This window comes from Natrarchaeobius versutus (assembly GCF_041205745.1).
GTDB lineage: Archaea > Halobacteriota > Halobacteria > Halobacteriales > Natrialbaceae > Natrarchaeobius > Natrarchaeobius versutus.
The window spans coordinates 1-106,149 of sequence record NZ_JBGFCC010000014.1; the positions used below are offsets into that span (position 1 = coordinate 1).

104 protein-coding genes, 2 tRNA genes and 1 pseudogene are annotated in these 106,149 nt (G+C 63.7%); 52 read left to right on the forward strand and 55 right to left on the reverse strand.

Going from position 1 to position 106,149, the window contains the following annotated elements; genetic code table 11:
* Window positions 1-64: 64 nt before the first annotated feature.
* The 11 genes and pseudogenes from AB7C87_RS23075 to AB7C87_RS23125 form a co-directional block, all read right to left on the reverse strand.
* Window positions 65-137: transfer RNA gene (locus AB7C87_RS23075), tRNA-Pro, on the reverse strand.
* Between the two features lie 131 nt (window positions 138-268).
* The gene (locus AB7C87_RS23080) at window positions 269-1,159 is read right to left on the reverse strand and encodes a DUF7504 family protein (protein WP_369731884.1); all 891 of its coding nucleotides are present in this window, start codon (window positions 1,157-1,159) and stop codon (window positions 269-271) included.
* Between the two features lie 200 nt (window positions 1,160-1,359).
* On the reverse strand, window positions 1,360-3,480 hold the full coding sequence (locus AB7C87_RS23085) for a DEAD/DEAH box helicase (RefSeq protein ID WP_369731885.1): 2,121 nt from the start codon (window positions 3,478-3,480) through the stop codon (window positions 1,360-1,362).
* 247 nt (window positions 3,481-3,727) lie between these two features.
* On the reverse strand, window positions 3,728-4,543 hold the full coding sequence (locus AB7C87_RS23090) for a DUF6517 family protein (RefSeq protein ID WP_369731886.1): 816 nt from the start codon (window positions 4,541-4,543) through the stop codon (window positions 3,728-3,730).
* A 131-nt stretch (window positions 4,544-4,674) separates the two neighbouring features.
* Entirely contained in the window at window positions 4,675-5,841 is a 1,167-nt protein-coding gene (locus tag AB7C87_RS23095) for an ABC transporter substrate-binding protein (protein ID WP_369731887.1), read from the reverse strand.
* A 156-nt stretch (window positions 5,842-5,997) separates the two neighbouring features.
* A complete protein-coding gene (locus AB7C87_RS23100) occupies window positions 5,998-6,363 on the reverse strand; it encodes a cupin domain-containing protein (RefSeq protein WP_369731888.1) in 366 nt (121 codons plus the stop codon).
* 102 nt (window positions 6,364-6,465) lie between these two features.
* Window positions 6,466-6,660 (reverse strand): cold-shock protein, encoded by a 195-nt coding sequence (locus AB7C87_RS23105; RefSeq protein WP_005554588.1) that lies wholly within the window; start codon window positions 6,658-6,660, stop codon window positions 6,466-6,468.
* Window positions 6,661-6,711: 51 nt separating this feature from the next.
* Complete coding sequence (locus AB7C87_RS23110; RefSeq protein ID WP_369731889.1) at window positions 6,712-6,930, reverse strand: hypothetical protein; 219 nt, start codon at window positions 6,928-6,930, stop codon at window positions 6,712-6,714.
* Between the two features lie 166 nt (window positions 6,931-7,096).
* Window positions 7,097-7,816: a carbonic anhydrase gene (locus tag AB7C87_RS23115; RefSeq protein WP_369731890.1), complete on the reverse strand. Its 720-nt coding sequence runs from the start codon at window positions 7,814-7,816 to the stop codon at window positions 7,097-7,099.
* A gap of 63 nt (window positions 7,817-7,879) precedes the next feature.
* The gene (locus AB7C87_RS23120) at window positions 7,880-8,452 is read right to left on the reverse strand and encodes a magnetosome magnetite crystal formation protein family (protein ID WP_369731891.1); all 573 of its coding nucleotides are present in this window, start codon (window positions 8,450-8,452) and stop codon (window positions 7,880-7,882) included.
* Between the two features lie 804 nt (window positions 8,453-9,256).
* Window positions 9,257-10,039, reverse strand: a pseudogene (locus AB7C87_RS23125) (YqjF family protein); the annotation flags it as partial.
* A gap of 251 nt (window positions 10,040-10,290) precedes the next feature.
* On the opposite strand from AB7C87_RS23125, the gene AB7C87_RS23130 reads away from it, so the two are divergent.
* Window positions 10,291-11,163, forward strand: coding sequence for a transcription initiation factor IIB (locus AB7C87_RS23130; protein ID WP_369731892.1), 873 nt, complete (start codon window positions 10,291-10,293; stop codon window positions 11,161-11,163).
* Between the two features lie 284 nt (window positions 11,164-11,447).
* The gene (gene fer / locus AB7C87_RS23135) at window positions 11,448-11,837 is read left to right on the forward strand and encodes a ferredoxin Fer (protein WP_369731893.1); all 390 of its coding nucleotides are present in this window, start codon (window positions 11,448-11,450) and stop codon (window positions 11,835-11,837) included.
* Between the two features lie 378 nt (window positions 11,838-12,215).
* Here fer and AB7C87_RS23140 read toward each other — a convergent pair whose 3' ends face one another.
* Window positions 12,216-13,583, reverse strand: coding sequence for an NRAMP family divalent metal transporter (locus tag AB7C87_RS23140; protein WP_369731894.1), 1,368 nt, complete (start codon window positions 13,581-13,583; stop codon window positions 12,216-12,218).
* Between the two features lie 120 nt (window positions 13,584-13,703).
* Between AB7C87_RS23140 and AB7C87_RS23145 the strand changes: the two genes are divergently transcribed.
* Together AB7C87_RS23145 and AB7C87_RS23150 are read left to right on the forward strand one after the other, a co-directional pair.
* The gene (locus tag AB7C87_RS23145) at window positions 13,704-14,501 is read left to right on the forward strand and encodes a phytanoyl-CoA dioxygenase family protein (protein WP_369731895.1); all 798 of its coding nucleotides are present in this window, start codon (window positions 13,704-13,706) and stop codon (window positions 14,499-14,501) included.
* 171 nt (window positions 14,502-14,672) lie between these two features.
* Window positions 14,673-15,689, forward strand: coding sequence for an A24 family peptidase C-terminal domain-containing protein (locus AB7C87_RS23150; protein WP_369731896.1), 1,017 nt, complete (start codon window positions 14,673-14,675; stop codon window positions 15,687-15,689).
* A 92-nt stretch (window positions 15,690-15,781) separates the two neighbouring features.
* Here AB7C87_RS23150 and AB7C87_RS23155 read toward each other — a convergent pair whose 3' ends face one another.
* From AB7C87_RS23155 to AB7C87_RS23165, 3 genes are all read right to left on the reverse strand, one after another.
* Window positions 15,782-16,399, reverse strand: coding sequence for an NUDIX hydrolase (locus AB7C87_RS23155; protein WP_369731897.1), 618 nt, complete (start codon window positions 16,397-16,399; stop codon window positions 15,782-15,784).
* 81 nt (window positions 16,400-16,480) lie between these two features.
* Entirely contained in the window at window positions 16,481-16,891 is a 411-nt protein-coding gene (locus AB7C87_RS23160) for a DUF5809 family protein (protein ID WP_369731898.1), read from the reverse strand.
* Window positions 16,892-16,916: 25 nt separating this feature from the next.
* Complete coding sequence (locus tag AB7C87_RS23165; protein ID WP_369731899.1) at window positions 16,917-17,417, reverse strand: DUF5810 domain-containing protein; 501 nt, start codon at window positions 17,415-17,417, stop codon at window positions 16,917-16,919.
* Window positions 17,418-17,828: 411 nt separating this feature from the next.
* Here AB7C87_RS23165 and AB7C87_RS23170 point away from each other — a divergent pair, with 411 nt between their 5' ends.
* On the forward strand, window positions 17,829-21,137 hold the full coding sequence (locus tag AB7C87_RS23170) for a thermonuclease family protein (protein ID WP_369731900.1): 3,309 nt from the start codon (window positions 17,829-17,831) through the stop codon (window positions 21,135-21,137).
* A gap of 83 nt (window positions 21,138-21,220) precedes the next feature.
* On the forward strand, window positions 21,221-22,402 hold the full coding sequence (locus tag AB7C87_RS23175; RefSeq protein ID WP_369731901.1) for a C45 family autoproteolytic acyltransferase/hydrolase: 1,182 nt from the start codon (window positions 21,221-21,223) through the stop codon (window positions 22,400-22,402).
* Window positions 22,403-22,492: 90 nt separating this feature from the next.
* On the opposite strand, the gene AB7C87_RS23180 is transcribed toward AB7C87_RS23175, so the two are convergent.
* The 3 genes from AB7C87_RS23180 to AB7C87_RS23190 form a co-directional block, all read right to left on the reverse strand.
* Window positions 22,493-23,551 carry a complex I subunit 1/NuoH family protein gene (locus tag AB7C87_RS23180; protein ID WP_369731902.1) on the reverse strand — a complete coding sequence of 353 codons (1,059 nt, stop codon included), beginning with the start codon at window positions 23,549-23,551 and terminating at the stop codon, window positions 22,493-22,495.
* Between the two features lie 100 nt (window positions 23,552-23,651).
* Window positions 23,652-24,353 (reverse strand): helix-turn-helix domain-containing protein, encoded by a 702-nt coding sequence (locus AB7C87_RS23185; protein WP_369731903.1) that lies wholly within the window; start codon window positions 24,351-24,353, stop codon window positions 23,652-23,654.
* 139 nt (window positions 24,354-24,492) lie between these two features.
* On the reverse strand, window positions 24,493-25,629 hold the full coding sequence (locus AB7C87_RS23190) for a glutamate-cysteine ligase family protein (RefSeq protein WP_369731904.1): 1,137 nt from the start codon (window positions 25,627-25,629) through the stop codon (window positions 24,493-24,495).
* 408 nt (window positions 25,630-26,037) lie between these two features.
* On the opposite strand from AB7C87_RS23190, the gene AB7C87_RS23195 reads away from it, so the two are divergent.
* The 5 genes from AB7C87_RS23195 to AB7C87_RS23215 all read left to right on the forward strand — a co-directional run bounded on the left by AB7C87_RS23195 (window position 26,038) and on the right by AB7C87_RS23215 (window position 29,480).
* Entirely contained in the window at window positions 26,038-26,655 is a 618-nt protein-coding gene (locus AB7C87_RS23195) for an NAD(P)/FAD-dependent oxidoreductase (protein WP_369731905.1), read from the forward strand.
* Window positions 26,656-26,663: 8 nt separating this feature from the next.
* The gene (locus AB7C87_RS23200) at window positions 26,664-27,287 is read left to right on the forward strand and encodes a VOC family protein (protein WP_369731906.1); all 624 of its coding nucleotides are present in this window, start codon (window positions 26,664-26,666) and stop codon (window positions 27,285-27,287) included.
* Entirely contained in the window at window positions 27,284-28,003 is a 720-nt protein-coding gene (locus AB7C87_RS23205; protein ID WP_369731907.1) for an alpha/beta hydrolase, read from the forward strand. The genes AB7C87_RS23200 and AB7C87_RS23205 overlap by 4 nt, the downstream gene beginning before the upstream one ends.
* A 57-nt stretch (window positions 28,004-28,060) precedes the next feature.
* Window positions 28,061-28,573, forward strand: coding sequence for a hypothetical protein (locus AB7C87_RS23210; protein ID WP_369731908.1), 513 nt, complete (start codon window positions 28,061-28,063; stop codon window positions 28,571-28,573).
* Window positions 28,574-28,706: 133 nt separating this feature from the next.
* Window positions 28,707-29,480 carry an SDR family oxidoreductase gene (locus AB7C87_RS23215; RefSeq protein WP_369731909.1) on the forward strand — a complete coding sequence of 258 codons (774 nt, stop codon included), beginning with the start codon at window positions 28,707-28,709 and terminating at the stop codon, window positions 29,478-29,480.
* A 120-nt stretch (window positions 29,481-29,600) separates the two neighbouring features.
* Here the strand turns inward: AB7C87_RS23215 and AB7C87_RS23220 are convergent, their stop codons facing one another.
* The 6 genes from AB7C87_RS23220 to glyA all read right to left on the reverse strand — a co-directional run bounded on the left by AB7C87_RS23220 (window position 29,601) and on the right by glyA (window position 35,537).
* Window positions 29,601-30,017, reverse strand: coding sequence for a universal stress protein (locus AB7C87_RS23220; RefSeq protein WP_369731910.1), 417 nt, complete (start codon window positions 30,015-30,017; stop codon window positions 29,601-29,603).
* A gap of 245 nt (window positions 30,018-30,262) precedes the next feature.
* Complete coding sequence (locus tag AB7C87_RS23225; protein ID WP_369731911.1) at window positions 30,263-31,369, reverse strand: aminopeptidase; 1,107 nt, start codon at window positions 31,367-31,369, stop codon at window positions 30,263-30,265.
* Between the two features lie 73 nt (window positions 31,370-31,442).
* Window positions 31,443-31,676, reverse strand: coding sequence for a hypothetical protein (locus AB7C87_RS23230; protein ID WP_369731912.1), 234 nt, complete (start codon window positions 31,674-31,676; stop codon window positions 31,443-31,445).
* Between the two features lie 7 nt (window positions 31,677-31,683).
* Window positions 31,684-32,826 carry a hypothetical protein gene (locus AB7C87_RS23235; RefSeq protein ID WP_369731913.1) on the reverse strand — a complete coding sequence of 381 codons (1,143 nt, stop codon included), beginning with the start codon at window positions 32,824-32,826 and terminating at the stop codon, window positions 31,684-31,686.
* Window positions 32,827-32,912: 86 nt separating this feature from the next.
* Window positions 32,913-34,184 carry a M14 family zinc carboxypeptidase gene (locus AB7C87_RS23240; protein WP_369731914.1) on the reverse strand — a complete coding sequence of 424 codons (1,272 nt, stop codon included), beginning with the start codon at window positions 34,182-34,184 and terminating at the stop codon, window positions 32,913-32,915.
* Window positions 34,185-34,280: 96 nt separating this feature from the next.
* Window positions 34,281-35,537, reverse strand: coding sequence for a serine hydroxymethyltransferase (gene glyA, locus AB7C87_RS23245; protein ID WP_369731915.1), 1,257 nt, complete (start codon window positions 35,535-35,537; stop codon window positions 34,281-34,283).
* 111 nt (window positions 35,538-35,648) lie between these two features.
* On the opposite strand from glyA, the gene AB7C87_RS23250 reads away from it, so the two are divergent.
* Window positions 35,649-36,383 carry an HFX_2341 family transcriptional regulator domain-containing protein gene (locus AB7C87_RS23250; protein WP_369731916.1) on the forward strand — a complete coding sequence of 245 codons (735 nt, stop codon included), beginning with the start codon at window positions 35,649-35,651 and terminating at the stop codon, window positions 36,381-36,383.
* A gap of 87 nt (window positions 36,384-36,470) precedes the next feature.
* The gene (locus AB7C87_RS23255; RefSeq protein ID WP_369731989.1) at window positions 36,471-37,118 is read left to right on the forward strand and encodes a helix-turn-helix domain-containing protein; all 648 of its coding nucleotides are present in this window, start codon (window positions 36,471-36,473) and stop codon (window positions 37,116-37,118) included.
* A 70-nt stretch (window positions 37,119-37,188) separates the two neighbouring features.
* Here the strand turns inward: AB7C87_RS23255 and AB7C87_RS23260 are convergent, their stop codons facing one another.
* Entirely contained in the window at window positions 37,189-37,920 is a 732-nt protein-coding gene (locus AB7C87_RS23260; RefSeq protein WP_369731917.1) for a class I SAM-dependent methyltransferase, read from the reverse strand.
* Window positions 37,921-38,081: 161 nt separating this feature from the next.
* Here AB7C87_RS23260 and ltaE point away from each other — a divergent pair, with 161 nt between their 5' ends.
* Together ltaE and AB7C87_RS23270 are read left to right on the forward strand one after the other, a co-directional pair.
* Window positions 38,082-39,104 (forward strand): low-specificity L-threonine aldolase, encoded by a 1,023-nt coding sequence (gene ltaE / locus AB7C87_RS23265; protein ID WP_369731918.1) that lies wholly within the window; start codon window positions 38,082-38,084, stop codon window positions 39,102-39,104.
* A gap of 251 nt (window positions 39,105-39,355) precedes the next feature.
* Window positions 39,356-40,549 carry an MFS transporter gene (locus AB7C87_RS23270; RefSeq protein WP_369731919.1) on the forward strand — a complete coding sequence of 398 codons (1,194 nt, stop codon included), beginning with the start codon at window positions 39,356-39,358 and terminating at the stop codon, window positions 40,547-40,549.
* 74 nt (window positions 40,550-40,623) lie between these two features.
* Here AB7C87_RS23270 and AB7C87_RS23275 read toward each other — a convergent pair whose 3' ends face one another.
* The gene (locus AB7C87_RS23275) at window positions 40,624-40,755 is read right to left on the reverse strand and encodes a DUF7859 family protein (RefSeq protein ID WP_255455301.1); all 132 of its coding nucleotides are present in this window, start codon (window positions 40,753-40,755) and stop codon (window positions 40,624-40,626) included.
* A gap of 425 nt (window positions 40,756-41,180) precedes the next feature.
* Complete coding sequence (locus AB7C87_RS23280) at window positions 41,181-41,693, reverse strand: metallophosphoesterase (RefSeq protein ID WP_369731920.1); 513 nt, start codon at window positions 41,691-41,693, stop codon at window positions 41,181-41,183.
* 730 nt (window positions 41,694-42,423) lie between these two features.
* Between AB7C87_RS23280 and AB7C87_RS23285 the strand changes: the two genes are divergently transcribed.
* Window positions 42,424-43,158 (forward strand): hypothetical protein, encoded by a 735-nt coding sequence (locus AB7C87_RS23285; RefSeq protein ID WP_369731921.1) that lies wholly within the window; start codon window positions 42,424-42,426, stop codon window positions 43,156-43,158.
* 38 nt (window positions 43,159-43,196) lie between these two features.
* On the opposite strand, the gene AB7C87_RS23290 is transcribed toward AB7C87_RS23285, so the two are convergent.
* The 4 genes from AB7C87_RS23290 to AB7C87_RS23305 all read right to left on the reverse strand — a co-directional run bounded on the left by AB7C87_RS23290 (window position 43,197) and on the right by AB7C87_RS23305 (window position 45,368).
* Window positions 43,197-43,382 carry a hypothetical protein gene (locus AB7C87_RS23290; protein WP_369731922.1) on the reverse strand — a complete coding sequence of 62 codons (186 nt, stop codon included), beginning with the start codon at window positions 43,380-43,382 and terminating at the stop codon, window positions 43,197-43,199.
* A gap of 438 nt (window positions 43,383-43,820) precedes the next feature.
* Window positions 43,821-44,228 carry a hypothetical protein gene (locus AB7C87_RS23295; RefSeq protein WP_369731923.1) on the reverse strand — a complete coding sequence of 136 codons (408 nt, stop codon included), beginning with the start codon at window positions 44,226-44,228 and terminating at the stop codon, window positions 43,821-43,823.
* Window positions 44,229-44,458: 230 nt separating this feature from the next.
* Entirely contained in the window at window positions 44,459-45,187 is a 729-nt protein-coding gene (locus tag AB7C87_RS23300; RefSeq protein WP_369731924.1) for a CPBP family intramembrane glutamic endopeptidase, read from the reverse strand.
* A gap of 43 nt (window positions 45,188-45,230) precedes the next feature.
* On the reverse strand, window positions 45,231-45,368 hold the full coding sequence (locus AB7C87_RS23305; protein ID WP_369731925.1) for a hypothetical protein: 138 nt from the start codon (window positions 45,366-45,368) through the stop codon (window positions 45,231-45,233).
* Window positions 45,369-45,459: 91 nt separating this feature from the next.
* On the opposite strand from AB7C87_RS23305, the gene AB7C87_RS23310 reads away from it, so the two are divergent.
* Window positions 45,460-47,634 (forward strand): ATP-dependent DNA helicase, encoded by a 2,175-nt coding sequence (locus tag AB7C87_RS23310; protein ID WP_369731926.1) that lies wholly within the window; start codon window positions 45,460-45,462, stop codon window positions 47,632-47,634.
* Window positions 47,635-47,713: 79 nt separating this feature from the next.
* Here AB7C87_RS23310 and AB7C87_RS23315 read toward each other — a convergent pair whose 3' ends face one another.
* Both AB7C87_RS23315 and AB7C87_RS23320 read right to left on the reverse strand, forming a co-directional pair.
* Entirely contained in the window at window positions 47,714-48,070 is a 357-nt protein-coding gene (locus AB7C87_RS23315) for a hypothetical protein (RefSeq protein ID WP_369731927.1), read from the reverse strand.
* 125 nt (window positions 48,071-48,195) lie between these two features.
* On the reverse strand, window positions 48,196-48,696 hold the full coding sequence (locus tag AB7C87_RS23320; RefSeq protein WP_369731928.1) for a 2'-5' RNA ligase family protein: 501 nt from the start codon (window positions 48,694-48,696) through the stop codon (window positions 48,196-48,198).
* Window positions 48,697-48,941: 245 nt separating this feature from the next.
* Between AB7C87_RS23320 and AB7C87_RS23325 the strand changes: the two genes are divergently transcribed.
* The 12 genes from AB7C87_RS23325 to AB7C87_RS23380 all read left to right on the forward strand — a co-directional run bounded on the left by AB7C87_RS23325 (window position 48,942) and on the right by AB7C87_RS23380 (window position 61,953).
* Window positions 48,942-50,201 (forward strand): helix-turn-helix transcriptional regulator, encoded by a 1,260-nt coding sequence (locus AB7C87_RS23325; protein WP_369731929.1) that lies wholly within the window; start codon window positions 48,942-48,944, stop codon window positions 50,199-50,201.
* A gap of 334 nt (window positions 50,202-50,535) precedes the next feature.
* Window positions 50,536-51,720, forward strand: a complete 1,185-nt coding sequence (locus AB7C87_RS23330; RefSeq protein ID WP_369731930.1) for an argininosuccinate synthase — start codon at window positions 50,536-50,538, stop codon at window positions 51,718-51,720.
* A 1-nt stretch (window position 51,721) separates the two neighbouring features.
* On the forward strand, window positions 51,722-53,272 hold the full coding sequence (gene argH / locus AB7C87_RS23335) for an argininosuccinate lyase (protein WP_369731931.1): 1,551 nt from the start codon (window positions 51,722-51,724) through the stop codon (window positions 53,270-53,272).
* Window positions 53,273-53,458: 186 nt separating this feature from the next.
* Complete coding sequence (gene lysW / locus AB7C87_RS23340) at window positions 53,459-53,623, forward strand: lysine biosynthesis protein LysW (RefSeq protein WP_369731932.1); 165 nt, start codon at window positions 53,459-53,461, stop codon at window positions 53,621-53,623.
* A 61-nt stretch (window positions 53,624-53,684) separates the two neighbouring features.
* Window positions 53,685-54,557: a lysine biosynthesis protein LysX gene (lysX, locus tag AB7C87_RS23345; RefSeq protein WP_369731933.1), complete on the forward strand. Its 873-nt coding sequence runs from the start codon at window positions 53,685-53,687 to the stop codon at window positions 54,555-54,557.
* A complete protein-coding gene (gene argC, locus AB7C87_RS23350) occupies window positions 54,557-55,639 on the forward strand; it encodes an N-acetyl-gamma-glutamyl-phosphate reductase (RefSeq protein ID WP_369731934.1) in 1,083 nt (360 codons plus the stop codon). Before lysX ends, argC begins: the two co-directional genes overlap by 1 nt.
* A 1-nt stretch (window position 55,640) precedes the next feature.
* Window positions 55,641-56,504, forward strand: a complete 864-nt coding sequence (locus tag AB7C87_RS23355) for an acetylglutamate/acetylaminoadipate kinase (protein ID WP_369731935.1) — start codon at window positions 55,641-55,643, stop codon at window positions 56,502-56,504.
* Complete coding sequence (locus AB7C87_RS23360) at window positions 56,501-57,646, forward strand: aspartate aminotransferase family protein (RefSeq protein WP_369731936.1); 1,146 nt, start codon at window positions 56,501-56,503, stop codon at window positions 57,644-57,646. The genes AB7C87_RS23355 and AB7C87_RS23360 overlap by 4 nt, the downstream gene beginning before the upstream one ends.
* 5 nt (window positions 57,647-57,651) lie before the next feature.
* Window positions 57,652-58,725: a [LysW]-lysine hydrolase gene (locus tag AB7C87_RS23365; RefSeq protein WP_369731937.1), complete on the forward strand. Its 1,074-nt coding sequence runs from the start codon at window positions 57,652-57,654 to the stop codon at window positions 58,723-58,725.
* Window positions 58,722-59,684 carry an ornithine carbamoyltransferase gene (gene argF / locus AB7C87_RS23370; RefSeq protein WP_369731938.1) on the forward strand — a complete coding sequence of 321 codons (963 nt, stop codon included), beginning with the start codon at window positions 58,722-58,724 and terminating at the stop codon, window positions 59,682-59,684. The genes AB7C87_RS23365 and argF overlap by 4 nt, the downstream gene beginning before the upstream one ends.
* A gap of 544 nt (window positions 59,685-60,228) precedes the next feature.
* Entirely contained in the window at window positions 60,229-61,488 is a 1,260-nt protein-coding gene (gene thrC / locus AB7C87_RS23375; protein WP_369731939.1) for a threonine synthase, read from the forward strand.
* A gap of 105 nt (window positions 61,489-61,593) precedes the next feature.
* A complete protein-coding gene (locus AB7C87_RS23380; protein WP_369731941.1) occupies window positions 61,594-61,953 on the forward strand; it encodes a hypothetical protein in 360 nt (119 codons plus the stop codon).
* A 2-nt stretch (window positions 61,954-61,955) separates the two neighbouring features.
* On the opposite strand, the gene AB7C87_RS23385 is transcribed toward AB7C87_RS23380, so the two are convergent.
* The 6 genes from AB7C87_RS23385 to alaS all read right to left on the reverse strand — a co-directional run bounded on the left by AB7C87_RS23385 (window position 61,956) and on the right by alaS (window position 69,285).
* On the reverse strand, window positions 61,956-62,717 hold the full coding sequence (locus AB7C87_RS23385; RefSeq protein ID WP_369731943.1) for a type 1 glutamine amidotransferase: 762 nt from the start codon (window positions 62,715-62,717) through the stop codon (window positions 61,956-61,958).
* A gap of 104 nt (window positions 62,718-62,821) precedes the next feature.
* Window positions 62,822-64,129: a class I adenylate-forming enzyme family protein gene (locus AB7C87_RS23390; RefSeq protein ID WP_369731944.1), complete on the reverse strand. Its 1,308-nt coding sequence runs from the start codon at window positions 64,127-64,129 to the stop codon at window positions 62,822-62,824.
* A 514-nt stretch (window positions 64,130-64,643) separates the two neighbouring features.
* The gene (locus AB7C87_RS23395; RefSeq protein WP_369731945.1) at window positions 64,644-65,426 is read right to left on the reverse strand and encodes an alpha/beta fold hydrolase; all 783 of its coding nucleotides are present in this window, start codon (window positions 65,424-65,426) and stop codon (window positions 64,644-64,646) included.
* Between the two features lie 143 nt (window positions 65,427-65,569).
* Window positions 65,570-66,082, reverse strand: coding sequence for a PIN domain-containing protein (locus tag AB7C87_RS23400; protein WP_369731946.1), 513 nt, complete (start codon window positions 66,080-66,082; stop codon window positions 65,570-65,572).
* On the reverse strand, window positions 66,083-66,373 hold the full coding sequence (locus AB7C87_RS23405; RefSeq protein ID WP_369731947.1) for a UPF0175 family protein: 291 nt from the start codon (window positions 66,371-66,373) through the stop codon (window positions 66,083-66,085).
* Window positions 66,374-66,510: 137 nt separating this feature from the next.
* The gene (alaS, locus tag AB7C87_RS23410) at window positions 66,511-69,285 is read right to left on the reverse strand and encodes an alanine--tRNA ligase (protein WP_369731948.1); all 2,775 of its coding nucleotides are present in this window, start codon (window positions 69,283-69,285) and stop codon (window positions 66,511-66,513) included.
* Between the two features lie 276 nt (window positions 69,286-69,561).
* Here alaS and AB7C87_RS23415 point away from each other — a divergent pair, with 276 nt between their 5' ends.
* Together AB7C87_RS23415 and AB7C87_RS23420 are read left to right on the forward strand one after the other, a co-directional pair.
* On the forward strand, window positions 69,562-71,562 hold the full coding sequence (locus AB7C87_RS23415) for a sensor histidine kinase (RefSeq protein ID WP_369731949.1): 2,001 nt from the start codon (window positions 69,562-69,564) through the stop codon (window positions 71,560-71,562).
* A gap of 116 nt (window positions 71,563-71,678) precedes the next feature.
* Complete coding sequence (locus AB7C87_RS23420; protein ID WP_369731951.1) at window positions 71,679-72,482, forward strand: DUF7847 domain-containing protein; 804 nt, start codon at window positions 71,679-71,681, stop codon at window positions 72,480-72,482.
* A 12-nt stretch (window positions 72,483-72,494) separates the two neighbouring features.
* On the opposite strand, the gene AB7C87_RS23425 is transcribed toward AB7C87_RS23420, so the two are convergent.
* Window positions 72,495-72,806 carry an ASCH domain-containing protein gene (locus AB7C87_RS23425; RefSeq protein ID WP_369731952.1) on the reverse strand — a complete coding sequence of 104 codons (312 nt, stop codon included), beginning with the start codon at window positions 72,804-72,806 and terminating at the stop codon, window positions 72,495-72,497.
* Window positions 72,807-73,008: 202 nt separating this feature from the next.
* Between AB7C87_RS23425 and rpl18a the strand changes: the two genes are divergently transcribed.
* The 12 genes from rpl18a to AB7C87_RS23485 all read left to right on the forward strand — a co-directional run bounded on the left by rpl18a (window position 73,009) and on the right by AB7C87_RS23485 (window position 84,334).
* The gene (gene rpl18a, locus AB7C87_RS23430) at window positions 73,009-73,185 is read left to right on the forward strand and encodes a 50S ribosomal protein L18Ae (RefSeq protein ID WP_369731954.1); all 177 of its coding nucleotides are present in this window, start codon (window positions 73,009-73,011) and stop codon (window positions 73,183-73,185) included.
* Window positions 73,182-73,631, forward strand: a complete 450-nt coding sequence (pfdA, locus tag AB7C87_RS23435; protein ID WP_369731955.1) for a prefoldin subunit alpha — start codon at window positions 73,182-73,184, stop codon at window positions 73,629-73,631. Before rpl18a ends, pfdA begins: the two co-directional genes overlap by 4 nt.
* Before the next feature lie 10 nt (window positions 73,632-73,641).
* Window positions 73,642-75,036 (forward strand): signal recognition particle-docking protein FtsY, encoded by a 1,395-nt coding sequence (gene ftsY / locus AB7C87_RS23440; protein ID WP_369731956.1) that lies wholly within the window; start codon window positions 73,642-73,644, stop codon window positions 75,034-75,036.
* 175 nt (window positions 75,037-75,211) lie between these two features.
* Window positions 75,212-76,057: an NmrA/HSCARG family protein gene (locus tag AB7C87_RS23445; RefSeq protein WP_369731957.1), complete on the forward strand. Its 846-nt coding sequence runs from the start codon at window positions 75,212-75,214 to the stop codon at window positions 76,055-76,057.
* A 431-nt stretch (window positions 76,058-76,488) separates the two neighbouring features.
* Window positions 76,489-78,240: a nitrite/sulfite reductase gene (locus AB7C87_RS23450; protein WP_369731958.1), complete on the forward strand. Its 1,752-nt coding sequence runs from the start codon at window positions 76,489-76,491 to the stop codon at window positions 78,238-78,240.
* The gene (locus tag AB7C87_RS23455) at window positions 78,230-80,107 is read left to right on the forward strand and encodes a Coenzyme F420 hydrogenase/dehydrogenase, beta subunit C-terminal domain (protein ID WP_369731959.1); all 1,878 of its coding nucleotides are present in this window, start codon (window positions 78,230-78,232) and stop codon (window positions 80,105-80,107) included. The genes AB7C87_RS23450 and AB7C87_RS23455 overlap by 11 nt, the downstream gene beginning before the upstream one ends.
* 93 nt (window positions 80,108-80,200) lie before the next feature.
* Window positions 80,201-80,275: transfer RNA gene (locus tag AB7C87_RS23460), tRNA-Arg, on the forward strand.
* Between the two features lie 201 nt (window positions 80,276-80,476).
* On the forward strand, window positions 80,477-80,719 hold the full coding sequence (locus AB7C87_RS23465; RefSeq protein ID WP_369731960.1) for a hypothetical protein: 243 nt from the start codon (window positions 80,477-80,479) through the stop codon (window positions 80,717-80,719).
* Complete coding sequence (locus AB7C87_RS23470; RefSeq protein WP_369731961.1) at window positions 80,716-81,231, forward strand: PD-(D/E)XK family putative nuclease; 516 nt, start codon at window positions 80,716-80,718, stop codon at window positions 81,229-81,231. Before AB7C87_RS23465 ends, AB7C87_RS23470 begins: the two co-directional genes overlap by 4 nt.
* Before the next feature lie 110 nt (window positions 81,232-81,341).
* Window positions 81,342-81,542 (forward strand): hypothetical protein, encoded by a 201-nt coding sequence (locus tag AB7C87_RS23475; RefSeq protein WP_369731962.1) that lies wholly within the window; start codon window positions 81,342-81,344, stop codon window positions 81,540-81,542.
* A complete protein-coding gene (locus AB7C87_RS23480) occupies window positions 81,539-83,305 on the forward strand; it encodes a DUF7845 domain-containing protein (RefSeq protein WP_369731963.1) in 1,767 nt (588 codons plus the stop codon). Before AB7C87_RS23475 ends, AB7C87_RS23480 begins: the two co-directional genes overlap by 4 nt.
* Window positions 83,306-83,635: 330 nt before the next feature.
* Entirely contained in the window at window positions 83,636-84,334 is a 699-nt protein-coding gene (locus AB7C87_RS23485) for an HNH endonuclease (RefSeq protein ID WP_369731964.1), read from the forward strand.
* Between the two features lie 57 nt (window positions 84,335-84,391).
* Here AB7C87_RS23485 and AB7C87_RS23490 read toward each other — a convergent pair whose 3' ends face one another.
* The 10 genes from AB7C87_RS23490 to AB7C87_RS23535 all read right to left on the reverse strand — a co-directional run bounded on the left by AB7C87_RS23490 (window position 84,392) and on the right by AB7C87_RS23535 (window position 91,251).
* Entirely contained in the window at window positions 84,392-84,775 is a 384-nt protein-coding gene (locus AB7C87_RS23490) for a PD-(D/E)XK family putative nuclease (RefSeq protein ID WP_369731965.1), read from the reverse strand.
* Window positions 84,776-84,941: 166 nt separating this feature from the next.
* A complete protein-coding gene (locus AB7C87_RS23495; protein WP_369731966.1) occupies window positions 84,942-86,123 on the reverse strand; it encodes a hypothetical protein in 1,182 nt (393 codons plus the stop codon).
* Complete coding sequence (locus tag AB7C87_RS23500; protein ID WP_369731967.1) at window positions 86,120-86,665, reverse strand: hypothetical protein; 546 nt, start codon at window positions 86,663-86,665, stop codon at window positions 86,120-86,122. Before AB7C87_RS23500 ends, AB7C87_RS23495 begins: the two co-directional genes overlap by 4 nt.
* Window positions 86,658-86,972, reverse strand: coding sequence for a hypothetical protein (locus tag AB7C87_RS23505; protein WP_369731968.1), 315 nt, complete (start codon window positions 86,970-86,972; stop codon window positions 86,658-86,660). The genes AB7C87_RS23500 and AB7C87_RS23505 overlap by 8 nt, the downstream gene beginning before the upstream one ends.
* Window positions 86,969-87,769, reverse strand: a complete 801-nt coding sequence (locus AB7C87_RS23510) for a hypothetical protein (RefSeq protein WP_369731969.1) — start codon at window positions 87,767-87,769, stop codon at window positions 86,969-86,971. The genes AB7C87_RS23505 and AB7C87_RS23510 overlap by 4 nt, the downstream gene beginning before the upstream one ends.
* Window positions 87,766-88,554, reverse strand: coding sequence for a DUF8063 family protein (locus AB7C87_RS23515; RefSeq protein ID WP_369731970.1), 789 nt, complete (start codon window positions 88,552-88,554; stop codon window positions 87,766-87,768). The genes AB7C87_RS23510 and AB7C87_RS23515 overlap by 4 nt, the downstream gene beginning before the upstream one ends.
* Before the next feature lie 27 nt (window positions 88,555-88,581).
* Entirely contained in the window at window positions 88,582-90,207 is a 1,626-nt protein-coding gene (locus AB7C87_RS23520) for an Env/VP5 family phage fusion protein (RefSeq protein ID WP_369731971.1), read from the reverse strand.
* Window positions 90,208-90,330, reverse strand: a complete 123-nt coding sequence (locus tag AB7C87_RS23525) for a hypothetical protein (protein WP_369731972.1) — start codon at window positions 90,328-90,330, stop codon at window positions 90,208-90,210.
* Between the two features lie 130 nt (window positions 90,331-90,460).
* A complete protein-coding gene (locus AB7C87_RS23530; protein WP_369731973.1) occupies window positions 90,461-90,898 on the reverse strand; it encodes a DUF8023 family protein in 438 nt (145 codons plus the stop codon).
* 71 nt (window positions 90,899-90,969) lie between these two features.
* Window positions 90,970-91,251, reverse strand: a complete 282-nt coding sequence (locus AB7C87_RS23535) for a winged helix-turn-helix domain-containing protein (protein ID WP_502260717.1) — start codon at window positions 91,249-91,251, stop codon at window positions 90,970-90,972.
* A 538-nt stretch (window positions 91,252-91,789) separates the two neighbouring features.
* Between AB7C87_RS23535 and AB7C87_RS23540 the strand changes: the two genes are divergently transcribed.
* Both AB7C87_RS23540 and AB7C87_RS23545 read left to right on the forward strand, forming a co-directional pair.
* Window positions 91,790-91,957 (forward strand): hypothetical protein, encoded by a 168-nt coding sequence (locus AB7C87_RS23540; protein WP_369731975.1) that lies wholly within the window; start codon window positions 91,790-91,792, stop codon window positions 91,955-91,957.
* Window positions 91,954-93,006, forward strand: coding sequence for a tyrosine-type recombinase/integrase (locus AB7C87_RS23545; protein WP_369731976.1), 1,053 nt, complete (start codon window positions 91,954-91,956; stop codon window positions 93,004-93,006). Before AB7C87_RS23540 ends, AB7C87_RS23545 begins: the two co-directional genes overlap by 4 nt.
* 502 nt (window positions 93,007-93,508) lie before the next feature.
* On the opposite strand, the gene AB7C87_RS23550 is transcribed toward AB7C87_RS23545, so the two are convergent.
* Window positions 93,509-94,081: a DUF7344 domain-containing protein gene (locus AB7C87_RS23550; RefSeq protein WP_369731977.1), complete on the reverse strand. Its 573-nt coding sequence runs from the start codon at window positions 94,079-94,081 to the stop codon at window positions 93,509-93,511.
* 459 nt (window positions 94,082-94,540) lie between these two features.
* Here AB7C87_RS23550 and AB7C87_RS23555 point away from each other — a divergent pair, with 459 nt between their 5' ends.
* Entirely contained in the window at window positions 94,541-95,380 is an 840-nt protein-coding gene (locus AB7C87_RS23555; RefSeq protein WP_369731978.1) for a DUF8054 domain-containing protein, read from the forward strand.
* Window positions 95,381-95,519: 139 nt separating this feature from the next.
* Here AB7C87_RS23555 and AB7C87_RS23560 read toward each other — a convergent pair whose 3' ends face one another.
* Window positions 95,520-96,050 carry a DUF7344 domain-containing protein gene (locus AB7C87_RS23560; RefSeq protein ID WP_369731979.1) on the reverse strand — a complete coding sequence of 177 codons (531 nt, stop codon included), beginning with the start codon at window positions 96,048-96,050 and terminating at the stop codon, window positions 95,520-95,522.
* A gap of 387 nt (window positions 96,051-96,437) precedes the next feature.
* Here AB7C87_RS23560 and AB7C87_RS23565 point away from each other — a divergent pair, with 387 nt between their 5' ends.
* The 6 genes from AB7C87_RS23565 to AB7C87_RS23590 all read left to right on the forward strand — a co-directional run bounded on the left by AB7C87_RS23565 (window position 96,438) and on the right by AB7C87_RS23590 (window position 102,603).
* The gene (locus tag AB7C87_RS23565) at window positions 96,438-97,250 is read left to right on the forward strand and encodes a SipW-dependent-type signal peptide-containing protein (RefSeq protein ID WP_369731980.1); all 813 of its coding nucleotides are present in this window, start codon (window positions 96,438-96,440) and stop codon (window positions 97,248-97,250) included.
* A gap of 158 nt (window positions 97,251-97,408) precedes the next feature.
* Window positions 97,409-98,947, forward strand: a complete 1,539-nt coding sequence (locus tag AB7C87_RS23570) for a SipW-dependent-type signal peptide-containing protein (protein ID WP_369731981.1) — start codon at window positions 97,409-97,411, stop codon at window positions 98,945-98,947.
* A gap of 251 nt (window positions 98,948-99,198) precedes the next feature.
* Entirely contained in the window at window positions 99,199-99,966 is a 768-nt protein-coding gene (locus AB7C87_RS23575; protein WP_369731982.1) for a hypothetical protein, read from the forward strand.
* A complete protein-coding gene (locus tag AB7C87_RS23580) occupies window positions 99,963-100,970 on the forward strand; it encodes a SipW-dependent-type signal peptide-containing protein (protein WP_369731983.1) in 1,008 nt (335 codons plus the stop codon). Before AB7C87_RS23575 ends, AB7C87_RS23580 begins: the two co-directional genes overlap by 4 nt.
* The gene (locus AB7C87_RS23585) at window positions 100,967-101,872 is read left to right on the forward strand and encodes a signal peptidase I (protein ID WP_369731984.1); all 906 of its coding nucleotides are present in this window, start codon (window positions 100,967-100,969) and stop codon (window positions 101,870-101,872) included. Before AB7C87_RS23580 ends, AB7C87_RS23585 begins: the two co-directional genes overlap by 4 nt.
* The gene (locus tag AB7C87_RS23590) at window positions 101,869-102,603 is read left to right on the forward strand and encodes a hypothetical protein (RefSeq protein WP_369731985.1); all 735 of its coding nucleotides are present in this window, start codon (window positions 101,869-101,871) and stop codon (window positions 102,601-102,603) included. Before AB7C87_RS23585 ends, AB7C87_RS23590 begins: the two co-directional genes overlap by 4 nt.
* 107 nt (window positions 102,604-102,710) lie before the next feature.
* On the opposite strand, the gene AB7C87_RS23595 is transcribed toward AB7C87_RS23590, so the two are convergent.
* The 3 genes from AB7C87_RS23595 to AB7C87_RS23605 form a co-directional block, all read right to left on the reverse strand.
* Window positions 102,711-102,959, reverse strand: coding sequence for a hypothetical protein (locus tag AB7C87_RS23595; RefSeq protein WP_369731986.1), 249 nt, complete (start codon window positions 102,957-102,959; stop codon window positions 102,711-102,713).
* The gene (locus tag AB7C87_RS23600; RefSeq protein WP_369731987.1) at window positions 102,956-105,025 is read right to left on the reverse strand and encodes a sugar-transfer associated ATP-grasp domain-containing protein; all 2,070 of its coding nucleotides are present in this window, start codon (window positions 105,023-105,025) and stop codon (window positions 102,956-102,958) included. Before AB7C87_RS23600 ends, AB7C87_RS23595 begins: the two co-directional genes overlap by 4 nt.
* A 376-nt stretch (window positions 105,026-105,401) precedes the next feature.
* The gene (locus tag AB7C87_RS23605; RefSeq protein ID WP_369731988.1) at window positions 105,402-105,998 is read right to left on the reverse strand and encodes a hypothetical protein; all 597 of its coding nucleotides are present in this window, start codon (window positions 105,996-105,998) and stop codon (window positions 105,402-105,404) included.
* Window positions 105,999-106,149 lie beyond the last annotated feature (151 nt).

A 106,149-nucleotide genomic window follows, 5' to 3' on the forward strand; every position in this document is an offset into this window, starting at 1 on the left:
CGAAGCGACTTAGTGATCTGAGTAAAACCGGCGTATAAGGGTTGCGTAACCCTTATTCTCGCTATGGGATCGCCCGGATTTGAACCGGGGTCACGGGCACCCAAGGCCCGAAGTATACCAGGCTAACCCACGATCCCGTACACCCGCTTTCGGGCGCACATCATAAAGGGTTTCGTTCCGTCCCGACGAGCGATCACGGTACTCGTCGACACGGAGAGTAACAACGGAAGCTGTTTGCACACCAGTGGGCGATAACCGCGGTTCTCGCTCACTCCGCTGTCTCGCTTCCGTTTCGTTGGTCGTCGAACGCGGCGGCAACCGCAGCGTCAGTTGCCTCCGGCAACTCCCGATCCGATTCCTCTCCTGATGAGGTTGACCCGACGTCGTCTCGCTCGTCGTCGTCTCGCTCGTCGCCGAACGCCGCGGCGACCGCGGCGTCAGTTGCCTCGACGAACTCGCGCCCACCCGTTTCCGGAGATGGCTCCAGGGTGGTCGCCTCGGAACCCGAACGTCTCTCGACGGCTCTCGAGAGCGAATCGTCGTCGGTCACCGTCTCCGTCTGTGAGTCGGATGTCTGGCTTTCGTCGTTCGTCCCAGCTTCGTCGCCTTCCTCTCTCGGGCGGTCGACCGTCACCGTCTCGTCGAAAATTTCCTCGAGGTTCGAGACGACCTCCGCTTCGTGGCTGGACGGATCGAGGTGAAAGTGTGCACAGACGTCCGCGTTCGAGAGTCGGTTCGCCAGTGCGTGGGTAAACTGATACACGCCGCTCGGCGACGTGTGCTCGAGTAACTCGTCTACCGAGTCGAAACAGATCGAGATCTCCCTGCCGGACTCGGACCACTTGGAACAGGTCCGAAGCACAGCGGTCCCGATCGCTGAGAGATCGCCTGGATCCGATATCGGCCCGGTATTGACGGCCTCGCGATCGCCCGCCGGTTTCCGCTCGGCGCCCTCGCCGACGGCGAGTGATTCGATCGGTCCGCCAATCCCCTCGGGACTCGGCCGTTCGGCTCGAGGTCCGTCGACCGACACCGCGAGGAAGGCGCTGTTGGCCCCCCCGCGACACAGTTCGTGACACGCTCGTGGCCCGTGGGACTCGTCATCGACGAACAGGACGTTCGCCGGCGGGTCGACCGCGTCGGGTGAGATCGGATCCATCAGAGTGCCACTCGAGGCGACGCCTGCGGTGGTGCTCGTGATATGTGAACTCTCGGCCTTCACCGTTGTGGCCGACGGCGGAGCTGAACGCCCTCGCTACTGCGTATCCGGTAACAACAGGGAGCGAGGAAAACGACGTTTCGGTGTACCTACTGGCCGGTCGTGGTTTCGTCGATGAGAGATGGCAGTTCGTGGGACGACTACAGATCGGCGTCGCGAAGTTCGATATCCGCGACGAGGTCGTAGGGGTGGGCGTCCTTTCGGATACCGTCGATGAGCGTAAACGCCTCTCCGGGCTCCAGGAAGTGTTCGGTTACGACGCGCCCGAGTGGCGTCGGCTCGAAGCCGTCGATGAACTCGTATTGCAACAGTTTGGCGATCGCGTGTTTCGTCGGCACTTCACCGAGCATTCGATCGTTGAGCGCCTTCGCCGACTTTCCGCCGACGGCGACGTTCGCGAGCGTCTCCTCGACGGCGCTTCCCTCGTCGTAGTGGGTCATCACAGACTCCATCTCACCTTTGAGCAGGGTGAACGCGATCTCGTCCTCGGTCCCCTCCATCGAGTTGTGGTACGAACAGTCGGGTTCGACGAGAACGTACACCGTCCCTTCGTCGTGATAATCCGGCCGTCCCGCGCGGCCGAGCATCTGGGAGAACTCCTGGACCGAGAGCCACTCGATTCCCATCGCCAGCGAGTCGAAGACCACCTGCGAGGCGGGGAAATCGACTCCCGCGGCGAGCGCGGCGGTCGTCACGACGGCCGCCAGTTCCTGTTCGCCGAACTGGCGTTCGACCGACTTCCGGCGTTTGTAATCCAGACCGGCGTGATACGGCGCGGCGGAGTACTCGAGTTTCCTGCTGATCTCGTGACACCGTCTGCGGGAGTTCGTGAAGATGATCGTCTGGCCGCGATACCCCTTCGAGGACTCCGTGTCGAACTCGCGTTTGACGAGTTTGTTCGCGACGCGGACCTTCTCCTGACCGTCGGCGAACGTGACGTGGCGTTCGATCGGCACCGGCCGCTCCTCGAATTCGATCAGCGTCGACTCGAGCGCCTTCGCAAGTTGTTCGGGGTTGCCGACGGTCGCCGAGAGGTAGATCCACTGGGCGCCCTGGTAGTCGTCGCGGCGGGTTGCCCGTTGCTCGGTGACATGTTTGAGCCGCGAGATAAGTCCATCGAGGCGGTGGCCGCGTTCGTCCTCCTTCAAGGTGTGGACCTCGTCGATGACGACGGTTCCGACGTCGCCCATCTCCTTGCCCGTCCGCAGGGCGTGATCGATCCCCTCGTAGGTGCCGACGATGACGTCCGCGTTCGGATCGAACCGGTTGCCGTCGTCGTTGATCCGGCTCGCACCGACGCGGATGGTGACGTCGACGAGGTGGCCGTATTCGTCTTGGAAATCCTCGTACTTCTGGTTCGCGAGCGCCACGAGCGGGACGAGAAAGAGCATCTTCCCTTTCCCTTTCAGGACGCGGTCGATGCCGGCCATCTCGCCGACGAGCGTCTTCCCGGTCGCCGTCGCCGACACCACGAGCTGGTCTTCACCGTCTGCTCGCGGGCTTCGCCCGCTCGCATGGTCCGCGGAACTCCGTTCCGCGCTATCGACCAATCCGTTCTCGACGGAGAGACTCTGGACCGGGAGCAAGGTCTCGAAGCGATCCTCGAGCAGTCCCTGGAGATCGGGGTGGAGATCCAGCGAGTCGACGCGGACGGGATCGACCTCGTCGGTCGTCGCCGAGATCGTATCGAACTTCGTGAGATCGGGATCCAGGCGTCCCTCGAGCAGGTTGACGATCCGCTGGAGATCCTGCACCTCGAGCATGAGTTCCTCGAGGCGGTCTTTCGCGGCGCCGGTGACCCCACCGGCGCCCGAGTACGAAAGCTGACGCTCGAGTTCCTGGCGGGCGCAGTCGCGACAGATCCAGTCACGGTCGTCTTTGACCGCCGTCTCGGTCGTGATCGGGGAGTACCGTCCCGCGGAGGCGCAGTACCGGCAGGTCCGGACGGCTTTCGCCTTCTCCTCGAGTTGGTACCCGGAGAGCATCTCGGTCAGTTCCTCGCGCCCCTCGGGTGAGGTCTGTTCGGAGATACGGATTCGCTCGGATCGGCGCGCCAGTTCGACGAACTCGTCGGGCTGGCGTGGCTCCTCGCTCGAGCCCTGTTTGAGTCGGAACTTGGCCGGCCGGGGGCCGGCGGACGTCTCGGAGAGCCCGAGTTTCGCCCGGAACAACCGCTCGCCGTCGCGCTGGACGACGATCAGGTAGTCGTCGCCCGTCTCGTGACAGAAGATCGTTTCGACCCGCTGAACCTGCTTCGACACGTGCGCTTCTAACGCGGATGGATACTTGAGCGGTTCGGACCCGGACGGCGCTGGGAGCGTTCGACCCCGAGGTGATGGGGAAAATCATGCGGTGAGTGTCGATCTCGCTCGGCAGTCGACCGTTGGAACGGTACTGAATCTCGAGTGATCGTCTCGAGTAAGGACCGCGTCCGAATCGCTCGCCCGCTTTCGGAACGACCGCAGGACGGGTTCCAGCGACGACGGTACCGACGGACGGCGGTTCGGATCAGACGTCGAGGATCCCGTCGTCCGCCCCACCGTTCTCGTGATCATCGTCGTCGCTCCCGTCGTCGCCGTTTCCATCGTCATCACTTCTACCGCTATCGTTTCCATCCTCGTCGCCGCTTCCACCGTTCCCTGCACTTCCATCGTCGTTCCCGCCATCGACCGTCTGGTCTTCGTCGACGCTCTCGATTACGTTCCCCATCAACGAACGGACGTTGTCCTCCTCCCGAGTCGCGACATTCTGGGGGTAAACGCCGATCGTCACGACCCAGTCTTCGGCGGTCTCGACCGCCTCGCTGACGTGGACGGCGACGTCGACGGGTGCACCGCCGAACGCCGCTCGAGCGCTGAATCGAGACTCCGTCGTCTCCTGATCGAGGATCTCGACGCTGTCGTCCCGCTCGTGTTCGACGTTCTCGAGGTCGTCGTAGTTGCTCTCGACCAACTCGACGAGTTCGCGGGCGGACATCTCGCGAACTGGATTGAACTCCCGACCGGCGACGTCGACCTTCGGGGTCGTCAAAACGGTGAAGACGGCACCGCGTTGCTCACCGAGTGGCCCCATATCTATCGCCTTCTCGTGTTCGACCAGATAGTTGCGAGCGACGACCGTCTCGCTGTAGAATGCAACCTCGACGTCTTCTTCGATCGCGATCTCGTCGACTTCGGTCTGTTCGTACCCGGTCTCCGCTCGAGTCGCCGACGTGACACCGGTCGGCGTCGCTTCGTGCTCGGCCAACCCGACCGCGCCGAGACAGCCCGCAAGCGCCGCGAGGCCGATCGCTCCGCCGTTCGCCAGAAGGTGTCGTCGATTCATCCTGGCCGAAATGGTGAATTCAGGCCCAAGAGTGTACCGGTACGGGGAATCGACGCCAATATCATGACACGACTCGGTGACACGTCGGTCGAATTCGTAGACGACGCTGGCGACTCGAGAGACGGAACCGATTAGATCTCGCCGCGAACGATCTCGGCGACGCGAGCGCGATCGAACAGCTCCTCGTCGACGTCGTAGAGCTGTCGTGTCGCACGTTCCGTGACGACGAGGTTCGTGATCGGCCCCTGGTAGAGCGGACCGCCACGGTAGACCTCGCCGTTTTCGACGGGGGTGAGATCGCTCGCGACGGGATGATCTTCCATCTCCGCGACGACGGTCTCCTGGAACTCCGCTTCGGTGAGGGCCTCGTTGCCGCGGATCAAGAGTACGTCGGGCTCGATCTCGAGGAGGTTTTCGTAGTCGATCTGTCCGCGCGAGTCGTGAAAGTCCTCGAGATCGGCCGTGCCCAGCGCATCGTGGACGCCGAGATCGTGCCACTGTTTGAAGCTCGTTCCCTCGTCGACGACGTACGGGAAGAACGTCCCCTCCTCTGCGGGCCACAGGATCGCGACCGCCGGTCGGTCGTCTTCCCGAGGCACGATCCCATCGAGGGTCGCCTGGAACTCGTCGTGAACTTCGACGAAAGCCTGGTAACGCTCCGCTTCGTCGAACACCTCCGCGAGTTTCCCGAACGCCTCGTACAGCGTCAGATACTCGTACTCGTCGTGCCAGGCGTAATCGCGGGAGAAAATGCTGTTACCGAAAAACGGTGCGATTGCCCGTTCGATCTCGTCGATATCGTCCTCGTCCCACCCATCGAACCGATTCATCAGGAAGTTCGGATCGATGACGTGGACGTCCGCGTTCATCTCGTAGAACAGTTCCTTGTCGACGCCCTGATCCGACAGAGAGACCATCCCACTCTTGTCGACGTTTACGCCGGGAATCTCGTCGTAGTACTGGGTGTGATACCGTTCAGTGAGCCAGACGGCCTCGGGAGGTTCCTGGCCCAGTGCAATTCCCATATCGGCCCAGCTACCGTTGTTGGCAACCCACGTCTCCGGCACTGCATCGAACTCGACGGTGCCGACCGGCTCCATCGTGACGGCGTCGCTCTCGGTGAGACCACTTTCGGCGTCGTCTTCCGCGCCACTTGTGGTCGATTCTACGGTGGACGTATCGGTTCCCCCGCCTTCGTTCCCCTCCTGGGACGTACAGCCAGCTAACGTTCCAATTCCAGCAATCACAGCGCCGGCCGAGATGAGTTCTCGTCTCGTCGATATCGGTCCGTGTCGCATGGTTTTAGGCTAACCTAAAAGATGAAAAAGCTTCTGAAGTGAGATTCCCATCGCGGCCGATCGCTCTCTCCGATAGCGGCGGCCCAAACCAGGGGAAGTCGTTTCGGCGTTGATCCGGGTACGAAGCGTTGAACCGGGTTCTGAGCCGTGATCGCTTCACTCGAGCAGTTCGATCTCGTCGTCGCCGTTCGGGACGGCACAGAGGAACGCCCCTGACTCGTCGGCATGGTTTCGGTACCAGTGGACCGTTCCGGCAGAAATCAACAGGGAGTCGCCCGCCGCCACCTCGTACTCCTCGTCGCCGATACCGACCGTGTACTCGCCCTCGAGAACGTACTGTTCGTGTTCGACGGCGTTGGTGTGTTCGGGCACTTCGGCGCCCGGCTCGAGGACGAACCGGCGAATCGCGAATGTCGGCGCGTCGTCGCGCTCGTCGATCAGGACGCCCTTTCGCATGCCGTCGGCGGCGTCGACCGACTCGTACTCGATCTCCTCGCTCGAACGAACCAGTGGCTCGGTCATACACAAGACTGCGCCCTATAGCGCCCTAAATCTCCCGACAACGCTGTCGCTTGCGAGGCGTAAAATACTGCATTCAAGTGCCGATACCGTTACGAATCCGCCTTACAGGCGCTCGACGTTCGTCGCGCGCGGGCCTTTGGGGGCCTGCTCGATGTCGAACTCGAGCTCCTGTCCTTCTTCCAGGTCCGGGCCGCCGATGTCTTCCATGTGGAAGAACACGTCGTCGTCCGCGTCCTCAGTCTCGATGAATCCGTAGCCGCCAGTGTCGTTGAAGAAATCAACGGTTCCTTTCGCCATTGCTTCTAAAGAGACTGGCCGGACACGTATAAACGCTCCGACTCTCGGCGATTAGACATCTTCAGCCTCCTCGAGCCGTCTAACGGCGATCGAGACGATGTAGACGAGCATAAACAGCACGAACCCGACGACGAGTCCGACCAGCTCTCTCGTCCCGACACCGCCTGATCCGACCGTCCAGAGGCCGACCAGCCCGACGACGAAGACGCCGAGTGTGAACGCGCCGATCGCGTAGTAGAAGCCGACGTCGGATTCGAGAATCGAGCGCATCGTCCACTCGTTTCTTTCCGTGCCGAGGGTAAAACGGTACCGAGTGCATCGATCGCGTTCAACCGACCGCGGTCAGTCCCTCGAGTGTGGTCGATGCACGCACAGAGTGACCTCGGCACGTTCGAAGTGAGCTCAACAAATTGATCTTCGCGTGTTCGGAGTGACGTCAGTACAGCAAGCTGTGTGTCGACGTCTCGTACCGATCGGGGACCAGGTCGGCGATCACGTCGGGGTCCGTCTCGCCGTTGACGTTGACGAGGTAGGTTCGACCGTCCTCGTTGCCGTAGATCCCCTGAAAGTCGTAGACGAAGCCGTAAACGTCGACCTCGTCGGGCACGTCCTCGGACTCGCGGAGAAACGACGCCTGATAGTCGACGTTGTACTCGACGAGCTGGTTGATCACCGTCTCGCGGTCCGCGTCCGCGTCGATCAGGTCGCTCTCGAGGGCTTCCTCGATGACCGGAACGAGCAGTTCGATCCACTTGTCGACGCCACGCGGACCGGGTTCGTCGGCACCGGTTGCAACCTCGTAGGCGGTCGTCACCGCCCCACAGCCGGTGTGTCCGACGATCGTCGCGACGTCGGTTCCGGCGTGATAGATCGGATACAGCACGCCCCCGTCGACGATCCGCTCGCCGTCGTCGTCGTCCCAGACCTGATTGCCGATGTTACTCGGCGTAAACACCGTTCCTGGATCGTCGACTCCCCACATCTGCTCCTGTGGAACCCGCGAATCCGAACAGCAGATCGAGACGACGTCCGGGTGTTGACCGGTTTTGACCGCCGAGAAGTGTTCGGACGGAAGGTCGTCGACGTGCGTCTCGTTCCCACCGAGCAGTTGCTCGAGCACCTCGTCGTCGTGTTCCTGAGCGTCCTCACCAACCATACGATAACGAGCACGGAGGATGTTCAAAACAGTTGCCTTTCGGGCAGGATTGCGGACGACCGATCAAACGAAGTCGGGCGTGAGCGGGTACGCCCACGTTTCACCGCCGTAGGCCTTGACTGCGGCGATCGCACAGACGGCGACGTTGACGAACGGAAGGGCGATCAGGAAGGGGATCCCGATCAAGATAGCCGAGAGGAGCGTCGCCGCAATCATCGACAGCGTATAGACGATCTGCCAGTTCAGCGCATTTCGGGCGTTTTCGTCCACGAACGGATCGTCGGCGACGACGAGAACGATGGCGGGGCCAACGATCCACGTGAAGATCGCGAGGAGGTGTGCGGCCGCGGCCAGGAGTTCGTCGTCGTTCGTACCGGCATCCTGGCGACCCCCCGCGGCGTATCCGCCGTCATCGGACCCGTTCCCGTCTACCAGATCGGCGCCGTATCCGCTCCTCTCTCCCGTTTCGTACCCACTCGCGGTGTTCGTTCCCGATTCTTCCTCACCTCCATCATCAGCTCCCTCGATCGGCCGTCGGTCGCCGTCCCGGCCTCCCGTCAGCTCCGTGCCACACTCCGAACAGAAGTTCGCGTCGGGATCGACGTCCGCACCGCAGTGCCAGCAGTAGTCGTCCATGGTCGAGTGATACTTCCTCGGCTATTAAAACGTGCTAGCCCCCTCGACGACGTCCACGACGAGTTTCGCCTCCGCTTCCGGAGGTGTTCGCCCGCCGTCGTTACGAACGAAATGGGCGAGAACCACTGACTGTCCGATCGGTGTGGCTATCGAGTTATAGTGAGTGTCATACAACGGTTCGCACACTCTCTCTGCACTGTCCGACAAACGGTCAGTACAGGCGAACCTCTTTTCGTCTCAGGTGCGCTTCGCGCACCGCTCGACGAAAACCCGTTCATGCCAAAAAGCCGGTCTCGCTCCGTTCGACCGGTGAATCGCGCTCACTACCGGGTCCTTCGGACCACTCGTTCGCGCGAATGCTCGTGCTCACTAAGCACGTGTAGTGACCGTGCTATTCGTCTGAGAGCGGTAGAAATCAATCCCACGAGAAGCCTCCTCTGACACCCTCAGTTATAGTAACAACTGCGACGGTGTACACACCGATCGCCGAGCTCACGGGTCACTAAGTTCCCCGTTCGCTTTCTCGCGGTTCTCGCTCATGGTTCGAAAATCGAAGATGTTCGTCATCACGAACGACCAGCGGTCGTTCGAACGACTTCTTGGCTCACGGGTCACGTTCGTTCCCCGTTCGCGTTCCCGCGGTTCTCGCTCATGGTTCGAAAATCGAAGATTTTCGTCATCACGAACGACCAGCGGTCGTTCGAACGACTTCGTTCGCTCCGAACCGCGCTCGCTCCGAACCGCGCTTTTCGTCTGGCGATCAGGTGTGCAAGACCTGCAGTGACTACTATCTGTTCGCCGAGCGAGTCGGCGAAGGATCGACCCCGTCATCGGAAGCTCCTCGCAGTAGTGAACCACCGGATCGTCCGTCGGCACCGGCAGTCCGTTAGCCTCGAGCATCGTATTCGCGGCAATAGTTGCCTCTGCCGGTTGGAGCGGCCACGGATCGTGGGCGATTTCACCGGTGAGAACGCCGCCGCCGTCCTCGGGAGCGTAGAACCGGCGGCGCTCGGTGAGCCAATACTCGAGCGTACCGGGTTCAGGGGTGACGACGTCTCCCGTCGATCGGTACGTCGCGGAAAACTCGACGGGAGAACCCCTTCTATCTTCGGTCGGGTGGGAACCGGCGCCGAACCGAGTGTAGTTTCTGATACTGGAGAAGCCGACCCGATCACCGTCGGAACCGACTCGCATTCGGGCGCCGTAGACGGGAAGCCGAGTTAGTCGTTGAATTGGCGCGGCGATCAACGGCGAGCCGATGTCGACGCTGAAAAAATACAGTCCCGGATCGTCACGGTATCTGACGTACGTCCGGACGTTGAGTTCGGGAAACGCGGTTCTGGCCAGCGGCGGCGTCCCACGGAGTCCGGCGTTTCCGAGCACGAACGGGACGACGCTGACCCACGCACACCCGTCCCGCGTTTCCAGGGTGAGTTCTCGCGGAACGTGGGGCCTAACCTCGGCGGGGTCGAGAGGCCAATGGGCAAACAGTCCGTGTCGATACGTCATCGACGCGACGTGGGGCATACGCGGAAACGACTCGTCGTCGGTCTCAAATCGAACCGAATCTGTACGGTGTTCGGACATCTCGAGTGCGAGCAAACCGATTCGCCCCGGACTACGACGACCACCGGGATAAAACGAGGAGGAAGCTGACAGCATCGATGGTAATCCGCCATAGATCGCCGTGAACCCCCGATGAACCCAATCCGATCGTTCTCGATTCGAACCGAACGTTCGACTCGCCGACCGTTAATTCGATAGGCCGATAGTTTAAATACAATAGTATAATCAGTAACGGTCGAAGGTAATTACCAATCGTGCAGACCGATTCGATTATGAGCTGTCCGGAGTGTGATGGTCGATTGCGCAAACGGGGGACCGAAACCGTCTGCGAGAAGTGCGGTCTCGTCTCCGAAGAAGACGCGATCGATCGGGGGCCAGAGTGGCGATCGTTCGAGGACGACGAAACCGACCGTCGTCGAACCGGAGCACCGCTGACTCGCTCGAGACACGACCGTGGGCTGTCGACGGAGATCGGCTACGCGTCGGGATCTGATTCGTACAGTTCCCGGCTGACGGGCCGAAAGCGGCGACAAATCGCCCGTCTTCGACGCGAACACAATCGCGCACGGGTCTCCTCGAAAGTCGAACGAAACCAGATCTACGGGTTTGCCGAGATCAGACGGATTCACGCGTTGCTCTCGCTCCCGGATACCGTTCGAGAGGAGTCGTGTACGTTGTTCAAGTCCGCCCAGTCCGAGGGATTACTCCAGGGACGATCGCTCGAGGGATTCTCCGCCGCCTCGATTTACGCGACCTGTCGGGCGTGTTCGATCCCTCGAACCATCGACGAAATCGTCGACGTCGCGCGGGCCGACGAAAACGAACTCAAGGCGGCGTACACGGCCTTGAACCGAGAACTGGGTCTGCCGACGGGGCCGATCGATCCCAGCCAGTATCTGCCGAGGTACGCCTCGAAACTCGAACTCGAGACGAGTGTAGAGCGGCGGGCCCGTGAGTACGTTCGAACCCTACTCGAGGAGGGACTGATCGGCGGTCGGAATCCAAGCGGCGTCGCGGCGGCCTGTCTCTACAAAGCCGCAGGCGATCATCAAGAGTCGTCCTCGCTCACGCAAGCCGACGCCGCCGACGTTGCCGACGTCGCTCCGGTGACGATCCGATCGACCGCCGCGGAACTCGAAGAGTAGTAGCGGCCATCTCGAGTAGCATCGATACCGTATCGTCGCTACTGTAACGACAATTGATCGGCCACAGGCGACGTCGTGGTCTGGTGATCACCACGCTGTCAGACGGTTTTGAAATAGTAACGATATCGGCCGAACTTCGTCGTCGATTCGTCTGTTCATCCGGAAATCAGAGGATGTACCGACAGTTGTTCGTCGGATCGTCACAGGAGATCCGAATTTATACTCAAAAACGATTGAAGACTGAACAGCAAGCTATACCAGTACGGGACGTGAATCCTCGGGTGATGCCCACGGTAGAATACCTCAACTACGAAGTAGTGGACGACAACGGCTGGGACATTTACGACGACAATATCTTCGAGGATGCCGCCGAACAGGGCCTCGACGACGAGGACTACGGAACGCTCGAGGTCAACGAGGGCGAGTACATCCTCGAAGCCGCCGAGGCCCAGGGCTACGACTGGCCCTTCTCGTGCCGTGCTGGTGCCTGTGCGAACTGTGCGGCAATCATCGTCGACGGAGAGATCAACATGGACATGCAACAGATCCTCTCCGACGAGGAAGTCGAGGAGAAAAACGTCGTCTTGACCTGTATCGGGTCTGCCGAGACCGACGAGGTCAAGATCGTCTACAACGCAAAGCACCTCGACTACCTGCAGAACCGCGTCATTTAAACACCGCCCGTCCGCCGGGCCACCGCAACCATTTCTGCCGTCGTCGCCCGCGAGTGACAACCCGTCGTCCGAACCGGCGCGTCGCTCGCTCGGTTCGTCGATCCCAGCATCGCGACGGGTTGGTACTCCAGGAGGTCGTCGAAAATCGGTCGCCACCACGAGTCGATCGAGACCGATGGGCTCGATCCACCGATAACTCGTTACAACGACCCCATCATACGGTCTGTTCTCCGTCGGTTCCGGCGCGACCACGACCCGGAGCGGGTGGGCCGACAGATCAGGACAGCAAACCGTCTCATACGGTTTACTGTCGGTCAGTTCCGATGAGAGCGTGACCCGAACGGCGGTCTCACCGGCAAATAGCGACGGTGACCCGCCTCAGTCGGTCGAAGACCTGACGGTCAGGACGTACTTCCCGATCAGCCCTCCTGTCGCGACGGTCATCACGAGCGCGAACGCCACGACGAATCCCGACATCGAGAGGGGGTCGGTCGCGACCACCGAGAGTTCGTCGCGGACGAACGACCCGGCGGTGACCGCGGCGACGCCGACCAGAATTACGCCGCCGGCGTTCGCGAAGCGAGGGTTCGGCTCCGGGACCGCATCCGGGTGGTTGAGCAGGTAGAGGACGACGACGAGTGCAAACGGCGTCCCGATCAGGCCGAACGCGAGGACGAGGACGAGAAGCGGGAAGAACGCTCCCTCGAGGAACGCGCCGATCGCACCTGCGGCCGCGACGGCGACGATCGCCGCCTGGAAGCGAGTGTCGGAGACGTCGGGTTCCCAACCGAGTTTGTCCGCGAGGAGGTACGGCGGAACGACGGTGTTCGCCCCGAGCGTCGAAATCGCCGCACCCCACAGACCGAGCAAGAAGAGCCACTGGGCGTACTCGCCGGCCAGTGGGCCGAGCGCCTCGGCGGCCGCCGCGGCGTCGAGTTCGGTCGCGACCAGATCCGGCGTATAGAGGACGCTGGCCGCGACGAGGAACGTTGCGAGGCTGAAGATTCCGAACGCGACGAACATCGACGAGCCGACGTCGAACAACCCGAGTTCGTAGTCCTCGCGCGTCCAGCCACGGGCGCGCAACGTGTAGGTGTGCATCGTCACGAGAGTGATGTGGACCGCGCCGCCGAGGACGCCAGCGGCGATCAGGGCGCCGCTCAGTCCGTCGGGAATAACGGGAACCAGTCCGGTCGCGGCGGCGCCCGGATCGATCGGGACGACAAACACCGACGCGACGAACGCGAGGACGACGGCCGAGACGATCACCTTCGCGCCGAGTTCGGCGATCGAGTAGCCGCCGGCGGCCAGTCCGATCGCGAGGATCGCCGCCCAGGCCAGTCCCCAGAGGCGAGCGTCGACGCCGGTGATCGCCGCGCTGACGTCCGCAAGCGTCTTCATGATCACGATCTGTGCGAGCCCCGACGCGAGTACGGCGTCGATCACGAGCACCCAGGCCCAGAACTCGCCGACGTGCTCTTCGACGACGGCGACGATGCCCGACTCGGTGAGCAATCCGAGTCGCATCGAGAGGTACTGGGCCGTCGTCCCCAGTACGGCCGACGCGACGACGACCCACAACAGCGCGTACTCGAAGGCCGCACCGGCGGTGATGACACTCGCCATCGTCGCCGGGCCGGCCGCGATCGCACCGGCGAGCCACGCCGGTCCCATCTTCGAGAGGTATCGGCCGAACGTCTCCCGCCTCGTCGCCGTCGATTCGTGTGAAAGTTCGCCTGTCCCCATTAGGTGGGAGACTCTCCCCGATACGTATAAACCGTTCCACTCTGTTGTACCACCCAGAGATATTCGGTGCCGCCCGGTGAAGCGGAACTATTACTTCAGAATACCACCGACGACTACCTAATGACCACGATTACCACGCTGAGCGACGGGCAGTTCGAACAGTACCAGCGCGAGGGGTACGTCGTCCTCGAGGACGCGCTCTCGACGGAGACGGTCGAGCGGGTACGACGTCGACTGCGCGAGTACACCCACGGCGACCGCGAGCGCGAGGGATTTACCTCCCAACTCGAGCCGGCGGTCGAACGCGGGGAACGGGAGGTCGACGAGCGAGGTGACGCCGTTCGCAAGTTCGAGGGTCTGGGAATGGTCGAGACCGACGACGTCTTCCGCGAGGTGGCAGAGAACGACTCGATCGTTTCGGCCGCACGGGACCTGCTCGGTCCGGATCTCAAGTTGTTGCGAAGTGCCGCGATGTTCAAGCCGCCCCAGGTGGGAAGCGAGAAGGGATTTCACCAGGACGCCGCCTACTACCCGATCCAGCCGATGGACCACGTCACCGTCTGGATCGCCCTCGACGAGGCGACGCCCGAAAACGGCTGTATGACCGTCGTCCCCGGCGCACACAGGGATGGGCTCCTCGAGCACGAGGCCGTCGAGTACGACACCGATATCGTCATCCCCGAGTCCGAATACGACGAGGAGGACCTCGTCCCGGTCCCGATGGAGGCCGGCGACGCGCTGTTCTCTCACTGTCTGTTGCCTCACTACACGGCGCCGAACGAGACCGACCGGTGGCGACGGGCGCTCATCATGGCCTACATGACCTCGCGGTCGCGGTTTACGCAGGACGAGGCGGAGCGGCCGCCGTGGGTCGACTCGGTTCGGATCGCGGGCGAGGAGTTTCCCGGTTGCGTCTAGTACCCTCCCAAGCGTCGACTGACGAGCGAAATCGACACCTACCGCATGATTTCGCTCAGCAGTTCAGGCTTGGGACGCCACTAGTGGCGTTCAGAACCTGAACTCCCGGTCGGATCCATCCCCCGAACGCCAGCCGAAACAATAACGCCGCCGCGCTCGAGAGTGGGGGACGTGACGCTCGCTGGCACGTCGATCGCGGCACCGGACCTCCTGCGGCTCGTCGCGGTTCCCGTCTTCGCCTGGGTCGCGGTTCGTGACATCAAGACACGCCGGGTCTCGAGTGGCGTCTGGATTCCGCTCGCGAGCCTCGGAGGGCTCTTGCTCGTCTGGGACGGCTGGCGAGCCTGGAACGCCGGCGGTTTCGTCTGGACCCACGAGTTTCTCCTCCCGGCGGCGATCAGCCTGGGGTTCGTCGTCCCCATCGGGTACCTGTTCTGGTGGTTCGGCGGCTTCGGCGGCGCCGACGCGAAGGCGTTGATGGTGATCGCGTTGCTCTTTCCGACGCTCCCGACGTACGCGATCGGCTCGTGGACGTTCCCGGTCGCGCCGACGCCCGTCGGCGCGCTCTCGTTTACCATCCTGACCAACGCCGTCGTCGTCGGAATCGCCATTCCGATCGTGCTAGCGCTCCGAAACGCCGCGGCCGGACGGATCGCACCCGTCATGGTCGTCGGCTGGCCGATCCCCTGGGATCGCGTTCCGACGACACACGGCACGTTGCTCGAGACGCCGACCGGACTCACTCGCCGCGGCCTCGACCTCGACGCCCTCCGGATGTACCTGCGGTGGCGCGGCCTCTCTCTCGAGGACGTCCGCGAGCACCCGGATCGGTACCGCGATCCGGCGACGGTGCCGGAAGACCCCAACCCGCCGACCGACGGTGCCGTCACCGCGACGGTACGAAGCGACGGCGGGAGCCAGGAGTTCACCGAGGACGCCCCGAGCCCACTCGAGGACGCAGGCGAGACGCCCACCTACGACGACCCGTGGGGTGCGGAAACGTTCCTCTCGGAGATCGACGGGTCGGCCTACGGGACGACGCCGGCGGAACTCCGGGAGGGACTCGAGGTGCTCGCCGAGTCCGAGACGGTCTGGATCTCGCCCGGGACGCCGTTTCTCGTCCCCGTGTTCGTCGGAATGGTGATCGCACTTACGTACGGCGATCTGTTGATCGGAACGATACTCTGATACGGTTTGCTGTAACGATTTACCGGTGCGACCGCAGGACGGGTCGCGGTCGCACCGGAAATGACTTACAGCAGACCGTATGAGCGGTGTCCTTAGATCAGTCCGTCCTCGCTCGCCAGCAACAGCGCGGACATCGTCGAGTCGTTCGCCGGTTGGTCGCGAGTGCGCTCGAGCGCCCGGGAAATCGGAACCGTCCGCACCTCGAGGAACTCGTTCGAGTCGAGTTTTCGCTCGCCGAGTTCGAGGCCCTCGGCGTAGACGACGGCCCGGTCGTGGCGAAGCACGCCGGTCGCGACGGCGTACTCCTGAAGTAACGCGGTACTCGAGGGGCGGAAACCGGTCTCCTCCTCGAGTTCGCGCGCCGCCGCCGTCGTGTACGACTCGCCGTCCTCGACGATGCCCGCGGGCAACTCGAGGTGGGTCTCGCGGATCGTCGGCCGGTATTGCTCGACGAAGAGGAGCTGATCCTCGTCCATCGCGTCGCGGTCTGACCCCTCCGCGTCGTCGGTCCCCGCCGAGTCGCCGTCGAGGGTCGCGATCACTCCGCCGTCGACGCGAGCCACCACGACGACCGCGGGCGGCAACTCGGCCCAGTAGTATCGCTTCTCGCTCCCGTCGGGTTGCTCGAGCAGGTCGTACCCCGCGTCGTACCACGGCGTCTCGTACTCGGTGACCGCCTCGATTAGCGTCCACTCGTCGGAGTTCGTCATCGGTGGGGAATCGACGCTCGAACGGATAAGCGGTGGTGATTCCTCGAGACGGTGGTCGATGCGACCGCCGCAGAACCCGTCTCAGACCAGATCCCGGTAAATTCGGCCGAACGCCTGCCGGCGCAGCGTTGCGACCGCCGCCTCCTCCTCGTCCTGAAACGTCGCGGCGACCGCCTCGCCGTCGGGTCCGGCATGCCAGACGACGTTGTCGACCCGTTCGTGACCGGCCTCTGTGACCTCGCCTTCGTAGGCGTCGCGCCACTCGTCGTACTCCTCGCGGGTGCCGACGGTGACCGAAAGGAGACTCGCGAACAGCGCGTCTCGAGCCGTCTCGACGACGTCGCCCGTAACGCGGTCGTCGTACTCCGCGCGATCGAACTCCATCGCCTTGGCGACCTCGCGGACGACCGTCTGAGCCGCGGGGCCGACAGATTCGTACGCCTCCCGTGTCGCCGCTCGTGACTCGAACTCGAACGTCCCGACCGTGTGCATACGCGAACGGTCGGGCGTCGACTAGTTACGCGTTTTCGTTCGATCCGCCCTCGGCCCCTTCGTCCGCGACGTTCTCGTTTTCGACGTTCGATCCATCCTCGCCTCCGCCGCCCGCGTCCCCATCGTCCGTGCCGCCTTCCTGCCCGTCGTCTCCATCGTCCTCGCTTTCGTCTTGCATCCGCCGGGTGAGTGCCCGGGCCTCCTCGAGGACGCCCGCCGCCTCCCCCGACAACTCGCCGCGTCCGGGCTGACGAGTCTGTTCTGCGAGGCCGCCCTCGAATCCAGGAGGTCGAGCCGGCTCGGTGCCGCGGCTCGAGCCCTCGAACTCGGGCGTGTCGATCTCGGGTGCGTGTGCGGCGACGATCTCGCCGAGTTCCGTCGGCGAGCAGTCGCCCCACTCGGGGGCGTACTCCTCGAGCCACTCGAGGTGGTCCCGGCGGCCGAGCGAGGCGGTGACCGCGAGGTGGTTCGCGAGGTGTTCGGCGTCGGCCTGTTCGACGCCACAGACCGGGCAGGCGTATCCCATACGGAACCCGTGACCGCGGACGAATAAAACGCCCACGCAACGCCGAGCGATGGGGAGAATTATAGTAACAACTGAAACTGTTTGCACACCGATCGCACAGCCTTCGTGCGATCGGGTGCACACTGACTTTCAGTGGCTACTATAGTCGTCCGAGACAGACACGTTGAATACGGCTCGGTTTCGGCGTGACGTCGAGACGAACTCGCCGAGATAGCCGCTGTTGTCGTAACAACTGCAACGACGTACACACTGATCGCCGACCAGTCTGGCGATCGAGTGTACGAGACGTGCAGTGGCTACCATAGGACCCGACCGAATTGAATCCGGCCGGATACCCGTGGGAACGAACATCATAATAGATTGAATTATCGGGTGAGAATACTTATGTGATGGGATGAAACAGGGGAGACCATGGGCACGCACGACACGTTTGGCGAGGGCAGACTCGGGCGACGATCGTTCGTCTCGTTACTCGGGGCCACGGCGGGAGCGTTCGCGCTGTCGGGGTCGACGGGCGCGACCGGCGGCGGGTCGACCTCGAGCGACGGACTCGAGGCGCTGTCGTTTTACTCGACGGCGTCGCAGGTAGGCGCCGATGGCGGGCCGCTTACGGACGAAGATCACGTCGTCGCGTGGGCCTCCGAAGAGGCGTACGTGATGATCGCCGACGAGGATGGAACCGACGAGGAGGACGTCGTCTTCTACGAGGACGAGCGAATTCCCCTGATCTCCCAGGACGGCAACGTGATGGGAATCGGAAGCGCTGGCTTCCTGAGCGACGAACGCGGCGGCTTTCACCACGGCAACGAGCAGTTCGTCCTCAACGCCTGGGACGACCTGATGGGGTCAGACAGCACGGTCCTCTGGGACGAGAGCCACCAGCAGTACTGGGATCTCGAGAGCCACCAGGTTTTCCGGCGCTACGCCGAAGATCACGGCTACGAGCTACAGACCCTCGAGGAGTTCGACGCCGACGGAACCGTCCTCGAGTTCTACTCGACGGCGAGCCAGATATCGCCCGACGGCGACGCGCTCACCGAGGACGACGTCGCGGCCGACGACGACCTCTCGGTGCTGGCGTGGGCCGAGGGGACGGCGACGAACGTCGACGGGACCGACGAAGGCGCGTACATCTACGCCGACGACGAGCGGATTCCGGTGATCACGCGGGACGACACCGTGGTCGGGTTCGGCGCGCCGTTCGCCGAGGACGAGAGCGACCGCGAGGAAAACAGGGAGTTCGTCCGCGCCGTCTGGGACGACGTGATCGACGGCGAGACGGTCTACTGGGACGAGAGCCACGACCAGTACTACGACGTCTCGCAGTTCGAAGACCTCGTCGCCGGCGCCGAGGCGACGGGCTACACCGTCGAGCCGACCGACGACCTCCTCGCAGTTCTCGGTGGGAACTCGGACGGCGCCTCGAGCGACGGCGGCGAATCCACGAACGGCGACGACGATATCGACGACTCGAGCGGCGGTGATGGAGCCGCCGCGGACGCCGACGCCGTCGTCATCACCACCCCCGCGGAGGCGTTTTCGGACGCGGAACTCGCGGCGCTCGCGGCGTTCGTCGACGACGGGGGGAGCGTCTTCCTTCACGACCAGTCCGATTTCGGCGGCCACGACGAGACCGACAATCTAAACGAAATCGCCGACGCGCTCGGGCTGGGATTCCGGTTCAACGCGGATCAGGTCGAAGACGACGCGACCGGCTGGGACGACTTCGTGTTCACGACGACCGACTTCGCCGAGGAGTATCTCGAGGGAGACGTCTCGGTCGGACTCGACGAGGCGGACGGTCTCGTCATCACTACGCCCGAGTGGGAGTTCTGGGACTCCGAACTCGAGACGCTCGAGTCGTTCGTCGACGACGGGGGGAGCGTCTTCCTGTTCGACCAGTCCGATTTCGGCGGCCACGACCGGACGGAGAACTTAAACGAGATCGCCGACCACCTCGATCTTGCCTTCCGGTTCAACGGCGGCCAGGTCGAAGACGAGGTCCACAACGCCGGGCCGGAGTACGAGCCGCTTGCGACGGAGTTCTCGCCGGTGTTCGACTACTTCGCGGACAGAGACGGCGTCGCGATCGAGTTCGAACGCGGCGAAGAGTACTACGGACGGGTCGTCCGCGTCTTCGACGGCGACACGTTCGAACTCGAGTTCGACACCGAGTACGGCTACCGCGACGTCGTTCGCCACATCGGGATGGACACCGCCGAGACGCCGCCCGCGGAGAACGAACCCGAGGAGTGGTTCGGGATCCCCGACGACGCGGACGAACACCTCTACGAGTGGGGCGCAAACGCCACCGAGTTCTCGCTCGAGCTCATGGCACCCGAGGACGCCGAGGCCGGCGAAACCGGTATCGAGGGACGCCACGTCAAGATCACGTTCGACGCCGACGAACCCCTGCGGGGTAACTACGGTCGGCTCCTGTCGTACATGTACTACGACCCCGACGACTATTCGGCCGAGTTCGGGACCGGCTCGTTCTCGCGAAACTACAACCGCGAAACTGTCGAAAAAGGCTACGCCCGCGTCTACTCTTCGGGCTTCACGAAACACGACGAGTGGTCGGCACTCGAGGAAGACGCCCTCGCCGAGGGGCGGGGCATCTGGTCGGCGGCCGACTTCGACGCGCTCGAGCCGATCCGCAACGATCCCGTCGAGGAGCTGTTCGTCCCGTCGGCACGGAGCATCCGGAGCGCCGACGGCTGGGGCGGGAGCCCGCTCTCCAGCGACCGCGTGCCAGTAACGGCCGCCTCGAGCGCCGAACAGGAACTCGCCGAGGGTGGCGTCGCCTACGACGACGAGATTCCGCTGGTCGGCGTCGACGAAGACGAACGCGTCGCGCTCGTCGGTGGCCTGATGATCCACGAGGACTACGAGGAAGCCGAGGAGTTCGGCGCCGACACGAGCGGCTACGGTAACTTCCCGTTCCTCTCGAACCTCCTCGATCACCTCTCGGAGACAGAGGGCGACGTACTCGTCGCCGGCGGACAGGGACAGTTCAACGCCGACGGCTCGCTCTCGCTCGAGCGCTGTCAGTACTATCTCCGGTATCTCGAGGGGATGGGCCTTCGCCTCCGCCAAATCAACGACTTACCGGAGACGCTCCCGGCCGAAGCGGAGACGCCACGGGCCGTCCTGATCACGGCACCAGCCAGAGAACTCGAGTTCGACGAGATCCTCGCCCTCCGCGAGTTCCAAAACGAGGGCGGCGCCGTCGTCATGCTCGGCAGTTCTGAGGCAACGGCCGACCACACGGAGAACCTGAACGATCTCGCGAAGGCGCTGAAGACGGACCTCCGGTTCAACGCGGACGCGGTCGTCGACGAGGAACACAACCTCGCGGACGACCCGAGCGTGCTCGAGACGGCGGCCTTCGACGAGGCGTTCCCGCTGTTCGACGCCTACGATCCGTCGGCCCACGAGGACGACGAGGACGAGGACGAAGACGAGGATGAGGACGAAGCGCCCGGAAACAGCGGCGACGCACCGGGACACCAGGGTGAGTGTCCGGGCAATAGCGGCAACGCCCCAGCCGCCGGCGACGGCTGTCCCGGCAACAGCGGGAAGGCACCTCGAGGGAGCGGTCCCGGCGACGGCGGACCGCCCGGACATGCCGGCAACGGTGGCGGACCGCCCGGACATGCCGGAAACGGCGGTGGACCACCAGGGCACGCTGGCAACGGCGGCGGACCACCTGGAAAATAGTGGTTAGCTGACAGCCAATCGGACCGGAACCACTCTCACAGTTCAGGCCGACGCTACAACCGACGGGGCGCCTTCACGTCCGTATGGACGAGATCGATCGCGAGACGGTCGCGTACGGCGACGAAATCGCCGGCGTGGAGACGTTCACACGACAGGCGCGTCGACGAGCCGAAACCGAACGCGAAGCGGTCGAGTGGGCCATCGAGGAACTCGAGTCGCAGATATCCACGCAGGGTGTCGACCTCGAGCCGTTGCTCGAGTACGCTCGCCGGAGCCGCGAGAGCCTCCCGGATCGTCACCGGCGAGCCTACGAGGCGATGGCCGACGCGTTCGACGTCAATGCCGAGATCTACGAGGTGTACGTCTTCGCGTTCTCGGAACTCTGTGAGGAGCTGGCGGAGGGAACGGGACGATCTGAGAAGAATCCGAGGGGGTGTACGAACGCACTGGTCTCGAGCCCGAAAGCCGACCGCGAGGCCGTCGACGGTCCGCTCGTGTGCAAGAACCGGGACATCGCGGGGCGAGGCGTCCGGCCCAAATCGATCGTCGAACAGCCACCGATCGACGACTACCACGGCTTTCTGACGGTCGACACCTGCGGGACGATCTCGATATTCAAGGGCGTCAACGACCGAGGGCTCGTCGCCGCGAACACCCACATCGACAGCGAACGCGAGGACGTCCCGCCCGAGGATCAGCTTCGGAACGGAACCGTGATCCGGATCGTCCTCGAGGAGTGTGCCACCGTCGCCGAGGCGCGGACGGCACTCGAGTCGTACCCGACGCGGCGGCTGATGGGCCAGACGCTGTTTCTCGCCGACGAAACCGACGCGATCGTTCTCGAGATCGATCCCGTCGCCGAACGAATCGCCGGCGACGACGAGCCGGTCGTGGCGCGGACGAACCACTTCGTCAACTCCCGCTCGACGGAAACCGAGAGTTCGACGATCCGACGGGAGAGAGCGCTCGAGGTGCTCGAGGGGAACGCACCCCTCGAGCGCGAAGACTTGTGGGAGATCGCACAGGATCACGAGAACGGCCCCGGCGACGACTCGATCTGCCGACATCCCGAACCCGAGACGGACGAACCGCACGCCTTCGGTCAGCTCACGACGGCGAGTACGGCGGTCTTCGAAGGGGGGTCGCCGACGATCGAGGTTGCGATCGGAAACCCCTGTGAAACCGAGCGCACGCGGTGTGCGTTCGGCGAGGACGTGCCGACCGACCTCTGGACTGGACGGCGGTGGCTCGAGCGGATGCGCTGATTCGATCGAAATTCGACCGTTAGACTCGAGCGCGGTGTCGATCGAGGTCGGCCTCGAGCGTGATCAGCCGAAAACGGCGTCTTCGAGCGCTCAGACGGAGTGGAGGTATCCGACGATAGCCGCGGTGAGAAACAGGTTGGCAAAGGAGAGAACGAGCAGTCCCTTCCAGCCGATGGCGATAAACTGGTCGATACGAAGACGAGGGATGGCCGATCGGAGCCACTGGGTGAACAGGAAGACGGCCCAGATTTTGAGCAAGAACCAGACGATGCCCGGCAACACCGGGCCGGCCGGACCGCCGAGGAACACCGTCGCGACGATGGCGCCGCCGAGGAAGATGTGGACGAACTCGCCCATGTACAGCAGCGTAAAGTAGACCGAGGAGTACTCGGTCTGGTAGCCGGCGACGAGTTCGGCCGGCGCCTCCGCCATGTCGAACGGGTTTCGACCGACCTCTCCAATCATTGCCGCGAGAAAGATCACGAATGCGAAGGGGTTGACGAACGCGTACCACGCCGGCACGCCCACGCCAGCGACGGAGAACAGTTCGCCGCTCTGGGCGACAACAATGGTACTGGTCCGCAACGAACCGGCGAACAACACCACCGACATCCCGGCGACGATCAGCGGAATTTCGTAGGCAATCGTCGTCGCGATCGCCCGGAGGCTGCCGAGCAGGGAGTACTTGTTCCCCGACGCGTAGCCGGCCATCACCAGCCCGACGCTCGTGATCCCGGCGACTGCGAACGCGAACGCGAGCCCGACCTCCGGATCGGCGATCTGTACCCCGCTTCCCATCGGAATCACCGCGAATCCAAGGAGTGCCGAGGACGCGACGACGAGCGGTGCAAGGTCGTAGGCCGGCCGGTCCGCATTCGTTGGAACGATATTCTCCTTCGACAACAGACGAACCGCGTCAGCGACGATTATCAACAGCCCGAACGGACCGAGGTGAGTGACTGCGATGCGATCGGTGAACGCGGCAGTAACCTTCCGTTTGGCCCAGATGACCAGCGCCGCGTTCGCCAGGACGACGTTCACGACGAGAAACGCCGCGAGGACCGCGGCGAGGAACTCGCCGAGGACGCCGTACTCGCCTAGCCCGACGACCTCACCGATCCGCTCGGGAAGCAAGGGTCGTTCACTCATCGATCCACCTCGACGACGCCACGCTCAGTTCTCGCCCCAGCACACACATCGAAAGTGCGGCGAAAGCGTCGAATACGTTCGTGCGAAATATTTCGAACGCTTATACGTCGGACGTCCGCGCCGCCGTCACCCCCCCTACTCTTCCATTTCCATCCTCAGTCACGCCGAGTTCCGCCGCAACGAGGGTTGCGTGTGCCCGTCGGAGCAGGTTCGAAACGGTCGAGATAGCACACTCGAGTTCCGACGCGATCGCCTCCAGGTTGGCTTCGCGCGGAAGCTCGTAGTAGCCAAGCTCCCAGGCCGTCTCGATCGCCCGCCGCTGTTTGGCTGTGAGCGCCGATCGTGTACTGCCCGGGATCGAACCGACCGAGACGACTTCCATCGAGACCGCATCCGGGATCTCGTTGCGGATCTCGCGAACGTCAGTCGAGGTGCCGACGAGCGAGACGATCATCCGCCGATCCGGAAGAAACTCGACCGGTGGAACGACGGCGAGGGTTTCGCGTCGAAACGCCGCCGCGAGGCGCCTGTTGTGCGCATCCAGTTCGGATCTCAAGTACGAGTAACAGCCGCCGTTCGCGTCGCGATACACCTCACAGTCCTCGACGTCGGCTTGCGCGTGCAAGGCACGCTCGTAGACATCGGGATCACCCTCGACGTAGTTGATGGCCGTCTCGCACCCGTCAGTCACATCGAAGTAAAAGAGCAGTTCACGGGAGAGTTCTGGGTCGGTACACACGAGGGAGTGGACCGGATGGATGGTCTGCTTCGCGTGCGTGATCGCGACCCGTACGGCGTTCATATCGCCACGTATCCGCCGCTCGAGAGTAAATCTGAAGCCGGTCTAGACCGGGTCATTTTTACTAGTCGCAGATCGCGTTTCACGCCGCCAGGAAACGGTCGAAAGGTTCGCGCCGCCCAGGGAACCGGGCGAAACGAACTCACGCTCGAGCGCGGTGTCGCTCGAGGTCGGCTTCGAGTTGCGTCGCGGCCTCGAGACGGAGCGTCTTGGCGCGTCGGTTAGAGAGTCGCGCGTCGGGCAACCGATCGGCTAGCGGATCGTACGTCGACGGCGAGAATCCGAACCGCCGCAGGTAGCTTCGGACGCGTTCCGACGCGAGACCCTCGTGTATCGCCGTTTCAGTGACCGCTTCGACGGTGTCGAATGCGGGCAGTGGCACCTCGTCGGCGGCATCCGCCGTCGACGTCGCATCGACGGCTGTGGCGGGCGAATCGGGCTCGCGAACCGGACTGACTGAGTCGGCCTCGAGGACGGTGGTTCCGCGGTCGTCCGCTCGCGTGACGACCGAGCGGACCTCATCCGTGAGGCGAAGCACCTGACTCGGGAGGGCCGCGTCGGGCGAGCGCCACTCGACCGTCGGAAACGAGTTCCGAAGTCGGATCGGGGTCCAAACCGCATCGTAGGGCTCGAATTCGTCGTCGAACGTCTCGGGATCGATGCCGCGGTCGATCGCCCGATCGCGGAACGTCTCGTAGGCGTCCTCGAGTCGCCCTTCCCACTCCGCGACGCTCTCGACGTACGACCAGAGCTGTCCCTGGTCGGGACAGGGGCCGTAACACGACCGACGGTAGAGATACGGGCGGGCACACTCGAGGAGGTGCTCGCCGCGGTAGTGTGAGGAACTGTTAACGAGCGCGAACGCGGGATCGATCGCGGTTAGTGCGTTTAACTGATCTGTGACGTTCGACTGCTCGAAGTGAACGTGCGTTCCGGCACAGACGCGGGCGTCGTCGAACGTCGGCCCCACGATTCGACGCTGGAGTTCGGTCCCGCGTTTCTCCCGGTAGGGGATCTCCGAGTGGGGCGCAGACAGCGGCGTCGCCAGAGGGACGAGACGTTTCTCCCGCTCGTGTGCGGCGGTGACGACCGTTCGAATCCGCGCCGTAAACTCCTCGCGAAGTTCGGCCATCGACTCACACGGGCTCGTTTTGATCTCGATCATCGGCTCGACGAACTCGGGATCGACCCAGTCGGCAACGTCGAGCAGTGTGTCGGGCGAGCACAGGTCGCCGGCGTCGTCGACGACCCAGTACTCGACCTCGAGGCTTGTGTTCATGAATGTCTCCGTTGGATGACTACCGGACAGCGGCCCCGAGCAAACGCCGGGGCGAGGTGTCCCGGACCGAATCTGAGTTCACGGTTCGAGTCGCGAACCCGCCACCGTTGTCCGATTTCCCTCTCCTGTGGCGATTCGTGGTAGGTAACTCCGACGTGAAGCCGTTGAGCCTGCGTACGCAGGTAAATTCGGAAATCAGCACGAACGGCCGTTGAGACGGCTGTCTCGGCTGGGGTGGGCGATCGGAGAGGCGCTTCGGCCGTCACTCGAAAGGCGTCCCCGCCGAGGACGACCGCTGACCCGACCGTTGGTAGGGTTCGTGTGCCTGGGTACTGACGCGAGTGTTACGTGATTGTCTCGAGGTACCTGCTAGATTGATACGCCTGGGGTAACATGATGCAACTACGTATGAGCGACGAAGCGAGTGCGGACGAAAGCGAAACTGCATCGGTGATCGTCGTCGGCGGCGGTCCGGCCGGCCTGAGCGCGGCGCTGTTCACCGCGAAAAACGGCCTCGAGACGACGGTGTTCGACACCGACGGGACGTGGATGCACAAGGCTCACCTCTTCAATTACCTGGGAATCGGGTCGGTCGGTGGGAGCGAGTTCATGGCGACCGCGCGCCAGCAGGTCGACGACCTCGGTGCCGAGCGCCGGCAAGGTGAGGAGGTCACCGGCCTCGAGCGCGGCGGCGACGGCTTCGTCGTCGAGACCGACGACGGAAGCTACGAGGCGGAGTACGTCGTGTTGGCGACCGGCGCGAACCGCGACCTGGCCGAGGAGCTGGGTTGTGCGTTTACGGACGACGATATCGTCGACGTCGGCGTCGAGATGGAGACGAGCGTCGAGGACGCCTACGCGACGGGTGCGATGGTTCGCGCCGAGGAGTGGCAGGCCGCCATCGCCGTCGGCGATGGGGCCGCCGCGGCGCTCAACATCCTCTCGAAGGTCCGCGGTGAGCGCTTCCACGACTTCGACGTGCCGGCCGACGCAGAGCGCGTCTTCGGCGACGTCGTCGCGGAGTAACCACGATCATGTCCAACGAATCAACGAACCCAGTCACGCCGGAACCGCCAGACAGCCCGTTCCAGACGACGGGAACCGACCACATCACGATCTGGGGAAGCAACGAGGCCGATACCGTCGCGTTCTACCGCGACCTCCTCGGAATGCCCCTCGTGTTGCGCCAGCCGAACCTCGACGACCCCTCGCAGACGCACCTCTTCTTCGACACCGGCGACGGGCGCATCCTGACGTTCTTCGTCAGCGACGACCGTCCCTCGAATCGCCGCGGCCAGCGCGGCGGCGTCGGCGCCGTCCACCACCTCTGTTTCAGCGTCGACCCCGAAGAGTACGAAGACGTCATGGACTCCCTCGAGGAGGCGGGTCACCGCTACAACGTCTTCGATCGAGGAATCTTCCACTCGATCTACACGACCGACAACAACGGTCTCGTGATCGAACTCAGCACCGACAAGTACGAGGTTCCCGACGACCGTCGCGGCGAAGTGCTCGCGAAAGCCCAGGAACTGCGCGAGGCCGCCGGCGCCGACTACGCCAAGGACGAACACCTCCGCGAGGCCATTCGAGAAGTCGGCCTCGAGGTGATCGAACACGATCTCCCCGACGCGAGCGCGGGCGTCGGTGGTGTCGAATGAGCGCGGGCGAGGGTCCCCACCAGAATCAGCCGCTCGCGAGCGCCGGCACGCCCCTCGAAGAGGCCGAAGCGGCGGTAGTGCTCGTCCACGGCCGCGGCGCGACGGCGAGAGGCATCCTCGGTATGGGCGAGGAGATTCACCGCGAGGGCGTCGCCTTGCTCGCGCCGCAGGCGGCGCGTCGCCAGTGGTACCCAAACTCGTTTCTCCAGCCCGTCGAGACGAACGAACCCGGACGAACCTCGGGGCTCCGGGCGATTTCGGACGCGATCGAAACTGCCGTCGACGCCGGGGTTCCGGCCGAACGCGTGCTGATCGTCGGCTTCTCGCAGGGTGCCTGTCTCGCAAGCGAGTTCGTCGCGCGCAACCCCCGACGATACGGCGGCTTCGCCGCGCTCAGCGGCGGCCTCATCGGCGAATCGATCGACCACGACGACTATCTCGAGACGGACGGCATCTCCGCGAGCGATGCGAACGGAGAACCACCGGAGCGACGACCCGACGGCGACCTCGAGGGGACGCCGGTGTTTCTCGGCTGTAGCGACGTCGACCCGCACATTCCTCTCGAGCGCGTCCGCGAGACGAACAGCGTCCTCGAGTCCCTCGGTGCCGACGTCACCGAGCGCATCTACGAGGGGATGGGCCACGGCGTCAACGAGGACGAACTCGGGTTCGTCTCGGGGATGGTCGCGGACCTCCTCGCGGGCGGGGGCGACTGATCGTCTCGCTCCGAGTTCGAGCACCATCTTATGTCGTTCGATCCCGTATGAGACGTCGTGACCTCGCACCCGACGAACAGACGGGCGTTCCTGTCGACGGCGAGCGTCGCGCTCACGACGGCCGTCGCGGGCTGTCTAAGCGACGACGACAACGGGGGCGAGCGCGACGACGCCGATGAGCCGATCGTCGACGTCGCCGAGGCGACCGCAAGCGAGGGCGTGACCGACCCCGAGGCGTGGGCTGGGGTCGAGGAGATTCGCCTCGAGGGCCACGTTGGCGGCTGGGTCGGCGCCTCTCCCGACCACGTCGACCGGATCGAGAATCCGACGCTGGTTCTGGTCGAGGGCCAGGAGTACGCGATCACCTGGGAGAACCGGGACGGGGTCAAACACAACCTGGCGCTCTACGACGCCGAGGGAGAGATCGTCGACGAGTACGCGACCGGCGTCCTCGAGGACGTCGGCGCGACGGCGACCCTCGCGTTCGTCGCGCGACCCGAGATGACCACCTACATCTGCGAACACCAGCCCGTGATTCAGTACGGCGATATCGACGTACTCGAGGACTGACCGTCCGAAGCGTCCGAGACCGCGAAAACGGCGACAGGACGCGAAAGCGACGTCGTATATCGAACGCCGAGATAGTCTCCGAAACCGACCGGTAGATACCATTTACTGCACCGTCGTGGCACTGTTGCGTGCAATGTCACCGATGCTCACCGATTCGGTCGCCGTCGTCACGGGCGGCTCGAGCGGACTCGGACGATCGATCGCGCGGCAGTTCGCCGAGGAAGGCGCCGACGTCGTGATCGCCGACGTTCAAGAGGCTCCACGGGAGGGTGGAGAGCCAGCTCACGAGGTGATCGAAGCGGAGACCGACGCGGGCGTGGCGTACGTCGACTGTGACGTCACGAACGTCGCCGACCTCGAGTCCGCAGTCGACGCGGCCGAGGAGTTCGGCGGCGTCGACGTGATGGTAAACAACGCGGGGATCTTCCACGGCGAGGAGTTCCTCGAAGTCAGCGAAGACGACTACGATCGAATGATGGACATCAATGTCAAGGGACTCTACTTCGGCGCCCAGGTGGCGGCCAGACGGATGGTCGACGGCGACGGCGGCTCCATCGTCAACCTCTCGTCGGTCGCGGGTCTCGAGGGCTCCGGCGACTTCGTCACCTACTGCGGAACGAAAGGCGCCGTCCGGCTCCTGACGTACGCCATGGCGGCGAAACTTGGGCCGGACGGCGTTCGCGTAAACGCGATCCATCCCGGGCTGATCGAGACGACGATGACGACCGAAGACTACGCGATCATCGGCACCGAGGCGGAAGGATCGTTCCTCGAATCGATTCCAGCGCGACGGGCAGGTCAGCCCGAGGACGTCGCCGACGCGGCCGTGTACCTCGCCAGCGACCGCTCCGAGTACGTAACCGGCGAGTCACTCGTCGTCGACGGCGGGATGACCAACACCCAGTGACCGCTCGAGCCGATCCGCTCGTACACGCCGCATACGGTGACGAGCCGATCCGCTCGTACACGCCAGCGTGCTCGCGAGCGCACAACTACGGCGGGTGCGATCATCGACGGCCGGATTCGGTCATCGAACGACGGTGACCGGAACCGGCGATCGGCGGACGATCCGTTCGGCGACGCTCCCAAGCAGGACTCGAGAGACGCCAGTCCGGCCGTGACTGCCGACGATGATGTGGGCAACGTCGTGATCCTCCGCGAACGTGACGATCTCGGCGGCGGGTTGGCCGACCGCAACTTCGGTGCTAAACTCGACGTCATCGGGGTTTTCGAACTCCGGAACCTCGTCGAAGCCCTTCTCGGCGATCTCGTCGCGCCGGTCTTTGAGGTACTCCCTCGCAAGGTCGAATCCCGCGGTCGTCGACCCGCTCGCCGCCTCGACGACGCGCAACAGAACGATCTCCTCGTCCGGATACGTCACGAACGCGTGTTCGACCGCTTTCCGCGCCGGACCGGAGCCGTCGTACGCGACGAGGATTGTCATGCGATGAAGTAACACCCCTCGAGGCTAAAGTACACCGGTGAGGACGGGTGCCACCGATTCGCGGCCGACACTACCACCACATACCGACTCTTCGGCCGAGTGAGTCACTCCGAACTGTTTCCGTTCGGGTCGCTTCGCTCCCCGTTCACATGTCCGCGGCGCATATCGCCGCGCGCCGTTCGCCGCGGGTGCTACTCTTCACGGCTCGCGGTGCTCGCCGTTCCGACTCGAGGTCTTCGCGACGCTCAGACCTCGCCGTCTTCGAACACGAACGTCCCGTCCTCTTGAACGCGCTCGCCGTCGACCTCGATGAACGAGTCCTCGCTCATGTCGACGATCATGTCGACGTGGACGGCGGAGTCGTTTTGCTCGTTGTCCTCGCCGACCGTGTCGTCGTAGGCGCGGCCGACCGCCATGTGGACGGTGTCGCCCATCTTCTCGTCGAACAGCATGTTGTAGGTGAACCGGTCGATGTCGCGGTTCATCCCGATGCCGAGTTCGCCCAGCCGGCGGGCGCCCTCGTCGGTGTTCAACACCTCGGTCAGGACGTCCTCGTTTTTCGCCGCCGAGTGCGAGACGACCTCGCCGCCCTCGAACTCGAGGTAGACGTCCGTAATTTCCCGGCCCTGGTGATACAGCGGCATGTCGAACAGCACCTCGCCCTCGACGCTGTCGGGCTGAGGGGCAGTGAAAACCTCGCCGCCGGGCAGGTTGTGCTCGCCGTGGTCGTTGATCGTCGGATTGCCCGACAGGGACATCGTCACGTCCGTCGTGTCGCCGCTGACGATCCGGATCTCGTCCGCCGGATCGAGGATTTCGACCATGTTCGCCTGGTGGTCGCGCTGGGCCTCCCAGTCTTTGTTGACGGCGTCCCAGACGAAGTTCTCGTAGCCCTCCGTACTCATCTCCGCGAGCTGGGCGTTCGCGGGTGCCGGGAACTGGGTCAGACACCAGCGCTTCGAGAGCCGTTCTTCCAGGATCGGCCGCTGAGCCTGGTTGTACGCCGCGCTGGTCTGGGGATCGACGTCCGACGTCTGGGTGACGTTGTCGCTCGCGCGGATCGCGATGTAGACGTCGGTATTCTGGATGAGCGCGAGTTCGTGTTCCGGCGTCTCGAAATCGGGTACGTCGTCCTCGCCACCCGCGGCGCGGAGGTACGCACGCTGTTGTCGCTTGCCGGTCCGCTGGCTCGTCGTCACCGGGTTCGCCCCCCGGTCGCCGATCACCTCGTGGAGAGCGACGACCAGGTCCTCGGCGACGGGGTGGGCGTCGACGACGACGTTGTCTCCCTCCTCGAGATCGACCGAGTGATTGACGATGACCTCGGCGTGTTCGCGAATGCGCGGGTCCATGTGCCACACGTACCCGAAGCGGCGGGATACCGTTTTCGAATCGGCGACTCGAGGGGACTCCCACCGACCGTGGCTATCGGCTCTCGTCGCGGTTCGCCAGGAATAGTCCGAGGTAGATCGACGCCAGCGCACAGACGACGCCGGCGGCGAACGCGAGCGTGTACGGCGACTCGAGGGCGAGTGCGTCGTCCTCGAGCACCCAGCCGGTGAAGCCGGCGATCACCAGGGCGATCGCCGCGAGACGGAGGACGGAAACGAGCCGGCGAGGGGTGTTCGCGCTCGAGCCCGTGGATTCGGCGTCGGTCACGGGTTCACTATCCGTCCCGATCGTCGTCCGGTTTTCGGTCCGGAGTCGACTCCTGTCCGAATCGCTCCCTGGCATCGTCGGTCTCCCGACCGGCCGACTCCGTGGCGTCGTCCATCCCGTCGGTTCCGCTCCGCCGGTCGACACGGCCACCGTCGTCCCCGAATCCGGTTTCGCGATCCGGCTCGCCGCGCGTCGATCCGTCGTCGACGAGTTCCTGGACGAACGAGACCGTCGCGGCCGTCATGACCAGCGCGAATGGGGTCGCAATCGCGACCGCGATGACGAACCCGATCCCGCCGGCGCTGAGGACGCCCGATACAACCGGCGAGACGATCACGGCGAGTAAACCGTGCCCGAGCGCGAACCAGAAGTACGACGCCTCCCCCGTGGCGAACCCGGCCGAGCGGCGAAATGCCTCGAGAAAGTTCGCGTCGTCGACGACGAACAGGAACGGGACGGCGTAGAAGAGGTACCCGAAGACGAGCAGTCCGATCATGCCGATCAGGATCAGCGGGGGCGCGATCACGAACAACGGGACGAGCAACGCGAACGCGGCGTAGAGGACGAGGTGGTAGAGGAAGATCCGCGGGGCGAAACGCACGACTGAATCGAGGATCGCCACTGGCCGACGACGGAGACGTCTGTCGAGGCCACCGAGATAGCCCGCGGCGATCACCGCGCCAATGACCGTGTGTGCCAGCAACACGAGACCGAACCACGCCGCGAGTTCGCCGTCGACTCCCTCGAGCGGCAGTGCCACGGTGTCGAACGGCGTTTCGAACGTGACGTCGAAGCTGTGCGATCCGGACGCCGTATCCGACCCGCCAACGAGCATTTCGGACGGATCGTCCGTCGGCGGATCGGGCGGGTCGGCGAACGACCAGAGGTCGAGCAACGGCGTCGGAAACACGAACTCGAAGTTGATCGAGAACCAGCCCGACGGCGGATCGAGAGCCCGGCGGGTGCGCTCTACGTGGGCAACCGAGAGGACGAACGGGACCAGCGCGAACGGCAGCAACTCGCCGGGCCGATCGAGAATCCGGGAGACGTGTCTCAGAAACGTGAATCTGGTCTCGCTCGAACCGTCGGCGTTCGATCCGACGTCGGAGGAGTCGTCGGGACCGGGTTCGGAATCGGGATCGGGGACCATACGCGTCGGAACACACGATATCTAATTGAAATCTTCGCTCGAGTCGCCAGTCACGGATCTCAGCGAGCGCCACTCGAAATGCCGGCTCAGTTCCCGGAGTCGACCCACTCGAGCAGCGCGACAGCCAGATCGCGGCCGAGTCGCCGTGCGCTCGACGGCGTCACGGGGTCGTCTTCGGTCCCGACGTAGGGAATTTCGAGGGCAGACGACAGCGTCGCACCCTCGAGCCAGCAATAGCGCGTGAACGTGTGGAGGAGGCCGGACTGGCCGTCGAACGACGCCAGTCCGGTGCCCGGCGCGGCGTCGAACGAAAGCGTCGGGCCGTCGCTCGCTCGTCGGGTCGTCGCCGACTCGAGCGCGCTCGCCAGCGTTCGTAGCGGGTCCCCCGGATCGTCGGGATCGGTCACGAAGAACGGTCGGTCGTTGACGTCTCCACCCCACTTGTACGGACTGTGGAGGTCGAGGGCCACGACGAGGTTCTCGAGCGACTCGAGGTCGCCGGCGATGGCCGCTGTGGTCGGGTAGATCGGCGAGAGATGGGCGATCGCGTTCGAGTCGACGTAGTCGCGGTTGTGGTCGTGGGGCGCGCGATGTTTGCCCGGATCACCGCGCTCGACGCCGTCGAGGTCGACGAACGGGTAGACGTAGACGCGGTAGCGTTCGAGCAGGGCCGGGCCCGTCTCGCCCTCGAGTAGTTCCCGCAGTGTCCCCTCGAGGACGTACGAGCCGATCGACTCACAGGCGTGATGGCGGGCCGCGAGGACGATATCGCCCGCGGATCCGTCGAGTTCGGTTCCGGATTCGGTCCCGAGACGGACGACCGGGACCTCCCGCCCCCCGTGGGTCGTCGTGAGCGTCTCAACGGAAACGCGTGGATCCGACGCGAACTCGAGGGCGAACGCGTCGAAGTCGGCGCGCTGGTAGGGGAATGAGAGGGACAACTGGGCCCGCTCGCCGGCGTCGAAGGCGTACCGGAACGCGTTCGCGTCGAGCCGGCGGTCGGCACCGAGCCACCGCCACTCGGACCACGCGCCGTCGGCGGTCGGACTCCCACACGGGACGCCGGTACGGACGGCCGGCCCCCGGGGACCGACCACTTCGTCGGTCGGGAATCGAACCTCGAGTACCTGGCTGACGTCGCTCTCGACGTCGACGTTCCAGTAGAACCACCGCCGCGTCGAGTCCCGGATTTCGGGCTCGAGTCGGATTACGTCGCCCGCGACCTCGAGGACGCGGCCGTTACCGCCGGGATGGGTGGTCCGGATCGTCACGCGTCCCGTCCCGGTCTCGTGGGTCGACGCCGTTCCCGGAGCGTCGGAGTCTACGGTCACGTCCGTCGAATCGTCGGGCGCGTCCATAGGATCACTCGAGAGTCCACCCGCAAATCGGTTGCGTCGGCTCGTCCGCGACGTTCCCCGCGACCGATCGTTCGCGAGCGCGCGTTCGTCGCCGGTTCATTCGTAGAGCGGGTGGGCGCCACACAGGTCGTCGACTCGCCGACCGACGGTCCGTCGGACCTCGTCGTCGTCCGGATTCTCGAGCACACGGGCGATACAGTCGGCGACCTCGTCCATCGCGTCCGCGTCGAAGCCGCGGGTGGTGAGCGCGGGCGTGCCGGCCCGGATGCCGGAGGGATCCTTCGGCGGGCGCGGATCGCCGGGGACGGCGTTGGCGTTGAGCACGATGGCGGAGTCCTCGAGCGCGCGCTCGGCCGTCTTCCCGAGGAGGTCGTGGGTCTCGCGGAGGTCGACCAGCACGAGGTGTGAGTCGGTGCCACCGGTGACGATCCGACAACCGCGATCGTCGAGTCCGTCAGAGAGCGCGCGGGCGTTCTCGACCACCTGCTCGGCGTAGGACTCGAACGCGGGCTCGAGCGCTTCGCCGAAGCCGACGGCCTTGCCGGCGACGTTGTGCATCGCGGGGCCGCCCTGGATGCCGGGCATAACCGCGCGATCGACTGCGTCCGCCAGTTCGGCGTCGCAAATCACGAGACCACCACGGCCGGCCCGGATCGTCTTGTGGGTACTGCCGGTGACGAGGTCCGCGACGCCGACGGGCGAGGGATAGACGTCGGCGGCGACGAGGCCGGTCACGTGTGCGATATCCGCGAGGTGATACGCACCGACGTCGTCGGCGATGGCCTGGATCCGCTCCCAGTCGACCGCCCGCGGATACGCCGAAAAGCCCGACACGAGGAGATCAGGCTGGACGGCTTCGGCTCGCTCGCGCAACTCCTCGTAGTCGAGGAGGCCGGTGTCGGGATCGAGACCGTACCGTTCGACCTCGTAGATCCGACCCGCGAGGTTCGCCCGGTGGCCGTGGCTGAGGTGGCCCGCGTTTCGTAGATCGGCAGAGAGGATCGTGTCACCAGGATCGAGAACCGCGAGCATGGCGGCCTGGTTCGCCTGGCTACCGCTGTGGGGCTGGACGTTGACGTGCTCGGCACCGAACAGCTCCTTCGCGCGTAAAATCGCCAGGCGCTCGAGATCGTCGACGTGCTCACAGCCGCCGTAGTACCGGTCTCCGGGGACGCCCTCTGCGTACTTGTTGGTGAAGACGCTCCCCTGCGCTCGAAGTACGGCGGGACTGGCGTGGTTCTCGCTCGCGATCATCTGCAGACTCGAGCGCTGGCGGTCCCGTTCGGCCTCGAGTATCGCCGCCGTACGGGAATCCGCCTCGACTAGCGTCGCGTCGATCTCGTCGTCGTGCATACACCAACACTCCGGCCGGAATGGTGAATATTCTATCACGATACTCGCGTAACGGTTACAATAGTTTCGCCCCAGCGAAACTTTTTCCGGGCGGCCACCGTGGTCGGCCGCATGGATCGAATTTCGGTTCCCGACCGAGTTCACCTGATGCCCGTCGGCTACGAGCGCGATCGACTCGTCCTTCCGGCGATCGAACTCGGGGCCGACCGGGTCGTCCTGCTCGAGCCCGAACGCGACGAGGCGCGGGAGTACGGCGACGCGGTCCGGGAGCGACTCGAGGACGCCGACGTTCCTCACGAGACGGTCCCCTGCGATATCTTCGACCTCTACGACTCGATCGGCACGGTCGCGGAACTCGCGACGGCGTTCGACGACGAAGACGTCTTCGTCAACGTCGCCTCCGGGAGCAAGGTGACCGCCATCGGCGCCGCGATCGCCTGTATGGTCACCGACGCGACGCCGTACTACGTCCGCGCCGAGCGCTACGGGGAGGAGGCCGACTCCGTCAGCGAGGGCGTCGAAGCGATCTACGAACTCCCGACGTACCCGATCGACCGGCCCAGTCGCGAACACGTCGCCATGCTCGCACACCTCGCCGAGAGCGACCCTGTCAGCAAGAAACGACTCATCGCGTTCGCCGAAGCGCGGGAACTACCGTTCATCGCCGACTACGACGGCGACGGCGAGAAGGGAAAGTATCGACTGCTCGAGCGCCACGTCCTCGAACCGCTGTGCGAGCGCGAGTACGTCATCGTCGAGGACGTCGGCCGAAGGAGACGGGTGTCGATCACCGATTCGGGCCGAGAGGCGCTCCGGGCGTTTTCGTACCTGTTGGCGGACGGCTAGCCGCATCCCCCCTGTTGGCGGATGAGGAGCCACTCTCTCCCGAAGCCTATCGGTGTTTTATTTGTGGGCGATCCGTACTCCCGAACGATGAAGTCGATGCACGTCTCCCTCGCACACGACGCGGAGACGCTTTCACCGATCCACGCGGCGATCTGTGACTCTCCTGACCTCGAGCGGGAGGTCGTCCTCGGCGGACAGTCGATCGACGGCGTCGAGACGATCACCTCGTACGTCACCGGCGAGCCGTCGGCGTACGAGTCGACGCTCGCCCAACTCGGGCGCGTCCGGGAGTACGACCTCACGCCGACGGACGACGGCTTTTTCGTGTACCTCCGCCGGGGACTCGAATCCGAGGGGCTGTCGTTGCTGAACGCACTCGCCCAGGAGACGGTCGTCGTCGTGCCGCCGATCGAGCTTCGCTCCGATCGGACGATCCGACTCACGATCGTCGGCCACCCGGCGGATCTCACGGGCGTTCTCGAGGAGTTGTCGACGGGCGTGACGGCCGACGTCCTGTGGGTGAGCGACTCCGTGACGGTCGCCGAGACGCCCGTTTCCGATCGCCAACTCGCGGCGCTCGAGGCCGCACGGGAGGTCGGATTCTACGAGATTCCGCGGCGAAACGGGATCGAGGCGGTCGCCGAGAAACTGGACTGTGCGGTGTCGACCGCCTCGGAACTCGTCCGTCGCGGCGAGGCTAACGTGGTCGGGCGGACGCTCGAGACGCAGCTGTGATTCGGGTCGGTTCGGGTAGGATTGGTTCGGCTGGGGTCGGTTCGGCTGGGGTCGGTTCGGCTGGATACCGTCAGTCACCACCGACGTCCGCTTTTCGCGCGAGGATGGTGTAACACGTCTCGAGGAAGAACCTGTCGACGAGTTCGCTCTCCGCGAAGACCGCGGCTACGGAAGCGGGGACATCGCCGTCGGGGTTCCAGTTGGCATACCAGCGGAGAAACCGCCGGAGAAACGGGTTCGCGATCCGCGCGGGTCCCTCGGGGATGGGGCCGATGTCGATAACCGCAAATTGGGCGCCGGGGGCGAGGTGGCGGTGGACGTTCTCGACCGCTTCGCGAACGTCCGGCATCACGCTCATCGAGAGCGTGGCGATCGCCGCGTCGAATCGCTCGTCGAACTCGACCGTCGTCGCGTCCGCGCGGTGGACCTCGACGTTCTCCCAGCAGTGGCGGTCGATCCGCTCTCGAGCTTTTTCGACCATCTCGGGGCTGTAATCGACGGCGACGAGCGTTCCATCGTCTCCGATATCGTGGCGAATCCGCTCGAAGTTGACCCCCGGCCCACAGCCGACGTCGAGGACGCGATCGCCCGACTCGAGTGCCAGTTCGTCGATCGCGGCCTCGCGCATCGGTTCGAAGTCCCGCTCGCTCAGCGTGTAGTAGTCGCTCCAGCGGTCCCACATCGCCCGACTTCGCTCGAGGTGGTCGTCGTCCGCCCTCGAAGCGGTCGACCCGTCGGGACTTGTTGCCGTCGAAGCGATCGATCCGTCGTCGTCCGTCGCCGTCGATGACGCGCCGTCCATACCGATACTCGAGTCGAGACCACGGTGGAGCTATTCGCGAAACCTATCGTGTATTTATAAGATAGGACTGGAGCCGAGCGTCGACCGCCTCGAGCAACCGGAACCGGCGTCTGCTCTCCGACGACCGCCGGCTATTTGCTCGTCGCGCCGGTACGACGGCCATGATCGATCTGCGTTCGGATACGGTGACGAAACCCGACGAGGCGATGCGCGAGGCGTCCCGAGACGCCGAAGTCGGCGACGACGTCTACGGCGAGGACCCCACCGTCAACGCCCTCGAGCGTCGGGCCGCCGAGGCGGTCGGAACGGAGGCCGCGCTGTTCGTCCCCACCGGCACGATGGGCAATCAGATCGCGGCACACGTCCACACCGAGCCCGGCCAGGAGGCGCTCGTCGAACGCGAGAGCCACGTCTACAAGTACGAACTCGGCGGCCTGGCCCGACACGCCGGCCTCCAGGTTCGGCCCCTCGACGGCGGCGCTCGAGGGGTTCCAACCCCCGAACAGGTCGAATCCGAATACGTCGAGGAGGACCTCCACCGGCCCGGAACCGGATTGCTCTGTCTCGAGAACACGCACAACGCGAAAGGCGGCGTTGCGATTGCCCTCGAGGCGATCGAAGCCGTGGCCGAAGCGGCCCGCGAACGTGACGTGCCAGTCCACCTCGATGGCGCACGCGTATTCAACGCCGCCGTCGCGCTCGACGTTCCCGTCACCGAGATCACCCGACACGTCAACTCGGTGATGTTCTGTCTCTCGAAGGGCCTCGGCGCGCCCGTCGGCTCGATGCTCGCCGGAGGCGAGGCGTTCGTCGAGCGAGCGCGTCGGGCCCGCAAGCTGTTCGGCGGCGGAATGCGCCAGGTTGGTATCGTCGCCGCTCCCGGCCTCCGGGCGCTCGAGAACGTCGACGACCTCGAGACGGACCACGAGAACGCACGCGTCCTCGCCGACGGGCTGGCGGGCGTCGACGGCTTCGACGTCCAAGAGCCGGAGACGAACATCGTCCTCGTCGGGGTTTCCGCAAGCGGACTCGAGCCCGACGCCGTCCTCGAGCGCCTCCGTGAACGGAACGTGCTGGCGACGCCGTTCGGCCCGACGACGATCCGCTTCTGTACGCACCGGAACGTCTCCCGGGACGATATCGAACGGGCGATACCGCGCGTCGAGGCGGCGACCTCCCCCTGATACGGATTGCTGTCCCGATGTACCGGCAGTGAGTCGAACCGTGTGAGACGAGTCTCGGTGGAGGAGTGTAGCGAGTCCACCGTTGCAACCGCGACCCGGACGGTGGTTGCGCCGGAACTGACCGACAGGAAGCCGTATGAGCCAGCCAGGTGTCGGCCGCGACGACGGCGAGCGCCTTCCTGGTCTCGCGGATCACGGGCGCGAGCGGGACGAACGCGACATTTTTGTGGGCTGATTGGTCATACCGTCTCATGACCGATCGCCCGACAGTCGACCGAAACGCGTCGACGCTTTTCGTGTTGACCGCGTTCGTCCTCGCCGCAGTCAACCTTCGACCGGCGATCGCGTCCGTCCCACCGGTGCTCGAGGTGATCCGGGTCGAACTGGCGCTGTCGTATACCGCGGTGAGCCTCCTGACGACGATCCCGATGTTCTGTATGGGTCTGTTCGCGTTTCTGACGCCTCGAGTCGCACGGTACGGTCGCGAACGAGGGTTGTTTTGGGCGATCGTGCTCATCGGCCTCGCGACCGCCGCGCGGGTCGCCGGCAACAGCGTCGCGATCCTGTTCGTGACGACGGTCGTCGTCGGGATCGCCATCGCCGTCGGACAGACGCTGTTGCCGGCGCTCGTCGACGAGTACTTCCCTGAGCGGGCGGCGTTCGCGACCGGCGTCTACTCGATCAGCCTGGCACTCGGCGCGACGTTTGCGGCGGGACTGACCGTCCCGGTCTACCAAATCGCCGACTCGTGGACGGCGGCCCTCGCGAGCTGGGCGTTGCTCGCCGTCGTCGCCGCCGTCGTTCTCGTTGTACTGGTACGCGGCGGGAGTGGGGATTCCGAACGGGTATCAGAACCGCCACGACGACTCCCCTGGCGGAGTCCGATCGCGTGGGCGGTCACGCTCTTTTTCGTCGGCGCGTCGACGGTCTTCTACTCCGGACTCACCTGGTTGGCGCCGCGGTACGTCGCGATCGGCTGGGACGAAACCACCGCGGGCTTTCTGTTGACGACGTTTACGCTGACGCAGGTCGTCGGAATGGGACTGTTCATGCTGTTCGGGGACCGGGTCGCCGACCGCCGGCCGTGGATCCTCGCGATGGGTGGCGTGACGGCCGCAAGCATCGTCGCGATCGGGCTCACACCCTCGACGTACCCCTGGCTCCTCGCGGCACTTCTCGGCTCGGGAAGCGGCGGGCTGTTCACGATCGCGCTCACGCTCCCTATCGACCTCGCGGCCGACGGTCCGACGACCGATCGACTGGCGACGATGGGGTTGGGGATCGGATATATGGTCGCGGCGGTCGGCCCATCAGTCGTCGGCGGAATCAGGGACGTCACCGGGAGTTACGTTCCCGCGTTCGTCGCACTGGGGGCCGTAAGCGTCTCTATGACCCTCCTCGGTGTCGCGTTCAGGCCGGGCAACGACGGGACAGTCGGCGCGTAGAACGACCGCCATCGCCTGCAGAATATTACCGACTACCGAATCCGAAAATCGGGCGCGAACGGAGACCGGTCACGCTATCGACCGTCCATTCCCTCGCGGAACTCGAGGATCGTTCGGCGGAGCAACAGATACGAGAAAAAGACCAGCGAGAGCAGGATCAGAACGATCGCGATAATGACCGGATCGTCTGGGATGAACTCGAACATAGGAGATGGGTACCGCCCCTGCGGGCAAAATCGTTTCGACGCGATTCGAGCGGCCGGACAGGACGTGATCGGTCCGTATCGGTCGGCGTGCGGTCTGACGAGACAGATATCGCCCGCTCTTCGGGTGTCGATGCCGATAGGTAAAACCGGCTTTTGAGCTTACGTCGCTTATATTGAATCGGCCGGCGTAGCCGAAGGTGGGTGTCGCCCGGTCCCCGGCGACCCCTGGCCTCGATCCCAGGCTCGTCCCTTCCACCACCCGCTGAAACGCCCTCCGGTTCGTTCGGCTCCGGCCGACGTCCCACCCGCCCGTCTGCCCCCGCTGACGCGCCCTCCCGTGTAGACCGCCGACGTGTTTTCCTTCGGGGACTGCTGACGAGTTCCCCGCCTCGTAGACGCTGTCCCTCGAGAACGGTTCCAAAGCCCTACTCTCGAGAGCGTTCGACGGCGTCGATCGGCGTTCCGTCCGGCTGTCGGAGTTCGATCTCGAACCCGTCCGTTCGGCTCTCGACGACGGCAAATCCCGGCGTGTTTCCGCGAGGTTGAGCGTAACTGCCGGGATTGACGAGCACCGCGTCGTCGGTCTCGACGAGCGTCGGGCGGTGCGTGTGTCCGGAAACGACGACGTCGGCGTCGCGCGAGCGGCCGAACATTGACAACCCGGTCGCCCCGCCATCGCGTCGGTGGGTAACGGCAAATCGGATTCCGTCCCGTTCGACGGTCCGGGCGGTCGGCAGGCGGTCGCGGACGGCCGCGCTGTCGGCGTTGCCGTGGACGGCGAACAGCCGGTCGCACTCGCCCTGGAACGCCTCGAGCGCCGCGGCGCTGGTGAAATCGCCGGCGTGGATCACGGCGTCGGCCTCTCGAGCGGCGGAAAGCGCCGCTCCCTCGAGTTCGTGGCCGCGGTGACTGTGCGTATCCGAGAAGATAGCGATCATTGCCCTGGTTTGGGAGTCGGGAGTGACGTTCCTTTTCGTTTCGACTCGTCAGAGTCCGTGGACACCGCCGAGTTCGCGCCGGGCAGACGCCGCTCGCATCGCGAAAACGACGGAGAAAGGAATCCCGTCTCGAGCGGAAACGAAGGGGTCAGTTTTGCCCGGAACAGAAACTGAGCCGGGAATTCTGCCGGCTCACCCGCGATTTCGTCGTGGATCGCCGCGACCGTCGATCCCGGGGGGCGGTCGTTCGAGACCGCCGTCATCGTGGTCTCCTCGAGGTCGACGGCCGATCGAAGCGAGGACCAGCCCTCGTCGGTCTCGACGCCGACCGCGACGTCGGTGGGCTTGCATCCGGCGGATCGTTGACAACCTCGCGACGAACCACGAGAACACCCTCCGGCTGGCCGCCAGACTTGACGTGCATGCGCCGGAGACAAACATTGTACTAATCGACGCTCAGGGACGGCCCTTGACGTCAACGCGGTGTTCGAATGCCTACGCGAGCGTGGGGTGCCGGCGACGCCGTTCGACCCGACGACGAACGGTGTTGTACACACCAGAACATCTTTGTGAACTATTCACTTGCGCCATTGGCGAGGGTGTTAGGCTATTAGTATTGGTTAATTCCATAAAATATCTATATTGGCCATATCAATTAATAGAATGCATGCCAAATAGAAGATAGTTCATTGGCACCGCCACTGGATTGGCATCAATTAGCGTTGTAGGAATGATGACTGGTGCGGCTGAGCCCTCCCAAGACGACTACTATGATAATATTGATAGTGAAGTCTTGGAAGCTTTCAGTGAGAACGGATCTGATGGTGTTCATGAAGTTCTGGAAAGTCATGAGTTAAATTATAGGCTAAATTCGTCCACGGTAGTGGGTAGGGAGGCATCCTCTCGTGAGGATCCTTCAGACGAAGAAGAGCTCACTCCTCAGCGCTGGTTCGACGAAGACGAGTCAGAAATTAATGCCGTTGCATTCGAAACCTCTGGGTCGAATAACGAAGCACGCGTTCAGGTGATGATGAGTCTTGATGGCTGGACTGGGTCGTTCAGAGATACCACGTATGTTGAAGACGTCATCGGTATCAGTTGGGCTGGAGACTGGACTCCCACAGACGAGAGCATAAGAACTCCAGATGACAATCACGATATCTCGTTCTGGTCCGAGAGTCTAGAGGGTGGAGTTGCTGCCCTTGTCGATCTGAGTGAGGACTCTGTCCTGCCTTGGATTGATTCTGACGATGACTTCTTGTTGGCAGCTACGTTAAGCGCAGGATCGGATCCTGGGTCCGTCCACGGATACTATCAGCACAATATCGCAACTTCCCCAACTGCGAACATCAATTCGATTGAGGGATCCCTCTCAACGAATCCTTTGGATATCGTCATGGATCCATCTGCAACTACGGACTGGGACGTCGCGGATCCAACTGAAGCGGTTGACGTCGTCAGTTAGACCAGCCACCTCTTCCGTTTTTTGTTTGAGTGTTTCCGTCAGTCTTTCCAAGTTCCGAAGCCAGTTATTTCTGTGGCTACGTCTATTATCATGAATATTGGGAGGGCTATCATCAGAAAATGGAGGGGAAGAACGATGATTGATTCTCTTATATCCGTTGTAGCTAAAGTGTATACTATGAAAGTATAAGCGATGATAGTAAGCATCCACTCAGTCGTATCCATTTTACATTATATTCCCCCTCTCTTCGCATTTAAACATTTCGAGCAGTCCACGTATCATTCGTCAGATCGACGTTTCATGTTGACCGACCGAATTTAACATCTCATTTTTCATTGAGGGTCAAAATTTATCAAAACCTTTGGTCCAAAAACGATCTGGAAGTTAACTCCTGTGATGGGGGAGAAGGGAACACCAGACTACTGAACCGCACTCCAGAGTCGGCCAAACAATGAGGCCGTCACTGGTTACGGATTACGCGAAGATTCGTACCCGTGTAGCAGGCACTCACAAAGCTAAAATCAGTTTTTAAGCTCACACAGCCAGTATCCTTCGAGGATACCTATCCGTACTTGCGCCAATTACAGGCGTGGATTACGACGTCGGCGTCTCGAGCGGAAACGAAGGGGTCCGTTTACCCGGAACGGAAACTGAGCCGGCGATTACGCTGGCTCACCCGCGGTCTCGTCGTGGATCGCGACGACCGTCGATCCCGGCGGCCGGTCGTTCGAAACTGCGGTCACCGTGGTTTCCTCGAGGTCGACGGCCGATCGAAGCGGGGACCAGCCCTCCTCGATCTCGACGCCCACCGCGACGTCGGTCGGACTGGCTCCCGGCGGCAATTCTGATGGGTCGTAGACGAGTTCGACGCGGATCGCCTCGATCGCCCGCAAATCCTCGACACCGACGAGGTCGACGGGGGTCGACAACGCGCCCGCCGGGGGGTCCGTGGCGGCCGGCTCGAGGCCGACGTGCTCCGGGACGACGCCCGCGACGACGTCCAGTCGTGCGCCCGCGCGCTCGAGTGTGAACTCCGCGACGGTACCGGAATCGTAGCCGGGGATGGGCATAGTCGGGGCGAGGGACTGGACGTATAAGTCGGTAGACCGCGCAGGTGCTGGCAGTGATATTCGGTAGCAGTCAGCGCGACGGGGACGGAGACTCCGCCGATGAGGGTAGAATCGATCTCTCGCGCCGCCCGCGACCTCGAGCCTCGAGTCAGACGGATCGCTGTACCGATCTACCAGTGTGACGGCGACACGCCTGCGGTCCCACCGGTACTGACGGACAGCAGACCGCATCAATACGTCGCTGGGAGGAGTCCGATCGCCATGACAAACGCCGAGACATTCACGAGGGCGTGCATCAGCCAGGCGCCGACCAGGTTGTCGTACCGGATCCGAAGGAGCGCCAAGAGCAGTCCCGAGAGGACCGCGAACAACACCCCTGCCGCACCCGGATGGACGATGCCGAAGAGGAGCACCGATCCGCCGACGGCGGCGGAGATGCGCCCCCACCTGGAGAGGAGGTAACCAAAGAGAATCCCGCGAAAGAGCATCTCCTCCGCGAGCGGCGCCACGATAACCACGCCGAACACGACGGCAACGAGCCCGACGGTCGTGCTGGCACCGGCGGGCGTTCGCGGTGAGAATCCGATCGCCGCGACGGCGACGTTGGTTGCCGGCCAGAGGAGGCCGACGGCGACCCCGGACCCGACGACGCCCGCGCCCAGTTCACGAATCGAGGGTCGTCGCACGGGAACGGCGGCCCGCCACGTCTCGCGGTCCCACCAAACGAACAGCGCCGCGAGGACCAGGACGCTTGCCACACCCATCACGAGAAATTCGACGTTCTCCGGGAAGCCGGGGTCGGCTCCCTGGTGGGCGACGAACCCGCCGGCGATCACGAGATACGACGACGCCACCGGAACCAGCGGAACTAGGACGATCCACCACGGTAGAGTCTCGAGCGGTTCGACGGCTGGCTCTGGCGCGAACCGGGTCGGATCTGAGAGTCGTTTCCCGTCCATCGTCGTTCGCCTCGGTTTCGTTCGTTGTTCACTCCGCAGGCAGTTATGATTCGGGCTCGTATACCCGTTCAGCGACCTCTCCGCCGCCCGCCACAAGCCGTGCCCAGACGAGGATGAGCAGACAGGTTCCGCCCAGTTGGACGACCGTCGTCTCGAGCATCCCACCCGTCGATCCGGTCATCGCCACGACGACGGGGAGGCCGACGACGCCGGCTTCTCGAGGGTTCGAGTGAGACGAACGCTTTTATCGTAGCGGGAACCAATCACCCACCGTGTCCGAGACGAGCGGCTACATGCGGTTTTTCCCCTACGATCAGCCCTACGAGAACCAGCGCGAGGCGATGGACCGAATCTACAACACGCTGGTTCGGGGACAGGACGTCCTCTTCGAGGGCGCCTGCGGGACGGGAAAGACCCTCTCGTCGCTCGCCCCCGCACTCGAGGTGGCCCGCGAGCAGGACAAGACGGTCGTCATCACGACGGACGTCCACCAGCAGATGCGCCAGTTCGTCGCGGAAGCGCGGGCGATCACCGCCGAGGAGTCGATCCGTGCGATCGTCTTCAAGGGAAAGTCCTCGATGTGTCACATCGACGTCGGCTACGAGGAGTGTCAGGCGCTTCGGGACAACACCCGTGCGGTCGTCGACGCCGAACGCGATCGCGACCAGCTCGAGCGCCGACAGCGTGAACTCTTAGCGGAGAGCCAGGAGGGCGACGGCGGTGCGGCCGACGCTCGCTCGGCGGTGATGGACGAACTCGAGTCGATCGAAGAACGCCTCGGGGACCTCGAGGAACAGAACGTTTGTGAGTACTACCGGAACAACTTGACCGAGGATACGGACGACTTCTTCGCCTGGCTCTACGACGACGTCCGCACGCCCGAGGAGATCTTCGAGCGGGCCGAACGAAGCGAGTTCTGTGGCTACGAACTCCTGAAAGAGGGGATCGAGGGCGTCGATCTGGTCGTCTGTAACTACCACCACCTGCTCGATTCGACCATCCGCGAGCAGTTCTTCCGCTGGCTCGGCCGCGATCCCGAGGACGTCATCGCCGTCTTCGACGAGGCTCACAACGTCGAAGACGCCGCCCGCGAACACGCGACGCGAACCTGTTCCGAGCGGACGTTCGAGTCGGCGCTGGACGAACTCACGGATACCTCGGATCCGCGCTCGGAGGACGCCGCGAACGTCCTCTCGGCGTTTCACCGTGCGGTCGTCGAGACGTACGAAGCGTCCTTCGGGTTTGGCCAGCGAGAGCGAATCGGCGAGGGGTGGGAGGACGTTCCCATCGCCAACGAGGACCGGAAGGACGATCTCACCCTCGAGTTCCTCCAGCGATACTCGGGGCGGGGGATCGACGCGGATCTCGAGGCCGCGATTACCCTCGGCCAGGACCTAGACGAGGAGTACGAGGAAGCCTACCGCGAGGGCGAGACGGCGACGCGGACGGAGTGTCAGACCCTCCAGGCCGCCGCGTTCGTCAGCGCCTGGATGAACGAGGGGTCGAAAGAGGGACTGTACCCGGTCGTCTCGGTAACTCGAGATGCCGGCACCGACGAAATCTACGGCCGTGCAGAGCTCTACACCTGCCTGCCGCGGCAGGTGACGGGACAACTCTTCGAGGAGGTGGCCGCGACGATCCTGATGAGCGCAACGCTCCAGCCGTTCGACGTCACCGAGGACGTCCTGGGACTCGAGGAGGCGGTGACGATGGCCTACGGGCTCCAGTTCCCGCCGGAGAACCGGCGGACGTACGCCGTCGAGACGCCGCCGCTTTTCTCCTCGGATCGGGACGATCCAGCAGTCCAGGAGGAGGTCACCGGGACGATCCACGACGCCGTTCGAATGACGCCCGGAAACACCCTCGTCTTCTTCCCTAACTACGGCGAGGCGAGTCGGTACGCAGAGCGACTCGAGCGGCGCGCCGACGGCGTGACCGTCTATCTGGACGAGCCGGGTACGCCCGCCGAGGAGATGCGCCAGGAGTTCGTCGACGACGACGGGGCCGTTCTCTGTACGTCGCTGTGGGGGACCCTCGCCGAGGGCGTCAGTTTCGACGGCGACGCCGCCCGCACGGTGCTCGTCGTCGGCGTCCCCTACCCGCATCTGGACGATCGCGCGGAAGCGGTCCAGGAGGCCTACGACGCGGCCTTCGAGGGGACGGAGACGGGCTGGCGCTACGCCGTCGAGATTCCGACCGTCCGAAAGACGAGACAGGCGCTGGGACGCGTGATCCGTTCGCCCGAGGACGTCGGCGTCCGCGCCCTCGTAGACGCCCGGTACTCGAGGGATGCGAAATCGAACCTCGGCAAGTACAGCGTCAACGGGAGCTTTCCCCACGAGGAACGAGAGGAGTTACTCGATATCGACCCGACCAAGCTCAAGTTCGCGATGTTGAACTTCTACGCCGACCACGACGGCTACGGCGGAGAGCCGCCGTCGCCGTAATCGTCGGCGGCCGAACGCACGACATCCGTACTCGAGCGGACAATCCCGCTGGTTCCCGACTGCTCCCGGCGATGCCCGATCACTCGATCGTCACGTCCGCGACGCCGTTGGTCACCATCGCGGTGTGGGTTCCGCCGGTATCGATCGTCAGCTCGAACGACTCGGACTCCTCGACCATCCACGTGTCGACGACTCCCTCGTTAGCGTGGTCGATCCGGAGCGTGACCGCATCTCGCTCGAGGTCGGTATCCGTGTCCTCGGGCTGAAACACTTCGTTAACGTCGACAGTGATCGACAGTTCGGCACCCTCGTCGGCGCTGAACTCGACGACTTCGTCCTCGTCGAGAGTCGTATCGACACCGCCCCCGCCGAGGAGGCCGCTACAGCCGGCCAGTGGAACGACTGTGGCGAGTGTGATGAAAGCACGTCGGCGCATGACCGGTGATAGCGAAACCGGCTGGGAATAACTTCCGGCCGATACACCAGCGTCGCTCGGGAGAATATATCTGAAGCGACATTTATTTTCGCGAGAGTCGGCGGCGAGCGACGATCGGCGGCCGATCAGGAGGGAAGCGAGACCCGACTCACCGGCAGTTTGTACGTTCCATCCCAGAACTCGAGTTCGGTGACCGTCCAGGTGACCGGTTCGATCTCGCGGTCGGCGAGCCGTTTTGCGGCTGTCTCCTCGCCGCCCCGGGCGAGCGTGACGTGAGGAACGTACTCGGGACCCTCGAGGCCGTCGATCGCCTCGAACGCGTCGGCGAGGTCGGCGTGGATCGCCTCGAGACCCGGGCTCTCGACGGCGAGGTAGACGACCGGTGCCGATCCGAGCGGCGGGTCCGTGAAGTAGTCGATGCCCGTGATGCGCGCCTCGACGGCGGGCGTCCCCTCGAGTGCGCGGTGGGCGCGATGTTGTAACTGAGCGACGTGGTCGGCCTCGCCGAGCCGTTTGAGGAGACAGGAGTGCTCCTCGCGGACGCTGTCGAAACCGACGAGTTCGGGATAGAGTTCGTTCGCCAGAGTTCTGACGCGCCCGGGAACCGGTACGTTGACGCTGTACACTCGATCGAGATAGCGTTGCCGTGGATATCAGTCCTGCGTTCCACCTCGACGGTCGGGGAGTCGACGACCCGATGTCACTCACCGTCGGGGCGACTGTTCGCCGACGTCGTTCAGTCGAAGCGAACGTCTTCGGGGAAAACGTTCCACCCACCAGTGTTAAACATTCACAAGAAAGCGAGGTGTTAAAAACCAGCAGTCGCCGGCGTCGGAAAGACCTATTTAGTCGGCTACGACATACACCCATAATGGACGTGAGGGGGCTACGGGCCCTTGTTTGCGTGCTCGTGGTAGTCGGGTGCTTGGTCGCGGCCGTTCCGTCGGCGTCGTCCGCTGTGGTGGCCGATTCCGGCGTGGAGAGCGCCGCGTTTCAGGAGACTGCGGACGACGAACAACAGACCGCAGACGACGCCGACGGCGAACTCGTCGACGGGAACGAAACCGAAAACGGGGACGGGCCGACCAACGAATCCGATGCCGAGACTGGACCGGACAACGAAACCGGAGACGACCTCAACGAGAGCGAAGACGACGGTCTCAACGAAAGCGCCCAGCTCGACAATGCAGACGAGGTCCACATAGACGTGTTCCTCCACGAGAACACCTCGGCAACGTTCGTCGTCGACTACCGGTTCGAAAACGACTCGACGCAAAACTGGGAGCGTCTCCGTGACGACGTCGAGGAGAATCCGGAGGAGTACGCGGCGAAAGAACACTCCGATTGGAACGACATCCTCGAGGAAGGACAGAACCGGACGGATCGAGAGATGGAGATCTCGAACGTCGAGGTCGAGACCGACACCAGCTCGGCGCCGCGGAACCTCGGCCACGTCGAGTTTACGTTCGAGTGGTCGTCGTTCTCCCACGTCGAGATCAACCGAATCGAAGCCGGAGACGCACTCGCCGGCTTTACGCTCGTCGACGACACGACGTTGCAGTTTTTCTGGCCCGACGGATACATCGTTCGGGAAGCCGATCCATCGCCGGACGATCCGCCGGAGGGATCGATCTTCTGGGACGGCGACGGGACCGAGTTCACCGACGAACAGCCGCTGATCGTTCTCATCGAGAACGCGGAAGGAACGGAGGATCCGGCCGAACCCGAGGAGAGTCCGGCGACACCGTGGCTCGCCGTTGCGGGTGCGCTCGGGCTGTTGGTGGCCGCCGCCGCGATCGGCTGGGTGATCAGACACCGGGCTGACGGAGTCAGACAGCCACCCGGCAACGGTCCAACCGACCAGACAGGAGCTCCGATCGAGCCCAACGGGGCGGTCGGCCAGACAAACGGACCGCCCGACGAACTCCTGAGCAACGAAGAGCGCGTGTTGCGGCTACTCGAGCGACGCGGCGGACGGGTCAAACAACAGGAGATCGTCGCCGAACTCGAGTGGACCGAAGCCAAAACGAGCCAGGTCGTCAGCGGGCTTCGAGAGGACGAGGAGGTCGAAGTCTTCCGAATCGGCCGGGAGAACGTGCTGTCGCTTCCCGACGACGAGGAGCCATCGTAATTTCACGGAACTCGAGGCGTCGGAGACGAGGGTTGATACGGATAGCAGGATTTAATACGCCCCGTTTACAAGCCGTCGGCAATGATCCGTTCCGTCGGAATCGAGTTCACCGATTTCGGTACCGACGGGACCGTCTCCCCGGAGCGCCCGCGGCGACCCCGGCGGCGGGCTCGTTGAGCCCACACTACACTACTTCATCCATCGTCTTCGTCCGAACGTTTCATCACTACCACCGGAAAGTGACCGATTTTCGGTTAGCGACCGCTCTGGACTTAATTTTCTAAATCTAAATCAACGAATTTAAGTCCATCCTGGCGTTTTACTCGAGTACGACATGACACGCGTGGCACTTGCGTTCTCGGGTGGATTGGACACGACGGTCTGTGTCCCGTTGCTCGAGGAGGAGTACGGATACGACGAGGTGATCGGCGTCACGGTAGACGTCGGACAGCCGGCCGAAGAGTTCGACGAGGCCGAAGAGACCGCGACGGCGCTCGATCTGGAACACTACGTCGTCGACGCGACCGAGGAGTTCGCCGACCTCTGTCTCGACGGCGTTCGCGCGAACGCGGAGTACCAGGGGTACCCGCTCGGCACGGCGCTCGCCCGTCCCGTGATCGCCAAGGCGATCCTCGAGGTCGCCGAAGAACAGGACTGTACCGGCATCGCCCACGGCTGTACAGGGAAAGGAAACGACCAGCTCCGGTTCGAGGCCGTCTGGCGCGACTCGGATCTGGAAGTCATCGCACCCGTGCGCGAACTCGGGCTCACCCGCGAGTGGGAACAGGAGTACGCCGCAGAGCGCGACCTGCCCGTCGAAGGAGGAAGCGGCGGCGACTGGTCGATCGACACCAACCTCTGGAGTCGCTCGGTCGAGGGCGACGAACTCGAGGATCCGAACTACGTCCCGCCGGCCGACATCTACGAGTGGACCCAGGATCCGACCGGTGAGACCGAAGAGATCGAGATCAGCTTCGAGAACGGCTACCCGGTCGCCGTCGACGGCGAGGCGATGGAACCGGTCGCGCTGATCGAGTACCTAAACGAGGTGGCCGGCGCCTACGGCGTCGGTCGTACCGACTCGATGGAAGACCGCATGCTCGGACTCAAAGTTCGTGAGAACTACGAACACCCCGCCGCGACGACCCTGCTCAACGCCCACGAGGCCCTCGAGGGGCTCGTCCTCACCCAGGAAGAACGCGAGTTCAAACAGCTGATCGACCAGAAGTGGTCGAAGAAGGGCTACGAGGGACTCGTCGACGCGCCGCTCGTGAGCGCGCTCGAGGGCTTCATCGACGAGACCCAGAAACGCGTCACCGGCACCGTCACGATTCGGTTCGAGGGTGGACAGGCCCGTGCCGTCGCCCGAGACAGCGAGTACGCGGCCTACTCGGCCGAACACGCCTCCTTCGACACCGAGTCGGTCGGCAAGATCGACCAGGAAGACGCCACGGGCGTCGCGAAGTATCACGGCTTCCAGCGCCGTCTCGCGAACAGCGTGATCGACGAGGACGAGTGAGATGACCGAGGAGAGCGCTCACGACGGGGCAGGCGATCTCGAGCCAGCGATCGCGAGCGGCGCCGAGTCGGACCGGCGGATCGCGACGGACGGCGGAGACGACGAAAGCGTCGTCCGCCGGGACCGGTTCAGCGGTGGCCCCGCCCGGAGCTTCCTCTCCTCGCTTGCAGCCGACGAACGAATTTTCGAGGCCGACCTCGAGGTCGACCGCGCACACGTCGTCATGCTGGCCGAGCAAGGAATCGTCGACGGCGACGTCGCCGGCGAGGTCCTGACCGCCCTCGATGCGATCGAGGTCGACGGTCACGACTCGTTGCCCGATGGCGAGGACGTCCACGAGGCGATCGAGACCAGCGTCATCGAACGCATCGGTGCCAACGGCGGGAAGATGCACACCGCGCGCTCGAGAAACGACGAGGTCGCGGCGTGCATCCGCTATCGCCTCCGCGAGGACGTCCTGGCGGCGATCGAGGCGACGATCGCACTCCGCGGAGCGTTGCTCGAGGCCGCCACAGCGCACACCGAGACGATCATGCCGGGCTACACCCACCTCCAGCCGGCTCAGCCGACGACGGTCGCCCACTGGGCCTGTTCGTACGAATCGGCGGTCCGACGCGATACGGCCCGGTTGCTCGATGCCTACGGACGCATCAACGAGTCGCCGCTGGGCGCGGCCGCGTTCGCGGGGACGACGTTCGATATCGACCGTGAACGCACGGCCGAGTTGCTCGGCTTCGACGGGGTCGTCGAGAACTCGATGGATGCCTCCTCGAGCCGGGATTTCCTGCTCGAGACGACACAAGCGCTGTCGACGCACGCGACGACGCTGTCGGGGCTCGCCGAGGACGTGATCGTCTTCGCGAACCGCGGCTTCGTTTCCCTCTCGGACGACTACTCCTCGACGTCGTCGATCATGCCCCAGAAGAAGAACCCGGACACGCTCGAGCTCGTCCGCGCGGTCGCGGGCGACGCGGCGGGGGAGGTCCAGGGGCTGACGACGACGCTCAAGGGCCTGCCGCGTGCGTACAACCGCGACCTCCAGCGGGCGACGCCCCACGCCTGGGAGACTGCCGACGCGGTGACGGAAGCGAGTTCCGTCGCGGCCGGCGCGGTCGCCACGGCCGAGTGGAACGACGAGGCGCTCGCGGCCGAGGCCGGCGAGGGGTTCTCGACGGCGACCGGCGTCGCCGACCTGCTCGCCGCGAACGGACTGCCGTTCCGGACGGCCCACGAGATCGTCGCGAGCGCGGCCGAACGCCTCGAGGACGCCGACGGGTCGGATCTCGACGCCATCGCGGCGGCCGCAAGAGCAGTCCTCGAAGCGCCCCTCGAGTCGGTCGTCGATCTCGAGGCGGTCGAGGCCGCCCTCGATCCCGCCGAGAGCGTCGCGAGCCGCGATTCGCGTGGCGGACCGGCACCGGAGGCGATCGACCCACAACTCGCCGACGCCCGCGAGATCCTCGCGAAGGACGAAACCACACTCGAGACGCGAACCGAGGCGCTCGAGGCGGCACACGCGGCGCTCAGGACCGAGGTGAACGACTATGTGTGAGGTCGTCGGTCCGCGACCGCGGCGACGACGACCCCCGCGAGGGGACGATACACATGCTAAATGATATGTCAAAGTAGAAATTCGGTGAAATGGCGCCAGCGGCCCGTTAGAGTGGAGTGCGGATAGTATAATATTGCTGTTAAGTTCGAAGCCTTTAAGGATACCCGGCTCCCAGTTGCGAGTACAATGACCGAATGCGTCGAGTGTGGGGCCGAGGTGTCCCTGCACGACGATCTGGAGATTGGAGAGATCGTTGACTGCACCACCTGTGGTGCCGAACTAGAAGTCGTCGATACCGAGCCGCCAGTCCTCGATCGAGCCCCCGAGCTCGAAGAGGACTGGGGTGAGTGACCTTGCAGACGGCCGCAACGCACATCCCCCCCATTCAACCCCGACAGCAGGGGTGGTTCGAGTGAACGTAGGAATACTCTACTCCCGGATCCGCAAGGACGAGAAGCTCCTCCTGAACGAGCTTCGCGAGCGCGACCACGAGGTCGAGAAGATCGACGTCCGCAAACACGACTTCGACATCGGCGACACCCCCGAGGAGTTCGTCGATCTCGACGTCGTCGTCGACCGCTGTCTCGCCACGAGCCGGAGTCTCTACGCCACGCAGTTCCTCGAGGCGTACGGAATCCCCGTGGTCAACAGCCACGAGACCGCGGATATCTGTGCCGATAAGGTGAAAAACAGCCTCGCACTCGAGCAGGCGGGCGTGCCGACGCCCGCGACGAAAGTCGCGTTCACCAAAGAGAGCGCGCTCTCCGCGATCGAATCCTTCGGCTACCCGTGCGTGCTCAAACCCGTCGTGGGATCGTGGGGGCGCCTGATGGCCAAGATCGACTCGCGCGACGCCGCGGAAGCGATCTTAGAGCACAAGGCGACGCTCGGCCACTACGAGCACAAGGTGTTTTACGTCCAGGAGTTCGTCGAGAAGCCCGGACGAGACATCCGCGTGGTCGCGACCGACGGCGAGCCGGTCGCCGCGATGGTCCGATCCTCGGATCACTGGATCACCAACGCCGCGAAAGGCGCCGAGACGGACGTCTTCGAACTCGACGACCGAGCCGAGGAACTCGTCGAAACGGCGAGCGACGCCGTCGGGGGTGGATTGCTCGGCATCGACCTCATGGAGACGGGCGACGATTACACCGTCCACGAGGTCAACCACACCGTCGAGTTCAAGGCGCTCGATAGCGCCGTCGAGACCGACGTTGCAGGCGCCGTCGTCGACTGGCTCGAGGCGAAAGTCGAGGCCGACGGACAGCTCGAGGTGACCGCCTGATGGCCGTCGACGCCGATTCCGACGCGTCCGAGGCCGCGGGTGGAGAGACCGTCACCGCGAGCGTGATCGGCGGCTCGGGCTTTACGGGCGGCGAACTGCTTCGCCTGCTTGCCGGCCACCCGAACGTCGAGATTTCCGAGGTGACGAGCCGATCTAAGGCCGGAAAGAGCGTCGGCTCCGTCCACCCGCCGCTTCGCGGGACGGACCTCCGGTTTACCGAACCCGACGACCTCGAGTCCGTCGACGTCCTGTTCGCCGCGACGCCCCACGGCGTCTCGATGAGCCAGATCGACGACTTCTTCGACATTGCGGAGACGGTCGTCGACCTCTCAGCCGACTTCCGGCTGAACACCGAGGAGCAATACGAGGAGTGGTACGACGGCCACGACGCGCCGGAGTACCTCGAGAAAGCGGAGTACGCACTCCCCGAGATCAACCGCGAGAACCTCGAGGGTGCCGAACTGATCGCCGGCGGCGGCTGTAACGCCACCGCGACGATTCTCGGGCTCTACCCGCTCGTGGAGGCCGGTATCGTCGACGGCGACCAGCAGATCGTCGTCGACGTGAAAGTCGGCTCCTCCGAAGGGGGCGCCGGCGGCGGCGAGGCCTCGAGCCATCCCGAACGCTCGGGCGTCGTCCGGCCATACGCGCCGACGGGCCACCGCCACGAGGCCGAGATCGAGCAGTTCCTCGGCACCTCGGTCGCCTTCACGTGCCACGCCGTGGACATGATCCGCGGCGCGAGCGCGACGAGTCACGTCTTCCCCTCGGGACCGGTCTCGAAGGGCGACCTCTGGAAAGCGTACAGAGGGAGCTACGAGGACGAGCCGTTCGTCCGCATGGCCGCCGGCGGCTCCGGCGTCTATCGCTACCCCGAGCCGAAAGCCGTCGCGGGGACGAACCTCGCGGAAGTCGGCTTCGAACTCGACCCGAGTAACAAGCGCGTCGTCGTCTTCTCGGCGATCGACAACATGATGAAGGGGTCGGCCGGCCAGGCCGTCCACGCCGCGAACATCGCACTCGGCTTCGAGGAGACCGCCGGACTCGAGTTCGCGGGGTTACACCCCGTGGGGGCACCATAAAATGACGACAGTAGTCAAAATCGGCGGCGCCCGCGCCGTCGACCCCGAAGGGGCGCTCGCGGACGTCGCCTCCCTCGTGGAGGACGGCGAAGACGTCGTTCTCACCCACGGCGGCTCCACTGCCGTCGACGAGACCCTGGAAGCGCTCGGCCAGGATCCGACCTACGTCGAGACGCCCGGCGGCGTCGTCGGCCGATTCACCGACGAGGAGACGATGGACGTCTTCAAGATGGTCATGCCCGGCAAGCTCAATACCGACCTGGTCGAGAGTCTGCACAACGAGGGCGTCGACGCCGTCGGCCTCTCGGGCACGGACGGCAAACTGCTCTGTGGCAAGCGCAAGTCCGCCGTCCGCGTGAAAGAGGACGGCAAGAAGAAGATCAAACGCGGCGACCACTCGGGAAAGATCGAATCCGTCAACGCGGATCTGCTCGAGACGATCCTCGAGGGCGGCTACACGCCGGTCGTCTCCGTCCCGATGCTCGGCAAGGAGAAGTCGGGCGGCTATACGGCAGTCAACGCCGATGCCGACCGCGCCGCCGCCGCGATTGCAGGGGCACTCGAGGCAGATCTCGTTCTCCTCACGGACGTTTCGGGAATCTACGAGGATCCCGACGACGAGTCGACGAAGATCGACTCGGCGGCGACACCCGAGGAGTTCGAGGGCGTCAAGGAGGCCGCGGAAGGCTTCATGACGAAGAAGGTCATGGCCGCCGAGGAAGCACTGGAAGGCGGCGGCGCGTCCGTCATCGTCGCGACGGCGAACGCCGACGACCCGATCACGAGTGCACTCTCCGGCGAAGGAACGACGCTCGAGCCCGGTGTGCTCGCGGACGACGAAGCGGAAACGGAGGCCACCCAATGAGCGATCACGATTTCGTCTCCGGCGGCAAGCCCATCCCCATCGAACGCGGCGACGGGGCGTCTCTCTACACCGGCGACGGCACCGAGTACGTCGACGCCGGAGCGAGTTTCGCCTGTACGCCGCTGGGACACTCCCATCCCGCGGTCGTCGAGGCCGTCCAAGAACAGGTCGGGAAGCTGACGTTCGTCGACTCGTCTTATCCCGTCGAAGCGCGCGAGAACGCCTACGCCTCCCTCGTCGCAGCGACGCCCGACGAACTCGAGTCCGCCTGGTTCTGTAACTCCGGCACCGAGGCCAACGAGGCCGCCTTGAAGTTCGCACGGTCTGCGACCGGCGAGTCGACGATCGTCGCCGCGACCCGCTCGTTCCACGGACGGACGATGGGGTCGCTCGCGGCCACCTGGAAGAACACGTACAAGAAACCGTTCGAACCCCTCGCGGGGGACGTCGAGTTCGTCCCCTACGGCGACGGCGACGAACTCGCCGACGCGGTGGACGAGGAGACCGCGGCCGTCATCCTCGAGCCAATCCAGGGCGAAGGCGGGATCAACGTCCCGCCGGCGGGCTACCTCGAGACCGCCCGCGAACTCACTGACGAGGCCGGCGCGGCGCTCGTCTTGGACGAGGTCCAGACCGGCATGGGACGGACGGGTTCGATGTGGGCCTGCGAAAACGCCGGCGTCACGCCCGATATCCTCACGATGGCGAAGGGGCTGGGCAACGGCCTCCCAGTCGGCGCGGTCGCGGTCCGAGACTGGATCGCCGAGGGCGCGGCCTCGCACAACGCCACGTTCAGCGGCGGCCCCGTCGTCACCGCGGCCGTTCACGCGACCATCTCGACGCTGGTCGAGGAGGACGTCCCCGAAAACGCCGCCGGAATCGGCGACTACCTCACGACGGAACTCGAGGCAGCACTCGGCGACGAGATCCGCGAGGTCCGCGGCGAGGGCCTGCTCGTGGGCGTCGAGTTGAAACGCGGCGCGAACCGCGTCGCCCGCGACCTGGCGCTCGAGCAGCAGGTGCTCGCACTCCCTGCGGGGCGGACCGTCCTGCGATTGCTCCCGCCGCTCGTGATCGACGAAGCGGTGGCCGATCGTCTCGTCGACGCGATGACGGCGGTCGTCGTCTCCGAATCGGAGTGAGAGAGATGACCGCGAACACGACCACCACCGACGTTTCGGCGGAAGACGCCCGCGAGTTGCTCGTCGACCTCGTCTCGATCCCCTCGCCGACGGGCGAGGAACGCGAGGCGGCAACGCGGCTGGTCGACTTCTTCGAGGCCCACGACCGCGAGGTCTGGATCGACGCCGTCGGCAACGTCCGCGCGCCGGCCGACGACTCGGTCCTGCTCACCTCACACGTCGACACCGTCCCCGGTGAGATTCCCGTCGAGGTCGAGGAGACGGGCGACGACGAGATCCTCTGGGGCCGCGGCAGCGTCGACGCGACGGGGCCACTCGTCGCGATGGCGGCGGCCGCCGTCCGCACGGGCGTCTCCTTCGCCGGCGTCGTCGGCGAGGAGATCGACTCCCGTGGCTCGCGTTACTTCGTCGACGACCGAGATCGCGCTCCGGCGGCCGTCGTCAACGGCGAGCCCTCCGGAGCCGACGGGATCACGCTGGGGTATCGCGGGCTGATCGCCGGCACCTACGTCGCGACGAGCGAGTCCGGTCACACCTCCCGGCCGGACCCGAACGCGATTCAACACGCCGTCAACTGGTGGTCTTCCGTCGAGGACCACTTCGAAGGCGGCGAGTACGAACCCGTCTTCGAGCAGGTGACGACGAAGCCGGTCGACATCGAAGGCGGCGTCAGCGAGGACGGCCTCTCCGTCGAGGCGACGATGGACGTCCAGCTTCGGGTCCCGCCCGCCCTCGACGTCGAGACCGTCCGCGAGGCCGCGGAGGCCGAACTCGAGGTCGGCACCGTTACCTGGAAGGACAAGGTCCCGCCCGTGATGATGAGCCCGCGAACGGAGGTCGCACGGGCCTTCCGCGTCGCGATCCGAGCGGAAGGCGAAGAGCCGCGTCTGGTCCGAAAGACCGGCACCAGCGACATGAACATCTACGCCGGGGCCTGGGACTGTCCGATGGTGACCTACGGGCCGGGCAACTCCGAGCTCGACCACGCCCCCGACGAACGCCTCTCGCTTTCGGAGTTCGACCGATCGGTCGAGATCCTCGAGCGAGTGGCAAGGACGCTACGAGGTGACGATTCATGACACAGCCACGCCACTTCCTCGAGATCGACGACCTCTCGAGAGACGAACTGTTCGCGGTCTTAGACCGCGCCGAGGAGTACAAGCACGCACAGGAAAACGGTGAGGATCACGAGGATCTGGACGGCCAGACGCTCGGGATGATCTTCCAGAAGCCGAGTACGAGAACGCGAGTCTCCTTCGAGACGGGGATGACTCAGCTGGGGGGACACGCGGTCTTTCTCGGCGAGGACGACATCCAGCTCGGCCACGGCGAGCCGCTGAAAGACACCTCGAGAACCCTCTCGCGGTACGTCGACGCGGTGATGGCCCGCGTGTTCAAACACCACAACATCGAGGTGCTCGCCGAGTACGCCTCGGTGCCGGTCGTCAACGGGCTCACCGACGATGCCCACCCCTGCCAAACGCTCGCGGACTTGCTGACGATCCGCGAGCACGCAGGCGGATTCGGGGACGTCTCCGGGAGTGAATCGACCGGAGGCGCGTCGAACGACACGTTCGACGGCGTCTCGGTCGCCTGGGTCGGCGACGGCAACAACGTCGCCCAGTCGTTCGCGATCGGCGCCGCCCTCGCCGGCATCGACCTGACCGTCGCGACGCCGCCGGGCTACGAGATCGACGACGACGTCAGAGAGCGCGCTCGAGAACTCGGCGGCGAACCGGAGACGACGACCGACCCCGTCGAGGCGATCGAGGATGCTGACGTCATCTACACCGACGTCTGGATCAGTATGGGCCAGGAGGACGAACGCGACGTCCGGATGGACGACTTCGAGGGCTTTCAGGTCAACGAGGAACTGCTCTCGTACGCCCCCGACGCGTCGGTTATGCACTGCCTTCCGGCCCACCGTGGCGAGGAGATCACCGACGCCGTCGTCGAGAGCGATCGTTCGATCGTCTTCGACCAGGCCGAAAACAGATTACACGCACAGAAGGCGCTTCTGAGCTGGCTCCTCGATTGACATCTTCCACACGGCTAAAGCCGTGGGCTTTCGCCTGTACTTCCTGTAACCCTCACTCGAAAAGTTTGCCGACCATTCGACGGACTGATATCGACGGTAAACGATGTCTACCGCGGCCTAACGGCATATTTCATCCATAAATCCGGAGTTTCGTTTCGACGAATTTTGTTCAGCGAATAGAACAGTCGTTTGCGGTTATATGACCCGTTCGGGTAGGGGCGAGTGCATGTGGGTTAGAATCGTCGTCGCCGCAATCTTGCTGTTGGCGGGGCCAGTGGCAATGATCGCGCTGATCGTCGCGTGAGCGAGCGAAACGGGGGTATCGATCGATTGAAACCGACGGTAACGATTACGTGAGCGGGCGCCACGCGAGTCGGCCGATCCCGTCCACGCGGGACGCAGTCGTGATAAGGCCGACCAAGTGGGATACAGTCATAGTAAGGCGGGTCAAGTGAGACACAGTCGTGGCAGGGCGGATCGGACGGGACGGCTTTCGACGCCCAATCCACGTACTTTTTCTCCCTCGCCTCCCTCTCGAGGCACGATGAGTCTCAGTCTCTCCGCCGAGAAACCGGCGGTACCCGACGACGCCGACGACGGCGTCTGGCTCGAGTGTATCGAGTGCGGCGAAACCTTCCCGCCGTTCGAAGACGTCCGGTACACCTGCGACGAGTGCGGCGGACTGCTCGAGGTTCGCTACGCCGACCTGCCGACGTTCGAGGACTTCGACGGCCAGGGCGTCTGGCGCTACGCCGCCGCCCTGCCACTTGAAGCGGGCGTCACGACCCAGGAGGGTGCAACGCCGCTGTACGAGGTGCCACGACTCGAGGAGTCGGTCGGCGTCGAGGCCCTGCGGATCAAACACGAGGGGATGAACCCGACGGGCTCGTTCAAGGATCGGGGCATGACCGTCGGCGTCGCCGTTGCGAAGGAGTTGGGCGTCGACCGACTCGCCTGTGCATCGACCGGAAACACCAGCGCCGCGCTGGCGGCTTACGGCTCCCGCGGCGGCATGGAGACGCTCGTCCTGTTGCCAGCGGGGAAGGTCGCGGCGGGCAAGATCGCCCAGGCCAGTTTGCATGGCGCCCGAATCCTCGAGGTCGACGGCAACTTCGACGCCTGTCTCGACATCGTCCAGGAGCTCGCCGCGGGTGGGGAAGCGTACCTACTGAACTCACTGAACCCCTTCCGGCTCGAGGGCCAGAAGACGATCGGCCTCGAAATTCTCGAGGGTTTTCTCGCGGATTACGACGCCGTTCCGGATCGGATCGTCCTCCCCGTCGGGAACGCGGGCAACACCTCAGCGCTGTACAAGGCGTTTCGCGAACTCGTCCAGGCGGGCGAACTCGAGGAGAGCGAGGTACCCAAACTGACCGGCGTCCAGGCCGAAGGCGCGGCACCGATGGTCGAAGCGATCGAGAACGGCGCGGACGAGGTCCGTCGGTGGGACGAGGTCGAAACGCGCGCGACGGCGATCCGGATCGGCAACCCGGTCAACGCGCCGAAGGCGCTTCCCGGAATCCGCGAGACCGGCGGGACCGCCATCGCCGTCTCGGACGAGGAGATCACGGACGCACAGCGCGATCTCGCACGAGAAGGAATCGGCGTCGAACCGGCCTCCGCGGCGTCGGTCGCCGGCCTCCGGAAACTGCGCGCCGAGGGCGTCGTCGACGACGACGAGCGCGTCGCCTGCCTGACGACGGGCCACCTGCTCAAAGATCCCGACGCGGCGGCGGCCGCGGGCCACGATCCGGAGCCGGTCCCCGCGGAGACCGAGGGAGTGCTCGAGCACCTGCAATCTTGAAAATCGAATCCGAATCCGAAAGACGGACGCACGACCCCCGTCAGACAGTCTGACGCCCGACTGACTGAGCTTTTTGCCCGTCCACGTCGTACCAGTTTTCGGCTCATGTCCGCCGAGCAACAGCCCGCTGACGATACACCCTCCAGGACCGAACAGACACTCGATCCGCGGTCGGGCGTCGAACTCGCTTTCGAATCCGACACGGCGAACTCGAACGCCGAACCGGCGGCGGCGGGCCAGGCCGCCGACTCGAGCGAGTCGCTTCCCGTCCGGATCGAACGAACGTATCTCCGTACCAGAGTCGCCGCACTCGAGTCCGAACTCGAGGCGAGCGAACGACGACGACAGGACCTCATCGACCAGTACGAGCGAATCCTCGAGAGCTGGCGGGCGGAGACGAACCGTTCGGACGCGAGTTCCGAGTCGTCCGGTCCGCTCGGACGACTACTCGACGGCTGGCGATAGAGTTAGTCCGAGCCGCCGGCGCTCGCTCGCGAGTTTTCGGTTGCGTTCGCCCCCGCGCTCGTCGCGGCCGCGTCCGCGCTCGTCGCGTTCACCTCGCGGACGAACTCGAGGAAGTTCTCGAAGACGAGTTTCGCCTCGCAGGCCGAACGGTAGTTCTCCGCGGTGATCTCGGCGAGTACCGAGTCGCGACGCTCGTCGGTGAGATTCTTTCTGTGGACGAGTTCGCGGGCGGTCTTGCGGTCGTACTCGGGGTGGAACTGGACGCCGAAGACGCGATCCTTGCGGAATCCGTGGTTCGAGTACTCGTTTCGTGCGAGCGCCGTCGCACCGGGAGGTAGTTCCGTCACCGCATCGGAGTGGCTGGTGAACGCCGTAAACTCCGCGGAGACGTCCTCGAGCAGACGCGACTCGGTTGTCGTTCGTTCGATTCCGCTGTACCCGACCTCGTAGACCCCCATATCCTCGACGGTGCCGCCGAGGACGTCCGCGAGAAGCTGGTGACCCCAACAGACGCCGAAAAACGGAATTCCGCGGTCGATCGCCTCTGTAACCCACTCCTTCGTCGCCTCGATCCACGGCTCCGCCCAGTAGACGGACGTCCGCGAACCGGTGACGACGGCGCCATCGAACTCGAAACTGTCCGGCAACGACCCCTCGGTAACGTCGAACTCCGAGAGCGATGCGTCGAGTTCGCGTCGGAAGTTCCGCGTCGTGTTGTCGTCCCGCTGGGTCGCGTTCAGGACGGCGATACGCAGTTGACTCATCGTCGGCTACTGACGGCCGCGGACGGATAGCCTTTCCGCACGTCGCGGACGTTGCCGCGAGCGCCGACGCCCCGGATAACCGGCCACAGATCGAGGCTCGTCGATTACTCGAGGACGTAGAAACCGTCCTCGTCACGGCGGACCATCTCGCCGGTGTCGAACCAGCCGTCGACGAACCGACCGGGGCCGTCGTCGTCCGGCGTCCCGTCCGGGTCCACGTCCCGCTCGTTCGTGCGATCGGCGATCCCCTCGCCATCGCCGCCATCGCTCCCGTCGGCGGAACCGGCAGGTGTTACGTAGCCGTCGGCGACGACCGCACCCCCCACGCGAAGACGTCCCGCTCCCGGACCCTCGAGGACGTCGCCGCGGTCGTCGAACAGCCGAACGCGACAGTCGGGAACCGGGAGTCCGATCGCACCGTCGGCGTCGCCCCCTCGAGCGTGATCGTCGACGTCGACGGGCTGGCAGAATGCCGTCGAACACTCGAGTCGGCCGTAGGCCCGCGACACCGAGACGTCGTGGTCGCGATAGGACTCGAGGACGTCCGCCGGGACCGATCGATCGGGGATCGCCAGCTCGAGCGAGGCGACGGCCTCGGCGAACGACGGTTCGGCGGCGAGGTTTCGAAATGCGGTCGCTCGGCCCGCGATCAAGGTCGCGCTCTCGTCGACGATCGCGGTCAGCGTATCGCCGGGATCGAACGCTCGGTCGAGCAACAGTCGGCCGCCAGCGTACAGGATCGGAAGTGTGACCCGGACGAGCCCGTCGTAGGTCGAAAGCGGTGTCACGAGGGGGACCACGTCGCTCCGCGAGATTCCCCACGCGACGAGCGCCGAGATGCAGTTCCACTCGAGCGTGCGTGCGGAGTGTGCGACGACCGGGCGACCGCCCTCGCCGTGAACCAACAAGAGCGGGTGGTCAGACCGCGGGTGTCGATCGCCACCGGTTCGCAGATCGCTCTCGCTCGAGGACTGGATCCCGTCGTCGGTGTCGGTCTCCGCCAGTTCCTCGAGCGTCACGGATCGATCGAACGGAATCGAGCGCACGAGGTCGCGCTGGGCGGCTTCGGCAACGACGATCGCGGGCTCGAGCGCCTCGAACGGGCGCTCGACCGTCACCGGCGTCAGCAGGTGAGAGATCGGAGCGAGCGTCGCCTCGAGGCGTCGACAGGCAAACAACAGCGCGAGCGAGGCGACCCGGTTTCGCGTCACGAGACAGACCGTGTCGCCAGCGCCGATTCCGAGCGCCGAGAGGCGATCAGCGAGCGCGTCCGCCATCTCGGATAGCTCGCCGTAGGAGACACGCTCCTCGTGGATCGTCTCCGCGGGCGCGTACAGTCGCTCCTCGGAGATGTCGACGATGGCGGTGCGATCCGGGAAGCGGTCGGCCCGGCGCGCTAGCGAGAGCGTCACGGATTTCGTTTCGTCGCCGGCATCCGTAGTAGGTGGGGAGTCGATCGCAAGCACCGACCGCGAGTTTCGACTATACTCAGACCGTCCGACGATTCCGTCACCGGACACTGATGGCGCGCTGGGCCGCGGTGAGCGAAATCGAGGTGTGAGCGTTGGGAACACCTCGAGACGCGAACCGCGGCCCGAACTGCGAGGGATGAGCGAGCGCCGCGAGCGAATCGGCTGGGGAGGACGTGGCAACTCCTCGGTGCCAGGATCGCAGAATGCTCGGGACCACGGTCGACCTCCGACAGATGGACGACCGGCAACCAGCGGCAAAATCCACAGGAACGCCAGCTACTCGACGGGGGCGACAGTCAACCGACGGAGTGACAGTCAATCGACGGAGCGACAGTCAATCGACGGAGCGACAGTCAATCGACGGAGCGACAGTCAATCGACCGAATTCACTCGAGAACGAAGGCGAACGGGCAAAACAGGCCGCGCCAAGGCCATCAATCCCAACACAACAATCTCATTCGCTCGCGGCGTGCTCCTCGAGAAACCCGAGCAACCGATCGTTGACCTCGCGCGAGCGCTCGACGAAACAGAGATGACCTGCCCCCTCGAGCGGAATGAACTCGCCCCGGGGGAGTCCGCGCGCGAGGTCCTCGCCGGCCGAGGCAGGGACGAGCGCGTCGTCGGTGCCAGAGAAAACCCGGGTCGGCTGGGTCACCTCGACCAGCCAGTCGGTTGCGTCGAATCCCTCGAGGGCGCCGACTTGTGCCTCCCAGCCCGCGCGGTCGGCGTCGCCGTCGGATCGCCAGTCGACGATTCCTTCACAGACGTCGGGATGGGAGTCACGGAAGTCAGCGGAGAACCCCACCGAGAGCGACTCCCGAATCGCTTCTCGGTCGTCCGGCGGCGCGAACAGCGCCTCGAGGTCGAACGCCGAGCCCTCGGCCGCGGTGCCAACAAGCGAGAGCGTCGCGACCCGGCTCGAAGTCCGGGCGGTCCGCAAGGCGACCGCACCGCCGAGGCCGCAGCCGACGAGGTGGGCGTTTCGGAATTCACAGTCGGCGAGCACCGCCTCGAGGTCGGCGACGAGGTCCTCGAGACGGTAAGGGCCGGGCGGCGCGTCGGAGCGACCGGTTCCGCGGAGGTCCCAGACGACGGCCTCGTAGGGGCCGACGAGGCCGGCGTGTTGCCAGCCCCACGACCAGCCGCCGAGGCCGGCCTCGGGGACGAAGACGACGGGGTCGCCGTCACCCTCGCGGTCGTAGTACAACGAGACGGAGCCGTTCGTGGCGGTCGGCATACAGAACCCGAGTACGGGGAGCAAGGCGATGGTTTCGGTTCCGCGCGATTGTTCACCGAATCAGACGGGGCGCATTCCATCGGTTCCGTCGCCACTACGACCCGTCCCGCAGTCGCACCCGGAAATCGGTACGCCAATCCCGATCAGTTCTCGAACGATTCGAGCTTTCGGACGAGTTTGGAGTAGAGATCGGGAGAACAGTACCAGCCGGCCTCGATCATCGCATCGATCGTCTCGCGTGCCTCGGAGACGGGAATAGCACCACGTTTCGTACACCGTAACACGAGATACGCCGTTCCTCGAGTCTCGATCCCCTCGACGTCTGCGACCAGTCGTCCGGTCGCTTCGTCCATCACGGCGGTCGCGTCGAACGACGCTGCACAAGCGAGAACCGCGACGTCGGCGTCGCTCACGTTCGGATTTCGTTGGAGACGGTCCACGAGTGACGACTCGTCGACCGAAACCACTTCGAAGATTCCGTCATCGATACACTGCTCGATGCGACGTGCATCGGGATATCCCTCTTCGAGGCCAGCCGTCACGACTTCGCTGTGTACGGGCTCCGGAATTCGACAGGGGCCATCCAGACGAGAGACCAGGCGAAGCCGTTCGACCGTCGCGAGATAGATGAGCGGCGTTGCATCGAAAACCCACATTTACAACTCGTCGAGATCGGATTTTAGATGGTCGCTCGATACCCAGGTAACATCTCGTCGTTCAGCAAGGGAAGCCAGTTCCCACGTTGACATCCCTGCAATTTCGGCTGCTCGCGTGAACGTCACCTCCCCCTCTTCGAGACGGGCGAGAGCCTGTTCGCGACGCCACTCTTCGAGGCCTTCAGCGAGCAATTTTCGAACGGCCGTACTGCGGTCGAGACGCTCCGTCTCGAGATACTCCTCGAGTTCGGCCTCGAGGTCGTCCGGCACCCGCGTCGAGATCGTTCCCATGGCGTATGCAATGTTTGCATTGAATACAAGCGTTTCGCCGGATTCAAAGCACTCTGTGCGGTCAGAGCCGAGACGCTCGAGCGGCTCAAACCGAAAAATACGGTAAAAGAGGTCGATGCGTTTCTCTCTCGGATCGATCAGGCGTCCTGCACCTGACGCAACACGTCGGGGGCGTCCTCGAGTGCGTCGTCTAAGGCGTCGACGTTGGGGCCACCGCCCTGTGCGAAGTCGGGCGGGCCGCCGCCGCCGCCACCGACCCTCGAGGCGAGTTCGCCGACGACCTCGCCGGCGTTGACGCCGACGTCGTCGGGCACCGAGACGACGAACTGGGCGCCACTCGCCCCACTTCCAAGGACGGCGATACTCCCTTCCTCGCTGATGGCGTTCGCGGTCGCGCGCAGTTCGTCCATGTCGGCGTCGATCCGATCGACGACCGCCGTCGAGTCGCCGACGTCGACCGCTTCGGCGTCGCCACCGCCACCGGCACGGGCTTCGGCGAGTTGTTCTTTCAGGTCCTCGATCTGTTTGCCCCGATCCTTCCACTCCTCGAAGAACCGGTCGGCCGTCGCGGGAAGGTCCTCGGGGGAGACGTCGAGGATCTCGGCGGCCTCGTAGAGGGCGTCTTCCTTGCGCTGAGAGGACTCGATTGCGGCCTCGCCGGCGGCGAACGTGATGCGCTCGACGCCGTCCTGGACGCGCTCGGTCGAGAGGATCTTGATCGCGCCGATATCGCCGGTGCGAGCGACGTGGGTACCACCGCAGGCCTGGACGTCCTCGGCGACGTGGACGAGTCGGATCTGTTCGCCCGGCGGAATCCCGCCCTGGTAGAGCCCGAAGCCGTGTTCGGCCTCGGCTTCGTGGCGGTCGGGCCACTCCTGGGTGACCGCCGTGTTCTCCATCACGACGTCGTTAGCGACGCGTTCGATCGCTTTGATCGCCTCGCGGTCGATCCGGTCGTAGTGGCGCAGGTCGATCCGCGAGGAGTCGACGCCCTTCTGTGCGCCGGCCTGGCGGACGTGATCGCCGAGCACCTCGCGGGCGGCGTGGATGACGATGTGGGTCGCCGTGTGGTGGCGCATCAGCTGTCTGCGGCGGGTGGTGTCGACCTGCCCGTTGACGAAGTCGCCCTTGCCAGGGTCCTCGTCGGTTCGGTGGAGGACGACGCCGTCTTCGATCTGGACGTCCGTCACCTCGACGGTCGTATCGTCAGTCGAGAGCGTTCCCGCGTCCGCGGGTTGACCGCCGCCTTCGGGGTAGAACATCGTCTGATCGAGGACGACGTCGTACCCCTCCTCGCGCTCGAAGACGTCCAGAACGACCGCTTCGAACTGGGTGCGTTGCTGATCGTCGTAGTAGAGTTTCTCCGTCTCGGGGAGGTCCTCGAACCGTTCGTCGGCCTCGTCGGCCGCCTCTGCTACCGCCTCGGGGGTGTCGTGGCGCTGGGCGACGAGGCTGTAGAAGTCGTCGGGAACGGCCACGTCGGCGCCGGCGTCCTCGGCGATCTCCTCGACCATGTCCGGCTGGATGCCGTGGGAGTCGTAGAGTTCGATGAGTTCGTCGGTCGGGATCGGCTCGCCTCTCTCGGCGTACTCCACGGCGAGCTGTTCGACGCGGCGGCCGCCCCGTTCTAAGGTCTCGCGGTACTTCTCGACCTCGGTACGGACGATGTCGCGGATCGTATCGCGGTTCTCGTAGCCCAGCCGTTCGGCCTGCATGTCGACGAGTTCGTCCAGTGGGGCGTCGACGCCGACGTTGTCACAGAGGCGTTTCGTTCGGCGCAGAACCATCCGGGCGAGATAGCCCGTCCCGACGTTCGAGGGGACGATGCCGTCGCCGAGCATATACGCGAGCGTGCGACAGTGGTCGGCGATCGCGTAAACGTCCTCTAAGGGCTCGACGAGGTCGCGCAGTTCGTCGACGGAGACGCCCAGTCGGTCGGCGATGTCGCCGCGAGCGGCCTCGACGTCGTCGACGTCGTCGATGTCCAGATTGCCCGAGAGCCGGGCGGCCCGGCCGACCAGTTCGGACTCCTCCTCGGTGTGTTCGATTCCCGCGTTGTCCCGCAAAAACTCGGTCATCTCGGGGTAGATCGCCTCGTACACCGTCGGCGTTCCCTGGCTCATCCAGGTCCAGCGCTCTAACCCGTAGCCGGTGTCGACGATGTACGTGTCCATGAACGAGTAGGTGTTCCCGTCTTTGAGTTCGTACTCGCCGTCGGGATCTTGCTCCATGCACATGAAGACGAGGGTCGCCAACTCCAGCCCGCGGTAGATGACCTCGATGGCGGGACCGGCGTTGCCGCCGCCGACCCACGGATCCTCGATGTAGGTAACGTCGGTGATGTCCGCACCCAGCGACTCGAGCAGTTCGTCACAGAGTTCGACGGTCCGGCTCTTCCAGTAGACTTCACCCTCGTAGGCGTAGGCGTCGCCCGCCTCCTCGCTCGCGTTGAACGCGTGGTGGGCCATCATCTCGAAGGCCATCGTGTGTCGGCCCGTCTTGCCGACGTTGTCGATATCCTGCATCCGGATGCACGGCTGGGAGACCGTAAGCGGGTTCGCCGGCGGCGGCGTCTCGCCGCTCGTGACCAGCGGTTGGAAGTCGTAGATCGACGCCTGCGTCAACAGGACGTCGTCTCGCCAGCGATTCGCCGCGACGGGGTAGGGATCGATGCGCTCGTGGCCGTGTTCCTCGAAAAAAGAGAGAAACACCTCGCGCATCTCCTCGAGACTGTACTCCTCGTCGAAGCCCGGGTTGTCGATGAAGTCGTACTCCTCACACGGGGGCTCGCCACAGGTTACCCGGTCCTCGTCGCGCGTCCAGAAGAAGGCCCCACACTCGGGACACTCCTTTCGCACGAATCCTTCCTCCTCGAAGTACTCGAGGCGGTATTCGTCCGCCAGTTCGCTCATTGTACGTCTATTGACCAGCCAGCGCCTAAAACAGTTCCGTAACGTTCATCCCGCGAGGATCGGACGAAGGTGTTCGGAACGGACGGCAACGGCGACGGGAGCCGACACACGGCGTTCGTCCAGACGCGATTGTAACGACGATCGCCAATGAGCAGTTCGACGATAGCCGAACTTTTCCGGCAAACGTCCACCCTCACGACTCGAAACGCCCAGCAGAATTTTATCGTGGTCATCCGGACAGTAGGTACGAACGAACAAGTGGATTCGATGACATCGATGGCACACCCGACACCGGGGTCGCGGCCGCTTCTGATACTCTACGTGGCCGCGACGGAAACCGACGCCCGCGACGGAGCGAACGCACTCGAGGCGGTTCGCGAGGGACCGGAGCGGACGGTTCACCCGACGGCGTCGGTCGACCGAGTTCGCGAGTGGACTCCCGAAGTCGACTGCGTCGTCTACGCGGAACCGAACGAGCCCGACGACTCCAGTCTGCTCGAGGTCGTCGAGGCGTGCGGATCGACGCCGCTCGTCCTCTACGGCGATGGACCGTCGGCCTCTCGCTCGAGCGCCGGCATCGACGGCTACGTTCGGCGGGAAACGGCGGATGGACCACTGCACCTGGCCGACGAGATTTCCTGGCGCTGTGGCGGCGACACCGATCGGCCGACGGAGCCGCCGCTTGGCGACCGCGGAGGAGATACGGGGACCGCCATCCTCGAGACGGCGGCCGCGATCGCGACGTGTCGAGAACGCGACCGGCTCTTCGATCGGCTCGTCGACGGTACGGTCGACGTACTCGGCTTCGAGTGTTGTTGGGTCGCGACGATCAACTTCGGCGAACTCCAGCCGCGGGCGGTCTCGTCGGCCGTCCCCGACGAACAGCTCGGATCGACGCCGCTCGACGACCCGCTCAGCGCGGCGTTTCGAGCCCGACAGTCCATCCGGATCGCAGACCTGGCGGATCTCGAGGTGGTCGAACCACCGTTCGAGCACGTCCGATCGCTGTGTTGCGTTCCGGTCGGCGACGTCGGCGTCCTCTACGTCGCCTCGGAGCTTCCCGGCGCCTTCGACGCGACGGATCTCGAGGTGCTCGAGGGGCTGTGTGAAACCGCCGCGTCGATCCTCGAGCGCAACTGGACGGAGACGGGAATCAGCAACGACCGCGACCGGCTACAGCGCGAACGCGATCGGATCGTCGCCCAGTACAACCGGCTCGTCAACGACCGAAACCGGCTCGAGGCCGACCGCAACGACCTCGTCTCGGTGGTCGCGAGCCTCTCCGAGCCGACGATCCGGTACGAACTCGAGGACGGACTGCCGGTCGTCGCCGACATCAACGACCCACACGAGGCGGTCTTCGGCGATGCCGCCGAAGCGGTCGCGAACGTTCCGGTCGCCGAGTACGCGATCCCGAGCGGTCTCGTCGAGGAACGAACGTCGTTGCTCGAGGCGATCCACTCGAACGAACAGTACAGGCTCCCGTGTCGTCGCGGGACCGTCGACGGCGTTCGCGATTTCGTCCTGACCGTCGTCCCGCTGGAGACGGACGACGCGGACGAGCCGAGCGACGGGCTGTTGGTCTACGAGGACGTCACCGAATCGCGGCGTCGAAAACGGGAGTTGGCGGCGGTCTCGGACCGACTCGAGACGATCGCCGAACTGGTCGAAGACGAGAGCCGGACGCCGCTGAACGCGGCCAGGGGCTACCTCGAACTGGCCGAGAAGACCGGGAGTCGCGAGCACTTCGAGATGGTCGAGGACGCCCACGACCGACTCTCGGAGTTCCTCGAGGCGCTGACCGACGTCGCCGGAACCGACCTCGAGACGGAACCGGTCGGTATCCGGGAGATGGCACACCGCGCCTGGATCGGCGCGGACACCGCAGACGCGAAACTCGTCACCGAGGACGACCTCCTCGTCGCGGCCGACCGCGAGCGGATGCGAGAGCTGTTCGAGTGCGTCCTGCAGGCGGCGATCGAGATCGAACACGCGAACACGCCGTCGTGGGTGAACGCGGACGCCGCCGGCCCCGTCACGGTCACCGTCGGCGCAACGGACGACGGCTTCTACGTCGCCGGACACCGACCCGCGTCCGACGACGAGCACGGTCGTACCGACCCCGACGCCGAACTGCTGGTCGACGCCGACGGCACCGGGGTCCAACTCGAGACCGTCGAACGCATCGCCGACGCCCACGGCTGGGATCTCGGCGTCGCCGAGGACGAAGACGGGACGGCGTTTGCGTTCCGCGGCGTCGACGCGATCGATAGCTGACGGGCACGGCCGTTTATCGGTGGTATCACTCCGATTGTAACGGCCCGACCGTGACTCAAAACGGCGTTTGAGTCTTCGTCGCGGCTATGTAGGCAGGTTGCGTACTCTCGAGTGCAATGGCAGTAATCCCCGCATTTCGAGATGGTTGGACAGCTCTCCGCGAGAACCCCGTCATACTACTGGGCGGTCTGTTCCTCGCGGTCGCCGGTCAGCTGGCGTCCGCAGGCGGACTCGTCGACTCGTGGATCCTGATGGCAGTCGGCTTCGTCATCGCGCTCCTCCTCTCGCCGTTTCTCCTCGGTGGTATCATCGGGATGGCCCTCGAGGCGCTCGAGGGGTCGACGGCGACGCTGACTCAGCTCACCGAATCGGGGAAGGCGTACTACCTCTCCTTGCTCGGCGCGTCGCTTCTGTTCGGAACGATACTGTTCGCCGCGATGTTCGCCAGTATGATCGTCGCCGTGTTCGGAGTCGCCCTCGGAATCGGGTTCGCGGGAGCGGACGCCGGAGCGGCGGGGCTGGTGGTAGCCGGCCTCGCAGTTCTCCTGATGCTCGCGCTCTTCTTGCTCGTCTTCGTCGTATTCCTGTTCGTACAGTTTTACAACACGGCGATCGTCGTCGAGGGCGAACGAGCGCTCTCCTCGTTCTCGCGAAGCGCCAGCCTCGTCCGGTCGAACCTGCTGAGCGTCGTCGGCTACTCGATCCTCTGGGTCGGAATCGGCATGGCCGCGTTCGTGCCGATCGTCGGCCTCGAGTTCGCGCTGGTCGAACCCGGCCTCGTCGGCGGGATCGGCGAGTCGGTTGGCTACGCGGTCACGCTCCTCGCGGGGGTCCTCATCACCGGCCTCCTCTACTCGTATCTCTACACCGTTCACACGGCGTACTACACGCGGTTGATTCCCACACCGGCGAGCAACTGACCGCCTCGGACGCTACCGGCGTTCGAATCGGTGACGGACGACCTCGCTGTCGTCGTCCCACTCGAAGTTCTCGTGGGCGCGCTCGAGCAAGCGCTCGTAGGCCTCGAGGTCCGCCATTCCCTCCGCCCGTGCGTCCTCGTCGGTCAGATCCCCGAGCGTGCGCTCGGTCACGTCGGTCACCGCGAACGTCTCGCCGTCGATCGAAAACGTGTCGCCCTCCTCGGCGTACCGGTGGCCGCGGTGGATCTGTGACACCTCGCCCTCGTGGACGCCCTCACGCATCCGCGGACTCGGTAGCAAGTCGTCGGGATCGATCTCGCCCATATCCGGACGTCGTCGCCGGCGAACAAAATCGTTTGGCCGGAGTCTGTGTGTAAATCGTTGCAGTGGCTACTACAACCGGCGATTGGAACGGTGGAACCGTCGGCGAGAACGAGCGGACCACCCGTTCGGCGGGAACGGGGGGCGCCGACCAGCGCTCCGACGGAAGGGAAGATTCTTCCGACTGCCTGCCGGAGTGAGAGCCATGAGTCAATTTACGGTCACCGGTCGGTTCAAGAACCGCGACGACTTCGCCGAGTTCGAGACGACGATCGACGCCGAAAACGAGGACGTCGCCCGCGAGCACGTCCTCTCACAGCTCGGCAGTCGCCACGGACTCAAACGAACCCAGATCGACCTCGAGGAGGTCGAACAGCGATGAGCCAACAGCAACTCCAGCAGCTCTCCCAGGAGCTCCAAGAGATTCAAGAACAGATCGGGGCCCTCCAGAACAACGTCGAAGGCCTCCAGAACGAGAAATCCGAGATCGACGAAGCGGTCGACGCCCTCGAGACGCTCGAGACCGGCTCGACCGTCCAGGTGCCGATCGGCGGCGGTGCCTACCTCCGCGCGACGATCGAGGACATCGACGAGGCGATCGTCGAACTCGGCGCCGACTACGCGGCCGAATTCGAACAGGACGGCGCGGTCGACGCCCTCGAGAGCAAAAAGGAGAACGTCGACGAACACATCGACGAGGTCAACGAACAGATCGCCGAACTCGAGTCCGAGAGCGCCGAACTCGAACAGCAGGCACAACAGCTCCAGCAACAGGCGATGCAACAGCAGATGCAGCAACTGGGTCAAGAACAGGGCCTCGACGAGTGAGGCGACCCCCATGTTCGACAACCTGAAGGAGAAACTCGGGAGCTTCCGGAAGGACGCCGAGGAAGCCGCCGAAGAGAACGTCGAGGAGGTCGACGACGAGGAACTCGAGGAAGCGCCCGATCTCGCCGAACCCGAGGACGAACTCGAGGAAGCGCCCGATCCCGAGGCACCCGAGAACGGAGCACCCGGCGGCGAGTCGAACGCCGACACAGCGCCGACCGCGGACGCGTCGCCGACGGAACCGGATTCCGCGGCCGAGACCGAGGCCAACGCAGTCCTCGGGGCGGACGACGGACGCCAGTCGGACACTGCAGATCTCGAGGCCGGCACAACCGACCTCGAGTCCGATTCGGCCCTCGAGGCAGAGGCATCCGACGACGCCGTCGGAGAGCGGGATGCGGCCAGCACCACCGAGGCTGACGAACCGGACGCGGCCGACACCGCCGAGGTGGACGAACCGGACGCGGAAGACGACTCGAGCGGGACGGAAGACGACGACGGCGGAAACGGCTCGACCGGCTTCGGCCGGAAGGCGAAGTCGCTCGTCAAGGGGAAGTTCGTCATCGAGGCCGAGGACCTCGAAGGGCCGTTGCAGGAACTCGAACTCGCCTTGCTCTCTTCGGACGTCGAGATGGGCGTCGCCGAGGAAATCCTCGACAACATCCGCGACGAACTGGTCGGCGAAACCCGGACGTTCACGACGTCGACGGGCGCCGTCGTCGAAGAGGCGCTTCGAGATGCGATCTACGACGTCATCAGCGTCGGCCAGTTCGACTTCGACGAGCACGTTGCCGTCGAGGACAAACCCGTCACCATCGTCTTCACCGGCGTCAACGGCGTCGGAAAGACGACGTCGATCGCGAAACTGAGCCGCTACTTCGAACAGCGGGGGTACTCGACCGTGATGGCCAACGGCGACACCTACCGCGCCGGCGCCAACGAACAGATCCAGGAACACGCCGACACACTCGAGACGAAGCTCATCAGCCACGAGCAAGGCGGCGATCCCGCCGCGGTACTCTACGACGCCGTCGAGTACGCCGAGGCCAACGACGTCGACGTCGTGCTGGGCGACACCGCGGGACGGCTTCACACCAACGAGGGGCTGATGGACCAACTCGAGAAGATCGACCGCGTCGTCGACCCCGACATGACGATCTTCGTCGACGAGGCGGTCGCCGGTCAGGACGCCGTGAATCGCGCCCGCGAGTTCGACGACGCGGCCGAGATCGACGGCGCGATCCTCACGAAGGCGGACGCCGACTCGAACGGCGGTGCGGCGATCTCGGTCGCCCACGTCACCGGGAAACCCATCCTGTTTCTCGGCGTCGGCCAGGGCTACGACCACATCGAACGGTTCGATCCCGACGAGATGGTCGACCGACTCCTCGAGGGCGACGAGTAGTCGCCACGGATCCGACCCCGCCGCCGCCGGCTATCGAACGTGATCCATCTCGAGGGAGCCCTCGACGTTCTCCCTACGCTGAACCGCCGAGGAGCTCTCTCGCCGACGATCACGACGACGTCGTTGCGAGTGTGGGTGACAGATTCTTTCGTGTGGTCGTGGTGTGGACGACCGCATGGACCGAGACACTATTCTCGTCATCGGCTCGACCGGCACGCAAGGCGGCGCGGTCGCGAGACACCTGTTAGCGCGGGACGTCGACGTGGTGGCGCTGACTCGAGACCACAACAAGCCGGCGGCCCACGAACTGGCCGAAGCAGGCGCGGAGGTCGTCGAGGGCGACATCGGCGAGAAAAACAGCATCGAGGCGCTCGTCGAGGACGCGGACGGCGTCTTCTGCGTGACGAACTTCTGGGAACACGGCTACGACGACGAGGTCGAACAGGGGACGAACGTCGCCGACCTCGCCGCCGCGGAGGGCGTCGAACACGTCGTCTTCTCCTCGGTTGGTGGCGCCGAGCGCGACACCGGCATCTCCCACTTCGACTCGAAGTACGAGATCGAAGAGCGCTTCGCGGAACTCGAGGTGCCGACGACGGTCGTTCGGCCGGTCTTTTTCGCGCAAAATTTCGAGGGCTTTCGCGAGTCGATCGAGGACGGAACGCTCGGGATGGGCCTCGAGTGGGGAGTTTCGTTGCAGGTGCTCGACATCGAAGACCTGGGGGCGTTCGTCGCCGCGGCGTTCGCCGATCCCGACCGATACGTCGGCGAGGCCTACGAACTCGCGAGCGACGAACTCACGCTCCGGGCGATGGCCGCTCGATTCGGGGACCACCTCGACGCGCCCGTCCGGGCCAATCACCTCTCGATCGACGACATCGAGGAGAGCCAGGGCGAGGCGTACGCGGTCATGTTCGAGTGGTTCAACGAGGCCGGCTACGAGTCGCCGATCGACGAACTCCGGGCCGATCACGACGTCTCGTTCAACCGCCTCGAGACCTACCTCGAGCGGGAGTGGTAGCGTCGAAAAAGGCGCGTCTCGGGAATGCGGTCACGACGAGTTCGTTGCCGATGTGCGACCGAGGCCGCCTATCGAATGGGAGCGTCCCACAGGGAGCCCCGTCGGAGAAGTTTGCCGCTTCCGGTGACGCTCTCGAGCCGGGTGTGAGAGAAACCGTCGCGTAAAACACGCTCGGCGGCGATTCCACAGCGTCCGCGATCGGGACCAGGTGCGTTTTGAGGCAATATTCTCCGTATAGGAGGACCGACGTCAGGTTTCGCCCCATTACGGGAAGGTATACCGTTATAGTGTTTTTACCCGCTAAACGATGGGCTACGAAGAAATCGGTACGACTGACGGCCGAAATCCCCGCGCCGGGAGGCGGTGGGACGAATGAACAACGAGCGAACGAGTTCACTCGTGTTCACACTCGGCCACGGAGGTGGTCTCGCGTGAACACGACCGAACAGTACAAACAGAACAAACACCCCCTCGACGTCATCGACGACGTCTACGAGTACGCCGAGGAGGGGCTCACGTTCGAGGAGATCGAAAACCGCGGCGGCGGCGGCGAGTGGGAGCGCCTGAAGTGGGCCGGCATGTACGCCCAGAAGCAGGAAGGCTTCTTCATGATTCGGACCAAGGTGCCTGGCGGGAAACTGACGCCCGAACAGGCCGAGGTCATCGGCGAGTGCGCCGAGGACTACGCCGTCGCACCGGCGGAGTACGGCGGCGAGAACCAGAACGAACTCTGGGGTGACGCCTACGTCGACATCACGACCCGCCAGGACATCCAGAAACACTGGATTCGGGTCGAGGACGTCCCCGAGATGTGGGATCGCTACGACGAGGTGGGCCTGACGACGGTCCAAGGCTGTGGCGACTCCGCCCGGAACGTACTCGGCTGTCCGGCGGCCGGGCTGGACGACCACGAGTGTTTCAACGCCCAGCCGGTTATCGACGCCGTCTCCGAGTACTTCACCGGCAACCGCGAGTACGCGAACCTGCCGCGGAAGTTCAAGCTGACGATCACCGGCTGTAAACACGACTGTGCTCAGTCCCAGATCAACGACATCGGGCTCGTGCCGGCGAAGAAGGAACTCGACGGGGAGTACCTCTATGGCTTCCACGCCCGCGTCGGCGGCGGCCTCTCCGACGGGCCGCGGATGGGTTCGGAACTCGACGTCTTCATCGAGCCTGAAGACGCCGTCGAATTCTGTCGTGCGGTCGCCCAGACGTTCAAGGAACTCGGCGACCGAAACAACCGCGGCGTCTGCCGGATGCGCTACCTCGTCGAGCAGATGGGTCCCGAAAAGTTCGAGGAAGCGGTCCGCGACCGCTGTACCGTTTCCCTGCCAACGGCGGGCGACGGACTGACCGAAGGCTATCGGGGCGACCACGTCGGCGTCCACGACCAGAAACAGGACGGCCTGAAATACGTCGGTTTCAACGTCATCGCCGGCCGCATGGGCGGCGACGAGTTCGCCGCGGCCGCCCGCGCCGCGGAGAAATACGGCACCGAGGACGCCTCGGTTCGCCTCGCAACCGACCAGAACTTCCTCATCAGCCACATCCCCGAGGAGAACGTCGACGACCTGCTGGCCGAGCCCTTCGCCCAGGAGTACCAGCCCGATCCGGGGCCGTTCTCGCGGGGCGCCGTCGGCTGTACGGGCAACGAGTTCTGTAACTACGCGATCATCGAGACGAAAAAGCGCACCAAACGCTGGGCGCGCGAACTCGACGAGCGTATCGACGTCCCCGACGACATCGAGGCGATTCGGATGCACATGTCCGGCTGTTCGGCATCCTGCGCTCAGCCACAGATCGCCGATATCGGCTTCCGCGGCGAGACCGTAAAAATCGACGACGAAGACGGCTCCGACATCGTCGAAGGGATGGACTTCGGCCTCGGCGGATCGCTCGGCACCGACAACGAGTTCCTGGATTGGATCGAAAGCGCCGTACCGGCCGAGGCCGTCATCCCGGCGCTCGAGCAACTGTTCGAGGCCTACAACGCCGACCGCGAGGATGGCTACGAACCGAGGGCGCAGATCGAAGCCGACGAGTTCGAGGCCTACAACGCCGACCGCGAGGACGGCGAGACGTTCTACGCCTGGTGTCGCCGCGTCGACAACACGCGACTGCGCCAGATCATGCAAGGGGCCGACGCCCCGGTCGCTCGAGGTGTTGCCCATGGGGATTGAGGGCGAGGACGAACGCAGTGAGTCCTCGAAAAAGCGAGCGGGAGCGGCGGGATCCGAACGACGTGAGGATCCCGAGAACGCGAGCGGTGGAACCGCGAGCGAGAAGCGACACGCGAGCCGCGAGGCCGACCGACGGGAGGCCTCGGACCGAGCGAGTAGCGCGGAGCTTCGCTCCGCGGACCATTCGAGCGGGCGAAGCCCGCGAGAAGACGGCGACGCCGCGAGCCGCGAGGACGAACGCAGTGAGTCCTCGAAAAAGCGAGCGAGCAGCAAGGACGACGACCCGGTCTTCCCGGGCGTCCCCGAATCGAGCACGGACGACGACGAAGCTGTGATGGTCCCCGAAAGCGGGAGCGCCGCACCGCGGTCTCGAGACGGAACGGATCACGCTCGAGAGGGTGCCATCGCGACGGACGGCGGCGATGCTGGCGAGGCCTGCTCCCCGTCGACCTGTACGTGCGGCGAGAAGACCGCCGACCACACCCCGTCGGCCGACGGCAAACGCGTCGCAACCGATGGCGCGGGCGTGAGCAACGTCGACAGCGAGGGCAACCTCGGCGACCTCGAGTTCACCGAACCGGCCGAGGGTGTGAGCCAGGACGTCTACGACGACGCGCCGGACGTCCGCGTCGGGATTCCGGAAGGCGTCGACCTCGACACCCCCGAGTACTCGATCCGTTCACAGATGAACGACATCGAGACGCCGGACGAGAAGACCTGGTTCATGGAACTCGACGAGGCAGTCATCGGCGCCGACCGCTGTATCCAGTGTGGAACCTGTGTCGCCGCCTGTCCCTCGGACTCGATCGGCGTCGGCGAGGACGACCTGCCTAAGCTGGTCAAGATGTGTACCGGCTGTTCGCTCTGTTGGGACTTCTGTCCCCGTGGCGGCCTCCGCTACGAGCGCCAGTGGAAGATCACCGGTGGCGAGGACAACGTCAAAGGCGCGGGCGACCCGATCACGGAGTTCTCCGCGAAGGTCGACGACGACTGGACCGACGGCGCCCAGGACGGCGGCGTCGTCACTGGCATCCTCGCCACCCTGCTGGAGGAAGGCGAGATCGACGGCGCGCTGATCGCGACGGAGTCCGAGGACGAACCCTGGAAGGCCGAGAGCTTCCTCGCGACCACGGAAGAAGAACTCATCGAGAACGCGGGCACGGTCTACAACCAGACGCTCGCACTCGGCAACCTCGACCTGAAGCAGTGGGAGCACAAACTCCCCGAGAAAGACTGGGACGACCTTTCGCTCGCGCTCGTCGGCACGCCGTGTGAGATCGAGGGTATTCGCGCCCTGCAGGACTTCGACTGGGACTACCAGAAACAGAACGAGGGCATCCGCGCGGTCGATTACACGATCTCGCTGATGTGTACGAAGAACTTCAACTACTACAGCCTCATCGGCGAGCAGTTGGAGGAAAAACGCGACATCTCGCCCGAGGAGATCGGCAAGATGGACGTCCTCCACGGCAAGATGATGGTCTACGACCACGACGGCGAGATGATCGTCGAGGAAGACGTCGAGAACTTCCACGACGCCGCGCTCAAAGGCTGTGACGAGTGTGCCGACTTCACCGGCTTCTGTTCGGACGTCACCGTCGGCTCCGTCGGCTCGTCCGACGAGTACTCGAGCGTCATCATCCGCACCGACCAGGGGATGAAGGCGTGGGAGCTCACCGAGCCGAAACTCGACTACCACGACTTAGAGGACCGCTCGGCGGTCGGCAAGCTCCAGGGCTGGGACAAGAAGAAGGCCTTCGAGAGCTTAGAGCGGCCGTTCGACCCCGACGCGCCGCGGTTTATCGATTACACGGACCACGCCGAGAACTACGGGACGGCGCTGAACCCCCACGACAAGGGACACTAAGGACGGATTTCGGCCCGCCCATCGTCGTTTCGGCGTCTCGAGCGGACGGAAATCCACACTGCTTATGCCGATCCGTCGTTCAATCGTACTCGAGGGCACGTAGCTCAGTCCGGAAAGAGCGTCGGACTTCTAATCCGACGGTCGTGGGTTCAAATCCCATCGTGCCCGTTACAAAACCGTCGTTTTAGGACTTCTCTCGGGAAGTCCGCATCAGTTCCGCTACTGTCGAGAATCGGCCGATTCGCGATTCATTATTCGTCCTGAGAATCGGGATTCCGTTCAACAGGTGAACGCCCCCCTTCGCTTGCGGGCGATTTTCATTCTCGGATTACAGCGTCGAGACGCCACTATTTCACCGAGGTGGTCCGCGTGAAGTCGCTCGAGAACCTTCTCGAAGAGATCGACCGGGACGAACTCGATCGGCGAATCAGATCGCACCCGCGACCGCGCACCTCTCGGGAGTTCGTCTGCCCCGAGTGCAAGGCCCGGTGTACTCGTCTGCTCAACAAAGACGGCGAAGCGGGCCACGCGAAAGGCTGTTCCCAACGGCTCCGGCGGACGGATTCGGTTCGACTCCCGCCCATGCTCACGGACGGAGGTGAGCGCGAGTGAGTTCCCGAGCCTCCGCCCTCGAGAGTCCGAAAGCGAGCGGGGACGCGCTCGAGGCGGACCTGATTCAGTGCATCGACGCTCTCGAGTTCGTCGGTGATCGGACCGCAACGTGGCATGATGCCCGAACGACGACGCTTCTCGAACCGGCCGAGAGTCTGCCGTTCTACGGAGTTGTGGTCGTTGAGCCGGGCGTTCCGGTCGAAATCAAGGGCTGTCAGATACGGACGAGCAACGGGAGCGGATCGACGCGCGGACGGTTCTACGTCAAGCGCGAAGCCCATTCCCGACTGCTCGAGGCGGGCGGGATGTACCTGTTCGTCGTCTACCTGCCGCGGCCGGGGCTTCCCCAGGTTGCTCGTGCGATCGTCCCGGCGACGATCGTGGACGAACTGCTCGCCGGGCGGTGGTACGAGGTCGGCGGCCCACGGTCAGAGAATGAGGTCGCGAAACTCGCGTGGTCGCACGTAATCAATCCCACGACCGTCGATCCGTCAGGGGGTGAGCGGCCGTGACGCTGTGTCCGGTTTGCGGTGCCTGGAGCGAGAAGTGCTACCGCTGTACGGAGTGCGGGGCCGATCTTGTCCGGCGGTCGGATCTCGCTGAAGATCGGGGGCGATGACCGATGTCGGACCTGACTGCCTTCGGCCTCGAGCCGCGGGACCCCCCGGAAGAAGACGACGATGACGAAGTATCGGAAACGGTTTCGGAAACGTGGTCGGAGTGCGTCGACTGCGGCTACGTCGGCTACGAGGTGAAGGCCCGACTCCAGCATTCGGTACCGCTGTGTACCGCGTGTTTCGCCGAACGGGAGGGGTTGCTGTGAGCGCTCGGAAATTCCTCCGGTTCCAGTGCCACGAGTTCGACGCCCACTTTCACCTCGTGCGAGAGGCGCTGAAGCCGTACTACGCGCTCACGGACGTTCGGAAGAATCACGACTGGGCGAACGACGGAAAGCCGACCGCAACGTACGAGAGCGGCGGCGAAACCTGGCGGGTGTGTCTCGACTACGACGAACAGCCCATACTTCCGTGGTCTGACCCGTCCTACCGCCTCGAGACGGCGTATCTGTACCGGATCTATTTCGTATGCGAAGACGGGACCGACGACGGGAAGCGCGCCGATCGGAACCAGCGGGTGAAGGGTGGAACGATCACCTTCCGACCGCGGTGGCCCGATATGAAGAAACAGGATGACGAGACGGGGCAAATCTCGGACGTGAACGGCTACATGGACCTCGGAGTACCGTACATCGACGCGCAGGTACAGGCGTCGAACATCGACTTCGAGCGATACCCCGACCTGCTCGCCGAAGCGGCCGCCGCGTTCGGCATTCCTCGACGATACTTCGATACGTTCCACCACACGAGCAACATCGGAGACGCCGCGCTCTACGTGCGAATACTCCGCTCACTGTCCGGCCCGGTGTACGCCGCGGACGGCCCGCTCGCCAGGATGCACTCGCTTCTCGAGTCGGACCGCTCGGGGTATCGGAAACACGTCGAAGACAACCGCGACCGCCCGGGTGACTACGTGACGACCGTCGTCGACGATGGGCGAGCGCGCAAGATCATTCGCGGCCACGAGATCGGGAAAGAGGCGAAGCACTACTACATGAGAGACCCTGATACGTACGATCCGGACCAGTACGGCTGGCACCCGAAACTCGAGGTTGGCTACCAGACGAGTGCAACGGATCGAACCGTCTACTGGGAACGCGACGACGACGAACTCGACCGCCACGATCTCCGACGCGAGCTCGAGGAACTGCTGGCGAACCTGCTCGAATGGGCTGGGCTGGATGTGATCGGCGGCGAACAGTACCACGAGGATGCGTATTTCGATCCAGACGACCGCGAGCGGCGGTCGTTGAAGATCGTCGACTGTCCGCTTCCGAAAATCGAGAGCGAGCAGGAAGCGGCCGTGATGCGCTTGTGGGGCGACATGAACCCGTCGGACGGAGCCGTTGTCGATATGTTGCTCACCGACGGCGGCGAGGTCTCGCCCCAGGAGACAGCCGACGAGACGGGATACTGTTACGATACCGTGCTTCGCGCCGTCGACCGACTCGAGGGATTCGTCGAGCACAGCTACGGACAGTTGTCGATCACGAGCGACTACGCGGCCCAGGAGATGCTGAAACGCGTCAGGTCGGCCGAGGAACAGTTTCGGCGGGAAGTTGGATCAACGGTGATGGAAGTCGCCGAAGCGTCCCAGGGCGTCACGAGCGACGCGCTGGATGCGTTCGTGCGTCGGTACGACGCCGGGATCGATAGAAGCCGTGACGACTGTCGCGCTCTGTTGAAACCGCGCGTGACGGCCCGCACTCGCGACCACGCGAAGGAAATCGCTCGCGAGGCGTACACCGCGGTCTGCGACCGTTTCGGGACCCATCACGGCGTTCACATCCGGGTCGAACTCGCCGACGGCACCATGATCCGGTGGCGAGACCTGAAAGATCAGCCGTTCAGCGGATCGACGTACGACAAAGACGCAGAGCATTCCCGTTGCCCGACGCGATCGCGACTCGAGGCCGAACGCGAGAACCTGCCGCGCTGGAAGAAAAACCGGGTCGGGACCACCCGGTAGCGCGGTCCTCGTGAGTGGCAACACTACCGAACACACTTCTTTTCGGTCGTTTCAGCGTGTATCACCCCGGTTTGGGCCGGTCGCGGCGCGTGCGGCCGGGCCCGATCCTCGCTTTCGCTCCGGTCGGCCCCGGCCGCACCCATTCCGGAATCCGACCCTGCGGGTCGAATTCCGGGTTAGGGGGTGTGGCTAAGGCCAAGATCACAAATCAACCGCCACGCCTCCGCACTGTCGCCTTGGCGACAGCGCAAAAATAGATTCTCCGCCTAGTCGACAAAGAAACAATTTTAATAATACTCACTCCAATTCGGGCTAACTCTGTGGTAGACCATGACTCTCTCAAGAAAAGATATTAAGAAATTATGGACGGCATCAGGAAATCAATGTGCTTTCCCTGATTGTGATCAACAATTGATTGATTTTGACCGAAATAGTGTCATTGGAGAGATGTGTCACATCCATGCGCAGAAGCCCGGTGGATCACGATATGACGCAGATATGGGTACAGATGAGAGAGAATCATATTCAAATAGGATTCTGCTATGTCGAAATCACCACAAACTCGTAGATGATTCTCCTGATGAATTTCCTGCGAAGGTTCTTGAGAGATGGAAACAGGAACATGAAGAGCAACCACCGCAGGTGCCGAAGCTACCACCGGAATTGCTCAATGATCTAGCACACGAATTTAACCCATCGAATTTACTCGTTCATGTTGGAGAAGGTGATATTGAGTGCTTGCGTGATGTACTTGATTGGGAGCCACATGAGGAGTTTCCTGAGGAAATGGATAATGGAGATCATGCAATATTAGTCACGTTTGATGACCTCAAGATGCTTCATAGTCATCTTTCGGCACTATATCGACCAGTCAATGGTATTCCAGCGTATAAACATAACCAGGAATGGACAGAGTATGAGATAATTCAAGTTACATTTACCATAACTCAGATTACACAATTAGCAATTCAGTATTTTCAGGTTGAAGGAAATCGCCGAAAGCGTAATTTCGACAATAACATACAGTGAATTACCTGAGCCATAATTCTGAAGAATCGTATCGTAAACCACAGGCGACAAATACAATTAGAAAATGTCTGAAATCGATACCTTCGCTTGTTCAGTCTCACGATGTTTCCCGCCACCGTGCCATCGGAGTAACGGCAGATTCTCAGCCTTGCACATTCGATCTTTCAGAATCGTACAGCCTGACCGTCCGTGTGGCCGATAGACGACGAAACAGTACCAGCCGTCGGCCTGTCGGAGCCGATCGTGGTACGCCCGATAGATTTTGAAGTTTCCCGGCTGGCCGTCGCTGTGCTCGAGCATGGTGCTCTTGATTTCGACGGGCGTTCCGTTCTGAAAGCGAGCATCGTGCCACGACGATCGCTCGAGGGAGAACCGACGTTTCTTCGCCATGCGCTTCTCGCAGATCGTGCCGAAGTGGTTGGCTCGCTTCGATCGATTCACGCGGACCACGCGCTACGCGCGCCGATATATATCAACTCCTCCGGTGAGATCGCCGTCGGCCCATCGGACGCGTCGCGACCGACGGGAGCGAGCGATGGGCATGGGCCAGTAGCCTGTACTGTAACGGGGGGTGTGTAACCGTAACCAGCTAACCACCCCGGCGCTGTCATCCGATTACCTCCTCGACCTTGCCAAGCGTCTCAGTGTGCAGACCGTCGTTTCGGTACTCGTTCCACCGAGTATTGACCCAGCCGTGGCTGTACGGCACGAATCGAGCGGTTTCACGGTCCGTCATGCCTTCCTCTTTGCACCGGATGACGGTCCAAATGGCCGTCATCTTGGCCGCCTCGTCGGCCGCAAGATCGTCGGTTTCGTCGCCGTAGGCCGACCACGACCAGTCCGACGCCTCTTTCGTGTTGTACCGGAAGTCCGTCGGCGGAACACCTTCGATCTGCCCGTGAATGTCGGCCAGTTCGGCGTTCCGAATCGAGTCGGCGATGACGGCTTTCTTTTTCGAGACCTTCTTGACGATCGTGCCGACGCGCCACAGCATCGGGTGAATCGACCGTTCGCCGTGAGCGATGTAGATCAGCGCCCCGCCGTACTTGCGGATCTTGTAGACCAGCGGAGCCATCTTCTGCCGGGTTTCGTAGCCCTGCTTCCCGGTGCCGCTCGCGGCCGACGAGAACTCGTCACCGATGAACAGTTTGGGGCGTTGGGCGTGCTCGAGGGGATCGCCGTCCTGTTCGACCCACTCCATCAGGGTGCCGTAGTCGGGAACCCAGCCGTCTTGCACGTCGCCGTCGTCGTCTACCCACCGGTTCTTTTCCTCGAGACTCTGGATGTTCGTCCCGAGAAGGGAACTCTCGGGGTGGAGTGCGCGCCACCGCTGGGCGAGCAGACAGGCGAAATCGGTCTTTCCGGCCCCCATTTCGCCGAGGACGACCACAACAGGTGCCGGGCCGTCGATCAGTTCATCTACCTTCCCGATCGCCTTCAGGCCGCTCACGTCCGCCCGCTGTGACGAGTCTCCCACCATGTGCTTGATTGTGGGTATATCGCCGCTCTCGAGTGCGCTCCGGAAGGTTTCAGTCCCTTCGACCATCCGGATTTGGCGGTGTTTCTCGAGGTCTTTCGCCTGCCCCGGCATCTTGTCGGGCCGGTCGGCCTCGAGCGGATCGTAGTGAATCGACCGGATCGACATCGCTCGAGAGACGTGTTCGTCTCGGACGATACCGCCGTGATCGTGGATTTCCCGATTCGGTCGGTCGCTGTACCCCTCTTGGTGCTCGCGCGCTTGTGCGGTCGTGAATAGCGCCTGCTGGTCGGCTGTGGAATCCTCGCTCATATCTCATCACCAAGCTCGAGGCGAAGGCCGACGGGCGTGATCCAGGCGTCGAGTCCACCACCGGGGAACGATGCGGACCAGTCGATTTCGACGATTCGGCCGGGATCGAACTCGTAGGAGTAGCTTCCCGAATCGAACTCGTCGTGTTCAATCTCCTGGCCGTCCGCGAGCGTCAGGGAGACCTCCATGTCCTGGTCGCCGCTGTGATCGACCTCGAGTTCGGTAGCGAACACACCAGTTGGCTCCGCGATCTGATTCGTCGATGAATCGCCGGGGAACTCGAGTAGCTGTTCTTGGTCGCCGATTCCTGCCGTGATGTCTACCTCGTATTCTGTCATATTTGGGTCGCTGTCGCTGTTTTCCTCGCTGTCCGTGTCGTCACCGTTGCCGTCTTCCGGTGGCGGCGGTGCCGGGATGACGAACTCGCTGTCTTCACCCTCGACACAGCCTGCGAGCGCCGCCGATGCGACGATGCTCGAGAGCAGTGAACGCCGACTAAGCGCAGGGCCGTCCGTAGCTGAGCGGTTGCTGTGCTCACTCATCGAGGCCTCCGTCGGCGACTGCGTGGCGAACGTCCTCGTCGGTCGCTTCCTCCGGAACGTCTCGAGTCTTCAGATAGCCGTATCCGACTGCGACGAGTGGCAGGCCGATTGTGACGCCGAAGAACACGCTTGGAACCGGGTAGAACGCCGGGCTCGTCGTCGTGTGGCCGTTCTGCTGGCTCTCGTGAACCGGGACGTCCAGTGCCTCGACTGGAAGCATCCAGAGCCCAGCCCACATGCCCATCACGAACCCGGCGGCCAGCGTGCAGGCGACGATCGCCTTCTCACGCTCGGAGAAGTCGGTCATCGTTCACCTCCATCGGTCACCGCGGCTTGCTGGCCGCTTTCGTCCATCGTGATCGGTGCCGTCGGGTCGGTCGGATCGAAGTCGTGTTCGTAGTCTCCGAGGTCCTTCATTTCGTCCGTATTCCACTCGTCGGCGTCGTCTTCGGCCGCTTCGAAGCGTTCCTTCACGCTGGTTTTCTTCGTCATCAGTCCGCGCTCGTCGGCTTCGGTCTGGGCGTTGATCGAATCCCGTTCGATTTCGACACCCATCTTCGAGATTCGCGCTCGAAGCCGGTTGTAGGCGATCGCCGTCCGAATGAGGTCGCCGTGGATATCCTCGAGCATGGTTTTGACCGTGACGAGTTTCGAGTCCGCGAGTTGGCTGAAGTAACAGCCCGTGACGATCAACGTCTCGGTGTCTTCGTGCCAGTCGAATTCACGAACTTCCCACACCTCGCTCTCGTCACACCAGTACGGCGACGGTCCTTCGACGGTCTTGTTTTCCCACACTTCCGGCTCGACGTAGTACTTCTCGCGAACGTCGGTGACGCCGTTGATGTGGTGAACGGGCACCATGTCCCGGTTTCGGAGCCAGCGAGCGCCGGTGACGAACAGCGCGAGCAGTGGCGGCCCCAGGAGCAAGAGCGCCGCCAGCCAGCCGTAGACGATCGGCGGAATGCCAGGAACCGAGGGACGAATCAAGACCAGCGCCGCTCCGAGCGAAACCATCACTCCGAGTACGACGAGCTGGCCCTCGGCGGCGATGTACGTCAGGCGATCCGACCACGAACTGAACGTACCGCTCAGTCGGTCGTTCATGCCTTGACCACTCCGCTTTCCTCACTCCGGACGACGATCACCGCGCCCAGCGCGGCTAGTCCGGTCGTCATCGCAACGCCGGAGAACAGCCCGCTCGTTCCGCCGAAGTGCCGGAACGGGTCTTGTTCGCCCTGCGTGCCCGTGCTGATGTACGGCCCGCGCTGTTCTTCCATACTCAACTGGGTCGCGAACGACAGCGCCACGCCGTCGTTCTCACCGGCGAACGTGTCGACGTAGACTGTGTTCTCTCCATCGTCGATCTCCTCGACGATCGTTCGATACTCGCCACTGCCTTCCTCCCAGTCTGCGCTCTCGGCCATCGTCACCGTCGTCGGTTCGAGCGCGAAGATGTGGACGACGAACTGGCCGTCGGTAAACTCCCAGCCGGTGATGTACGTCTCGGAGTCGATCTCTCGAACGTACTCGGGAATCCGGTCATCTGGATCGGGAGCGGCCGCTAACCACGCCTCGAGTTCTTCTCGTTCGTCGTCGGAGAGTTCCTCGCGTTTCTCGTCAGTCGCCCAGTTGTCGACCGTCTCGACCTGTTGGTACGACGCATTCTCGGCATCCGTTCGCTCGAGAATTGAATGCAGGTTGCTCGAGTCGTCCGCATCCGTCTCGTCCTCGTCGTGTTCGTCGCTGTCCGCCTGGTCGTCCTCGAGCAGGCCGCGGATCTCATCGATGACTCCGGCGTCGGTTTCGTTCGTCTCGGTGCTGTCGTCGGCGATCGCCGCCGCCGTGCCCATACCGCCCATGCCCATCGCGAGCGCGACGGCTACGACCATCGTAACGTGAAAAATCCGATTCATGAGTTAGGTCCAGGGAAGGATGTCAGTCACGAATCCGACGACGAGGAACACGACAGCGACGATAATGACGACACCAACCAGCACACCGCTGTACTCGCCGATCGCGTCCTCAACGTCACCGATGCCGGGAAGCGTTACGTCGCTCCCGCTTCCGTCGTCGCGGTCCTCGAGTTCGTCGTGCAGTTCCTGAATTTCTTCGAGCAGTTCGACGTACTCGCTGGCGTTGTAGGTCTCGTAGTCTGGGCGTTCCCACGTGACGTTAGTGACCGGCTCGCCGTCGGCATCGACCATCTCATCGATGACAAACTCACCGCGTTCGAAGTAGACCGATTCGTTCGCGGTCGCCATCATGACGGTGCCGTTGAGGTCGTCGGTATGGTAGGTTTCGTTCGTTTCGAAGCCGTCTTCGGGGACGTCACCGGCGAACAACAGCCCTTCGTACGTCTCGGAAACGTGCCCGGAGTAGTTCGCCTCTCGAGTTTCGCCAGATTCGTTCCACTCGTACTCGATGTCGGTGTAGCCGTCGTAGGAGACGACCATTGTACTGTTGAACTCGGCGTGTTCGAGGCCGAGAACCGACGACAGTGCGATGCGGAACCGTTCGTCAGTGACCTCCGAATCACCGGACATGTAGCGGACGGTTCCCTCAGCACCGCGGACGTCTTCGGGGGTGATCTCTCCCTCATCGAGCGCGGTGTAGAGTTCTTCGACGAATTCCTCTTCGTAGTTGTTGACGGCCATCTGTGCCTGCTCGTCGAGTTCGTCGAGCTTGTCGTCGGGATCAGAGAGATCGTACATCTCTCGCGAGTCGAGGTCGTACTCGGGCTGATTCAGCGCCATAATCTGGCCGTCCCAGACGACGGTCGCACTGTACCCTTCGTCGGGCCAGTGGCTGTTCTCCCAGTCCTCGCCGAACTCCGGTTGCATCGTTCCCCAGTCGGAACCGAAGTCGTCACGGGAGATCTTGACGTCCATCTCCTGCATCGTGTAGTTGTGGACCGTTCCGTTGCGGAGTTCGTAGGACGCCTCGAACTCGTTGCCGTTGTAGTAGGCGTCAGTCCCCGAGAAATCGTTGTTTGGGGAGTGAATGTGATGGTGGATTATGTCATCTTCGACACCCTCGAGTTCGTGGGACTGATTTTGCTGATAGGCGATTTCGGCCTGGTGTGCGGCCGCTTCCTCGGTGATCTGTATCTGGAGACGGCTGTAATAGTCGTTGATCGACTGTTTGGCCTCGATATCGGCCTCTGAAACCGTGTCACCGTCTTCCCAGGAGGTCGCGATCGCGTCGCGCGCTTCGAGCGAGGCGATCGCCGAGGTGTCCTCCATGTAGTTGTTCAGCAACACCTCGCTCGATTCCCAGGATTCGCCTGTCTGACGGGCGTTTAGCCAGATGTCCGCCTCGATCCGATCGTCACCGAGCGAGTCGTCGACCGTTCGCGGATCGGCGTGGCCGCACGAGATCGGCAGGACAAACCGAGCCGGAGAGTCACAAGTCCCCTCGAACTCGTCGCCAAGATCGTCGTCGGCTGCCACCGGAGCCATCGCCGCCGGGGCGACGAGCGAGCCGACCAACAGAACGGCCAGCAGGACTGTCCCGACGCGGTGGGCGATGGGCGTGGGCCCCACTCAGATCACCCCCCACGCCGTCGCGAGGATCAGCGCGACGTACCCGCCACCGACGATCGCCGTCACCGCGCCGAGACCCGCGAGCATATCGTAGGTATCCCGCGAGAGTCGGTCAACCAGCATTCAGACCACCCCCGCGGCCATCACAGCAGTCAGGCCGACCGAGACGGCCGACGCGGTGACGATGTATCCGGAAATCACAGAACTGTACCACTCGGCCGTCTTCCCGTCGAATATCGATGTTTCGATCATGTTACTTGTAGGCGATAATCCAGAAGCCGGCCCCGTTCAGCAACACCATGAACAGCCCGACGTACCACAGCGAGATCATCGTCTCCTGAACCGCCGGAACGAGCGCCGAGAGGATGTTCAAAATCACCATCAGCAGGACGATCACGAACTCGAGGTCGGTCAGATCCTCGCGGGTCGTCTGGCCGTTGGTGACCCAGGCCGTGAAAATAACGACCATCGAAACGACGAACGCCCAGGTGATTTCAGTGCCGTGTGCCGCCCAGAGAACGTCGTTGAACGACCAGTCCCACGGAAGGGTGCCCGTCTCGAAGACGAACAACTGGGACATGGCGATCGTCGCGGCGACGAACACCGGGGCGAGAAAGCTGTCTGTGAGGTCTACACCGTCTTCTCGTCTGAGTCCGTTCGGGACCCAGTTCGTTGGTAAGCTTAGTGCCATGGGAATTACCCAGGCAACACCTCTAGGATGTGCTAAAAAAGGGTGGCGAGCAGTGACAAGTCAGTGATGATTTACTCCCGCTCGAGGTCCTCTGCCTTTAACTCTCCCTCGAGATATGAGATTCCTTTATTAGTGATTGAATAAAATCCGCCATCTGGATATTCCTTCTCAACAAGGTCTACCTCGCTGAGTAGCTTCAGCCGTCGGTTGATAGTAGAGTAAGATATGTCCGCTTCGTGTCTGGAGGATAGATTATATTCAATTGAGCGGGGTGACAGCGCAAGATCATACTCCTGTAGAAACTCGAGAATGGTATCGTCGCTACCAGTCATCCACTGTACCCTCGGTCGCATTGACCATCGTATCTCTCGTTCATCGTTTAGTAATATCGTATCTCGAGGAATCAATAACGTACGGGTCAAGAATGATAACGTACATTGCCATAGCTATAAGTTAATTCGGTATGATGAGCCGTGTGGGAGCCTCACGAAGAACTGACTGTCGTAGGTCCTGACGAAAAGCGGGCCGGTGTTGGAGTCACCGGGTCCGCGAAACGCTCCCGTAATCACGGTACAGAAGCATGTTTGCTAACACAGACACGCGGGATAAAACTCCCGTTCGATCGAGTCGAATCGTTCCTTCGCGGTGGGCCGCGCGAGCACTTGTCACTGTTATCGGAAGTTTCGGAAACGGGTCCCTCAAGACTATTACCCCCCGGAGCAACCGATACGAAGCACCGACGGACAGCGACCGGGCACGCCCCCAGTTCCACCAAGCGGCGTGCACGGTTCGTCCGCGGTCCCAAATCACTGAGACCATGCACGAATGCACGCTTCAGCACGGTAAGAGTACCGCTATTAGCCGAATCGTTGACACGCCCGAGGTGGGTCAATGAGTTCCGAACCCGCCCGCGTCGGTGCGTGTGATACGCCGACTTGTTCCGGCAACGCCGAGACGATCACCCCGGAAGGCTACGTCTGCGAGACCTGCGCTTCCGAAATTGCCGTCGACTACGAACAGGCGCGCGAGCGCGACACGGAAGCACGAGGTGAACGATGAGCGGCGGCCTCGAGCCCATCTCCCCGCTCGAAGCCGTGGAGATGTATCACGACGCGATGCGTGACGAACACGCGGAGTCCACCCGACGGAGTGCAAAACATCGGTTGCGTGCGTTCATCCAATTCTGTGATGAAAATGAAATAGAGGACCTGAACGATCTCTCGGGCCGCGACCTGTACAAATACCGCTCGTGGCGACGGGAAGGTCACGGCGACGACCGGGAACCGATCAAACTGGTCACTCTCAAAGGGCAACTCGCAACGCTTCGTCGGTTCCTGCGATTCGCTGCGAATATCGACGCTGTTCCCCCGGAGTTGTACGAACAGGTCACGCTCCCGACGATGAAAAACGGGGAAGACGTATCGGAGACGACCCTCGATCCGAACAGGGCGATTGCGATCCTCGATTACTTAGAACGCGCACAGCCCGGCTCTCGAGACCACATTATCGTTATGATGCTGTGGCGAACCGGTGCCCGAACCGGTGCGATTCGTGGCCTCGACCTTCGCGATCTCGACCTCGACGGGAGCCACCCGCGAGTGTCCGGGCCAGCGATTCGTTTCGTTCACCGGCCGGAGACAGGAACACCGCTAAAGAATCAGGAGAAGGGAACTCGGTGGAACCGAATTAGCGAGAAAGCGGCCCGATACATCGAGGATTATATTGAGTACCATCGGCCCGACGTTACCGACGAACATGGGCGCAACCCCCTCATTACGACTCAGTACGGCCGTCCAGCCGGGAATACGTTCCGTACGACGCTATATCGAGTCACACGGCCCTGTTGGCGGGGTGAGTCATGCCCTCACGACAGAGACGTAGACGAGTGTGACGCGACCCACCTCGACCACGCGAGTAAGTGCCCGTCGTCCCGGTCACCTCACGATGTCCGTAGTGGGCGGGTGACGTTCTATCGGCGCGAAGACGTTCCCCGTCGGATCGTCAAAGACCGACTCAACGCGAGCGAGGATATTCTCGACCGGCACTATGACCGTCGGTCTGACCGTGAACAGGCTGAACAGCGTAGCGGATTCCTCCCTGACCTGTGATATTCATGATCGCCAATATCAGGGCCTCAAATTCCCGAAATTCCGAAACCCATCGTGCCCGTTATCGCGTGTCGCTCACATCCGTGAGCGACCGCGATCGGAAGAGATGGGATTTGAATTAGACCGAGATTCTGCGAGCACAGCGAGCAGGTTCTCGGGCGTAGTTCAAATCCCATCGTGCCTGCTGTTCTACGACGAACGGGCGTGAGGCCTGAATGACGACGACAGAGGATTTAAACGAGACGCTCACGCTCTCCGTTCGCGCGTCGGGATTCGTCTCGTTCGAATCCCATCGCGCCCACGATCGCTCGAGGAAACGCGGACGACTTCGATCCAGGAACGAAGCCATCGATCTCGGCTCACCTCCACCCCTGGACCGACCACCGAAATATCCACTGTCCGTCATTTCGGTGCGACCGCGAGGCGGAATACGCTCACACTGTCGATCGGTACAGCGTTCCGTGTAGCGGCGTGACCGACGGCTGTCGACAGTGACGACGTCTCACTCGCCGTCGTCGCTGGTGATCGAAAAGGCGATGGCAAGCGCAAGCGCCGCGACCGCGAGCGCGAGCGAAAGCTGGTGACCGAGACTGGAGAGAAACGAAGAGACCTCGAGCCAGGCCGCGATACTAACCGTCGTCGCGACGAGTCCGAAGCCGAACCAGTAACGCTTCCAAGGGAGTGCCGTCTCGGAGGACGGCTCGAGGTAGACGTCGAAGGCGCTCGCGGTGGTCGTGAGTCTGATGGTTCCGCGGCTCTGATTGTACTCGACGATCCCGTCGCGGTGTAACGTCGGCAAGTGTGACTGGTAGAGGGAGGTATAGACTCGCTTTCGTTGTTTGTAGCTCACCTCGGCGATCGGGACCTCGTTTTCCTTGGCGGCGATCCACTCCGAAAGATCACGTAACCTGACCGTGCGCTCGGGGTGGCGGCCCAGATACGTCAGTACGAGTCGCCGCCGCCGGTTCGAGAGCGTCTGAAAGACGGTGTCTCTCGACAGTTCGTCTCGTTCGAGCGATTCGGCGTCGACCCCCCGGTCGGTACCCTGCTCAATCGCTGACTGCGGCCCCCCCATAGAGACGTATACACGGACAATAATATCATAAATCTTTTCATTACCAGCAGTTCATCGACCAGATTCCGACCGGCTGTGGAAATATTCGTCGTTATCCGAGATAGTCATGGATAATTACCTCGACTCGAGGGCGTCCTGTTCACGGATAGCCGCCGTTGACGGTGGTCTCTCTCGCTGGCGTCGGTGGTAGGGGGAGCTGACTGGTAGTTTGATGGGATGGACTGTTACGTTCTCGCTTGCTCTCCCCTGCTTGCTTTCCCGCCTGCTCCATCCTGCTTGTCAGACGAACGCGTGAGCGACGGGAGTCCGAACCTCGGCGGAGACAAACTGCCCGCGGGATACCTTCTCCGGGGACAAACGAACGAGCGGAATCGGCTCGTCCGCGCAAGTGCAAACGAGGTGCCGGGGCGGAAATGGTAGGGTGTGTACAACTACCCAACCCAACGGCCGAGCGGTCGTATGCACCTGGTACCGAGACTTCGGTCGTCTCTGGCGGTGATGAAGAACCCGACGTACACCGGAGAGAACAGATGCGTTCCCTGTACGTTGCTCAACCTCGTCCTCGCAGTCGTCCTCTCGGTTACGGTGGTGGCCGTCCTCAGCGGGACCGGTACCGCACTCGGGGCCCCCGCCGGCGTCGCGACGTTCGTCGCGGCCACCGCACTGATCTACTTTCGTGGCTACCTGGTCCCCGGCACGCCGACGCTTACGAAACGCTACGTTCCCGAGAGGGTTCTCGCGGCGTTCGATAAAGCCCCCGAACGCACCGAGTGGGTGGAGACCGACCCTCGAGAACTGCTCTTTTCCCTCGGCGTCGTCGTCGACGATCCAGCGATGGACGATCTGGTTCTCGATCCGGCGTTCGTCGACGCCTGGAATCGCTCGATCGAGGTCCACCGGACGGAAGAGTCCGAGCTCCGCCGTTCGCTCGCCCGACTGTCCGGAACGGGGCCGAGAGATCTCGAGTTCCGGGACGGGCCGCACGTGTTCGCCCTAGAGACGAGCGATGCACATCTCGCGAACTGGCCCTCCCAGGCCGCCTGCATCGCGGACGCCGCGGGTGCGGTCGTCCTCCCGGAGTGGGATTCGGACTGGGATCGGCGGCCGGTCGCGGTGCGGGCGGATCTGCTCGGCGTACTTCGGCTCTTTCTCGAGCGCTGTCCGACCTGCGACGGGCACGTATCGCTCTCCCAGGACGTCGTCGAATCGTGCTGTCGGCGCCGAGACGTCGCCGCGGCGACCTGCCGGGACTGTGACGCGAGACTGTTCGAGATGGACGTCGATCCCGCGATGGGGTAGTGGTAACTGCACCCCGATGGCGCAACCGCTGTGCGATCGGGTAGGCAGTGGTGGTTGTACGCGGGACTCGAGTGCGTGGGGAAGAATCGTTTTAGCGACGACGAGAGAGTACGTTCACAATTAGTGTCGCAATGGAGGCTCACGAGCCGCGAAGCGCCCGGAGCATATCCAGACGGTTCGGCCAGAGCTGTGCGATGGCTGTGGCGGCGAACATCGCGAGCGAAACGCTGACAACGAGTATCGGATCGGCCGAACCAACGAACGGAACCTCGAGCAACACTGCGAGGACGGCCAGCAGCGAGCCGATGCCGAGACCGCGGTAGAGTTCGCTCCAGGAGAGGCCGTTCCAGGCAAAGATCGCCATGTGGTTGTCGATCTCCCGGGCCTGGTCACACAGCGTGACGGTCCCCGAGTCGCTGTCGTACCGGACGATACCGAGTTCGTCGAGTTTGGGCAGATGGGTCTGGTGGAGCGAACTCCAGACGCTCTCGCGGACCGGCGATGGCGGCGGTGATTGTCCACTTTCAGCGGTCGCGATGGCGATCGCGAGGCTACTGAGCGTTACAGCACCGTCACGGGTCTCCGTCAGGTGGCGAAGCGTCTCGCGGCGTCGGCCGTTCGCGAGAATCTCGAAAATCTCCCCCTCGGAGAGTGGATTCGATCGGGACATTGCTGGTGAGGTGACGTCAACCGTTCGAACGTCGACTGACGGTTCGGTTCGTGGACACGTCAGCATGGTGGGCGTACCGCCACCGGTTGACCCACCGTGCCGGACGGCACGCTCGGCGATCCGGTGAGGGTTCGGGCGGTACGTCGAGCCAACCGGCGTCCAAACGGGTCGTTCGACCGGCTGGAATTGTGCGGACTCGACTCGAGAACACCGGTGTGGTGGCCGTACAACCGCCGAACGATCGGTTTGATGGCCGACCCTGTCGCCGATGGTCTCGTTCGGCGCTGACGTGTTCGTTCGTAACTACGTGGGTCGCCAGCCCCGAGGGAGATAACTGAGTGATCGACACCACGCCGTAGTCTGGATCGATCGTTCAGGAGACATAACATGACTGACGACAACACGAACATCGGACTGTCGCGTCGACGCATCCTCGGGGGACTCGGCGCGATCGGGATCGCCTCCGCGGGTGCAGGCCTTGGGACGACGGCGTACTTCAGCGATCAGGAGAGCTTCGAGGGTAACTCCCTTACCGCGGGCACGCTCGCGGTGAACGTCACCCAGCAGATCACACACATCGACCAGGACGGCATCGGTCCCGACGAGCTGGCGTGGACCGACGCCGGCGACGGCGAGGCCGGCGTCACGACCGACCCGATCGTCATCGAGGACGCAAAACCCGGCGACGAGTACGAGTTCTGCTGGGAGGTCGAACTCGAGGGGAATCCCGGCTTCGCGATGGTCTCCGTCGGCAACGTCTCGGAGCAGACCGGCGCCGAGGCTGGGACCGTCTCTGCCGACGATCTCTACGACGTCGACACCGACGCGGAGATGGTGACGATCGGCGAGGCGGCGACGGCCGTCGCGACGCTGACGCTGTGTCGCGGGGAGGACGAAGAGCCCGGCGCGGAGGTCGAAGTCTTCGAAGGAGGTCTCGACGATCTGCTGGGCGCGCTCTCGGAGGGCCTGGTCGTCCCCTCGAGCGAGGCCGTCGAAGGTGATGGGGAGTTCTGTCACGACATCGGGTGTCCGGTTACGCTCTGTCTCGAGATCGAGATTCCGACGACCGTCGGCAACGAGTTACAGGGAGCGGAATCGACCTTCGACCTCTCGGTCTACGCCGAGCAGTGTCGCCACAACGACGTCGAGCAGTTCGGCAACGTGAGCGTAGTCCCTCCCGACGGGGCCGGGCCGGCATAGGACACAGACTGAGGCGATGGGCCGGGGACGTCGAACTCGCGTTCTCCGTCTCGTGCGGTGGACATATCAGGGGTGTCCAGTTCCATCCGGAGCCAGCGTGGCGGCCGGCTCGGCGGTTCGACGCCGCCGGTGGGAATCCCCGGAGGGGGGAACACATCATGACAGACAACAACGAATCGTTCGGCCTCTCACGACGGAAGATCCTCGGCGGTATCGGGGCGATCGGCGTCGCCTCCGTCGGCGCGGGTCTGGGGACGACGGCGTACTTCAGCGACCAGGAAGAGTTCGCGGGCAACACGCTCACGGCGGGCACGCTCGCGATCAAAGTCGACTGGCAACAGCGCTACTGGGGCGCGCCACCGGCGGTGCGGCCACAGGATTACGCGACGACGACGAACGAAGCGGGCGAGACGGTGTCGAACTACCCACACGTCAACGCGTTCCCGGACGACTCCGGGGACGGCGAACAGGATCTCGGCGGCGTCGTCTACGCCGGCGAGAACGCGGTGTTCAGCGCCGCCGAGATTCCGGCGTGCTGTGACTGTGCCGACGGCGAGTACTACGTCACCTACGGGGGAGACTCTCACTGTATCGAACCAATCGTCGACGAACGGACGGCCGAGGAGTTCTACGACGACAGTCGAAACGACGTCTCCTCGCTGTTTCTCGACATTCAGCGGGAGAACGGCGCGGTGATCTTTCTCTACCGTCAGGACCTCGGCGGCGGCGAACTCGGCGAACCCCGCCTGTTCTTCGTCCTCGACAAGTTCGGCAACGACGACGGCGGCGGCTACGCCACGTTCACCGTCGAAGGCGATCTCACGGACGTCGTCTGGGAGGACCTCGAGTGGGAGATCGAAGACGACCCCGGCGCGACGAGCGCGGACGAGTACTCGATCAGTTCGACCGAGGCGACGGCCAGCTGGATCTGGGGGGACAACCGGACCGACGGCGGCGTGCTCGGCTCGCTCACCGAGGAGTTCGCTCTCCGTATCGACCCCGACCTGAACGGCGCGGCCGCCCTGAGCGGCGGTGCGCCGACGTTCGATCCGACCGTCGACGTCGGCATCACCAACCTGGTCGTCCTGAGCGGCGATCCGGAGACCGAGATCGTCCTCGAGGACGACCTCGGCGGGCCGATGGCCGACGACGACCTCGGCGACATCGTCATCCACAGCGAGTGCGGGCTCGAGATGGGCGAGGAGACGGCCGCGTTCGGACCGAACGCCGAGAGCCTAATCGAACTCGACGACGTTAAACCCGGAGACAGCGGCGAGGTGACGTTCTCGCTTCACGTCTGTGACAATCCGGCGTACATCTGGATGGGGGCGACCGGCTTCGATGCCGAGAGCGTCCTCGGGGAGTTCGTCCACGCGAGGGCTCGCCTCGTCCCCGGCTGTCTGAACGACGTCGACGGGTTCGACGATATCGACGGCTACGAGGGAGACGTCGTCGTGGAAGGAACCCTCAACGAGGTCCTGGCCGCGCTCGCCGACGCCTCCTACCAGGGCGTGGCGCTCGCGACAGAGGACGGCGACGCCTGTTTCGACCCGGTCGCCGACTCGACGTGTGTCGCCTTCGAGTGGTGGTTCCCGATCGGACAGGAGGACGTCAACGACGCACAGGGTGAAAGCGTCTCGTTCGATCTGGGCTTCTACGCCGAACAGTGCCGCCACAACGACCAAAACGGCGCCTGAGACAGTGATCCGTTGACGAAAGCATTCGTCCGGTTCGGACGGTTCCGGATCGGTGGCTTCTGGCACCGGACGTCGGTAACGTCGGCCCGCCGACACGGTTCGGGCGGCAGTGTCGCCCTACCGCACCCGGTCACCGACGGTATGGCGATCATTCATATCCTCACTGGATTCCGAGGGCAGACAGGCTACGAACGCCGCGGCGGCTTCGCCGGGAAGTCCGCGGTCGTGCGACTCGACACGGAGGAACGAACGTGACACAGCGAATTCCCGACATCAGCCGACGACGACTGCTCGCGAGCGCTGGCACTGCCGGAATCGCGGGAATCGTCGGCATGAGTTACAGGCCGGCGACCGTCTCCGGCGACTCGCCGCCGTATACCGACACCACGTACGCCCTGACGGACGACGATGGGCTGTCACTGCGGGTCGCCTGGCACAGTACGTACAACGATCGGACAGTCTCCGAAAGCCCCCACTCGAGCGACGGCGGATCGGCTACGGAAAGCATCGAAGCGACCGAACCCACCTCAGAACTATCAGACGGCTTCGTCGGCGGTTACGACGCGGACACGTACGGACCGCTGGTTTCGGCGGCGAACGTCTTGCCGGGCGACTCCGGAACGATCGCCATCGGGCTGTTCGCAGAGCGGATGGACGCTCGAGTCCGGCTGATTCCGACCGTCTCCGGCCGACTGAGCGAGGTCGTCGACGTCGCACTTTGGTACGATACCGGTCTGTTCGGGATCGGCGGCTGTAGCGGAAGCGGGACCGCCCCGGGCGATCCCGCCCTCGAGTCGACGCTCGCAGAATTCGGCGAAACGTACGGCCAGAGTATCGACGGAACGATCGCCGACGGGTTCGCGCTCCGAAACGGCGTCCGGAGCTGTCTCCCGGAGGGAGAGCGCCTCTGCCTGGGATTCGGCTGGCGACTCGACGAATCGGTCGGCAACGAGTGGCAGGGAGAGTCCCTCGAGTTCGGACTCACGTTCGCCGCCGAGAGCTGTGGAGGGGGCCTATGAGCCGCGATTCGCTCCAGCTGAGTCGAAGGCGGCTGCTGGCGACCGTCGGCGGGATCGGAGCCATCGGCGCGACGGCGGGCGTCGGAACTGGGGCCTACTTCACCGACCGAGAGCGGTTCACGAACGCGATCACCGCGGGAACGGTCGAGATCGGCTACGACTGTGATTCCTGTACGGTCGTCGACGATCGGTTGACGTTCGCGTTCGACGGGCTCGACCGCGGAACGACTGACTCGATCGTCATCGACCTCACCGTCGAGACGAATCCCGCGCGGCTGTGGCTTCGGACCGACTGTCCGCCCGCGTTCGATCCGCTCGGTGATGCACTCGCCGTCGAGTTCGACGTCGACGGCGAGACGGTCGCCGACGGGAGCCTCTCGTCAGTGTCGCGATCGCTCGCGGCCGGCATCCGACTCGACGACGGCTGTCTCGAGCCGGGAGCGTCGCTCGAGACCGAACTGACGTGGAGTCTCTCGAAGACCGCACCGGAACAGCTGGCGGGAGAGACCGCCACGTTCACGGCCGAACTCGTCGCCGAGCAGTGTCGACACGTCGACGAGGGAGACCTAACGAACCCGTTTACGGGACTGGAGTCGTGTGAAGACGCGTCCGGTTGTCCGGCGTGTGTCAGCCTCGGGAAAGCCGACGACTTAGACGAGCGGATGCCGATCGAACCGAGCACGGCCGACCGCGCGACCTGGCTTCCGATCGACGAGGGACCCGGAAGCGGGGAGTACTTCCTGTTCGTCCAGGACGCCGAGATCAAAGACGGCGCGGAGACGACGGCGATTCAGTTCGAACTCGTCGACGGCGACGGCAATCCGGGACCGCCGCTCTGTGGGGTTCGAATCAAAGGCGGTCCGAACACGAACGAAATCGAGATCGAGCCGCCGAGCACTTCGACGGGAGCGGTGCTCTCGACGCTCGAGAACCCGGGCGGACAGCGACCGGCGATCAGTAACGTCGAAGTCGACGTTTGTGCGGAGGAGGTGGGCCGACAATGAACTACAGAAAAACCGCGAACGTTCTCGGATTGCTCGCCCTGATCGCCATCGTCCTTCCGTTCGTGATCTACGCCGTTCCCGGCGTGATCGGGGCGGAGTACAGCTTCGTCGTCCTCACCGGGAGCATGGCGCCGGCGATCGATCCCGGCGACGTCGTCGTCGTCGGTGAGACGGATCCGGCGACGATCGAGTCGGGTGACGTCATCACCTTCGCACGAGAGGGGGCCGATGCGCCGGTGACCCATCGGGTCGTTGGGGTGGCCTCCGTCGGCGGTGAACTGGCCTTCGAGACGAAAGGCGACGCCAACAGCGAGGTCGACGCCGGTCTGGTTCCGGCGGGGAACGTCCTCGGCGTCGTCGTCCTCACGATACCGTACCTCGGCTACGTGATCCAGATGACGAACTCGACCGCCGGTTTCCTCTTGCTGGTCGTCGTTCCGATCGTGCTCTTTGTCGCCTCGGAGCTGTGGGCACTGTTCCGATCGGCTCGGAAAGACGGGCAGAAAACATCTCCCGCGACCGATTCGGGCGCCGGCGACGACGAGACGATCGCGCTGTCGGCGTCGGATCTGACGCTCTCGGGTGGGATTTTGCTCCTCGTCGTGCCGTACGTCGCCTACGTCGCGTTCGAACTCCGGACGGCGCTGTCGATCGCGGTGGCCGTCGCCGCCACGCTCTCGTTGCTCGCCGTCGGCGGGTTGTGGTTCGGCACGCGTCGAGACGCGGTGGATTCCACACATCGGTTCGGCCCGGAAGCAGACTCGAGGCGGTCGGACGAGAGAGATCACGGAGACGGTGACGCGAACGCAGGCGCCGAAGCGACGTTCGAAACGTTCGTGCCGGCGACGGCGGAGCCAACCGCCACGACCGACGGCGGGGAAGCCGAGGAGGGGAGCCGATGAACCGAGCGCTCGTCGTCGGAGCGATCTGTCTCCTCGTGGGGGTGAGTAGCTTCGCGGGCGGTGTGGGGACGGTCGCGGTCTTCTCCGATACGGGATCGATCGAGGGAACGTTCTCGACGTCGGAGGCGTTCTCCGAGGCAGATCCCGCCCTCGAACAGTGGGCAGAAAACGGCACGGACGTGTTCGGACCCGACGACACGCCGACGATCGACGGTTCGGAATCCGGAAACGAAACCGCCGAGAACGGGACGAAGACGCCATCGGAGAACGCCAGTACGGACCGGGATGAGACCGATCCGCCGACCGAAGCCGACCTCGAAACCGACGACGATGAGGCGGCCAACGAAACCGCCGATGGTGAAGCGGACCACGAGACGGACGACGAGGAGGTGGGTAACGAGACGGACGACGAGGAGGTAGGTAACGAGACGGACGACGAGAAGGTAGACGACGGTGAAGCGGACAGCAAAACCGACGACGGCGAGGGAGGCAACGAGACGGAGTCAGGCGACAGTATCGACGACGACTTCGATGACGAAGGGGGTGGAGACGACGAAAACAAAGCGGACGAACCGGACGACTCGAGCGCCGAGGATACTGACGGCGGTGCTGTCGGTACCGGTTCCGGCGACGAGGACGTCGACGAGGGCGAAAAACAGGAGACCGGCGACGAGGACGTCTCACGAGACGGATTCGGTGATTCGAGCGGCGATTTCGACGAAACACTCTAAAACGAACCGTCGATGCGGGCGATCGCACGGACGAGGTCGGCGATCCCCGAGAAAACGCGACAACCTCGAGCGCCACCTGTCTCGAAAACCGACAACACCGCCCTTGCCTAGCTCGGCGGTCTCCGTTCCCAGATGTGGCCGGTTGCGCTGACGAGCATGAAGATGACGAACAGGGCCGGAATCCCGGCGAACAGAAGCGTCGGGACGTCGACCGTGAGCGTCTCGTCGATGGGAATCGGCGTATCGGCCAGCGGCGTGTCCGCGAGGACGGACATCGGGATCGTCTGGCCCTCCGAGAGCCACACGCCCGGCATCAGGAGCGCGAGCATCACGGCCGCGGCGTACTTGCGGTTCATCGGTTTCTCACCCCCATCCTCGCGTCGCTGGTGTCGTCATCGCTGGCGCCACCGTCGCCGTCGCCGCGATCCACGGTGATCGGGTCTTTGGTCTCGAACTCGTCGGTCGTGTCGAACGTCACGTCCTCGTCGGATCGCTCGAGACCACCCTCACCGGCGGCGTCGGAATCGTCGATCCCGCTCGATCGGCTGGATGCATCCGATCCGTCGCCTCCGCCGTCACCGGGGGCCCAGTCCGGAGTATCCCATCGCTTGCTCAACTCGAGGGCGTCGTCGCTCCAACCGGCTCCGTCCCACTGTCTCGCGAGGTCGATCTTCTCGTCGGACGATTTCAACTCGAACGAGTCGGGCAGTTTCTCGACGAACTCGGTCCGCTCGAGCAGGCCGTGGAACGTCGAGTTCTGGATCCCGAGGCCGGGTCGGGCGTTGATCTCTAAGACCATCGGCCCCTCGTCCTCGTCGACGACGATGTCGACGCCGGTGTAGCCGAGCCGGGAGACCTCGGCCGCCTTGACCGCCGTCGAGAGCACCTGTTTCCAGTTCGGGATGGCGAACGACTCGAGGTCGACGCCCGTGTCGGGGTGTTCGTCGAACCACTTGTTCGTGCTCTGGTAGCCGCCGCGTGCCTGCCCGTTCGCGATGTCGAGGCCGACGCCGACCGCGCCCATGTGGAGGTTGGCCGCGCCGTCGGACTCCTCGGTCGGCAGGCGGGTCATCGCCATGATCGGGAACCCCTTGAAAATGATCACCCGAATGTCGGGGACGCCCTGTCCGGCGATCGAGAGCAGGTGGTCGTCGGGGTGGATCAACCCCTCGATCACCGCGACGCCTTCGAGCCCCATCGGATCGTACTGTCCCTCCACGATCGACCGGGTGTGGGCGAGCAGTTGTTCGGGCGACTTGACGCCCTTCGACGTCTCGAAGTTGCCGTCCTCAGTTCGGCCGGTAACGACGACGATCCCCTCGCCGCCGTAGCCGCTATCAGGTTTGATGACGAACTCGTCTCGCGCGTCGACGATCGCCTCGGCTTTCTCGAGTTCGCTCGGCGAACCCACGAGCGCGTACGTCTCCGGGGTCGGGACGCCGGTGCCGTGGAACGCACGTTTCATCGACGCCTTGTCGAGTTCCGGGTTGAGGTGTGGCGGGTTGTACTCCTTGATGAGTCTGTTTCTGCGGTTCATCGACATGACCGTCGACGGTTCGATACGGGAGGTGTCGCCGCCGAAGAGTCCGCGAATGCGTGCCGTCGTGTTGTGGAGTCCTGCACGAATCGTACTCCAGACGGCGTTGAGGCGCGATCCGCTGTAGACGTTCGAGAATCGGAAGAACTCCTTTATGCGCATGTTCGACTGAGCACCGAAGTAGACGTTCGCCGCGAGCAAGATCGCCCACGTCTCCGGGGTCTGCATGAACCAGGTGATGAGCGTCTCGTTGCCGATGATCAGCGCGGCGAGGACGATGGCGACAACCGTCCAGGAAAACCGGACCGCGGGTGCGCGCCAGCCGCGTTCGGAGAGCTCCCGGGCGAAGCGATCCGCGTACCAGGCGGTGACGATCGCCGGGAAGAACACCTGCAACGCGTCCACCTGCTCCGGAAGCACGCCAGTGTCGCTCATGACGTGAAACGCCGTAACCGCGATGGAGACGACCATGACGAGGCCGCCGATCCGATGAGCGGTGCCGAGCCGGAACGGCTCGAGGACGAGGTACGTCCCGAGTGCGACCAGGAAGACGTTGGTGAACAACACGAGTCCCCAGAAGATGCCGCTCTCGACCAGAATGAACGAGAGGATGATCGGTCCGAACATCCCGTAGGTGACGAGGCCGACCTTACTCCGAAGCACCGCGACGATGAGGCCAGCGACGAGCAACTCGAAGAAGAGGCGGTACGGCTCGAGCGGTTGTTGTGCGAAATCGAGCCGGTACCTGAACTCGACGCCGAGAATAGCGATCGTCAAGAGTAACCCGACGAGAGGAGCGTACTTCGAAAACGTAGAAGCGAACCCGGACGGGAGCAATCCCGCCTCGTTGGCAGACGGCTTGATGGATCGGTTCCGAAGTGACATACCCGGTTGGTCGACCTGTCGCCATATTCCTACGAGGGGGATAAGGTGACGCGAAACGGACACTCGTCACTGGCATCGACTGTTCCGTGGCGCGAAAGTCACGGCTACGAGCGGACTAAACCGTTGCGGACGAAGCAACCTCCTCGCGCGGTCGACGATAGTGGGCACTGTGAGTGAGAATCGCGGACAGTGTGGTTGGTGTGTAAACAGTTTCAGTTGTGGCGATAAGAAGTACCGAAACCAGGCAAGCAAAGCGGCAGTTCGGTCGTCGAAGACGACCTGTCGCTACTCGAGTCGGTTTACACTACTAACGAGGGCGTCATACAACGGCTCTCACACTCTCTGCACTGTCCGACAAACGGTCAGTACAGGGAGTTTATGTATCGATTGTGGCTTCGTTTCCAGACCCATCAGAGATAGTCATTTCAACCGAACTGGGTCGGTCATCACCAGCGGTAACTCGGATGAGAGTTATTGGAAAAGTAGGTGCATCATCGCCCACATCTGGGTCTTCACCCGTTGCCTCTGCTGCTCCAGTGATTTTGTCATCATACCTATCGAGTTCCAGAATCTCTATTCCCGATGGGTTTGATTTTGGCCATTGTGTAACAACCGATACTAGGTAATTATTGTTATAATCCGTCTTTTCAATAAAATCTTCAACTCCCCCTTCTTGTCCCTCAGCAAGGTCGTCAAATCGTAGCTCAGTATCAATGTCGTCCAATGGTAGTTCCTCGGATGCATCATTTGATGTCGTAAACACGTCAAGAGAGGCTGTTGCACCATTCAAGGGATTGTGTGTGGCACGAAGCGCCCCCGCTTGAAAGGTGTCGTATTCAAATTCCGATTCGTTGGTTGATGACTCATTGTCGCTACCCTCATCGTCGGTCAGAATGGAGTTATTGGAAAGACAACCGCCAAGAAACGTCGAGAGCGCGATTCCAGTGCCAGCGAGGACCATTCGTCGTTGCATATGTGAGATAAATGGAAATATGCGCATATGTTTTCTCCAAGTTGAAACCGCTTTTTCACCGACCGCCGCACTGCTCATAGGGATCAGCAGAGATACTCATAGATTCTCGGTGAGTTCAGCGTAGGGAGTTTGCTTGTGAGATACGTCTTCA

Coding starts and splice junctions, on each gene's coding strand:
- AB7C87_RS23080 (WP_369731884.1), bottom strand. CDS start 1,159: ATGGATCCGATCTCACCCGACGCGGTCGACCCGCCGGCGAACGTCCTG.
- AB7C87_RS23090 (WP_369731886.1), bottom strand. CDS start 4,543: ATGAATCGACGACACCTTCTGGCGAACGGCGGAGCGATCGGCCTCGCG.
- AB7C87_RS23095 (WP_369731887.1), bottom strand. CDS start 5,841: ATGCGACACGGACCGATATCGACGAGACGAGAACTCATCTCGGCCGGC.
- AB7C87_RS23100 (WP_369731888.1), bottom strand. CDS start 6,363: ATGACCGAGCCACTGGTTCGTTCGAGCGAGGAGATCGAGTACGAGTCG.
- AB7C87_RS23105 (WP_005554588.1), bottom strand. CDS start 6,660: ATGGCGAAAGGAACCGTTGATTTCTTCAACGACACTGGCGGCTACGGA.
- AB7C87_RS23110 (WP_369731889.1), bottom strand. CDS start 6,930: ATGCGCTCGATTCTCGAATCCGACGTCGGCTTCTACTACGCGATCGGC.
- AB7C87_RS23115 (WP_369731890.1), bottom strand. CDS start 7,816: ATGGTTGGTGAGGACGCTCAGGAACACGACGACGAGGTGCTCGAGCAA.
- AB7C87_RS23120 (WP_369731891.1), bottom strand. CDS start 8,452: ATGGACGACTACTGCTGGCACTGCGGTGCGGACGTCGATCCCGACGCG.
- AB7C87_RS23130 (WP_369731892.1), top strand. CDS start 10,291: ATGAGCTGTCCGGAGTGTGATGGTCGATTGCGCAAACGGGGGACCGAA.
- fer (WP_369731893.1), top strand. CDS start 11,448: ATGCCCACGGTAGAATACCTCAACTACGAAGTAGTGGACGACAACGGC.
- AB7C87_RS23140 (WP_369731894.1), bottom strand. CDS start 13,583: ATGGGGACAGGCGAACTTTCACACGAATCGACGGCGACGAGGCGGGAG.
- AB7C87_RS23145 (WP_369731895.1), top strand. CDS start 13,704: ATGACCACGATTACCACGCTGAGCGACGGGCAGTTCGAACAGTACCAG.
- AB7C87_RS23155 (WP_369731897.1), bottom strand. CDS start 16,399: ATGACGAACTCCGACGAGTGGACGCTAATCGAGGCGGTCACCGAGTAC.
- AB7C87_RS23160 (WP_369731898.1), bottom strand. CDS start 16,891: ATGCACACGGTCGGGACGTTCGAGTTCGAGTCACGAGCGGCGACACGG.
- AB7C87_RS23165 (WP_369731899.1), bottom strand. CDS start 17,417: ATGGGATACGCCTGCCCGGTCTGTGGCGTCGAACAGGCCGACGCCGAA.
- AB7C87_RS23170 (WP_369731900.1), top strand. CDS start 17,829: ATGGGCACGCACGACACGTTTGGCGAGGGCAGACTCGGGCGACGATCG.
- AB7C87_RS23175 (WP_369731901.1), top strand. CDS start 21,221: ATGGACGAGATCGATCGCGAGACGGTCGCGTACGGCGACGAAATCGCC.
- AB7C87_RS23180 (WP_369731902.1), bottom strand. CDS start 23,551: ATGAGTGAACGACCCTTGCTTCCCGAGCGGATCGGTGAGGTCGTCGGG.
- AB7C87_RS23185 (WP_369731903.1), bottom strand. CDS start 24,353: ATGAACGCCGTACGGGTCGCGATCACGCACGCGAAGCAGACCATCCAT.
- AB7C87_RS23190 (WP_369731904.1), bottom strand. CDS start 25,629: ATGAACACAAGCCTCGAGGTCGAGTACTGGGTCGTCGACGACGCCGGC.
- AB7C87_RS23195 (WP_369731905.1), top strand. CDS start 26,038: ATGAGCGACGAAGCGAGTGCGGACGAAAGCGAAACTGCATCGGTGATC.
- AB7C87_RS23200 (WP_369731906.1), top strand. CDS start 26,664: ATGTCCAACGAATCAACGAACCCAGTCACGCCGGAACCGCCAGACAGC.
- AB7C87_RS23205 (WP_369731907.1), top strand. CDS start 27,284: ATGAGCGCGGGCGAGGGTCCCCACCAGAATCAGCCGCTCGCGAGCGCC.
- AB7C87_RS23215 (WP_369731909.1), top strand. CDS start 28,707: ATGTCACCGATGCTCACCGATTCGGTCGCCGTCGTCACGGGCGGCTCG.
- AB7C87_RS23220 (WP_369731910.1), bottom strand. CDS start 30,017: ATGACAATCCTCGTCGCGTACGACGGCTCCGGTCCGGCGCGGAAAGCG.
- AB7C87_RS23225 (WP_369731911.1), bottom strand. CDS start 31,369: ATGGACCCGCGCATTCGCGAACACGCCGAGGTCATCGTCAATCACTCG.
- AB7C87_RS23235 (WP_369731913.1), bottom strand. CDS start 32,826: ATGGTCCCCGATCCCGATTCCGAACCCGGTCCCGACGACTCCTCCGAC.
- AB7C87_RS23240 (WP_369731914.1), bottom strand. CDS start 34,184: ATGGACGCGCCCGACGATTCGACGGACGTGACCGTAGACTCCGACGCT.
- glyA (WP_369731915.1), bottom strand. CDS start 35,537: ATGCACGACGACGAGATCGACGCGACGCTAGTCGAGGCGGATTCCCGT.
- AB7C87_RS23250 (WP_369731916.1), top strand. CDS start 35,649: ATGGATCGAATTTCGGTTCCCGACCGAGTTCACCTGATGCCCGTCGGC.
- AB7C87_RS23255 (WP_369731989.1), top strand. CDS start 36,471: ATGAAGTCGATGCACGTCTCCCTCGCACACGACGCGGAGACGCTTTCA.
- AB7C87_RS23260 (WP_369731917.1), bottom strand. CDS start 37,920: ATGGACGGCGCGTCATCGACGGCGACGGACGACGACGGATCGATCGCT.
- ltaE (WP_369731918.1), top strand. CDS start 38,082: ATGATCGATCTGCGTTCGGATACGGTGACGAAACCCGACGAGGCGATG.
- AB7C87_RS23270 (WP_369731919.1), top strand. CDS start 39,356: ATGACCGATCGCCCGACAGTCGACCGAAACGCGTCGACGCTTTTCGTG.
- AB7C87_RS23275 (WP_255455301.1), bottom strand. CDS start 40,755: ATGTTCGAGTTCATCCCAGACGATCCGGTCATTATCGCGATCGTTCTG.
- AB7C87_RS23280 (WP_369731920.1), bottom strand. CDS start 41,693: ATGATCGCTATCTTCTCGGATACGCACAGTCACCGCGGCCACGAACTC.
- AB7C87_RS23285 (WP_369731921.1), top strand. CDS start 42,424: ATGATGACTGGTGCGGCTGAGCCCTCCCAAGACGACTACTATGATAAT.
- AB7C87_RS23290 (WP_369731922.1), bottom strand. CDS start 43,382: ATGGATACGACTGAGTGGATGCTTACTATCATCGCTTATACTTTCATA.
- AB7C87_RS23295 (WP_369731923.1), bottom strand. CDS start 44,228: ATGCCCATCCCCGGCTACGATTCCGGTACCGTCGCGGAGTTCACACTC.
- AB7C87_RS23300 (WP_369731924.1), bottom strand. CDS start 45,187: ATGGACGGGAAACGACTCTCAGATCCGACCCGGTTCGCGCCAGAGCCA.
- AB7C87_RS23305 (WP_369731925.1), bottom strand. CDS start 45,368: ATGACCGGATCGACGGGTGGGATGCTCGAGACGACGGTCGTCCAACTG.
- AB7C87_RS23315 (WP_369731927.1), bottom strand. CDS start 48,070: ATGCGCCGACGTGCTTTCATCACACTCGCCACAGTCGTTCCACTGGCC.
- AB7C87_RS23325 (WP_369731929.1), top strand. CDS start 48,942: ATGGACGTGAGGGGGCTACGGGCCCTTGTTTGCGTGCTCGTGGTAGTC.
- AB7C87_RS23330 (WP_369731930.1), top strand. CDS start 50,536: ATGACACGCGTGGCACTTGCGTTCTCGGGTGGATTGGACACGACGGTC.
- argH (WP_369731931.1), top strand. CDS start 51,722: ATGACCGAGGAGAGCGCTCACGACGGGGCAGGCGATCTCGAGCCAGCG.
- lysW (WP_369731932.1), top strand. CDS start 53,459: ATGACCGAATGCGTCGAGTGTGGGGCCGAGGTGTCCCTGCACGACGAT.
- argC (WP_369731934.1), top strand. CDS start 54,557: ATGGCCGTCGACGCCGATTCCGACGCGTCCGAGGCCGCGGGTGGAGAG.
- AB7C87_RS23355 (WP_369731935.1), top strand. CDS start 55,641: ATGACGACAGTAGTCAAAATCGGCGGCGCCCGCGCCGTCGACCCCGAA.
- AB7C87_RS23360 (WP_369731936.1), top strand. CDS start 56,501: ATGAGCGATCACGATTTCGTCTCCGGCGGCAAGCCCATCCCCATCGAA.
- AB7C87_RS23365 (WP_369731937.1), top strand. CDS start 57,652: ATGACCGCGAACACGACCACCACCGACGTTTCGGCGGAAGACGCCCGC.
- argF (WP_369731938.1), top strand. CDS start 58,722: ATGACACAGCCACGCCACTTCCTCGAGATCGACGACCTCTCGAGAGAC.
- thrC (WP_369731939.1), top strand. CDS start 60,229: ATGAGTCTCAGTCTCTCCGCCGAGAAACCGGCGGTACCCGACGACGCC.
- AB7C87_RS23380 (WP_369731941.1), top strand. CDS start 61,594: ATGTCCGCCGAGCAACAGCCCGCTGACGATACACCCTCCAGGACCGAA.
- AB7C87_RS23385 (WP_369731943.1), bottom strand. CDS start 62,717: ATGAGTCAACTGCGTATCGCCGTCCTGAACGCGACCCAGCGGGACGAC.
- AB7C87_RS23395 (WP_369731945.1), bottom strand. CDS start 65,426: ATGCCGACCGCCACGAACGGCTCCGTCTCGTTGTACTACGACCGCGAG.
- AB7C87_RS23400 (WP_369731946.1), bottom strand. CDS start 66,082: ATGTGGGTTTTCGATGCAACGCCGCTCATCTATCTCGCGACGGTCGAA.
- AB7C87_RS23405 (WP_369731947.1), bottom strand. CDS start 66,373: ATGGGAACGATCTCGACGCGGGTGCCGGACGACCTCGAGGCCGAACTC.
- alaS (WP_369731948.1), bottom strand. CDS start 69,285: ATGAGCGAACTGGCGGACGAATACCGCCTCGAGTACTTCGAGGAGGAA.
- AB7C87_RS23415 (WP_369731949.1), top strand. CDS start 69,562: ATGGCACACCCGACACCGGGGTCGCGGCCGCTTCTGATACTCTACGTG.
- AB7C87_RS23420 (WP_369731951.1), top strand. CDS start 71,679: ATGGCAGTAATCCCCGCATTTCGAGATGGTTGGACAGCTCTCCGCGAG.
- AB7C87_RS23425 (WP_369731952.1), bottom strand. CDS start 72,806: ATGGGCGAGATCGATCCCGACGACTTGCTACCGAGTCCGCGGATGCGT.
- rpl18a (WP_369731954.1), top strand. CDS start 73,009: ATGAGTCAATTTACGGTCACCGGTCGGTTCAAGAACCGCGACGACTTC.
- pfdA (WP_369731955.1), top strand. CDS start 73,182: ATGAGCCAACAGCAACTCCAGCAGCTCTCCCAGGAGCTCCAAGAGATT.
- ftsY (WP_369731956.1), top strand. CDS start 73,642: ATGTTCGACAACCTGAAGGAGAAACTCGGGAGCTTCCGGAAGGACGCC.
- AB7C87_RS23445 (WP_369731957.1), top strand. CDS start 75,212: ATGGACCGAGACACTATTCTCGTCATCGGCTCGACCGGCACGCAAGGC.
- AB7C87_RS23455 (WP_369731959.1), top strand. CDS start 78,230: ATGGGGATTGAGGGCGAGGACGAACGCAGTGAGTCCTCGAAAAAGCGA.
- AB7C87_RS23475 (WP_369731962.1), top strand. CDS start 81,342: ATGTCGGACCTGACTGCCTTCGGCCTCGAGCCGCGGGACCCCCCGGAA.
- AB7C87_RS23485 (WP_369731964.1), top strand. CDS start 83,636: ATGACTCTCTCAAGAAAAGATATTAAGAAATTATGGACGGCATCAGGA.
- AB7C87_RS23495 (WP_369731966.1), bottom strand. CDS start 86,123: ATGAGCGAGGATTCCACAGCCGACCAGCAGGCGCTATTCACGACCGCA.
- AB7C87_RS23500 (WP_369731967.1), bottom strand. CDS start 86,665: ATGAGTGAGCACAGCAACCGCTCAGCTACGGACGGCCCTGCGCTTAGT.
- AB7C87_RS23505 (WP_369731968.1), bottom strand. CDS start 86,972: ATGACCGACTTCTCCGAGCGTGAGAAGGCGATCGTCGCCTGCACGCTG.
- AB7C87_RS23510 (WP_369731969.1), bottom strand. CDS start 87,769: ATGAACGACCGACTGAGCGGTACGTTCAGTTCGTGGTCGGATCGCCTG.
- AB7C87_RS23515 (WP_369731970.1), bottom strand. CDS start 88,554: ATGGTCGTAGCCGTCGCGCTCGCGATGGGCATGGGCGGTATGGGCACG.
- AB7C87_RS23525 (WP_369731972.1), bottom strand. CDS start 90,330: ATGCTGGTTGACCGACTCTCGCGGGATACCTACGATATGCTCGCGGGT.
- AB7C87_RS23530 (WP_369731973.1), bottom strand. CDS start 90,898: ATGGCACTAAGCTTACCAACGAACTGGGTCCCGAACGGACTCAGACGA.
- AB7C87_RS23535 (WP_502260717.1), bottom strand. CDS start 91,251: ATGCGACCGAGGGTACAGTGGATGACTGGTAGCGACGATACCATTCTC.
- AB7C87_RS23540 (WP_369731975.1), top strand. CDS start 91,790: ATGAGTTCCGAACCCGCCCGCGTCGGTGCGTGTGATACGCCGACTTGT.
- AB7C87_RS23545 (WP_369731976.1), top strand. CDS start 91,954: ATGAGCGGCGGCCTCGAGCCCATCTCCCCGCTCGAAGCCGTGGAGATG.
- AB7C87_RS23550 (WP_369731977.1), bottom strand. CDS start 94,081: ATGGGGGGGCCGCAGTCAGCGATTGAGCAGGGTACCGACCGGGGGGTC.
- AB7C87_RS23555 (WP_369731978.1), top strand. CDS start 94,541: ATGCACCTGGTACCGAGACTTCGGTCGTCTCTGGCGGTGATGAAGAAC.
- AB7C87_RS23560 (WP_369731979.1), bottom strand. CDS start 96,050: ATGTCCCGATCGAATCCACTCTCCGAGGGGGAGATTTTCGAGATTCTC.
- AB7C87_RS23565 (WP_369731980.1), top strand. CDS start 96,438: ATGACTGACGACAACACGAACATCGGACTGTCGCGTCGACGCATCCTC.
- AB7C87_RS23570 (WP_369731981.1), top strand. CDS start 97,409: ATGACAGACAACAACGAATCGTTCGGCCTCTCACGACGGAAGATCCTC.
- AB7C87_RS23580 (WP_369731983.1), top strand. CDS start 99,963: ATGAGCCGCGATTCGCTCCAGCTGAGTCGAAGGCGGCTGCTGGCGACC.
- AB7C87_RS23585 (WP_369731984.1), top strand. CDS start 100,967: ATGAACTACAGAAAAACCGCGAACGTTCTCGGATTGCTCGCCCTGATC.
- AB7C87_RS23590 (WP_369731985.1), top strand. CDS start 101,869: ATGAACCGAGCGCTCGTCGTCGGAGCGATCTGTCTCCTCGTGGGGGTG.
- AB7C87_RS23595 (WP_369731986.1), bottom strand. CDS start 102,959: ATGAACCGCAAGTACGCCGCGGCCGTGATGCTCGCGCTCCTGATGCCG.
- AB7C87_RS23600 (WP_369731987.1), bottom strand. CDS start 105,025: ATGTCACTTCGGAACCGATCCATCAAGCCGTCTGCCAACGAGGCGGGA.
- AB7C87_RS23605 (WP_369731988.1), bottom strand. CDS start 105,998: ATGCAACGACGAATGGTCCTCGCTGGCACTGGAATCGCGCTCTCGACG.